Raw genomic sequence first — 115,343 nt, 5'->3', positions numbered from 1 at the left:
GTCGCCCGCAGCGTCGTTCGCTTTAGAGGCCACTTCTTTCACCATCTGCGCGCCCATGTTCTCGAACTTGTCTTCCAGCTCGATTTCACGTGCCACAGAAACACCATCTTTAGTGATGGTCGGTGCACCAAAAGATTTATCCAGAACCACGTTACGGCCTTTCGGGCCCAGGGTAACTTTTACTGCATCTGCCAGTACGTTCACGCCACGCAGCATTTTTACGCGAGCGTCATTACCGAATTTTACGTCTTTAGCTGCCATTTCAATTGTCCCTTAAATTCGTTTCGTTCAGTGAGTTACGCGAAAAAATTACGCTTCAACAATCGCCAGAATGTCGCTTTCAGAGATGATCAGCACTTCTTCGTTGTCGATCTTTTCGGTTTTAGCACCGTAACCTTCATTGAAGATCACGACATCACCAACCTTCACGTCCAGCGGCTTAACGTCGCCACTCTCAAGGATGCGGCCATTGCCGACAGCCAGAACTTCACCACGGGTGGATTTACCTGCTGCGGAACCGGTCAGCACGATGCCGCCAGCTGATTTAGCTTCAACTTCTTTACGCTTGACGATGACGCGATCGTGCAATGGACGAATTTTCATTTGATAGCTCTCCTTTGAGAAGTCCAATCATTCAGTTTTGGGGTTGAACACCGGGCTGCATGGCTTCCGGCCTCGTGACCAGAGAGATAGGGCCATACCCACCTGCTTTCAAGGGGGAGGACAACAAATTTTTTACGCGAACGTGATAAGTGGCGGCTTTTTGAACAGAAGGCGCGACAAATAAAAAACGCAGCCCGGAGGCTGCGCTTTCAAAAGTAACCGCTGTGATTAACGATCCTTGTGATCGTCATGGTGCTCAAGGCGATCGCTGTTTTTACGTTCGAATTCGCCATCCATGGTGTAACCACTGTCCGGTCCGGCACCCGGTCCGCGCCAGACGCGCAGATGGGGCATCAGCTTCAGCGTCAGATGCTTCTGCACCGGTGGCAGCAGCAGCAACAGACCGAGCAGGTCAGTAAAGAAGCCCGGCAACAGCAGCAGGAAACCGGCGATGATCAGCGATACGCTTTTGATCATCTCACTGGCAGGACTTTCGTTACGCGCCAGCTTCTCCTGCATCAGCATGAAGTTCTTCATGCCCTGATTTTTGACCAGCGACACCCCGATGCACGAGGTGAAGACCACCAGCAGCATGGTCAGCAGCACGCCCATGACGTGCGCAACCTGAATGAAGAGCGAAATCTCGATCCAGGCCAGAACAAAAAAGACTAATAACGGTATCCAGCGCACCGTACTCTCCTGTAAGTAGGGCTGAACGGCAGCGTGCCGGTCAGCAGAAAGCGTTCATCCTGAGGATGATAAGAAAAGAGATGGGCACCCACGCCGCCATTTTCAACCGATCCTGTCAAATTTATCCTGCGGGGTTAATTTTGTAACCAACTTCACATATCGTTAACCAGACGGCAGCATTAAGTGATCTGCATGCGTGCTTTTCTTATGCATCAGAATATGATCGCACATGCCACGGTGAAGACGGATAATATGTCGGCACGGGCACACCACAACAAAATAAACACATCCTTTGTGATGGTTAGCGGCAACAACAAGAAGGTTATCATGGCGAACAACATTCGTATCGAAGAAGACCTGTTAGGTATGCGCGAAGTTCCGGCGGATGCCTATTATGGCGTTCATACTCTGCGTGCGATTGAAAATTTTTATATCAGCAACAGTAAAATCAGCGACATACCTGAATTTGTCCGCGGTATGGTGATGGTAAAAAAAGCGGCAGCGATGGCCAATAAAGAGCTGCAGACCATCCCGCGTAACATTGCCGATACCATCATTAAGGCCTGCGACGAAGTGCTGAACAACGGTCGCTGTATGGACCAGTTCCCCGTGGATGTCTATCAGGGCGGGGCCGGAACCTCGGTCAATATGAACACCAATGAGGTACTGGCAAACATCGGCCTGGAGCTGATGGGCCACCAGAAAGGGGAATATCAGTACCTTAACCCCAACGATCATGTGAACAAATGCCAGTCCACTAACGACGCCTACCCGACCGGTTTTCGCATTGCCGTTTACAGCTCGCTGCTGAAACTGCTTGATGGCATCAGCCAGCTGGCCGAAGGCTTCCAGCACAAAGCCGATGAATTCCAGACCATCCTGAAAATGGGCCGCACCCAGTTGCAGGATGCCGTGCCAATGACCCTCGGTCAGGAGTTTCACGCTTTCAGCGTGCTGCTGAATGAAGAGACCAAAAGCATTCTGCGCACTGCTGAACTGCTGCTGGAAGTGAACCTGGGCGCGACCGCCATCGGCACCCGCCTCAATACCCCGGAAGGCTATCAGCATCTGGCGGTTCAGCGTCTGGCGGAAGTCAGCAATCTGCCGGTGGTGCCAGCGGAAGATCTGATTGAAGCGACCTCTGACTGCGGTGCCTATGTGATGGTCCATTCATCACTGAAACGTCTGGCGGTGAAGCTCTCTAAAATCTGTAATGACCTGCGCCTGCTCTCCTCCGGTCCACGCGCCGGGCTGAACGAAATCAACCTGCCAGAGCTGCAGGCGGGTTCCTCTATCATGCCGGCCAAGGTCAATCCGGTCGTGCCAGAGGTCGTTAACCAGGTCTGCTTCAAAGTGATCGGCAACGACATCACCGTAACGATGGCTTCGGAAGCCGGCCAGTTGCAGCTTAACGTGATGGAGCCGGTAATTGGCCAGGCGCTGTTTGAGTCAATCAGCATCCTGACGAATGCCTGCTACAACCTGCTGGAGAAGTGCGTCAACGGCATTACTGCTAACCGCGCGGTGTGCGAAGCCTACGTCTTCAACTCGATTGGTATCGTCACTTACCTCAACCCGTATATCGGCCACCACAACGGCGATATCGTTGGAAAAATCTGTGCGGAAACCGGTAAAAGCGTGCGTGAGGTGGTGCTGGAGCGCGGACTGCTGACGGAAAGTGAGCTGGACGATATCTTCTCAGTGCAGAACCTGATGTACCCGGTTTATAAAGCGAAACGTTATACCGATGAAAACGAACAGTAAGGCTTAACCGACGCTGGTTAACCAAAGGCACACCGCGATCAACACGGTGTGCCTTTTTTTTTGTTACACAGCACACCCAGGTTTTACCGGTTTACTTTACAGGAGTGATTCATGTTTGTGGTTGAGCTGCTTATCGTCTTAATGGCGATCTGGTTGGGCGCGCGTCTTGGCGGCATTGGCATCGGGTTCGCCGGCGGCATGGGCGTGCTGGTGCTGACGCTGGGATTTGGCATGGCACCCGGTGCTATCCCGTTCGATGTGATCGAAATCATCATGGCGGTGATCGCCGCAATCGCCGCCATGCAGGTGGCGGGCGGCATGGATTATCTGGTGAGCCTGGCGGAACGCCTGCTGCGCCGTCATCCGCGCCATGTCACTCTACTGGCTCCGCTGGTGACCTATCTGATGACGCTGCTGGCCGGAACCGGGCACACCGCGTTCTCGACGCTGCCGGTGATTGCCGAAGTCGCGAAGGAGCAAGGCGTTCGCCCTTCCCGACCGCTGTCGATTGCGGTGGTGGCTTCGCAGATCGCGATTACCGCGTCACCGATTTCAGCCGCGGTGGTCTTCTTCGCCACCCTGCTTGAACCGCGCGGCGTCAGCTACATCACGCTGCTGGCGATTGCCATCCCCTCAACTATGGTGGGTCTCTTCCTGGCGGCACTGGTGACCAACTTCCTGGGCCGTGAGCTGAAAGATGATGAGGTCTATCAGGCACGTCTCGCCAAAGGCGAAGTCACGCTGCGCGGTGCCAGCATCTTCCAGGCAAAACCGGGCGCGAAAAAGTCGGTGCTGCTGTTTCTGACAGGGATTGTGGCCGTGGTGCTCTATGCCACCGCGACCAGCGCCAGCGTCGGCCTGATCGCCAATCCGCCGCTGCCACGTAACGAAGCGATTGTGGTATTTATGCTGACCATCGCCACGCTGATCAGCCTGACCTGCAAACTCGACACCAGCGAAATCCTTAGTGCCAGCACCTTTAAATCCGGCATGAGCGCCTGTATCTGCGTGATGGGCGTTGCCTGGCTGGGCGATACCTTTGTCAAAGCGCATCTGGCGGAGATCCAGATGCTGGCGGGCGACGCGCTGAAAACCTATCCATGGATGCTGGCGCTGGTGCTGTTTTTCGCCTCCATGCTGCTCTACTCACAGGCCGCTACCACTAAAGCACTGATGCCCGCCGCGCTGCTGCTGGGCGTGACGCCGCTGACGGCCATCGCGTCATTCGCAGCGGTTTCGGCGCTGTTTGTGCTGCCGACCTACCCGACCCTGCTGGCCGCCGTGGAGATGGATGACACCGGCTCAACCCGGATTGGCAAGTTTGTCTTTAACCATGCCTTTATTATTCCCGGCGTGATCGCCATTGCGCTGTCGGTACTCTCCGGCTTCGTCTTTGGCGGCTTGCTGTTATAGCGCCGTCATCGTGTTACGGATGGAGCGTGCTATCATCGGCGCTCTTTTCAACAGGAGTCACAGGATGAACGCTGTCGTGATCCTCTGCACCGTGCCCGATCAGGCCACGGCAGAAAAACTTGCTGCCCTGGCGCTGGAAGCCCGACTGGCGGCCTGCGTCACAATGCTGCCGGGCGCGACCTCCTGGTATCTCTGGCAGGGCAAAATGGAGCAGAGCAGCGAAGTCCAGATGCTGCTGAAGTGCGACAGCGATCATCAGCAGGCGCTGTGTGACCTGCTCAAACAGGCGCATCCCTACGACGTGCCTGAACTGCTGGCGCTACCGGTTCAATATGGAGACAGTGAATACTTGTCATGGCTGCACGCATCTCTCGCTTAATTACGCTTCTGCTGACGCTGTTTATCTGTCTGCAGTCGCACGCATCACTCTTTTCAAATCCGGCGACCAGCCGCTTTGTGCCGGTCGATCAGGCGTTTACGTTTGACTTTGACCAGCAGGGCGCGCAGCTCAACCTGCACTGGAAAGTGAAACCGGGTTACTACCTTTATCGCCAGCAAATCCACATCACGCCGCAGAACGCGACCATTGCGCCGCTGACGCTGCCCGCCGGTCAGCCGCATGAAGATGAATTCTTCGGCAAAAGTGAGATCTATCCGCAGGACCTGACGCTGCCGGTGACGCTGAAACAGGCAGGCCCTGATGCTACGCTTAGCGTCACGTATCAGGGCTGTGCCGCCGCCGGATTCTGTTATCCGCCTGAGACACGCAGCGTGCCAGTAAGTGAGATAGCAGCCAGCAGCGCGCCAGCACCGGTCAGTGCTCAGCCCGCGCCCGCCAGTCCGCTGCCCTTTTCTCCGCTCTGGGCGTTATTGATCGGCATCGGCGTGGCGTTTACCCCCTGCGTACTGCCGATGTATCCACTGATCTCCGGCATCATCCTTGGCGGCAAGCGCCACTATTCGCTGGGCCGACTATTTGCGCTGGCAATGGTCTATGTCCAGGGAATGGCGCTGACCTATACGTTATTAGGGATGGTGGTCGCGGCCGCGGGGCTGCGCTTCCAGGCTGCGTTGCAGCACCCCTACGTGCTGTTCACGCTCTCCCTGCTGTTCATCGTGCTGGCGCTGTCGATGTTCGGCCTGTTTACGCTGCAACTGCCCGCCAGCCTGCAAACCCGTCTGACCCTGTGGAGCAATCGCCAGCAGGGAGGATCGCTGCCCGGCGTCTTCCTGATGGGTGCGCTGGCAGGTTTGATCTGTTCGCCCTGCACCACGGCCCCGCTCAGTGCCATTCTGCTTTACATCGCGCAGAGCGGAAATCTGTGGGCCGGTGCCGGAACGCTGTGGCTCTATGCGGTCGGCATGGGCTTACCGCTGATTGCCGTGACCCTGTTTGGTAACCGGCTGCTGCCGAAAAGCGGCCCGTGGATGCAAACCGTTAAAGAAGGCTTTGGCTTTGTCATCCTGGCGTTGCCGGTCTTCCTGCTGGAGCGGGTGCTGGGTGACGCGTGGGGAGTGCGGCTCTGGAGCCTGCTCGGCGTGGCCTTCTTCGGCTGGGCGTTCACCGTCAGCCTGCACGCCAGCAGCGGTAAGTGGCGCGTGGTGCAGATTATCATGCTGGCCGCTGCGCTGATCAGCGCGCGTCCGTTGCAGGACTGGGCCTTTGGCGGTCAGGCCGCGCAGCATGCTGTAGCACCGCTGCCGTTCCAGACGCTTCAGACACCGCAGCAGCTCAATAGCGCGCTGCAGCAGGCCCGCGGCCGCATCACCATGGTCGATCTCTACGCTGACTGGTGCGTCGCCTGCAAAGAGTTTGAAAAATATACCTTTAGTGATAGCGCCGTGCGCGATAGCCTGAGTCAGGTACAGCTGCTTCAGGCCAACGTCACCGCCAACAGCGCCAGCGACAACGCGCTGTTGCAGCATCTTCAGGTGCTGGGCTTACCGACGATTTTGTTCTTCGATGCGCAGGGCCATGAAGTCCCCGATTCGCGCATCACCGGGTTTCTCAATGCCGCCGACTTCAGAGCGCATTTGCAGAAACTTACCCCGTAAACAACACTGGAGTCAGGTCATTGCCCGGTGAATGACCGGGCCTGCATACCAGAGGAGAGTCACTTGCAGCGTGAACAGATACTCGAGCATGCATTGAATGTGCTTGAACAAAACGGCCTCGCCGCCACCCTCTCATTGGAAACCCTGGCGGGACAGACTGAATTAACCCTTGAGCAGCTTCAGCTGTTCTGGCCCGATCGTGACGCTCTGCTCTATGATGCGCTGCGCTATCACGGCCAGCAGATCGAAACCTGGCGACGCCAGATCCTGCTGGATGAATCGCTGTCACCGGATCAGAAGCTGATGGCGCGCTATGAAGTACTGGGTGAGCAGGTCAGTAAGGGACGCTTTCCAGGTTGCCTGTTTATCGCCGCCTGCAGCTTCTATCCACAGCCCGATCAGCCCATTCATCAGCTAGCCGAGCAGCAGAAACGCGGCTCCTGGCAGTTCACCCATGAGATTCTGGTAGAGCAGGCGCTGGATAATCCCAGTATGGTCGCCGATCAGATGGAGCTGATCCTTGAAGGCTGCCTGAGCAAGCTGCTGGTGAAGCGTAATGTGCAGGATGTCGCCACCGCTCAGCGGCTGGCAGAGGATGTGTACAGCATCGCACTGTGCCGTAAAAATGGTGCGCTGGCCTGAGGTTTTGCCCGCTTTGACTGAAAATCAGGCAATCAGTCACGTTTCCAGGGGTTTTTTAGTGAAAGCCGTTGACGACCCGCGGCCTTTACGGTTTAATGCGCCCCGTTGCCCGAATAGCTCAGTCGGTAGAGCAGGGGATTGAAAATCCCCGTGTCCCTGGTTCGATTCCGGGTTCGGGCACCAAAATTTAAAGAAACCCGCCTTTGGCGGGTTTTTTGCTTTTGGGACGCCAGTCCCCGTACCTCTGCCGTGTTTCCCACCATCCCTGGTTTATGTGCACTATTCTGCTGTTGTCCGCCAGCCCCGAGAGTCAGGCATGACGACTGAACTGACCCTCAATTATCCTCTGTACGCTTTAATGAACCTATTCGCTATATTAATGGCCATCCCGGTAAAGACCCGGCGATCATGCTCGCTGTCACAAACAGGGATCCAGCTAGTCTCTACTTGCCCGGGCTATCCCCTTTTATCCAACAGTCCAGAATGGCATTTAAAAAAATCATTATAAACGATCTTTCATGATCTTCATCAAGGCATTTTCTGTGGGCAGAAGAGATAACATCTTTCTCATTTATTACGATAGAAATACGAATCAAAATAAATATCAAATGATGATGAAATTATTATTCACTCTCAGGGAAAAGCTAAACTCATAAACCTCACCATTTCATTAAAAATAAATAACCTATTAACATAAGTTTTCAATATAGAATAGTTATTCATCAACACCCTGCCCATACAATAAAAAACCACAGGTGCTTTTTTCTTAAATAAATTATAATGCCCCCATCTTATTATTAAGAGGAGGGAATCGCCCCACATACATCGAAACAGCAAAAACAAACAATAAAGAAAAAAATAAATTATATTAAAATCCAACACCTGTGCTTTCGCATATTTACAGTAAAAATAATTTTTATATTTATTGTCAGCCCTTATTTACAAAACACAACAAAGCAAACTCAACAATAAAGGTGATTACATGAAATTAAATAAAAAAGACCTTCTGGTATTAGGTGCTTCAGCTCTGTTTCCGATGGGCTCAGCGCTGGCGGCAACGGCCAGCGGTGGTTCTGTCAATTTTAACGGAAGCGTCGTGACATCAGCCTGCGCCATCAGTGCCAACAGCGCAAACATTGATGTTGATATGGGTGAAGTCCGTACTGCAACGCTGGCCGCTGCAGGCAGTGAAGCAAGCGTGGCAAAAACGTTCTCTATCGCCCTGGAGGATTGCGCAATTGCTGATACCTCAGCTTCTACAGAAGAGAACCCGGTTGCTGCGACCACTGTCTCGGTGACCTTTTCAGGTACGCCAGATGCTAATGATGCCAACAGCCTGGCGGCGGGTGTAAACGGTGGTACAGCCTCTGCGCAGAATGTGGCCATTCGTCTTTATGACGAACAGGGCAATGTCGTAAAACTGGGTGAAGCAGCGAAAGCAACGCCACTGCGTAAAGGCTCTAACACGCTGAACTTTAGCGCTAAATATTATTCCCCGACCGGTGGTGCCACTGCGGGCGATGCCAGTGCAGTTGCCACCTACACCGTAACCTACTCGTAACCGTTATGCCCGGTTTAACGACCGGGCATAAATAGACATTCAGGAGAAAAAAATGCGTTCTTTAACCTGGGTTTTTCTGGCTGCCGCACTGTGTTCATCCGAGGTATACGCGGGTGGCGTGGGGTTAGGTGCGACACGTATGGTCTACTCAGCTGATTCAAAACAGTCCACTCTTCAGGTCAGAAACACCCATGCAACAGCCTCATTTTTGATTCAGTCCTGGATGGAGAATGCCAGCGGTGAGCGCACGCAGGATTTTGTTATTACGCCCCCGCTTTATGTTTTAAAACCGTCAACCGAAAGCGTAGTGAAGATTATCTTTAATGGTAAATCTCTGCCACAGGATCGTGAATCCCTGTACTGGATGACGGTAAAAGCGATTCCACAGCAAACGAAAAATAGTGCAGGTAACTCTCTGCAGTTCGCCTCTGCAAATCGTATTAAGGTATTTTATCGCCCCGCTTCACTTTCCGATAATGCTAACGAAGGCTGGAAAAAAATTAGCGGTGAATACACTTCGGGCAAAGTCGTGCTGAACAATCCAACGCCCTGGTTCATTACCACAATCAATCTCAAAGTTGATGGTAAGACGGTTAAGCCTGTAATGTTGCCACCAAAATCAACTATCACACTGGCGGAGAAATTCAGCCAGGCCACATCGCTGACCTTTCAGACCATCAATGATTATGGTGCATGGACACCTGTCACCCGCGCCCCGTTGAACCGTAAATAAACTCTTTGAGGGATGATCGCGTGAAAATGAAAATCGTTTGTGCGGTGGTGGCTTTCCATGCCATGCGGTATACCGCAGCCGCGGAAAGCGATTTGCACTTTAACCCCGCCTTCCTTAATGGCGAGAGCGCGTCAATGGCTGATTTATCCTGGGTAAATACAGGCAGTGCCTTACCACCAGGCGAATATAATATTAACGTCTATATCAATAAGAACTATGCCTTCACTGGCAACGTCATTTTTGCTGTGGATAAATCAAATGGGCAGGATATAACCGCAGCGTGCCTGACGGCCAGTCAGTTTAATGCGCTCGGCGTTGACATGGCACAGGCACAGGGTGTCAGCCTGCCGCTGGTAAAGCAGTGCTATTTTCTCAACACGCTGTTTCCCGGCAGCAGCACGGATTATGAGCCGCGAACCCTCACGCTCAACATCACTTTACCGCAGAGCATGATGCGCAATCTGCCACGTGGCTACGTTAGTCCGGAAAGCTGGGAACATGGCATTCACGCCGGGTGGCTGAACTATGTTATTAACGGCTCAAATAACACCTACCGAGGGAATAATAAAACTCGCGAGCAGCAGCTGTTTGCCAGCCTGAACAGCGGCATAAACATTGGCGCATGGCGGCTGCGTGACTATACCACCTGGACTAAAGACACCAATGAGCTGAAGCATGTACAGACCTGGCTACAGCGCGATGTTCCGGCGCTGGGCGCACAGCTTTACGCTGGGGAAACGTACACGTCATCTCAGATATTTGATTCCATAGGTGTACGCGGGCTGGCGCTTAAAACTGATGACAATATGCTGCCTGCCAGCCTGAACGGTTACGCGCCCGAAGTCAGGGGGATTGCGCGCAGCAATGCTGTCGTCACCGTTCGGCAGAACGGCAATGTTATTTATCAAACCAGTGTGTCGCCCGGGCCATTTGTGCTTAGCGATCTCTATCCAACCTCTTCCGGTGGTGATCTGTCTGTCGCTATAAGGGAGAACGATGGCTACGAAACCCAGTTCAGCGTGCCTTTCGCCAGCGTTCCTAATCTGGTTCGAAGCGGCCAGGCTAAATATGCCCTTAATGCAGGAAAATTCCAGCCCGTTAATAATCAGAATGCACCCACTTTTGCCCAGGGTGAACTCTTTTATGGCTGGCGGTATGGACTCACTTTTTATGGTGGCGCTCAGCTTTCCGAGCGTTATCGCGGAGTTGCAGCAGGCATCGGTCAGAACCTGGGCCGTTTTGGTGCCTATTCGCTGGATATTACCCATGCCCAGAGCCAGCTTGCGGATGACAAACATTACACAGGTGATTCCATTCGCCTGCGCTACAGCAAACTGCTCAATGACATCGGAACGCGCGTGAATTTCTACTCGCTACGCTACTCCACACAAGGGTTCTATAACCTCAGTGATACGGCTTATAAAAGGATGAGTGGCGGCAAGCCGGAACAAATAGTAGAAGCAGATGGAACTGTGACTACCCGCTATGAAAATCTCTATGACCTCCGGATGTCACGCAAAGCCAGAAACCAGCTGCAGCTCACGCAGCCGATGGACAAATATGGCTCACTGTCACTGTCCTGGGATCAGCAAACCTACTGGCATACTTCGAAAACGACTCAGGGAATCCAGTTTGCCTGGAATACGACATTGCGATCGGCCTCGCTGGGGGTGAGCTTCCAGCGCAGTACCAGTCTGTATGATGACAGTAAAGATAACATTCTGGCGTTATCGCTCTCGATACCCTTCGGCAATCCTAAAAATTCGACACGGGCACGTTTCTCCACCACTCAGGGGAAATCAGCAGGAACGACCTACAGCGGTGGCGTCAGTGGTTATGTACCTGGACAGGATGAGCTTTATTACAGCGTCAATCAGCGCTACAGCGCCCGGCAAGCGTATGGCGGCGATACTGCACTGCAATACAAAAATCAGCGGGGCCAGTACAACCTGGGTTACAGCTACGGGCGTGATGCTCGCAATCTCAGCTACGGCATAAGCGGTGGTGCTGTTTTACACGAAGATGGTCTGACGCTGAGCCAGCCTCTGGGCAATACCAATATTCTGATCAAAGCACCGGGAGCCAGCGAGGTTGCGGTTCTGAATCATAGAAGTATTAAAACCGACAGCCGGGGTTATGCGGTCATTCCTTACGCTACGCCTTATCGCATTAACCGGGTAGGACTGGACACCACGACCACGGGTAATGATGTTGAACCCGATAACGCCATCATCAGCAAAACGCCTACCGACGGCGCACTGGTGCGAGCCACCATTGCCACTCAGCAGGGTGCAAAAGCGATGATTGTCTTACGTCAGAACGGCACGGTATTGCCTTTTGGTACCGTCGTCGCACTGGAAGACAGCGAGGTTAGCAGCATTGTGGGTGATGGCGGCAGCGTCTATTTATCGGGCCTGCCAATGAAAGGCACACTTAACGCGGTCTGGGGCAAAGATAACATGGCACGCTGTTCTGTTCGCTTCCAGCTCAATAAGCAGGATTTCAATGCCCGCACGGGCCTCTATACACAGGAGGGAGTATGTCAGTAACAAAGCGTCTGGTATGCATCGTCCTTTTTTTCGCCGGTTCGTTACCGGTGCGCGGCTACGATGTGCTGGTTTCGGTAACGGGAAATCTGATCGCTAACACGTGTGTAGTGGCCGCCGACTCGCTGGAGAAAAATGTACCGCTTGGTGATATCGGCACCAGACAGCTAAGTAAAGCAGGTGCGGTAAGCAACATTAAAACTCCGTTCACACTCACACTGGAAGCGTGCGGCCCCACCTTTTCGGGCGTGAAGATCCGCTTCAGTGGCACGCCGGATGAGATCGATCCGCGACTGATTAAAGTGGCTGAGGGCGGAGCAACAGGCGTGGCAGTGCAAATTCTCGATCAGGAGGGCGCGCTTGTCCCACTTGATACCCAGACGACCGCCTATGGCGTAGCCGGTAACGACAGCGTACAGATGAATTTTTATGCCCGGTTAACCGCTACAGGCCCTGAGGTTACCGCTGGCGGCGTTTCAGCCATCGCCACCTGGACTACGGAGTATCAATGATGCGTATTTTACTGTTGCTTGCCTGCTTTCTCACCTCTGCCAGCGCGCTGGCTCTGGAGTGGCGATCAGACATCACGCTCTCGCCCCTGCCAATGGAATATTCCGGGCCAGCGGATTCGGTAATGCCCGGAGATATTATTGGTTCGACCTGGAGCGCGACAGCTGACGTCTCGGAAGTGTTCTGGTGCGGACTGATATGGACTTGCTCAAAGGGCACGCTGGAACCCTCTCCCTCAGCAATATCCAGCGGCATGACGGTTACCGTTGATGGAGTAAATTACACCATTTTTGAAACGGGTATACCCGGCGTGGGTTACATCCTGGGTCTCAAAGATTTTAATGGGTCGGAATATGTTCCATTACAAACTGGCATCACTCAGAGCTATCCAGCCTCCGGTACATCAGGTTATGCCCAGAACCTGGGCTGGTCAGCAAAAGTAACATTTATTAAAACGGGAACAGCACTGAAGTCGGGCACCTATACAACGCCCACAATCACTGCTGCCATTCTGACGGCCTACAATAATGAAACCAAAACAGCGCAGGTCATCATCAACCCCACCACCATCACGGTGGTCGCCAGCGGCTGTACGGTCAATACGAAAAGTGCGAATGTCGATCTGGGCACGCTGGATATCCGCACACTTTCAACCGTGGGTAGCACCTCACCTTCGGGCACGTTCAACGTCACCCTCACCTGTGATCAGAACATCGCGGTGAATGCGGTTATGACCGACCAGACAACCCCATCAAATAGTTCATCGGTTGTGACACTAACGGGCGACTCTACCGCTTCGGGCGTAGGCGTACAGTTCTTCTACAACGGTATCGGTCCTCTGAGCATGGGCCCGGACAGCACGGCTGATGGTACACTCAACCAGTTCTTTATCCAGACAACCTCATCAGCAAACCAGGTATTGTCACTGCCTTTCCAGGCGCAGTATATTCGTACGGGCGAACTGGTGCCCGGAACAGCTAATGCACTGGCGAGTATTACTTTTTCCTATCAGTAACCGAACCGCCTCGTGAGCAGATCGAGCGGCCAGAGCTGACTTCCTGAACCAGAGCCAGCCGGTTTATATCCCGGTCATGATAAATAGCGCTTCTATGGGTAGAGCAAGCGTGCCCCCTGACCCACGAAAAAGGCTCAATTCAGCAGATCACCCACTCTGCACCCGCATCCGCTGATTTTACGCACTGCGCCACCCAGCGCACGCCCGCTAATCCGGCATGCACATCGGGATACCAGAAATCCTCCAGGAAAGCGGTGTCACGGCGATCGGTGGCATCCATCGCCTGCGCAAAGCGGCGATAGAGATTCGACCAGGCTTCGAATAACCCTTCCGGGTGCCCGCCGCCAATACGATCCTCTTCCAGCGCGCGCGGGTTAAGGTAGCCCATGCCGCGCTCCAGAATGCGAACCGGCTCACCCTGCACCTCGTAACGCAACTGGTTTGGCTGCTCATCCCACCACTCCAGACTGGCTTTCGATCCGACCACGCGAATTTTCTGCCCATGCATGGAACCTGCATTCACCGCCGAGGCCCAGAGCGTACCCACCGCGCCGTTGTCATACTCCATCATCACAAAGGCGTTATCCTCCAGCGGCGCACGCGAGGCGACAAAACTCTGGCGCGAACAGAGCAGACGCGTCACCTTCAGCTGGGGCAACATCGTTTCGGCGATAAACAGCGGATGCGTCGCCAGATCGCCTAACACGTAACTCGGGCCGACAAAGCGCGGATCCACCCGCCAGCGAGTGCTTTCACTCTGCAACTCCACCGCCTCATTATGAAAGCCGTGAGCAAACTGCATATTTACAATGCGGATCTCACCCAATATGCCTTCAGCGATCATCTCTCTGGCCTGATGAATCAGCTGATGCCCGGCATAGCCGTAGGTTACGCCCACAATCTTCTGCTTCTCCCGGCTAAGCTGCTCCAGCTCATCGGCCTCTTCGACCGTAAAACAGAGCGGCTTCTCGCACACCACATGCAGCCCGGCATTCAGCGCTGCGCGACAAATGGCGAAATGGGTATTGTTTGGCGTGGCGATCGACACCGCTTCAATGCCATCTTCGCGCGCCGCTTCTCCGGCGAACAGGCTGGCGTAGTCGGGATAGCAGCGTTCAGGTGCCACACCCAGCGCCTGACCAAACTCGCGGCCGCGCGCCGCGTCGATATCAAACGCCCCCGCCAGCAATGCAAAATTGCCGTCACGTTGCGCCGCCGAACGATGGATATAGCCAATCTGGCTGGTGCCGCCGCCGCCGATCATGCCCCAGCGTAGCGAGCGGTTAACTGCTTTTTTACCGTTAATCATGCTGTTGTCCTCAGAATCCTGTTGATCGGAGATAGTCCAGGCTGGCTTTCACATCCTGCAGGCTGGTGTCGGCATGACGCGGATCGCGCTCCTGTTCGATGGTGATCCAGCCCTGATAATGACGTTCAGTCAGCAGGCTGCGCACCGCCGGATAGTCGATTGCGCCCTGCCCCAGCGGACACATCACCCCCTGCGCACAGGCAGTGAAAAAGTCGAGTCCCTGCGAGAGGGCATCACGCCAGACCGGCTGATTAACGTCTTTAAAATGGAGATAGTCGATACGGTCCCAGTACTGCTCCAGCGAAGCGACCGGGTCCATGCCGGCGTAATAGAGATGACCAGTGTCCAGGCACAAACCGGCGACCTGATGCGGAATATCACTGACCAGCTGTGCCAGCTCATCGGCAAACTCAATGCAGCCGCCCGCATGCGGATGGATTACCGGCCGCACGCCATACTCCTGCCAGGCGATCTCACTCAGAATGGTGATGTGCTGCATCATGCGCTGCCAGTCGTCAGCGGAAAGCCGTGGCGCTTTTTCAGACTGACCGGCATATTTCGCCCGCTCCGGATTACCGAAATCAATGATCACCAGATAAGGCGCGCTGGCACCGGGCGTTTTAGTCGCAACAGGTACGCTGGACAGCGTGCGACACAGATTGTGGGTCAGCGTCACCAGCGCCGGAAAATGCGCCTCACTGACCAAATCATCGAAGATCGTGCCTGCCACCAGCGAAAGCTGATGCGCATTAAGCTGCCGGGTCAGTTCAGCGGCATCGGTTGGCAGATAGCCCCAGGGGCCGAGTTCAATACTGGGATAGCCGACCTGCGCGGCTTCGGTCAGGACTTTCTGCCACGGCGGCAGAAAGGGATTAGCGGGATCATCCACGCCCCAGCTACAGGGGGCATTTGCAATATGAAAGGTCATGATATCTGCCTGTGCAGTGAAAACTGCTGGCAGTATCAAATAAAAATTTCACCTCAGACAACTATGAAAGTTTCATTTTTTGATAGAGATCGCGTTTAAAAATCCCATTAAATGATAGATTACTATCAAATACTGACTAACCTGTTCTTTCTACAGGTTTTCACGCGTTACGATCTCAAACGGTACGGTCACCTGTGCAAAATGGTCAGGCTGATCCATCCGGCTGCTGAGACAGGTAGCGATCACCGCCTCCGCCATCGCATCAATACGGTGCCGCACCATCAGCGTGATGGTGCCATCAATCAGCGCCAGTTCATCGCCAGGCAGCGGGCCGTGGCACAGCAAATCAATCTGCGTGCGACCGCTCTCACGCAGCGCCTGTATCACGCCCTCTATGCCGCCACAGGGCGCATAAATCATGACCAGATCATCGTGGGCTTCCAGCAGTTGCCGGGTCGCCTGATAGCCTCCTTCACCCGACTCATGCGTTTTTAACGGTTCCAGTACCCGTTGACTGATGCCCGACTCGCGCAGATAGGAGCGGAAACTGATTTCGCTGCTCTCCTGGCAGGTGAAACGGTGGTCGCCCAGCAGCACACCGACACATCCCGGCTGATGCAGGAGATGCTGTGCCATCCAGGCCGCAGTGCGTCCTGCTTTCTGATTATCGATGCCAATAAATCCGGCATGGTCACAGGGCGAAAAATCGGAGAACAGTGCGTAAACCCGCACACCCAGCCGTGAAACATCCTGGATTGCGTGACGGATCAGCGGGTGATCCAGCGCCACCAGAGCAATCACATCGCTGCGCTGTGCCAGCTGACGCAAGGAATGCGCGACGGCTTCAACCTCGTGGATATCATGCCAGCAGAATTCAGGTTCGCTGCCCTGTGGCTGCTGCGCCCTGAGCTGCTGTTTCAGCGCCTCGCCCAGCTGCTGATAAAACGAGTAGCGGGCAGGCAGCAGGATAAAGCTCACGCGGAGTGCGGCTGCAGCCAGTGGCGCGGTGGTCTGGCTGTGTGCCTGGGTCAGGCGATAGCCCAGTTCACGGGCCGCAGCCAGCACCTTCTGCTCGGTCACACTGCGTACCGGCGCACGGCGGTTCAGCACCCTGTCTACCGTCGCCACACCCACGCCCGCCGCCTGCGCAATGGCCGTCATCGTCACTTTTGACATCACCCTTCTCCTGCTTTTCCTGTTCCCGTTAACTGACGGCTACGTCTTTATGTTCTGTTGTTTAAAACAGCACTACTTTATCGCGACAGGGTATCGCGACAGGGCCATTTCCTCTCATTTATTTGATAGAAAATCAGAGCTAATTTTGATCTTCCTCTCAAAATGAAACATCCATTTCTTTCTGTGTTCTCTTTAAAACGTCTATTTGCTAAAACGGGTAAAAATCCCGCGTCGATCCGGTTGATGGGATCACATCATCAAAAGGTTAGAGCGGTGACGGTGAGCTTTTTATAGTGGAGACCTGAGCACCCCCAGCCTGCACGTAAAAAAGGAAAAGTAATGTTCCCATCAACGCTTCCGGCTCCACGCATAACCGATTCCCGTCAGGTTCCGCAACTGCGCTGGGGCATTATCGGGCCAGGCTGGATCGCCGACCATTTTGCTCATGCGCTGCGCCAGCATACTCACCAGCAGATCACCGCGGTGGCTGCGCGCGACCCGGCAAAAGCACGGACCTTTGCTGACAAATGGTCAATCGGCCATGCCACAGGCGACCTCAATGCGATGCTGGCGCGGGATGATGTGGATGCGGTCTATATCGCGACACCCCACAATCACCATTTTCCCGATGGCCTGCGCGCGATTGCCGCCGGAAAGCATCTGCTGATCGAAAAACCGCTGGCGATGAATGCGCAGCAGGCGGCTCAGCTTAAACAGGCTGCGGCTGCCGCCAATCGGCTCTGTATGGAGGCGATGTGGTGCAACTTTGCGCCGAAGTATGACGTCATTCGTCAGCTGCTGGCGGATGGCGTACTCGGTGACGTCCACACCCTGATTGCCGATCACGGTGAGTTTTTCACTCCGGATCACCGCATCTTCAATGCCGATCTGGCGGGCGGTCCGATGCTCGATCTCGGCAGTTATCTGGTGGCGCTTAGCGTGTTTGCTGGCGGCGGTGCGCCTGACACGATCGTCGCCCGTGGTCAGCTCATCCCGGATGGCCGCGTCAACGGTCAGACGTCGATGCTGTTTACCCATCAGCACGGCATGCAGTCGGTGCTGAATACTACCCTGTTCAGCAACACGCCCGGCTGCGCGGTGATTGCCGGTCGCGACGCTACGCTGGAGCTGGCAGGCCAGTTCTATGCACCCGGTAATTTCACGCTTACTTCCAGCGATCGGCGTCATCGCCTGCAGTGGCAGGAACCCACTAACCGCTATGAACAACTCTGTCATGAAATTAACCACTTCGCCTGGTGCGTCGGCCAGAACCTGATCGATTCACCTGTCCATTCGCTTGACCAGGCGATCATCACCCTGGCCGCAATGGACAACGTCAGGCAGCAGATCGGCGTGACCTTCAACGAAGAACAGCAACCTTAATGTGCCCGGAGCAGAAAGATGAAAATCGCTTTTGATGTGGATGTGATTAAAGACTTAGGCATCACCCGAATGGTTCATCAGGTGGCCGACTGGGGCTACAAATATATCGAACAGTCGCCGCATCCGCAGATCAACCCGTTTTATAAACATCCCAAAGCCAGCCGTGAGATCATCACCGAGTATAAGAATGCATTGAGCGCCACCGGGCTGGAAATCTCTTCTTTTATCGTGGTCTATCGCTGGTCCGGCCCGGATGAGTTGCGTCGTCAGGCGGCGGTAAAGAACTGGAAGCGGATGATTGAGATTGCGGTTGAGATGGGTGTGCAGGTCATTAACACCGAACTCTCCGGCACGCCTAACGAGCCGGAAATCTGTGAAGAGATGTTCTATCGCTCCATGGAAGAGCTGTTGCCGATTATCGAACGTGAAGGTATCCGCGTCGAAATTCAGGCGCATCCGTGGGATTTCTGCGAAGAAAACAATGAAACGGTGGATATCGTGAAGTCGTTCCGTAGCGATAACGTGAAGTATATCTACAGCGCGCCGCACACCTTCTTCTATGACAAAGGCAAAGGCGATGTGAAACCGATGCTGGAGTATGCGGGTGACGATCTGTCGCACATGCTGATCGCCGACACCATGAACCATACGAAGCACTGTCGCTACATCGTCAACCCGCCAGGGGTGGATGCCACCATTCACCAGCATGTCGGCGTTGGCGAAGGTGAAGTCGACTTCGATACCCTGTTTAAAACCCTGCGCGACACCGGCTTTGCTACCCGCACGCATAAAGTGGGCGGTGAACCGATTATCGCAGCGTCACTGTTTGGCTACCCGGAAAAGATGAAGGTGCAGGCGATTGAAACCCGCGAACTGATTGAACGCGAACTGCTGTAAACCTGCCTGCCGTGCAGCCGTTGCTGGCTGCACGGTTATGTCCGCGCAGGACAAACATCGCCCCGTCTGACACACTTGTAAGCACTTTTCCGCTAAGCCGCTCCCCGCCTGACCTCGGCCCGTCGCAGTATGGCCTCGCGCAGCCAGCAGAGTTAAACCGCCTTCGCAGCACCTGCTACACTCCAGACCAATACCACACCATAAGGCGAACTTTCATTATGTCGGAAAATGCATATCAGCCCGCAAAAGTCTGGACCTGGGACCCTGAAGCCAAAGGTAACGGCGCTAAAACTAATCGTCCGTTCGCTGGTCCCACCCATGAGAAAGCGTTGCCGGTCGGCAAACACCCTCTGCAGCTCTATTCGCTCGGCACGCCTAACGGCCAGAAAGTCACCATCCTGCTGGAAGAGCTGCTGGCGCTTAACGTCAAAGATGCCGAGTATGATGCCTGGCTGATCCGTATCGGCGACGGCGACCAGTTCTCGAGTGGTTTTGTCGACGTGAACCCGAACTCAAAAATCCCGGCGCTGAGCGACCACTCGGCAACACCGCCGATTCGGGTATTTGAATCAGGCAATATCCTGCTCTATCTGGCGGAAAAATATGGTTACTTCCTGCCGAAAGATATCGCTGGCCGCACTGAAACGCTGAACTGGCTGTTCTGGCTGCAGGGCTCAGCGCCTTACCTTGGTGGTGGTTTCGGCCATTTCTATCACTACGCGCCAGAAAAAATTGAGTACGCCATTAACCGCTTCACGCTGGAAGCGAAGCGTCAGTTTGACGTGCTGGATCGCCAGCTGGCTGATAACCGCTATCTGGCCGGTGATGACTACACTATCGCCGACATCGCCACCTGGCCGTGGTACGGCAACATGGTGCTCAACGATCAGTATGGCGCAGCCGAATTCCTGGATGTGCAGTCCTATAAAAACGTGGTGCGCTGGGCGAAAGAGATCGCACAGCGTCCTGCCGTCATCCGTGGCCGCAAGGTTAACCGCGTTATGGGTGACCCGGCCGACCAGCTGCATGAGCGTCATGATGCAGCCGATTTTGACATTAACACTGAAGATAAACGCCAGGCGTAAAGGAGCCCACAATGAGCGCATATGTAATCTTTATTCGCGACAAAATTACTAATCCTGAGGAATTCGCTATTTACGGCGAGAAAGCGGGCAAAGCGCGCGGCGACCATCCCATTACGCCGCTGGCGTTTTATGGACAGCTTGAGACGCTGGAAGGACCGGAAGCTGACGGCGTTGTCGTGCTGGAGTTTCCGACGGCTGAAGCAGCGCACGGCTGGTATGACAGCCCGGAATATCAGGAAGCGAAACAGCACCGCCTGAAAGGTGCGGAATACCGCGTGGTGCTGGTTCAGGGTGTGGATAAGTAACTAAACAGGCGGCAGCAATGCCGCCTTTTTTATTGCAGCGTAATACGCGCCACGCCATCCAGCCTCTGACTGCTGTGATCGCTATTAAAGCCCTGCTTCAATGTCACGAACAGCGTCTGCCCATCCGGTGACACCAGCAGGCTGTTCGGGTGACTATCAAATGACCAGCTGTTTTTCACTTCATAGGTCGTGCCATCCAGTTGCAGCACCTTCTTCGAGTCGCGCTGGCTGATATAAATCTCATTGCGCTTGCCATTAAACTTAATCCCCATCGAATCAGCCGGATCCAGACGCTGAATCAGCTTGCCGCTGCGCTCATCAAACACCAGAGTGTTTTTCGCCTTAGAATTATCCGTGACAAACAGGCGGCCCGTCGCCGGATCCTCTGCCATGTTCAGGAACTGAGTGTTCTGCCCGTCACCGGCTGTCAGACGCTGTTCGATCCTGTGATTACGTGGATTGATCACCAGGATTTCGCCGCTGCCGTTCGCCGCGTAAATCCGGTCGCTGACCGGCGAGAAGATAATGCCTGTGACCCACTTCCCGGCATTTTTAATCCGGGTTTTCAGGGTCAGCGTTTTGGCATCGACCACCCAGATCACACCCGGATCGCCTGTGCCGCCGACATAGAGAAGCCCGTCATGCAGAAAGATTTCACGCGTGCCAACAGGTAACCCTTTCTCGTTTTTGTCGTCAAACATCAGGCGCTTCAGCACCTTTCCGTTCCCCGGATCAATCTTCGAGATACCGCCGTCCAGTGAGTTGGTGGCGTAGAGTGCGCTGCCGTCCGGCTCGCTAATCAGCCCAAAGTTTTTCAGGTCGAAATGCCCCGCCGCGGTGCTCTGCAGCGTGGTGCCATCAAGACGGTAGATCATCCCGCCGCTGATATCCTTACCTTCCGGCGCACTGGCGACATAGAGCGCGTTTTTCGCGGGCAGATAAGCCATCTCATACAAACCTTCACCCAGCTCGCGCTCAATCAGGTTATCGGGGCTGGAGGGCTGCATCACTACGGCGCCGCCATCGACTTTTTTCACCGCGGTCTGGCATGCCGTCAGGCTGAAGGTGATGACCACCGCCAGTGCGAGTGCCGTTTTACGCGGGCTGAACAACGCTTTCATGCTTAACTCCCCTATCGACCTGCTCTCCCGGCTGGCCGCAATGCAGAGGGCAGGCAGGGAAGAAAATGAATGAGAATCATACGCAGCAGAAAAAAGGCTGTAAACGCAGCGGCAGCCTGAAGCCACCGAATCAGCTTAATACGGTATGTTAATTGTCCACAGGTGCTTTTTCACGCACGCCAGTCAGTCAGTCAGTCAGTCAGTCAGTCAGTCAGTCAGTCAGTCAGTCAGTCAGTCAGTCAGTATAAAAACATGATTAATCAACCGATTGCAGATTGCTCTGCAGAAACGCCACAAACGCGATGATGCGTGCCGGCAGCTGGCGCTGCGCCTGCCAGACCGCAAAAATATCGCCATCAGGTGCCTGCCAGTCGGGTAAAACATGCAGTAACTCGCCTGTTGCCAGGCTGTGCTGCGCGTCCCACCAGGAACGCAGCAGAATGCCATGCCCATCCATCGCCAGCCGCATCGCCACTTCACCATCGTTGGTGATCAGGCTGCCGCGCACTTTCTGGCTGATGCTCTGTTCGCCGCTGGTCAGCCGCCACAGGGTAAAATCGCTGTCGTGCTGGCGCAGCAGAATACAGTTGTGCTGCGCCAGATCGCGCACCGTAACGGGCAGGCCGTGGCGGGCAGCATAGGTGGGTGAGCAGCAGAGGATGCGTGGATTCGTGCGCAGTTTACGCGCCACCAGCCGTGAGTCCGGCGGTTCGCCGACGCGGATATCAATGTCCATGTGCGCATCCAGAAAATTAAGCGGCTGGCTGCTGAGCTGCAGTGAGAGTGAGAGTTCCTGATGCAGCGCAGCAAAGGCAGAGACACAGGGCGCAATATGGCGACGGCCAAAACCAAATGAGGCGTTGATGTTAAGCGTGCCACGCAACTGAGCCGTTTCACCGCTGACCGCCTCTTCCAGCGCCACCAGCTGATCCAGCAACGGACGCGCGCCCGCCAGATAACGGCGGCCTTCCGGCGTCAGCTCCAGCCGTCGCGTGGTGCGGCGCAGCAGTTGCACACCAAGCCGCTGCTCCAGCTGGCTCAGACGTTTGCTTACCGCCGCCAGCGACAGTCCCAGTTCGCGCGCCGCCGCAGTCAGACTATCCAGTGCGGCCAGGCGAACAAAAAAGGCTAAGTCATCGGTGGAGGTGCGGGATTCTCTACTTTGATTCAACAATGGATTGCCTTTCAGGCTCATTATTTCCCCGGAATCGACAGTTATACTGCGTACACAATTCGAACATCAACCGGAAAGGTGCCCTGTGACTGACAAAATCCACCATATTGCCGTGATCCCTGGCGACGGCATCGGCAAAGAAGTGATGCCGGAAGGCGTCCGCGTAATGAATGCGGCCGCAGAGAAATTTAACATCCCGCTGCGCTGGGAGTGGTTCGATTACGCCAGCGCCGACTACTGGCAGCAGCATGGCAAGATGCTGCCTGACAACTGGTTCCCGCAGCTGAAAGCCTTTGATGCGATCTATTTTGGCGCGGTGGGCTGGCCCGATGTGGTGCCCGACCACGTTTCGCTGTGGGGTTCTCTGCTGCAGTTCCGCCGGGAGTTCGATCAATACGTTAATCTGCGCCCGGTACGACTGATGCCAGGCGTCAAAGCGCCGCTGGCGAATCGTCAGCCCGGCGATATCGACTTTTATGTGGTACGCGAAAACACCGAGGGTGAATACTCCAGCGTTGGCGGCACCATGTTCCCCGGCACCGACCGTGAAGTGGTGATTCAGGAGACGGTGATGACGCGCACCGGCGTCGATCGCATCCTGAAGTTTGCGTATCAGCTGGCGCAGAGCCGGCCGAAGAAACACCTGACCTCCGCCACCAAATCAAACGGCATCGCCATCACCATGCCTTACTGGGATAGCCGCGTCGAAGCGATGTCCGGCCAGTTCCCCGAGGTTCGCGTCGACAAATATCACATCGATATTCTCACCGCCAACTTCGTGCTGCACCCGGACTGGTTTGATGTGGTGGTCGCCAGCAACCTGTTTGGCGATATCCTCTCCGACCTCGGCCCGGCCTGTACCGGCACCATCGGCATTGCGCCGTCCGCCAATATCAACCCGGAAGGCCTGTTCCCCAGCCTGTTCGAGCCGGTTCACGGTTCTGCGCCCGACATCGCTGGCAAAGGCATCGCCAATCCCATCGGGCAGATCTGGTGCGGGGCGATGATGCTGGAACATCTCGGCTACAAAGCGGCGGGTGATGCGGTGTTAGATGCGATTGAACGCACGCTGGCGGCGGGACAGCATCTGACGCGCGATCTCGGCGGCAGCGCCAGCACCGGACAGCTCGGTGCAGCCATCGCCGCCGCGCTGTAAATCAATCCGGCAACTGCACCACACACTCAGGGTGCCAGCCTGGCGGTAGCGGCTCCGGACGTGTTATCACCAGGCTGTGCAGTTGCAGGTTCTCCACCCCGCGCGCAAACAAGCCCGGCAGCCCGCCGGGATAGCGCTCGACGCCAAAGGCTTCGCCGGTTTTCGGGTCAAGTCTGTAGGCGTTATCCAGCCCCATGCCGGTCGGCGAGTCCGGATTACAGGGCGGCCGCACGTCAAAGTGTCCCTGTGTCATCGGCGACACGCTCTGCCGCATCTGCAGCTGGCTGATCACCACATCACGTATCCAGCCGGGTTCAGCCGCATGCAGGTTAATCGCCCCTTCTGCCACCCCCGTCAGATTACTGAACTGCACCTGCTCCACAATGCCAGGCGTGATGGCGGGATCGCGGCGGCGCACCGAAATATGCAGCGGATCGGCTTTACCCCAGTGACAGGGCGGCGCGTGGTGACAGGCGAAGGTCAGGTTGCTGAACAGCAGACGCCGCATCGCGCCGCCGTCACGCGACAGAATGCCGATGCCGCGGTTGGAATCAAAAATGGTGCAGCCGGTTACCGTGACATCTTCGACGTCATCCCAGGTTTCGGTGCCGATCTTAAAGGCGCAGCTGTAGCTGCGCAGCAGGCAGTTGGTGATCATAATCTGCCGCGCCGGACGCCGCAGCGCGGCCGGTTTATGGGTGGTTTTAATGCAGATGGCATCATCAGCGGCGCTGAGGTAGCTGTTGCTGACAAACACGGCTTCGCAGCTGTCGATATCCAGCGCATCGGTATTCGGCATGGTCATCGCATTGTCGATGGTGAGGTGGTCGATATGCACATGGCGACAGCTCACCAGATGCACTGTCCACATCGGTGCCTGCACAATGGTAAAAGCGGTGAGCGTCACCTGCTCGCAATCCTCAAACACAATAATGCGTGGCCGGTCGGCACGCGGCAGACGATAGCCCTGCTCATCCCGCTCAGCGGCAAACCAGGCTTCACCCTCGCCATCGATGCGACCGGTGCCGCTGATGATGATATTGCGCTGGCCCAGCGCATAGAGCAGCACGTTGTGGGACTTTTCCGCGCAGCTCAGCGCCTGCACCGCCTGGTAGTCGGCCAGCCGCGGACTGGCGATCAGCACCGCACCTGCTTCAAGGTGCAGTTCAAAATCAGAGGGCAGATTCAGGCAGCCGCTGCGATAACGTCCGGCAGGCAGCGTCAGACGGCCACCGCCTGCCGCCGCAATCTGATCCATCGCGCGTTGCAACACGGCCGTGTCCGGGGTTTCGCCATCGGCGACAGGGTGAAAATCAGCAAGGGAAAGGTGCATCATGCGTCTCCCGCAGGGTTGAGGAGGAGGAATTGCAGCACGACACGGCGCGGCAAACCTTTGTCTGGCCGCCAGTGCGCCGTTTCGTGCGGGACATCACAAATTACTTAACGGCCCCTTCGGTGACGCCGCTGATAAACTTGCGCTGGAAAATCAGGAACACCACGATCAGCGGCATAATCACAATCATCGCGCCCGCCATCAGCACCGGAATGTCGATGGTGTTTTTGTTCTGGAAAAACATCATGCCAATCGGCAGCGTGCGCAGCTCATCCTTGTTAACCAGAATCAGCGGGATCAGGAACTCATTCCAGGTCCAGATAAACAGCAGCAGCCCCAGCGTTGACAGAGTCGGCCAGATAGCGGGCACCAGAATGCCCCACAGAATTTTGACGCGTGACGCGCCATCCATCACCGCCGCTTCTACCAGCTCTTTCGGCACCTGCTGAAACGCGCTGGCGATCATCAATGTGGTAAAGGGCAGCGACAGGGCGATTTGCGGCAGGATCAGCGCCAGGTAGGTGTTGGTCAGCCCCATCCAGCGCAGCTCGTGATAGAGCGGAATAATAAAGGCTTCACTCGGCAGCACCATCCCCAGCGCCAGCATCGCCCCAATGACTTTTTTACCGGGGATTTTCAGCCAGGCGAAACCGAACCCGGCCAGAATGCCGAGCAGCACGCTGAACAGCACCACCGGGATCACCACCAGCACCGAGTTGAGGAAGTAGACGTTGAAGTGTCCCTGCTGCCATGCGGTCAGATAGTTTTTAAAATTCAGCGAGGCGGGCAGCGTGAAGACGCCCTGAAACAGCTCCATCTGGGTTTTAAACGAGGTCATCAGCGCCATCAGAAACGGCAGAATCGTCATCAGCGCCACGATCCAGATCAGCGCGCGTGAAATCACCGGCGTGCTTCGCATCAGTAACGCTCCTTTAAAGCCAGATGGATCAGATAGTTAATCCCTAAAACAATGATCATACTGAACACCGCCACCGATGAGGCGTAGCCAAAGTAGTGCAGGTCAAAACCCTGCTTATACATAAAGATGTTGGTGACCATGGTGGAGGTGCCCGGCCCGCCCTGGGTCATCACATAGACCAGGTCAAAGGCTTTCAGGCTGGCGATCACCGTCAGCAGCAGGGCAATCCGCAGCTCAGGCCGCAGGCCAGGCAGCGTGATGCGCATAAACTTCTGGCGACGCGATGAGCCATCCAGGTCGGCGGCTTCCAGCAGTGAAGGGTCCATGCGCTGCAGGCCCGCCATAAATAGCACCAGACAGAAGCCAAAGAAGTACCAGGTGGCGACCAGCCCCACGGCGGGCAGCGCCCAGGTAAAATCACCCAGCCAGGAGAGCGCCAGCTGTGGCAGGCCGACCGCGCGTAATATCTGGTCGATTGGGCCAAACGCCGGGTTATAGAGCCAGCGCCACACCACGCCCAGTACCGCCATCGGCATAATGTAGGGCAGGAAAAAGAGAATGCGCAGCACGCTGCGTTCGCTGTTGTTGCGCGTGTCATAGAGAAAGCTGCAGAGCAGCAGGCCGACACCAATCGGCAACAGGGTATAGAACAGCATCAGGATGGCGTTATTGCCCAGCGCAATCCAGAACACCGGATCGCTGAACATCCGCAGATAGTTGCTGATGCCGCTAAACACCGGCAGCGAGGTGCCGTCCCATTCGGTAAAACTGATGCCCAGCGAGGCCAGCAGCGGGAACAGCAGAAACACCGCATAGACCAGCACCGCAGGCAGAACATAGAGAAAATTACGCCAGCTGCTTAAATTCAACATAACCCTACTCGTGGTTCAGAACGATGCTCAGGCCCGGCTGTGCGCCGGGCCTCCGGCTTAATGCTTCAGAGTTTTCAGGTAACGCTGATAGTTGTTATCAAAATTCACCACCATCTGATCGGCAGTCTGACGACCCGCCAGCAGCAGCTGGACATTCTGATTCAGCTCGGCATTCATGGTCGGCGTGGCCCAGTCTACATAGTGACCTAAACCGTCATAGTCGTTGAGCGTCAGCCAGACCTGATACGCCTCTGCCAGCAGCGGATTATCCGCCGGCATTTTGGCCGCCTTGTTGGTGCTGGCCGGCAGGAAGCCCACTTTCAGCCAGCGGTTCGCCATGGCATCCGAGACCATATAGTTGATGAACTTCGCCGCCCCATCCTGCTGATCTTTGCCTTTAGCGGTGCTGGTAATCGAGAACGCCAGATCGGTTCCGCCTACCATCAGCGGCTGCTTCACGCCGTCACCGGCAGGCATCGCAGCAAAGTGAATATCCTTGTTGTCTTTAAACTGGCCGAGATACCAGGTGCCGCTGACCAGGAACGCCGCCTGGCCGTTCTGGAACAGTGTCGCCGCATCGTCGTGACCAATGCCCTGGAAACCCGGGAAGAAGTACCCTTTGTCGGTCCAGCTCTTCATCATCGTGGCAGCATTGACCAGCTTGCTGTCTTTGAAGGTGCCGCCCACATCGTAAATCAGATTATCCAGCGTCTTGCGGTCGTGGCTCTCAATCTGCGCCTGCCACAGGGTGCTGAGCAGCTGCTGGCCCATGTTGCCATCCAGCAGGCCCAGCATCATCGGTGCGGTGCCCTGCTGTTTCAGCTTCGCCATGGCACTTTCCAGTTCGGCCAGGGTTTTTGGCACCGCGATGCCCGCTTTATCCAGCAGCGCTTTGTTGTAATAGAGGCCGACCATTTCGCCCAGGCTGGCGACGCCGTAAAGCTTGCCGCTGCCGAACTCGCCACTGTCTGACCAGCGGTTACGTTTCAGAATCGAGTCCGGGAAGCGGATCGTCCAGCCATAGCTGGCGGCGTAGCTGTCGAGCGGCAGCAGCAGCTTATCTTTGACCAGCGAACCCATATCACCGCCGCCCTGATTGACCTGCGCGATCTGCGGGCCATCACCGGCGGTCAGTGCCAGCTTCAGCGGAATACGGGTATCTTCAAAGGAGTGAACCGAGCGGTTAATCACGATGCCGGGATTCTGCTGTGAGAACTCTTTAATCCCTTCATCCACCGCAGCAGTCTGCTCCGGGTAATTGTAGATATCCCACTCATTCAGAGTAACGGCGGCGTGAGCGGCATGAGAAACGCTGCCCGCCAGCAGGCCCGCTGCCAGCAGCCGACCCACATTGCGAATTCGGAACGAACGAACGGAGGAAACAGACATTATGCTCACCTTCTTCAGACCAGGATCGGCATCCTTTCATCTCACCGCCTGACATCCTGCAGGCTGCAGCCGCACACAAACGCACTCACTCATACTTACTTTAATGGAAAAATAAAGTCAAACAGCCTGCATTGGGAATTGCAACGCTGTGAGCACGCGCAAATAAACAACGATATGACGCGTAATTCAGCACGCCACGCTGGCTTTTACGTCATTAACCGTGGCGGCACGTCGCCAGCCGCTTTTTCTTCAGCAGGAGATACCAGCCTGATAATCGCAAAATAACGTCCTGATAAAACATATGAAAATCCTATCACGCTCACACTTTTCTCTTTTGATCGGCCGTGAATCTGCCGCCAGTCGCCCTGTTCCGGGCGTGTTGGCGATCACAGTTGTGCATCCTGACGCCGTTAAACGTTGCCGAACCGCCCATGTTAGTGCGATAAGGTAATTATTCTATCTTGAAAACTAAGTCCACTTTCATTAACGTAACTTTCACCTGCGGATCTGTTCAATCCCTGACCGGTTCCCTCACTCACGAGAATTCACCATGGCGAATCAAGGTGTCATTCGTCCGGCCACGCCGGCGGACTACCCGGCGCTCTACCGCATCTGCCTGGAAACAGCCGATGCAGGCGGCGATGCCCGCGCGCTCTACTCCGATCCTGACTATCCCGGCCAGCGTTTTGCCGTCCCCTATGCGCGCTTCGCGCCAGACTTTGCTTTTGTGCTGGAGCGGGACAATGAGGTGCAGGGATATGTGGTGGCAACACCGGATACCCGCGCGTTCGAAGCACAGCTTGAGGCCGAATGGTGGCCACAGCTGCAGGAAAAATATCGCGACCGCAGCCCCAGCGCCCCGCTCGACAGCAAGGTGCTCGACGCGATCCGCCATCCCGACCAGGCCGCAGAAACGCTGGTGACACAGTGGCCCGCGCATCTGCATATCAACCTGCTGCCGGCAGCGCAGAAAGGCGGCTGGGGTCGCCGGATGATTGAGCATGAACTGGCGGCGCTGCGGGCGGCGGGCGTCAGTGGTGTCCATCTTGGCGTAAGCCTGCAGAATGAGCAGGTCTGCGCCTTCTATGCGCGCATGGGTTTTACCCCCATCCTGCGCAGCAATGCCATCTACATGGGCCAGTTACTCTGAGTGAGGTAGCCGATGACCAGCCTGCGCTTGCAGAATGTGAAGAAGTCGTATGAACACGTTAATGTCATTCATGGCATCGATCTGACGATCAACAGCGGCGAATTTGTGGTGTTTGTCGGGCCATCTGGCTGCGGTAAATCGACGCTGCTGCGGATGATCGCCGGGCTGGAGGAGATCAGCAGCGGACAGTTGCTGATTGAGGAGCAGGACATGACGCAGCAGCCCGCCACCGAGCGCGGCATCGCGATGGTGTTTCAGTCCTATGCGCTCTACCCCAACATGACGGTGCGCGGCAATCTGGCCTATCCGCTGGAGGTGATGAAAAAGTCCAAAGCGGAGATCAACGAGGCGATCACTCAGACGGCAGCCCGTCTGCATCTCACCGAACTGCTCGATCGCCTGCCGCGCGCGCTCTCGGGCGGACAACGGCAGCGCGTGGCAATTGGCCGGGCGATTATCCGTCATCCGCGTATCTTCCTGTTCGATGAGCCGCTCTCTAACCTTGATGCAGAGCTGCGTCTACAGATGCGGATTGAGATCGCCCGGCTGCACGCCTCACTCGGTAACACGATGATTTATGTGACCCACGATCAGCTGGAGGCGATGACGCTGGCTGACCGCATTGTGGTGCTGCGTCAGGGCCGCATTGAGCAGGTCGGCGCGCCGCTGACGCTCTATCACGACCCGGATAATCTGTTTGTCGCCGGTTTTATCGGCTCACCAAAAATGAATTTTCTGCGGGCGGAGATCAGTGCCACCAGCGAGGGTGAAGTGCAATTGCGGGTGCCGGAACTGAAGATTGAGGGGCTGGTGCTGAAGATTGCCGCCGACTGCCGCGAGGGGCAAACCGTGACGCTGGGCATTCGTCCTGAGCACTTCCAGCCTGCCGCGCAGACACCGGAGGCACAGCGCTTTCATGGCGAGCTGGCCTATGGCGAGATGCTGGGCCACACCAACTATCTCTACCTGGATATCGGGCGCGAGCAGATGCTGGTGGTGGAAGAGCGCGAGGCAACTACGCGCGATCTGGGTACGCAGGTTGAACTGGGCTTTTCTGCCGCACACTGCCTGCTGTTTGATGAGCAGGGAATGCGCCTGCGCTAAGGCAAACGCGGAAATAAAAAACGGGCGCCGAAGCGCCCGTTTTTTATTTGAGAGCTCAATCAGGTGACCGGCTCTTCGTCGGCCTGCGCCGCCAGCAGATCCAGCAGCCGGTTGACGGCAAAACCCGCCGCGCCCAGCGCCCACATCCGGTTCGATTCCGTCAGGAACTGCAGCGGCGTCATGTGCGGTGTCAGTTTAAGCCGGTAAGCCTGGAAGCTCTGGGTGATGTGATCGAGCAGAATACGTGACGCCATATGCGGCTCCATCGCCAGATAAACCACATCCGGGTCGTAGGCCACCGACAGGTTCGCCAGCGAAATTCCCAGCTCGCGCCCGGCTTCCTGCAGTACCGCCAGAACCTCAGGCGTGGGTCGCTGATCCAGCGCCTGCAACGTGAGGCCTTCTACCGGTTCCTGCTCAGCCAACTGCTGCAGAATGGCGCGCGATGAGGCGACATCCTCCAGCAGACGCAGCGAGCCGTCGCCCACCAGCCCGTTGCCGATCTCGCCTGCCTTGCCGTGACGACCGCGGTAGAGCTGACGATTCAGGATGATGCCCGCCCCGATCCCTTTGCCGTAGGTCGCGATCACCGCCGACTGGGCGTTGCCGAGCTGACCAAACACCAGCGCAGCCATTGCCATGGCGTTGGCGTCGTTCTCGATAAACACCGGCAGCGAGAAGCGTTCTTCCAGCAGGCGTGCAATCGGGACGTTATCCCAGTCGAGCACTTTGGAGCGGATGCAGTAGCCATTTTCGGCATCGACCAGGCCCGACAGCGCCAGGCCTATCGCCCCAACCCGTTTCTCCTCCACGCCGCGCAGGAACTTCGCCAGCGCATCGCCAAGCTGACGTGGTGTCAGCGTACCTTTCGGCATCTGCTGTTCGCCCAGCAGATTGCCGCTGAGATCGGTCATGACGATCAGGTTACGTTCCGCATTGAGCTGAATGCCAATCACGCTGGCGCGATCGGGATTGAGGCCCAGCAGGGTTTTTGGTCGCCCCATCGACACGCGACGCAGCCCCAGCTCCTGTACAATCTCCTGCGCCAGCAGCCGATTAGTGGCCTGCGACACGGTCGACATGCTCAGTCCGCTGCGGACTTTCAGGTCTGACTGGCTGATCGGCGCATTTTCAACAATCAACCGCAGAATACGCGCGGTTACGTTGGGAGCGGTCATAAATTCCTCGGGTTATCTGGCTGAGAAGGCTCAGCCAGTTTCAGATCGGTAATCGGACAGAGGTCAGCTGCTGCGCCAGTATCAGCGCCCCGCTCAGGGCATCGCCCTGTGGCGTCACGAGCCGGGCCTGGATATCGTCGTCCAGCCAGCGCTGAATTGGCGTGGCCAGGCCACCCATCAGCGCCACCCGTCCGCTGCTCAGCGCAATCAGACGGCGCACCATCAGGCCGATATCGGCGGCGGTCTGATGCAGCAGATCCTGTGCGTGGCTGTCGCCCGCATCGGCGGATGCGAAAATCTGTGGCACCACGCGCGCCCAGTCGGCAGGCGTCGCTGAGCGCGTCCAGAGCAGCATCGTTTCCGGGCTGTCACCGAACTGTGCCATCAGCTGCCGGGAAAAGGCGGTCGGCGTAATAATGAACTCATGGGCCAGCAGCGCCAGACGCAGCGCACGGCGGCCCAGCTCCGCGCCCGATCCCTGATCGGACAGGGCAAAGCCCCAGCCGCCAAGCAGCGTAAAGCGTTCGCCATCCCAGGCCGCGCCCTGACTGCCGGTGCCGATGATAAAGACGGCGCCAGGAGCGCCAGCATGCGCGCCCGCACAGGCGATTTCCACATCACTGACCACCTGTAACGCCGCGCAGGCAGGCTGCCAGCTGGCGAGCCGCGCCTGCACCGAAGCGACATTGGCACCCGCTAATCCGGCCACCAGCGCGGTCTGCGCCAGCGCCTCCGACGCTAATCCCGCCAGTGACAATACCCGGTCAATCAGCTGTCCGACGCAGGTCAGCGCCGCGTCATAGTCTGACCAGACGTTGGCAGGCCCGCCGGTGGCTTCCGCCAGCACGCGGCCCTGCAGGTCGGTTAACCGCGCGCGACACTGTGTACCGCCGCCATCAATGCCAAGAAGATAGTGTGGTTGCACGCGCTTCCTTCCCGATTTTGGGTTATAGCCATAATGAGCGAACGATAGGATAAAAAAACTTAAATCGCAATAACAAATAAATATGGCAAAAATATATCGACACTTTTTGTTTATTTTACATTGAGATAACAAAAGGTACGCCGCAAAGCGCGCAGCGCGTTATTGACATTAGTTTTTCCATCGTAATAAGTTGGTGGTCAGATTATCAACAGGCGCGCCCGATCGCAGGCGGGCTATGCATTATCCGATTTCAGGAGCAGGGGTTTAACATGAAAGTAGGCATTATTGGTCTCGGCTTTCGTCTGTCCCACGTGATCAAAGAGTTCAGCAAAGCCGATGACGCCTTCTCGGTAGTGGGTTATTACGATCCGGCCCCCGCCGGACTGCCTAATCTGCACAGCTTTGGTATCGCGCCCGGCCAGGCCTTTGCATCCATTGACGCGCTGCTGGAACACGGCGGCATGGATGTGGTGCTGGTTGGCTCCCCCAACTTCCTGCATCTGGAGCATGTAGGTCAGGCGCTGGCGGCGGGCTACACCGTATTTACCGAAAAGCCGGTAGTGATCAATGAAGAGCAGACCATGGAGATGGCGAAGCTGGTGCGCCAGTATGGCGAGGCACGCATTCTGGTTGGCCTGGTGCTGCGCTACTCCCCGCTCTATCACGATCTGCTGGCGGCACGCGATGCCGGGCAATTAGGTGAAATCACCTCGATTGAGGCGACAGAACATATCAAGCCTTATCACGGTGCCTTTTTCCAGCGCGACTGGCGACGTCTGGAGAAGTATGCCGGTCCTTACATTCTGGAAAAGTGCTGCCATGACATCGATCTCTATCAGGGCCTGTTGCAGGAGCGTCCGATCCGCGTCGCCAGCTTTGGTGGCCGCAAATCCTTTACCCCTGCTCATGCGCCGCAGGGGGCGATCACCGCTGAATCAGCGCTCTATCACGAAAAGCCCAGCGGCTGGTCAAGCACCGATGCGGTCTTCGACAGCGACGCCGATATTGTTGATTACCAGACCGCCCTGATTGAGTACGAAGGCGGCGCGACGCTCGCCTTCCACGCCAACCTGAACGTACCGGATGAGTTCCGCCGTTTCTGCGTCATGGGCACGGACGGCATGGCGGAAGGCGACTTCGTGCGAAACTACTTCCGCGTTCACAACGCGCGCAGCGGTGAGAAAGAGGTCGACACCGCTTACAGCGGCAATGCTTATGATGGTCACTACGGTGCAGATGCCCTGATGGCAGAAGAGATCGTTAAACATATTAAACAGGGAACACCGCTGAAAGTTTCAGTTGTGGACGCGCTGGAAGCGGGCCTCACCGCCATAAAAATCGATGAGGCGCGCAAAACCCGCAGCGTAGTGGACATGCGTGAAAGCTGGCTAACATTTGACGCCAACCTGGGAAAAACCGGGGCCTGATGGTCCCAGCCTGCGGGTCAGACTCCCCCTCTGACTCCGGGTTTTGAATGGCAGTATGACTGGTAACTTCCTCTACTGGCCTTCGGGCCAGTGACATTATTGATGTTGAGCGCCACCTTAATAACTCTGCCCAACTCTCAACCAACGTCTTTTCCCTTCTCCCCAGCCTGAGGCAACTTACATTCTTAAAGCGATTGGGACATAGGCCTGCATCCGATCCAGACCTGCTCTCCACAACCAGCCCTAACAAACCACTCCTCAGCCCAAGGCAACTTACGCACTTAAAGCGATGGGAGCATACGCCTGCAGCAAAGCATCGCGGGCCAGGGATGGGCCGCGCTGAGCCTGCCAGGGATGGCGTCTTTTGCGTCTTTGCGAAAGGCGTATACTCCCTGAGCCTGCTCAGTGGCCCATGACCGCTGCATACCTCTAACCAGCTCTAAACCGGATCCACCTCATTCTCCAGCTTCTGACGCCGCCGAAGATGCGGAAACAGCTTCATCCACAACGCCACCACAATCAGTGTACCGATGCCGCCAATCGCTGCCGCGGGTGCCGCCCCCATCCAGGCTGCCAGCAATCCCGACTCAAACTCGCCCAGCTGATTTGACGTATTGATAAAAATTGCGTTAACCGCATTCACCCGTCCGCGCATGGCATCCGGCGTATCCAGCTGCACCAGCGCACCCCGAATCACCATACTTACCATATCAAAGCCGCCCAGCGCACAGAGAGCAATCAGCGACAGCCACAGCTGCGTGGACAGCGCGAATACCAGCGTGGCCACGCCAAATCCCGCCACCGAGCCAAACATAATCATCCCGACATGCTTGTCCAGCTTGTGACGGCTCAGCCAGATGCCCACCAGTAATGCACCGACCGACGGCGCACCGCGCAGCATCCCTAACCCCCACGGCCCGGTATGCAGAATATCTTTGGCAAAAATCGGCAGCAGCGCCGTTGCGCCACCAAGCAGCACCGCAAACAGATCGAGCGAAATCACTCCAAGGACATCTTTGCGCTCACGGATAAAGTGAATCCCGGCAAACAGATTCTTCATATTCATCGGCAGACGGGTCTGCACCGGACGCTCATAACGCAGCAGACTCACCAGCGTCAGCGAAATCAGATAAAACAGCCCGGAAACGCCATACACAACATGCGGCCCGGCAACATACAGCAAGCCGCCTATCGTCGGCCCGACAATCACCGCCGCCTGGCCCCCTACCGAGTTCATCGCCATCGCGCGTGCCAGAATCGAGGGCGGCACCAGCGACGGCAACATTGAGGACATCGCGGGCCACTCCAGCGCCTTCGCCACCGCAATCATAAACACCAGCCCCCACAGCGCGGTCTTATCGGCGGTATGGAATAAGGTAAGCACCACTAATGCCACCAGTGCAGCAAATTCCACCAGTTGCCCCAGCAGCACAATGCGCCGCCGGTCATATTGATCCGCAAGATGACCTGCAGGTAGCGCCAGCAATACCGACGGCAGAAACTGCATCAGGCCAATCATCCCTAACGCCATTGCGCTGTTGGTCAGCGCATAGATCTGCCAGCTGATCGCTACCGAGAACATCTGAAAACCAAATGATGAGCAGGTGCGCGCCAGCCAGAATGCGACAAATGTCCGATGTCGCCACAGCGACTCTTCCGCTGTTGATGCCATAAATCCCATGTCTTATCCCAAATCAGGTGAGGAAGCCCGCATCGTTGCACGGTGTTATTGGTGTGGTGATTGATGATGCTAAATTAACAGACCGGATGAGACCTGAATGGCTGCGGCTCCAGTCCTGTCTCTCTGCCCAATAAAAGGCATACCCGTCTGGCACAGGCACGTCCGACCTCTCCTGACTATTACCAGCCTATTGGTCCCGACTATTGAATATATTCCAGCACATCATCAGACGCCAAAGGAATTATCATCTCTTTGCTAATGGGTTTATTTACTTTCTCAGGCAACAAAAGGATGATTTGGATTAAGCAGATGATCTATATTTATTCACGCGTTTAAAAAAATGCGACTTTTTATATGATTAATTATCAACAAATCCTTTTTTATTGCATTTCATAGAGATAATGAAAAACAGTTTATATAACCCCTATGTTACTGAACCTATCCATCACGTTAAGCGTAATGTCTCTGGCATTTGCTATAGCGTGCCTTATCTTCAGCAAAACCAGGAAAGCAGAAATACACTTAATACAAACAACATTATTTCATTACACAATCAAATTGCCACTGAAGCAGCATTAATGATTATTCCGATCGATGATATGCGATTACGCGGAATGATTGCTGTACCGGACGCTTATTCACATTTACAGAATGGGCGTATCCGGATTGGAATCAATTATTCCAGTTTAGTGGCACATTATGCGCCACTGCTTGAATTAACTAAGAAATTTGATTTCTGGCTTTATGATTTTGCGCCGCCGGGAGCAGACTGGCGACTGCTGGAATCCTTTCCTTTTTCAGGAATTGTTTTAAACGAAGCGTTCTTTAATGACAATTATGAAAAATTTACCTTTCCCTTTTTTATGGCGACATTTCGTGAAAAAGGAGCAGAGGTCATCGTGCGAAGTCATACGCCGACTTTAACGGCTGAGCAGTTTGCTGAGATAAATATCAGCGGCTGGCAACAGCAACGCTCGGACGGCGATCTTATTAGCTGCTGATTCACAAATCCTGCTTTCCGGCGTTAAGGGCACACGGCGGTGCGCTTAACGTCCTTTAATCCCTCATAAAATGTCGCATTACTGCATTTGTTAAGCGCTTTAAGCTAAAAAAATCAAACCTCGATCTGATTTTGCTATAACATTTAACACAAAGGGATCGTCTGTCTTAGCGGAAGAGATACTCAAGAACACCCTTAATCATTTGTACTTGATAACTGGAAGCAACCTATCTGGTTGTTTTCGTGTGTTTTATGGTAACGAAACGAGGTCGATATTATGGGGAAAAACTCCTCATCATTTGGCGTAATTCGTTTTCTGACAGTGCTGTTCGCAGCGCTGACGGGCGCGTTTATGCTGATTGGCGGTGGCTGGTTAGCCGCCATTGGTGGTTCCTGGTATTACGTTTTCGGCGGTGTGGTGATGCTTATCACCGCTTATCTGCTTTCACGTCGTAAAAGCACCGCGCTGGTTCTCTATGCGCTGCTGCTAATCGCCACCCTGATCTGGGGTGTATGGGAAGTGGGTACGGACTTCTGGGCACTGGCACCGCGCACCGATGTGCTGGTGATCTTTGGTGTCTGGCTGATCCTGCCGTTTGTTTATCGCAGTGTTAACGCAGGCAGTAAAGCCGCGCTGGGTACGATGGCTGTGGCGCTGGTTGCCAGTGCTATCGTGCTGGCCTATGCGGTGTTTAACGACCCACAGGTGATAAACGGTTCAGTGCCAGAAACCGCTGACAACGCCCCGCAGGCTGCGCCGCTGAGCAACATCCCGGATGCTGACTGGCCCGCTTATGCGCGCGATCAGCAGGGAACCCGTTTCTCGCCGCTGAAGCAGATCAATCACCAGAACGTGAAAGAGTTGCAGGTTGCCTGGCAGTTCCAGACGGGCGACATGAAAACCCCTAACGATCCGGGTGAAATCACCGACGAAGTTACCCCGATTAAAATCCGCGACACGCTTTACCTCTGTTCGCCACACCAGATCCTGTTTGCTCTGGATGCGGCCACCGGTAAGCAGAAGTGGAAATTTGATCCGGGCATGAAGGTTAACCCAACCTTCCAGCATGTGACCTGTCGTGGTGTTTCTTATCACGAAGTGCCGGCAGCCGCCGATGCGGCAAACACGCAGCCTGCGCTTTGCTCACGTCGTATCTATCTGCCTGTCAACGATGGTCGCCTGTTTGCCCTGGACGCAGAGACCGGCGAACGCTGCCCGTCATTTGGCGTCAACGGCGAGCTGGATCTGCAGCACAAACAGCCTGTCACGACTGCGGGTATGTATGAGCCGACCTCGCCACCGATCATTACTAACACCACCATCGTCATGGCGGGTGCGGTTACCGATAACTTCTCAACCCGCGAGCCGTCAGGCGTGATTCGTGGTTTTGATGTGAATACCGGCAAACTGCTGTGGGTGTTTGATCCAGGCGCGAAAGACCCGAATGCCATTCCGGCTGATGAACACACCTTTACCATGAATTCACCGAACTCATGGGCACCGGCAGTGTACGATCCGAAACTGGATACCGTTTATCTGCCAATGGGTGTGACCACACCGGATATCTGGGGCGGTAACCGCACACCAGAGCAGGAGCGTTATGCGAGCAGCGTGCTGGCTCTGAATGCCACCACCGGTAAGCTGGTCTGGTCTTATCAGACCGTGCATCACGACCTGTGGGATATGGATCTGCCGTCGCAGCCAACGCTGGCTGACATCACCGATAAAGATGGCAACACCGTACCGGTGGTTTATGCGCCAGCGAAAACCGGCAACATCTTTGTCCTGGATCGCCGCACCGGCAAGCCAGTGGTACCTGCGCCAGAAACGCCAGTACCACAGGGTGCTGCCAAAGGCGATCACGTTGCCGCTACTCAGCCCTACTCTGAGCTGACCTTCCGTCCGAAGCAGAACCTGACGGACAAGGATATGTGGGGCGCAACGATGTTTGACCAGCTGGTGTGCCGCGTGATCTTCAAGCGCCTGCGCTATGAAGGTCCGTTCACCCCGCCTTCTGAGCAGGGTACGCTGGTGTTCCCGGGTAACCTCGGTATGTTCGAATGGGGCGGTATTGCCGTCGATCCACATCGTCAGATTGCGATTGCTAACCCAATGGCGCTGCCGTTTGTCTCGAAGCTGGTTCCACGTGGCCCGGGCAACCCGATTGAGCCGCCGAAAGGCGCTGAGGGTGGTTCAGGTACGGAAACCGGTATTCAGCCACAGTATGGCGTGCCGTATGGCGTCGAGCTGAATCCGTTCCTGTCACCGTTTGGTCTGCCATGTAAACAGCCTGCCTGGGGTTACATCTCCGCGGTGGATCTGAAGACCAACGACGTGGTGTGGAAACAGCGTATCGGTACCGTTCGCGATAGCGCACCGGTTCCGTTGCCGTTCAAAATGGGTATGCCGATGCTGGGTGGTCCTATCACCACCGCGGGTAAGGTGTTCTTCATTGGCGCGACCGCCGATAACTACCTGCGTGCGTTCAGCACCGATACCGGTGAGCTGTTATGGCAGGCCCGTCTGCCAGCAGGCGGCCAGGCGACCCCAATGACCTATGAAGTGAATGGCAAGCAGTACGTTGTCATCGCAGCAGGTGGGCACGGTTCGTTTGGTACTAAGCTGGGCGATTATGTGATTGCCTACGCCCTGCCAGACCAGAAGTAATTCACGACGCTGTGAATAAACTAAGGCGGACTCCGGTCCGCCTTTTTTGATCGCGTTATTTACGCATCCCGCGCCAGTTGAGCCAGGCGCAAAACAGCATCACCACGCAGGTCGCCAGAAACACTGGCCGCATCCCGAATGTCCCACCCACCAGCCCACCAAACAGCGGGCCGCTGACCTGACCGATATACTGCGCCGAGGTTGAATATCCCAGCATCCGTCCGACCTGGGAACCGGGCACGTTATGGCGGATAATCGCTGTAATGCACGGCATCAATCCGCCCAGCGCCATCCCCATCAGAAAACGCAGTATCACCAGTTGCCAGGCCGCGGTAATAAACGCCTGCGGAATCAGCAGCACCCCACTGACTAGTAGTCCGCCGGTCAGAACCCGCCAGTGCCCTACCCGATCGGCCAGACGACCCAGCCGGGGTGACGCCAGTACCGTGCCCAGCGCCGCCGCAGACATCACCAGTCCGGCGATCATAGTGATTTGATGGTCGCCCTGCACGAACTCGCCCACGTAGAGCGTGATTATCGGCTCAATCGACATGCTGGCGAAGATCAGCAACATGCCGGAGAGCCACATCAGCCGCACCAGGGTGTGATTCACCGGCTCGTCTGCGGACTGCGCTTGCTGGCTGGCGCGCGACGTCGCGGTAGCGCTCGACTGCTCTTTAAGTAAAAAGGTGGTGGCGAGGAAGGCAAGAAAGATTACCGCGCCGGTCAGCCAGAACGTCTGACGGATGCCGATCAGCGGCGGTAACACTCCACCCAGCAGCGGCCCGACCACATTGCCCGCCATAATGCCGGAGGACAATACGCCCAGCGCCCAGCCGGTCTGCGCTTTTGGCGTCTGCGCTGCCACCAGAATGGTCGATCCCGATGCGTAGCCACCCAGCAGCCCGGCCAGCAGCCGCAGCGCCACCAGCTGCCAGGGCGCGGTCGCCATGCCGATCAGCGACATCGCAATCGCCATCCCCAGGCTGGCCCGAATCAGCATCAGCTTACGACCATAGCGATCAGCCAGCCTGCCCCACAGCGGCGCAGTCAGCGCGGCGCTGAAAAAGGTCGCGCCATAGGCTATCCCGGACCAGCGGGCGATGGCTGCCGGCTGCTCAACGCCCAGTTGCTGCACATAGAGTGGCAGAAACGGCAGCAGCAGCGTCATCGCCACGATGGTGGTAAAAGAGCCGACGACGCAGACCGCTAAGTTACGTCGCCAGTGCTGAAACTCTGCCGTTTCGGGTGACTGTTGCATGATGATATCCGTTGAATGATCAGGGATACAGGCTAACCGGAGTCGCAGAGTAACAACAGTCGTGGCGTAATAGTTACTCTGTGGCGCTGATTGTTGTCAGCAGGCAACAATCAGCCCGGATTCAGCGCCGTAATCAGGGCATCGCACAGCAGTGTCACCGGCGACGCCGGTTCAGGCGTATTGTGCAGCAGCAGATAGCTTTGCAGGCGATCCATCTGCCACTCCGGCAGCAGTTGCTGGATATCACCACGTGCCACCGCCTCCTGCGCCATGTAGGACGGAAGATAAGCGATACCGCTGCCTGCCAGTGCGGCATTGAGCAGCGCCATACTGTTATTGGCGCGAAAGCGGCTGCGCACGTCCAGTGCCAGCCGCTGTTTATCACGGCGGAATGGCAGCGCAGCGGTGTGCGCCGGACCGTGAAATAGCAGCAGGTCATGGCGCGGCAGCATTTCAGGATGGGTGATTACGGGTCGCTGCGCCAGATAAGCCGGCGCGGCATAAAGCCCCCACTCGATATCGCTCAGTACCCGGAAATTGCCCTGCTGCGGCGAGCAGGATCGGATCACAATCGCCAGATCAACCTGATCGTCCAGCCGATCGTGATTGCGATCGGTCAGATCGAGATCGACGTTAATATGCAGATGGCGGTGCAGGAAATGATTGAGAACGGGAACCACGCACTGGCAGCCAAAGGTGACGGGCGCCTGCAGCCTGACATGCCCAGTGGGCTGCTGATGCACCTGCTGCACAAACGCCTCGGCGCGCTGCACTTCAGCCAGCATCCGCACACAGTAGGGATAATAAGCCTGGCCCAGCTCAGTCAGTGCCAGCCGCCGGGTGGTACGCTGTAGCAGCCGGATACCGAGCCGCAGCTCCAGACGGGCAATTTCCCGGCTGACGTGAGATTTGGACAGGCCAAGTGCCCGTGCTGCCTCACTGAAACTCTGCAATTCCACGACCCGTGCAAACACCAACATGGCGGTTAAATTCTCGCCGTTTTCCATGTTCCCGACTCCGACAGTAAAAGGGGCAGGCAACAAACTAACACGTCAGGGCGGGGTCACTGTGGCGGGCGGGCAAAAAAAGACGAGGCAAAGTTCAGGAGGAGAGCGGCGCTGAGCGCGGGCCGACCTTCCCGTCTGTATGCGGTGACGGGAAGGTCTTAACAGGCATCAGCTGGCCATCGCCAGAGGAAACAGCAGCCGATCCGGCTCAACGCGACGCTGACGGCGCAACTGGCCCGGCGTCATCATAAAGTAGTTTTTAAAGGTGCGGGTATAGGCCTGCTGGGTATCGAAGCCGTAGTTCATCGCCACCTGCAGTATCGCTTCGTTGCTGCTTAGCAGACTGAGTGCAGACTCGGTTAAGCGGCGCTGGCGGATATATTCTGCCAGTGAAAAGCCGGTGTGCTGGCGAAACAGGCGTTGCAGATGCCAGCGCGAATAGCCCGAGCGGCGTGCCACCTCATCCAGATGCAGATCGTGTCCTAAGTTGTTCTCAATCCAGTCCAGCAAACTCCGAATAAACTCGCGCTGATTCATGGTTCCTCCTGTTGATGCTGATGTGCAGTGGAGCCACTCTACCCGCTAAAATTTATCCCTTAATTAGCAGAAAATTAGCGCAGAATTAGCAACGGCGGGAATGGGCGCGGAAGGGTGCGGCCAGCGGGGCTTTGGGGGGAAATCTGTGGTGAGATTGCTGTTGAAAAAAGAGGTGAGATGTTTAAAAAACTTAGTCAGCCCGCATCATTTTTATGCGGGTTATGTGCGTGATTGTTGAGTCTTGCCTGACTTCAACCATTCTGAGGTACCGCTGATATTCCTGAGTCAGGAAATCCACTTTTCGGGATAACTCTTCCTGATAAAATTCGGGTGGCACCTCGTGGTCTGGATCCTGTTCCAGCTCAGCGACCAGTTGTTCAACAATACGGAATAAGGGGATCCTGTGTTCTGCCTGAAAACGTCTGAATGACCTATCCCAGATAAACGAAATAAAATAATCAACGTAACGCCTTCCCTGCCGGAAAGGTAATGTTTGTAACTTCTCAAGTAAAAAGTTAAAAACTGGCAGAGCCAGTACCCGAATTCGCTCAGCTTCAGTCAGCCTGTCTTTGCCCATAGGCACAGTGGCGTTCGACAGACGGGAGCGGATACAGGCAACAGGGTTCAGCACCCGCACGAATTCATGACTCATGGCTGCGCCATGTCGATCAGGCATAACCAGAAAGGGTTCCGTATTAAGTGCAAGTTTATCACCGACAAAATCCCCAACTTCAAAGCCTGTGGGGCGATCGATAATATCGACAATATTTGCCTCATTAAGCGGCTCATTGAGGAACTGACCCTGAGCATCTTCCTTGACTCTGCCTGTATCTTTATCAATAAGACTGAGAACCGCAATCGAGGGCGGATTAAAAATTTCCTGAACCTGAGCTGACACGTTAAAAATTTTTGCTATGACATCAACGCCTTCTTTTCGCGTGACATAGTCGACATCAATTGAGGTAATGGATGTTATGTCAGGTTGATCAGGATAAAAGTGCAGGTAAGTCAGATACCAGTACATAACAGCCTGACCACCAACAGTGATAACCGGGGATGGCAGTTGTACGGCGTTATCGATCAGATAACGATTGAGTTTGAGGATTTGTTCTTCTGGAGGAATAGCGTGCGATGTCATAAAAAAAGCCCACCTGGATGATGAGCTTATTTTATCACTTAGCCGATTTCAGCAGGGCATGATGTCAGAAAAATGCGAGGCTGCGTCCATCTTTTGCAGGCACAATACCGTCAGGACGTTTTTCAAGAACGCGGCCCGGAGCCTGACCCTTTCGGACGGCTTCAACACGCTCCTGATACTCGCGCTGATGTCTGATTTTTGCTTCCTGAGCTGACATACTTTTCACCGCTGAAATGTCTGGCATGAATCTATTGTTCAAATATACGTCACCCCATTTACGCTTGCAATCACGGGTATCTCAGTGGGTATGGAGAGGGACGCTAAGCCACCGGTTAATTCTGTAAAATATCGGTGATGGCGGTCCGCCAAAATAATTCGTGCTGTGGCAAGGCGGCAAAGGCGCGAATCCCCAGGAGCTGACATTGGTCAGTGACTGGGGTGAGCAAAAGCAGCCAACGCCGCCACAGTGCGAAGTATGACGGCGGAAGGATAATTCTGGCCTAACAATTGATGGATAAACTCTCTCTCATCTTTATAAAGGAGATCAGCCATGCGCGTGTTACTGGTTGAAGATGATGAAATGATCGGCGCGAACCTGCAACAGGCACTGCAGGGCGCGGGCTGGTCAGTAGATTGGGTGCGCGATGGCGTCTATGCCCAGAATGCCTGGAGCGAAGGCGGCTACAGCTGTGTACTGCTTGATCTCGGCTTACCGCGCGATGACGGTCTGCAGGTTCTGCGCCGGGCGCGCGGGCGCGGCGACGCCACGCCGGTCCTGATTCTTACCGCACGCGACACGGTGGCGCAGCGTATTCAGGGACTCGACAGCGGCGCGGACGACTACCTGCTTAAACCGTTCGATCTCCAGGAAGTGATGGCCCGGATGCGCGCCATTACCCGGCGCAGCCACGGCGCGGCAGACTCGGTGCTTGGCAGCGGCGATGTGCAGCTGGACATGATGACCCGCGAGGTGCTCTACAAAGGCCAGCGCGAGCAGCTGACGGCGCGGGAATATGCCCTGCTCTACGCGCTGCTGGAGCGGCCGGGCGCTATTCTGTCGCGCGAGCAACTGGAAAACCGCATCTACGGCTGGGGCGATGAAGTCAGCAGCAACGCGGTGGATGTCCTGATCCACGGCATGCGTCGCAAACTCGATAACGACGTGATCCGTAATGTACGCGGACTGGGCTGGCGGGTTCCGGCGATATGAAACCTTTCCGCTTTATGCGCTCACTGCGCAATAAACTTCTCTCTACCCTGCTGATTATTCATCTGCTGATGATCGGCGGCGTCACCTGGTATTTCTTCAGCTGTTACGGCGATATGGTCGGTACCATGAAGGACGATCAGCTGGCAAAAATCGCTGATGCCTGGTCCACCAATAAACAGATGCCCGCCCTGATGCCGATGCTTATTGCACCTGACAAAGCAAAGAGCGCCTTTGTAGTTCAGCTCTGGGACGATCAGGGCCAGCTGCGGGCCAGTTCATGGCCGGAGTTGCAGGCCCCGCTGCAAAACCAGCGCGGTTATCACGATGTGCATGTGGGTCAGTGCGACGACTGTGAATGGCGTATTTTTTCCCGGCCCGGCATGCCTGGCAGCGAGATCAAAACGATTCAGGTGATGCACAACCTCAGCTACATGAAGGCCTCAATGGTCAAGCGGGCGCTGTCGGCGATCATTCCGATGATCCTAATGATGCCGCTGTCGCTGCTGGTGATCTGGCTGGTGGTGCGCAAGATCACCCGCGATCTGCAGGTCGCTTCGCGTCAGATTGCGGCGCAGGAAACCCATCATCCACACAATGTCTCACCGGAAGGCTTACCGGATGAGATCCTGCCGCTGGTAGCCGCTTACAACTCGCTGCTGAGTAAGCTGCGTGACGCCTGGTCGTCGCAGCGTCAGTTCCTGGAAGATGCCGCGCATGAGCTGCGTACGCCGGTAACAGCGGTGACGTTACAGCTGGAAAACCTGCGTCAGCATATTCAGCCGGGTGAAGCGAGCCGTCAGTTCAGCCAGTTGGAAGCGGGCGTCACGCGTACCCGTCACCTGGTCACGCAGTTACTCAATGTCTCACGTCAGGATGACCAGAGCGTGGTGTCCAGCGTGGAGCATATCGAACTTGAAGATCTGCTAAAAGAGAGCATTGAGCAGTTGATGGTGGTGGCGGATAAGCGCGGCATCGATATCGGCTTTAATGGCTCCACGCAGTATCGCCTGCAGGCCAGCCGTTCCGAGCTGCGCAGCCTGTTCGACAATCTGATAGGTAACGCCATGTTGCACACGCCGGAAGGTAGCCTGGTCGATGTGCTGCTGCATCGGGTCGCGGGCAAAACGGTGGTCGATATTGTCGATAACGGGCCAGGTATGCCGGAATCTTTTATCGAACGCGCATTTGACCGTTTTACCCGTTCGCCTGACGTGAAAGCGCAGGGCAGCGGGCTGGGACTCTCCATTGTGCGCAACGTCGCACAGAAACATCAGATTCACGTCGCCCTTTCCAATTGCCTGACGCCACAGGGTGCAATTTGTGGTTTGCAGGTTCGCGTCACTCTTCCCTGATCCCGCCTGTTTGATCACGAACCAGACAACGTAAACGGTTGCCTGGTTCCGTTCGATCCACGCCGTTATTGTGAAGTGCATCACATTTTAGCTGAATTGTAATGCAACACTTTTTGACAAACGTGAGCAAAATCTATTTTCTATCGATCTGTTACAGGCACGCTACGCGGGCTGAAGAACGGGTTGTTATTCGCTGTGAAACCCTCATTCCCATCAAGGGACCGATTTCTCTCTGACTGCGTCTGGTGTGCAGCGGTCAAAAGCATGTGGCTGATAATAATGAAATATAAAACGTTGATAGCAGGTGCCGTGCTGGCATGTTCATTGAGTGGTGCTGCGCAGGCCGCTGAAAGCGATCCGCAGTATCTCTCGGATTGGTGGCATCAGAGCGTTAACGTGGTAGGCAGCTACCACACGCGTTTCGGACCGCAGTTTAACAACGACGTTTATCTGGAATATGAAGCGTTTGCGAAGAAAGACTGGTTCGATTTCTACGGCTATCTCGACGTGCCTAACTTCTTCGGCGTCGGCAACAGCAATGCCAACGGCGTATTCGACCACGGTTCACCGATGTTTATGGAGATTGAGCCGCGCTTCTCTATCGACAAACTGACCGGCACCAGCCTGGCCTTTGGTCCGTTCAAAGAGTGGTATTTCGCCAATAACTATATCTACGATATGGGCCGCAACAGCGACAACCGCCAGAACACCTGGTATATGGGTCTGGGCACCGATATCGATACGCACAGCGATGTCGGCCTGTCGCTGAACGTCTACGCCAAATATCAGTGGGAAAACTACGGCGCGGCGAACGAAAACAGCTGGGATGGCTATCGCTTCAAGGTGAAATACTTCGTGCCTATCACCACGCTGTGGGGCGGTAATCTGGGCTATGTGGGCTTCACCAACTTCGACTGGGGTTCCGATCTCAACGAGAAAGGCGGTTCATCACGCACCAGCAACTCCATCGCCTCCAGCCACATTCTGTCACTGGGTTACGATCACTGGCACTTCTCTGCGGTGGCGCGTTACTTCCACAACGGCGGACAGTGGGCGGATGGTCAGGAGCTGAACTTCGGCAAAGGCCCGTTTGAAGTGAAATCGACGGGCTGGGGTTACTACCTGGTGGCGGGTTACAACTTCTGATAAAGATAACGGGCGGCTGAAAAAACCGCCCGTCACGCAGGAGATCTGGCCTGGAGCGTTGTCTCTCCAGGCCAGCTTTTGAGAGGCAGTTTTAGCAACTCAGTCCTGCATCTTACCTTCGGTTATTCCTGTGGCTTCTCAACGTTGATGCGCCATGGAATGTTGAACTTATCGATAAACATCGCGAATCCGTTCGACCAGAACGTCTCCTGCCACTCCGTTGTGACCTTGCCGCCTGCCGATAGTTTCTCAAACCAGGCTTTACCCTTTTCGACATCAGTAGTTGAAAGGCTGACCGCATAACCGGCATGTTCAGACGCGGGCGGCTTCTCGGTATTACCATCGCTCAACATCAGCTCACCGTCACCGATACGCAGTTGCGCATGCATGATCTTTTCTGGCGGCTGCGGCGCAGCAGACTGGTCGCCTACCTGCTCACCCTGATCCGGCATATCACCAAATTTCATTTTAGAGAGCAGCTCTCCCCCGGTCGCCTGCAGGTAAAAGTCGATAGCCTCTTCACAACGGCCATAGAGAAACAGATAAGGACTGACTTGCATCGTAACCTCTATTTGTCGGGTGGATTTTTTACAGTACCCCTATAGTGTAGACGATCGACTTTACTCCCTGAATTTACTGGCAATAACGCCGAAAGAGTTGCGCCATATAACTGCTCATCGGCGTCAGCGCGGTGTCTTTGCGCTGGATCAGATAGAAGATGGCTTTCGGCAGGGGCTCGTCGAGCGTCAGCGCCACCAGCGACCGCCCCAGAATGGGATCGTCAATCACGTCGACCGACAGAATACTGATGAAATCGCTTTGCGCGACCAGGCTGGTGCAGGCCATAAAGGTTTCACAGGTCACCACGATTTTGGGTGCCATACCGCGCTCGCCAAACAAATCGTGCAGCAGGCGGTAGTAACTCCCTTTTGGCGTTGGCATCGTCCAGTCCGCCTGCTGTAACGCCGCCAGAGAACGGGCCTTTTCCAGCGGGTGGCCTTTACGCACCACCACTCTATACTCGCGCTCCATCACCCGCTCATACATCAGCTCCTGATCGAGATGACTCTGATCGTAGGTGTTGATGGTGAAATCGAGAGCCCCCTGACGCAGTTCATGCACCATCGACACCAGCTGGCCCTCGACGATGCGAACCTTAACCAGCGGGTATTCGCGATGAAACTGGTTTATCACCTGCGGCATGATGGTGCGCGCCACGCTGCCCCCCACGCCGATGTTCACCTGACCGCCACCCAGTCCCAGCCGCTGCTGGATATCCTCTTCTGCGACCCGCAGCTCAGCCAGCACCAGGCTGGCATGGCGAAAAAAGTTATCACCGATATCGGTCAGTACCACGCCCTGCTGACGGCGGATAAACAGCTTTGCGCCCAGCTCTCGCTCCAGTTCCTGAATCGCTTTGGTTAACGCCGGTTGCGACAGCCCGGACAGACGGCTTGCCGCCCGGATACTGCCCTGTCGTGCTACGTCAGTGAAGGCGCGCAGCTGATGAAGTTTGAGATTGGCAGACATAGTTTTGCGATAACCGTTGTTTATCAGTCACAAGATATTCGCATCTTATGCCACCCAGTACCATTGTGTAGATTCGACGCAGTGCATAAAAAATCAACAACGAGGAAAGAGCCGATGACCCCCCTTTCAGACCACGTCAATGCCCTGCTGCCACAGCTGCAACAGTGGCGTCGCGACTTCCATCACTACGCCGAATCGGGCTGGCTGGAGTTCCGTACCGCGACGTTAGTCGCTGAAGAACTGCATAAGCTCGGTTATCAACTAAAGCTGGGCCGTGAAGTGATCGATGCCGATGCGCGGATGGGCTTGCCCGACGACGCCGTGCTGAAGCAGCAGGAAGCCCGTGCGCTGCAGCAGGGCGCACTGCCGCAGTGGATCAGCCACTTCTCTGGCGGATTCTGCGGCATCGTAGCAATACTTGAGACCGGCCGTCCCGGCCCGGTGATGGGCTTCCGCGTCGATATGGATGCACTGGATCTCAACGAAAGCCAGGCTGACGATCACCTGCCGCAGCGTGAAGGATTTGCTTCCTGCAACGCGGGCATGATGCATGCCTGCGGGCACGACGGCCATACCACCATTGGTCTGGGCCTCGCCTCAGTGCTGATGGCGATGAAAGATCAGCTCAGCGGTACAATTAAACTGATCTTCCAGCCCGCCGAAGAGGGTGTGCGCGGCGCCAGAGCGATGGTCGCCGCGGGCGTGGTCGATGAGGTTGATCGTTTCATCGCAATTCACATCGGCACCGGCGTGCCGGCAGGTGAAGTGGTGTGCGGCAGCGACAGCTTTCTGGCCACCACCAAGCTGGATGTCCACTTCACCGGCATTGGTGCCCATGCGGGCGGTCGCCCGGAAGAGGGTCGCAATGCTCTGCTGGCCGCGGCACAGGCGACGCTGGCGCTGCATGGTTTAACCCAGCACAGCGGCGGTGTGGCGCGGGTTAACGTGGGCGTGCTGCAGGCGGGAACCGGCCGCAACGTAGTGGCCGACTGCGCCCTGCTGAAAGTCGAAACTCGTGGCGTGACCAATCAGGTTAACGACGATATTTATCAGCAGGCGCTGCGGGTGATTGCCGGTGCGGCAGCGATGTATGGCGTTGAGCAGCAGGTTTCGCTGATGGGTGCTGCGCGCAGCTGTACGCCGACGCAACCCTGGGTCGACTTCATCCACCAGCAGGCGGACGCACTCGGCCTTTTCGACTCGGTGGTCGATCGTAAAGCGCAGGCGGCAGGGTCGGAAGATGCGACCTACATGATGGAGCGGGTAAAGCAGCGCGGCGGTCAGGCCTCTTACGTCATTTTCGGCTGTGCGCTGGCGGCAGGTCACCACAATGCGAAATTCGACTTTGACGAGCGGGTCATGCCAGACGCCATCACGCTGCTGGCAACGCTGGTGCTGAACCAGGCGCAGTTTGGGGGCTCACGATGATGGAAGCGTTTATTGCCGATTATATCGATCGCCATCAGCTCCGCTTCAGCACGCTCAGCGACGCCATCTGGGACACGCCGGAAACGCGCTTCGCCGAAACCCGTTCCTCTGCTCTGCTGGCCGATGCGCTGGAAAGAGAAGGATTTACAGTGGAACACGGTGTGGGGAGTATCGACACGGCCTTTATCGCCAGCAAGGGCAGCGGTAAGCCGGTGATTGCTATCATGGGTGAGTTTGATGCGCTGGCCGGTCTGAGCCAGCAGTCGGGCTGCGCCCGGCCACAACCGCTGGAAGCTAACGGCAACGGACATGGCTGCGGCCACAACCTGCTTGGCACGGCGGGTGTTGCCGCCGCCTGCGCCGTGAAAGCCTGGATGGAGCAGCATCATACCCGCGGCACGGTTCGCTTTTATGGCTGTCCTGGCGAAGAGGGCGGCTCGGGCAAAACCTTTATGGTGCGCGAGGGGCTGTTTGACGACGTTGACGCCGCCGTGACCTGGCATCCGGAAGGTTTCAGCGGGATGTTTAATCTGCGCACGCTTGCCAACATTCAGGCGGCCTTCAGCTTCAAAGGCGTCGCCGCTCACGCCGCCAACTCACCCCATCTGGGCCGCAGCGCACTGGATGCCGTCACGCTGATGAACACCGGCGCCAACTTCCTGCGCGAGCATATCGTACAGGAAGCGCGTCTGCATTACGCCATCACCAACAGCGGCGGCGTCTCGCCGAATGTGGTGCAGGCCGATGCGGAGGTGCTCTACCTGATTCGTGCCCCGGAACTGCCTCAGGCGCAGGCGATCTATGAGCGGGTGATCAATATCGCCAGGGGCGCAGCGCTGATGACCGACACCACGCTGACCGTGCGTTTTGACAAAGCCTGTTCTGACTACGTGCCTAATCGCGCGCTGGAGGCGGTGATGGAGCGTTATTTGCATCAGTTTGGTTTGCCCGACTATAGCGACGAAGAGCGCGCGTTTGCGGCTGAACTGCGTGCCACCCTGACCGATGACGATCTGCGCAATGCCCGGCTCAATGCCGCCCGCACCGGTGGCGAAGCCGGTCATGCCTGGGCTGAACAGCTGGGCGATAAACTGTTTATGGATGAGGTCGCGCCCTATGCGGTCACGCGCGAGCTGCTCTACGGCTCCACCGATGTCGGCGATGTCAGTTGGGTGACGCCGACCGCACAGTGCTTTGCGCCCTGCTTTACCTTCGGTACACCGCTGCACACCTGGCAACTGGTGGCGCAGGGCCGCACCAGCATCGGGCATAAGGGGATGTTTCTGGCGGGCAAAGTGATGGCAGCCACGGTGTTAACGCTGTTAACGGATCCGCAGGCGCTGGCTGGCTGCCGGGCCGAGTTTGATCGAGTACGTGCCGCGCAGCCTTATATCTGTCCGATCCCGGCGGGGATCACACCCACAAAACTGGCCGAATGAGCCAACGGCCGTGTCTCTGACGCGGACCATTATAAAAATATTGCAAACACTTCCCTGATTCAGCGGAGCCGGAACTGAACTCACCGTCTGTCGTCTACCACGACCGGCGCCAGGCCGGACCTCCGCCGATAAGGGGAATACAAGACGAGAACCAATACCATGGAAGCAACCTCGGGAAACCGCAGCCCTGGCCGGCTTTTCAGCTGGATCGAGCGCGTGGGCAATAAAGTGCCCAACCCTTTTTTACTGTTTGTCTATTTGATTGTTGTTCTGATGGTGGCAACCGCCGTTATCAGCGCGCTGGACCTGGCGGTAAAAAACCCCAGCAACGGCGAAATTGTCCGGGTGAACAACCTGCTGAGCGTCGCAGGCATTCAGTGGATACTGCCCAATATCATTAAGAACTTCAGCAGCTTTACCCCACTGGGATCGATTCTGGCGCTGGTGATTGGTGCCGGACTGGCAGAAAAGGTCGGCCTGTTACAGTCGCTGATGGTAAAGATGGCATCGCGCGTCAGCCGCCGCTATGCCAGCTACATGGTGCTGTTTATCGCCTTCTTCAGCCATATCTCCTCGGATGCCGCGCTGGTAGTGATGCCGCCGTTGGGTGCGCTGATCTTCCTGGCGGTAGGGCGTCATCCGGTGGCGGGCCTGCTGGCCGCGATTGCCGGTGTGGCTTCTGGCTTTACCGCCAACCTGCTGATTGTCACCACCGATGTGCTGCTCTCGGGGATCAGCACCGAGGCGGCTAAAGCGGTCAGCGACACAGTGCACGTCAGCGTCATCGATAACTGGTTCTTTATGGCTACCTCGGTGATTGTACTGACGATTGTGGGTGCGCTGCTGACCGACAAATTTGTCGAGCCGCGCCTGCCAGAGTGGCAGGGCAATGATGAGAAGCTGGCGGCACTGACGCCGCTGGAGAACCGCGGCCTGCGGGCAGCCGGGATCGCCGCATTACTGTTTATCGCCGTAATGGCGTTGCTGGTGGTGCCGGAACATGCGCCGCTGCGCAACCCCGCTACCGGCGCCATTATCCCCTCCCCCTTTATTCAGGGCATCGTACCGATCATCATTCTGTTCTTCTTTGTGGTCGCCATTGCTTACGGTGTGGTCACCCGACAGATCCGCCGTCCGGATGATATCCCGCAGTTGCTGGTCGATCCGATGAAGGGCATGGCGGGCTTTATCGTGATGGTGTTTCCGCTGTCGCAGTTCGTGGCGTTTTTTAACTGGAGCAACATGGGCAAGTTCATGGCAATCGGGCTGACCGACGTGCTGGAAAGCGCTGGCGTCAGCGGTGCGCCCGCGTTTCTGGGGTTGATGTTCCTGTCGGCGTTTCTCTGCATGTTTATTGCCAGCGGCTCAGCAATCTGGTCGATTCTCGCCCCGGTCTTCGTGCCGATGTTTATGCTGCTTGGCTTCCATCCCGCCTTTGCCCAGATGATTTTCCGCATCGCGGACTCCGCCGTGCTGCCGCTGGCACCGATGTCGCCGTTTCTGCCGCTGTTCCTGGCCTTTTTGCAGCGTTACCAGAAGGATGCGCAGCTCGGCACTTATTACGTGCTGATCTTCCCCTATCCGCTGGTGTTCTTTATCAGCTGGATAGCGCTGCTGATGGTGTGGTATCTGCTGGGTCTGCCAATCGGGCCAGGCGTCTGGCCGAAACTGCCTTAAGGCGCCGTGCCATGGATGGCAAAACCTGCAACGTACATTGCTAAATCGTCAGCAACGACGCTCTCGGCAACGGCGGATGAATTGATTATCCTGCTATCTCTTCGCTTGCTAACGGTTAACTATTTTAATAAGCCTCTGACCGGCTGCGAGTCGTATCCACACTGCCTGAGGTTCACGCTGATATGACCACCACTTCCACCAGACTGCCGCCGATGCACGCTTCATCGGCGGCCCGTAACAGCTTAGCCGCACGCGTTGATGCGCTGCCCTCCTCTGCCGGATTATGGCGCTTTATCACGCTACTGGCGCTGGGCGGTTTTTTTGAGCTTTATGATCTGTTTGAAACCGGTTATATCAGCACCGGCCTGCTATCGGCGGGCGTATTTCACACCGGCGCGGCGGGTGTACTGGGCTTCTCCGATCAGGCCGCGTTCGCCTCGGCCACCTTTCTCGGTCTGTTTTTCGGTGCCAGCCTGCTGGCACCCTATGCTGACCGCTTTGGCCGCCGCCTGACCTTTATGTGCGCGCTGCTCTGGTATGGACTGTTTTCGCTGCTGATGGCGTTTCAGCAGAGTGCGGAGATGATTATTCTGTTTCGCTTCCTGGTGGGGATCGGGCTGGGTGTCGAACTGGTGACCATTGATACTTATCTGTCGGAATGGGTGCCGAGCCATCTGCGCAGCCGCGCTTTTGCCTTCTCCTTTTTCGTGCAGTTTTTGTCGGTGCCTGCCGTGGCGCTGATGTCGTGGTGGCTGATTCCGCAAACGCTGCTCAGCCTGGAAGGCTGGCGCTGGGTGGTGATCGCGGGCGCGGTCTGTTCGCTGGTGATCTGGCTGGTACGCAGGAACCTGCCGGAATCAGCACGCTGGCTGGCGCAGCAGGGGTGTCATCAGGCGGCGCATCAGGTGTTGTCCGCGATGGAGCAGCGCTGTGGCATCCCGGCCGGACCCGCATTTTCAGCCGATGATGCGGCGGCACAGTTGCCAAAACAGGGGCGTTTCAGTGAGATCTGGTCACCCGCTTACCGTAAGCGCACCCTGATGCTGGTGGTGATGAACTTCTTCCAGGCGATTGGCTTTTTCGGCTTTGGTAACTGGCTGCCTGCACTGCTGTCAGGCCGCGGTGCCACGGTGACGCATAGCCTGCTCTACGCCTTCTTCATCACGCTGGCCTATCCGCTGGGATCGCTAATCTGTAGCCGCTACGCTGACAAAATGGAGAATAAGTGGCAAATCGTCCTGTCGTCGCTGATGACGGTGGTGTTCGGTACGCTCTTTGCCTTCCAGACGCAGCCGGTATTGCTGATTATGTGCGGCTTCCTGATCACCTGGTCAAATGCATGGCTGACCTTCAGCTTCCACGCCTATCAGACCGAGATCTTCCCCACCCACATTCGGGCGCGTGCAGTCGGCTTTTGCTACTCCTTCAGCCGCCTTTCTACAGTCTTCAGCAGCATCCTGATCGGGGTGATATTGCAGTATGCCGGAACGCCAGGCGTGATTACCTTTATCGTGCTGAGCATGGTGATGGTAATGCTGTCGGTGGGAATTTACGGGCCGAAAACGCGCGGAATCGATCTGGAGAATATTTAAAAGAAGAGGCCGTCATCCTGATGATGACGGCCTTTTTTACTGCCGGTTACTTGCCTTCCAGTACCCGGATATCTGCACTGCCCAGCCGATCTTTTTCATCTTTACGTAGCTCAGCCACCTGTTTCGCGCTGACCTGCTCCGACGCCTTGTTGCCCCAGCTGTTGCGCACGAAGTTCACCACGTCCGCCACCTGCTGATCGTTGAGGCGCCAGCCGAATGCCGGCATGGTAATGGTCGACGGCGCACCATTCACGCCAGGCAACTGTCCGCCCACCAGCACAATGTGGATCAGCGAGGTCGGATCATCCGCCATGACGACCGGATTACCGCGCAGCGCCGGGTAGAAGCGTTTATAGCCGCTGCCATCGGTCTTATGGCACGCCGCACAGCTGTCGACGTAGGTCGCCGCACCGGTCTGGCTGTCATCGCCACGCCACAGCGCTTTTGCCGTGGCATCATCCACGCTGAACGCTGCCTGATGCGGGTCTTTTGCGCCCAGCGACTTCAGATAGCGTGCAATAGCCGTGATATCGGCCTCGCTAAGGTGCTGCAGACTGTGTTCTACCACGTCGGTCATACCACCGAAAGCGGCGGTCTGATCGTTGCGGCCATAACGCAGGAACTGACGCAGGTCCTCTTCGCTCCAGCGACCCAGCCCGTCACGGTTGTCGCCGCGCAGGTTGCTGGCGGTCCAGCCATCAATGGGTGCGCTGCTGCCCGCCAGATAGTCGCTGCCCTCCTCGTTGGTCAGCGCCTTCTCCTGCATGGTAATGCTACGCGGCGTGTGACAGGCCCCGCAGTGACCCAGTCCTTCAACCAGATAACGACCACGCGCCAGTACCGGATCTTCCTGCGCTGCAGGCTGGAAGGCTTTTACATCGGGCGCAAAAATGCCGCGCCAGATCGCCAGCGGCCAGCGCATTGACAGCGGCCAGGGAATGTCGCTCTCCCGGTTTGGCTGTCCAACCGGCGCAACGCCATGCATAAAGTAGGCGTAAAGCGCCTTCATGTCCTCATCGCTGACCACCGCGTAGGAGGGGAATGGCATTGCCGGATAGAGCGTATCGCCGTTCTTCGCCACGCCGTGACGCACCGCTTTCTGGAAGTCGTCGTAGCTGTATTCGCCAATGCCGGTGTCGCGATCGGGCGTGATGTTGGTGGAGTAGATGGTGCCAATCGGTGTCGCCATCGGCAGACCACCGGCAAACGCCGCGCCGCCTTTGCTGGTGTGGCAGGCCACACAGTCACCGGCACGCGCCAGATATTCACCCCGTTTAACCAGATCGTCCTGGCTGTTATCCGCCAGGGCGGCGAACGACAGGGAGCCGAGAATCAGAGCCAGAATGCCATTTTTCATCGCCATCTCCTTATGCCTGCACCAGTGGACCGGGGTTTTTCAGGTAGTGTTCGCGAATCGCTTTGGCTGACCAGTAGGTCAGCGCCGCCACCATGCCGGTCGGGTTATAACCCAGTCCCTGCGGGAAGGCGGATGCGCCTGGTACAAACACATTTGGCACGTCCCAGCTTTGCAGATAACGGTTCACCGCACTGGTTTTAGGATCGTCGCCCATGATCGCCCCGCCACTGATGTGGGTGGTCTGATACACCGTCGAGTCAAAATGGGTGCCCGGCTTTTTCGCGCCGCCGATGATCATCTTCGGATTCATCGCTTCCGCGATATTGCGCATCTTGCCAACCATAAACTGTGCCATTTTGATGTCGTTATCCTGCCAGTCAAAGGTCATGCGCAGCAGCGGCTGCCCATAGGCATCTTTGTAGTTGGGATCGAGATCGAGGTAGTTGGCGCGATAGGACTGATGTGCACCGTGCGCATCCATCGACAGATGGTGGGTGTAGGTATCCGCCACCGCCGCTTTCCATTTGCTGCCCCAGTTAGGGGTACCCGCTGGCACCGGCAGGCCAGAGATCGGTTTAGTGCCCGCCTGGTTAACCCAGAATGGCGAACCGCCGACAAAGCCCAGCGGCCCGTGATCGAAGTTATCCGCGTTGAAATCATCAACCGCTACGCCTGCACCACCCGCGCCGATAAACGGATTGGTAGTGGTGTTCTTATCAAACAGCGCCTTGAGCGTAGAGAGGTTCTGATAGGCGAAGTTGCGGCCTACGGTGCCTTCATTGGTGATCGGGTTGTACGGTTTACCAATGCCTGACAGCAGCATCAGGTGAACATTGTGGAACTGGAAAGCGGAAAGGATCACCAGATCAGCAGGCTGAACCTGCTCACGACCCTGACCATCCACATAGGTCACGCCAGTTGCGCGCGTTTTGTCATCGCTGAGGTTGACCCGCAGTACATAAGCGTTGTTGCGCAGCTCAAACTTCGGCTCCTGACGCAGCGCGGGCAGGATGTTGACGTTAGGAGACGCTTTGGAATACATGTAGCAGGCGTAGCCGCTGCAGTAACCGCAGAAATTGCACGGCCCCATCTGCGCGCCATAGGTATTGGTATAAGGACCCGAAGTATTGGCGGACGGCAGATCATAAGGGTGATAACCAACCGACTCGGCCGCCTGAGCAAACAGCTGTGACGAATAGGTGCGCTTCTGCGCGGGCAGCGGGAAGTTATCGGAGCGATCCGGCGCAAACGGGTTGCCGCCTTTATCTTTGCCGACCACTTTCCCCTTGATGCTCCAGGCGCTGCCGGAGGTACCAAAGACTTTTTCTGCTTTGTCGAAAAACGGCTCCAGCTCATCGTAGCTGACGCCAAAATCCTGAATCGTCATGCCTTCCGGGATGAAGTTCTTGCCGTAGCGCTCTTCGTAATGGCTGCGCATCCGCAGTTCAACCGGATCGACACGGAAATGGACGCCGGACCAGTGCAGGCCCGCGCCGCCAGTACCGGTGCCAGGCAGAAACGCCGCCAGCTGACGATAGGGAACGGCCGTCTGCGAAGCGTCATGACGAATGGTCACGGTGCTTTTCGACAGATCCTGGAACAGCTTTTTGCGGATGTTATAGGTCAGCTCATCAATGGACTGCGGATAAGAGCCATCAGGATAGGTGTCGCGATGCGGTCCGCGCTCCAGCGCCAGCACGTTAAGGCCCGCTTCGGTCAGCTCTTTCGCCATAATTGCGCCTGCCCAGCCGAAGCCGACAATCACTGCATCCACTTTTTTCATTTCGTTAGCCATGCTTAGCTTCTCTCCCCGCGAATCGACACTGATGGGAACGGATATCGTTCGCCGCGCTCTACCCAGTCCATAAAGTCGGCGCGTGCGCCAGGGAAGTTGATCAGCTTCCAGCCGACCATGCCCTGATTTCCGCCGTGGATGGGATCGCTGAAGAAGCCTTCGCGGGTGTTCTGCAGCAGGAAGCTGAAGAAGACTTTTGATGGCAGCTGACTGAATTCCGCGCTGCCACTCTCCATCGCCTGCAACAGGGCATCCTGCTGCTCGCCACTGAGCTGGGCGAAAACCTTGCCGTGCTGCTGCTTGCTGTAACTGTCGGCATCGGCCAGACCGAGCCGGTAGATCTGCTGGGGTACCAGCGGCAGCTGATAGCCCAGCTCTTTCGGCAGATCGGGATTAAACGGCCCCTGCATATACCAGTTTGAACCCGTGGCATACGGTGTATTCATCTGACGATCGATAAACTCCGGCACGCCCGCTTCCAGCGCACCCGGCCCGCATTCATCGCTGGGGATCAGGCGAGCTACGGCGGCAGCAATAAAGGCAAACTCTTCGGCGGTAAACCAGGCTGGCTGGTAGTCACGCGCCTGCTGTGGACCCGCCGGGGTTTCAGCCGCCTGCACAGCGAGCGGCAGGGAGAGCGCGCCCATCGCTGTGGAACCTACCGCCATTGCAGGCGCCAGGGTAATAGTCTTCAGCAAAAAATCCCTGCGTGAATGACCCTTTTTTTGTTCTGACATGACATTGCCTCATTCCCGCTATCGTGAGCGGTATGAAAAAGTAGAGGGTTGCGTTGTAATGGTTTTTATAAGCAAATTCAGGGTGACAGATTTTTGTTACCGGTAACAAAGCACCATATTGTAACACTGCCATTCACAAAGATTTAGTTCCACGAAACAAAACCGCACAATTTCATTAACATCTATCACCGTCCTGTCATGAGCAGAAACAACAGACTACAGACAGCGACCCGCCAAAAACGTTATAACAGGCAACACACAACAGCGGAGTGCCTATGTTTAAGTCTTTTTTTCCGCGGCCAGCGCTGTTTTTCAGCTCTGCGGCTGTCTGGAGCTTAGTAGCGATTATTGCCTGGTTCGGCTTTGCCAGCGATTTGCCTGCCCATTTTTCGCCTGCTTTTCAGGCCGCGATAAAGCAGCCCTTGCCCACCACAGTGATGCGCTTTATTGCACCGGGTGAGTTATGGTTTTATGCCTACTACTGGCTGCTGGTTAGCCTGTTTGCCCTTGCCTGGCGAATGATTGATAACCATCCCTGGCAGCGCTGGTCGGTGTGGGGTTCTGCGCTGATTATTTTTGTTACCTGGTTTGGCGTTCAGGTCGGTGTCGCCATCAACGCCTGGTATCAACCCTTTTACGACCTGATCCAGAAGGCAATAACCAAAGCCGGTTCAGTAACGATAACCCAGCTTTACACTGAAATGGCAGGCATAGCGGGCATTGTTATGGTTGCGGTGGCTATTGGCGTCACTAATGCCTTTTTCATCAGCCACTGGGTATTCCGTTGGCGTACCGCGATGAATAACTACTACATGCATAACTGGCAGCGACTGCGTCATGTAGAGGGTGCTGCACAGCGAGTGCAGGAAGATACGATGCGCTTTGCTCAGACACTGGAGGGCTGGGGAGTCAGTTTCATCCAGGCGATCATGACGCTCATCGCTTTTTTACCGATCCTGGTTCAGCTGTCACATCATGTAAAAAGCGTACCCATTCTTGGCGCTATACCTTATGCACTGGTCGTTGCCGCCGTTATCTGGTCTGTGCTGGGAACAGGACTGTTAGCCGTCGTAGGATTAAAATTGCCGGGACTGGAATTTCGCAATCAGCGAGTCGAAGCCGCTTATCGTAAAGAGCTGGTTTACGGCGAAGACAATGCAGATCGCGCTTCACCGCCAACGGTAAAAGCGCTTTTTAGCAACGTCAGACTGAATTACTTTCGCCTCTATTTTCATTATCTGTACTTTAATATCGCCAGAATGTTTTATCTGCAGATAGATAATGTCTTTGGCCTGGTCATGTTGTTCCCTTCAATCGCCGCAGGAACAATAACGCTGGGTCTGCTCAATCAGATTAGCAACGTGTTCGATCAGGTTCGCGGCTCGTTCCAGTATCTGATCACCTCGTGGTCAACGCTGGTTGAACTGATGTCGATCTACAAACGTCTGCGCAGCTTTGAACAGATCCTGGATGATGTGCCGCATGATGAGATGATGCGCGAGGCATCGGAAGAGGTTTAGTGGTTTAGTGGTTTAGGGGAAGACTCTTCCTCTCTGGCTGGAGAGGAAGAGGAATCACTTACAGTACAATACGCATCACGCTATCAGGATTTTTGGGCGGTTCCTTGCGCGAGCCGGGCTGTTTTACGCTGACGTACAGCACCTTACCATCCGCCGAGAGCGCCATGCTGTTAGGCAATGCCGGGGTTTTTACCGTGCGCTTCACCTTATAGCTGCTGGCGTCGATGATGCTGACTTCACCAGCTTTGCGGTGGGTAACATAAAGCTCATCACGCTGCGCATTGAACAACACCGCCAGCGATTCAGGCACATCAATCCGCTGAATTACCTGCTGATTACGCAGATCCACAACCAGCAACTGCGCCTGCTTTGAATCTGTCAGGAAAGCGCGCTGACCACCGGTATCCAGCGCAAGGTTCAGGAAGAAGTGTTCTTTATCGCCGTCAATCTTCTGCTTCTTCTCAACCGCATTTGTACGCGCATTAATCGTGACCAGTTCGCCATCGGCATTGGTGACGTAGACCTTTTGCGCATCGGCATCCACAGCCAGACCGGTGCCCATTTTGCCGGTATTCGGAATGGTGCTGACAAGCTTCATCGTGCCGCCATCCACCACCCAGACCACGCTCTGCGGTCCCAGTCCGGTGATATAAACCCGGTTAGTTTTCACATCAACCGCCACCTGGCGCGGCTGTAGCGGACGCACGGTCTCACTGCGCGGACGGCTATCCAGCACCAGCGTATTCAGTACCTTACCGCTACTGGCATCGATAGCGGTGACCGAACCGTTTACGGTATTACCAATATAAAGCATGTTGGTTTGGGGATTGATTGCCGCACCAAAGGATTTCAGTTCAGTGTTGATTGCCTGCTGTACCGCCAGCGTAGACGGGTCGAGACGGAAAACCGTACCGCCGTTACCGCTGCTGTTCTGCGCTGTCGCCACGAACAGCGCGTTGTCTTTCGGGCTGACCGCCAGTTCATAAACACCTTTACCCACGGACTGATTAAGATCCGCCGCCTGCGCTGCCAGCCATCCTGAGGCAGAGAACAGGGCCGTAGCCAGTAACAGCGGACGCAGAGTCCGGCGCGTAATGGTAATCGCTTTCATAACTTCTCCAGAGTTAATCCACTGCAGACGCAGTGATAAGAAAGCCCGACATTGCAACCAGAAAGGCCTGACGCACAGGCTGATTTACGTTTTTTTGAGAATGATAATTATTTATGAAGGAAAGGGACAGGATTATTCGCGGAGAAACGAAGCCAGGACGCCCGGAGGCGTCCTGTCAGCACAAGAGGGTAAAGCGTTTTATTTCAGCAGCTCAGCGGTCATGTGAACGCCGTTGTTGGTGTAAGCTTCAGTGATTTTATATGAAGCACCAGCTTCCTGCGCCTGTGCAGCAATTTTCGCTTCTGCACCATCCAGCGTAGAGTCGATAGCGGTCACAGATTGCGCGAAGCTGGCGAATGGCAGAACAGAAAGCGCGATAACAGCTGCAAAAGTTTTGATAGATTTCATGGTCAATTCCTCGGTTAATTTTTATCAGGTAAGGCGTGCTGCCTTGTTGATAGATATACTAGTCCGGAAGTTGATCAGTAAAAAGCGGAGGGTTTTGCTTATCTCTTTCAGTAAAACTGAACATAAAAAGCACGTATCGCACAGTTATCGCTCAAAAGGTTAATAACCCACTTCCATAAAAAAAGGCAGCATAATGCGCTGCCCTCAGAAGTTTAACCGTGATGCCGCACCCGCGTGAAGATGGTCAGTGCAGCCAGCAGCATCAGCACGCCACTGGCAACGAACACGCCGCCTGCTCCGCGCAGGTCAAACATCCAGCCGCCCGCAGCCGCGCCGACGGTAATCGCCAGCTGAATGGTGGCGACCAGTAACCCGCCGCCTGATTCCGCGTCATCCGGCACCGCGCGCGAAATCCAGGTTGACCAGCCGGTTGGCATCGAACCAAATGCCATGCCCCAGATTGCCACGCCTGCGCCTACCATCCAGCTGACATCGCCAAAGCTCACCAGCATCAGCGCAGTGACGCTCATTAACAGCGCCATCCCGCTCAGCGTCAGCGATACGCTGCGGGTGACCAGAAAACCCGCCAGCGAGGTACCAAAGAAGTTCGCCACGCCAAAGGCGAGCAGCGCCAGCGACAGCTGATTAAGGTTGAGCTGTGCAACGCCTTCCAGGAATGGACGCAGATAGGTGAAGAAAGCGAAGTGGCCGGTAAACATCATGATCACCGCTAGCATGCCCCAGCGCATCACGCCGATACGCAGGAGCGCCAGCACGCCGCCATTGCGGGCTTTGTTCTCTGCTGGCATGGCGGGCAGGGTAAAGAACTGCCACAGCAGCGCCACCGCACCCAGTCCGGCGGTCAGCATAAAGATGTTGCGCCAGCCCACCAGTCCACCGAGATAGCTGCCAAGTGGCGTGGCGATAATCGTCGCCAGCGAGATCCCGCTGAAGACAATAGAGAGCGCACGCGGTACCTGATCGGTGGGTACCAGACGCATGGTGATGGCCGTTGAGAGCGTCCAGAAGCCGCCAATGGCCATCCCCAGCAGCACCCGCGCCAGCAGGATCACCGTCAGGTCAGCCGCAAACGCCACCATCAGCGCCGAGGCAATCAGCAATAGCGAAAACACCAGCATAACGATGCGGCGATCGATGCGCCGCGTGACGCTGCCGGTAACCAGACTGGTAAACAGCGCCACCAGCGCGGTGATAGTGACGGTCTGTCCCGCCTGCCCTTCTGAAACGCCCAGGCTGTGGGCCATTGGCGTCAGCAGACTCACGGGTAAAAATTCGGCGGTAATCAGGCTGAACACCCCAAACGCCATAGCAAACACCGCGCCCCAGGCGGGACGGGTCGGCGAGGAAACCTCATCAGCCACTTCGGTTGTCAGACTCATGCTGCTTCTCCGGAAGATAAAAAAGTGAGTGAGAGCATAGAGTGGAGCGTCAGGACGATCTATGATGCTTACACCTTCATTTTTGATAATTCGTCTGGAATCGTATGAGCCACTATGGAGATCTGACCAGTGAACTGCTGATGGGAATGCGTCTGTATGGCGTGAACTATCAGCGTATCGCGGTAAGCGCGCCGTTCGGGCTGCATTATGAGCACGCGCCGGGGCGGGCGCAGTTTCACTTTGTCGGGCGCGGTTCACTGCTGGTACGCGGCGCCTCCGGTGAGGTGTTTCAGCTCAACAGCGGCGATGCGCTACTGGTGCCGCACGGTAAGCCGCACAGCCTGATCTCCAGTGAGGAGGCGGACTGCCAGTGTATTAAGAACATGGCGAGTAAGCCGATTTGCGACAGCGTCTGTGCGATTGCTGCACCGGAAGATGCCTGTGATGACGAGCACAGCGTGCTGCTGTTCAGCGCCTGCATGGCGTTTGAGCTTGGCGGCATGCAACCGCTGATCAACACCATGCCGGATGTGATGCTGGTGAGTACGCTGCTGTCGCAGTACCCGGAGATTCAGCCTATTCTGGCGGCGATGGAGCGGGAATCGCGGACCCGCCAGGCGGGATTTGCCGGGATTCTGTCGCGTCTGGCTGATGTGGTTGCCGCGCTGATAGTTCGCGGCTGGGTAGAGAACGGCTGCGGCCAGAGTAGCGGGCTGGTGCAGGCGATGCGCGATCCGCGTCTGAGCCAGGCGATTGCCGCGATGCATCGGGAGCCGGGCGAAAACTGGACGGTGGCGCGACTCGCCAGCGTAGCAGGCTGTTCGCGTTCGGTGTTCGCCGGACGTTTTCTCACGGCTACCGGCATGACGCCGCTGCGATATCTGACCGAATTGCGGATGCGGCTGGCGGTGCAACGGATTGTAAACAATGGCGAAGCGGTGGAAGCCGTCGCTTATCATCTCGGCTACGGCTCGATTGCGGCGTTCAGTCGCGCCTTCAAGCGGATTGTCGGGCAGTCGCCAGGCGCGCTGCGTGCCGGACGCGACGGCACGCAGGCGCTAGCCTCGTAATCGGATCTCTTAACGAAACACGCTGATCGCTTCCACCAGCCGGTTAGCCTGATGGGTCATGCGACCTGAAGCCTCGGCGCTTTCTGTTACGCGGGCGGCGTTCTGATGGGTGATGTCATCAAGATCTTCCACCGCTGAACTGACTTCGCTGAGCGCGGTCGCCTGTTCGGCCGTGGCGGCGCTGATCTGAGCGATCAGGGCAGTCACATTCTGTACCTGTGACACGATATCCTGCATCGTCCGGCCCGCCGCGCTGGCGTGCTCATTGCCCGACTGAACGCGGCTGGCACTGGTTTCGACCAGCATTTTGATTTCGCTGGCGGCTTTGGCGCTGCGTTGTGCAAGGCTACGGACTTCGCCTGCCACTACTGCAAAGCCTTTGCCCTGCTCACCGGCCCGTGCCGCTTCTACTGCGGCGTTCAGCGCCAGAATATTGGTCTGAAAAGCAATGCCGTCAATAACGCTGGTAATATTGGCAATCCGCTTTGAACTGTCAGCAATTTCGCCCATCATACCCATCATCTCGGTCATTACCTCACCGCCTTTACTGGCTGCCTGACTGGTGTCAGCTGACAGGGTATTCACCTCGTTCGCCGTTTCAGTATTGCTCTTCACCGTGGCGGTCATTTCGTTCATGGTGGCTGCGGTCTGCTGTACGTTGGCCGCGGCCTGCTCGGTGCGACGACTCAGTTCGTTATTGCTGCGGGCAATGGCGTCGCTGGCGCTTAACACATTGATCGCCTGACCGCTGACATCATCCACCAGCCAGCGGAACATCAATCCGAGCTGACCGATAGCGCGCAGCGTGACGCCGACCTCATCAACGCGATCCATCTGCTCGACCTTGTGACTCGCACCGGTCGCCACGCTCAGCGCCTGTTTGCACATCCGCTCGATAGGCCGTGAAATCTGCTGTTCCAGCCACAGACTGCTCAGTGTGAGTAGCGCCGCCATGCCTGCGGTAAAGCCGGCCAGTGCTGCGTGCGTCATACCCAGCGCCCAGACACCTGCCACTGAGAGGGGCAGTAACGCCAGCAGCGTACTGCGGATCCGCCAGCGCAGGGGCAGCGTTTTCAGAATGGAGGCGGGACGACGCCAGCCGCTGCGAACCAGCAGGCCTTTGTGAAAACGTCGCCCTCTGGCGCGGCCTTCACGAAAATCCTGATAGAGCGCTTCGGTCTGACGGACTTCCTCTGCCGTGGGTTTGGTGCGTACTGACATATAGCCCTGCACTTTACCGTTGCGCACCACCGGAATAGCGTTGGCCCGCACCCAGTAGTGATCGCCATTTTTACGGCGGTTCTTAACCAGTGCAGTCCAGGGCTCGCCCTGTTTCAGCGTCGCCCACATGTCGGCAAACGCTTCTGGTGGCATATCGGGGTGACGCACCATGTTATGCGGCTGGCCGTTAATCTCGTCAGCAGTGAATCCACTTGCTTCGATAAACGCGTCGTTGGCGTAGGTGATGTGGCTGTTGAGATCGGTGGTCGACATGAGTGTCGCATGATCGTCAAACTGATATTCACGCTGAGAGACAGGCTGGTTGTTACGCATCAAAAATCCTTGAAGACCCGACCGCCTTCACGTGACAGTCTGCGTGTCAGCGTGAAAACGGTGGGCTGAGAAATAACGATTACCTTTTTTTATGTTTTCGGCATGCTTCCTTACTCTCTTTAACGTTTCAGTTAAATTTCCGCCGCGAAAAAAGCCGCTTTGCGGCAGATTTCACATTTTCAGGTGATTATTCATCCGTTAGCCGGATTTCAGAATTCCGGCAGGCGCTCAGCTGAGGTCGACATTCCGGGTGCCAAACCACCAGGTGAGCAGGAATCCGCCGGTCCAGGCCACCATCAGCCCGGCCAGGTAAACCGCCATACCGGCGAAAATCCCCTGGCTGGAGGTCATCAGCGGCAGCGTGACCAGCCCGGAGGGTCCGAATACCGTATTCATCCCGACCGGCAAACCCAGCCACGCTACCAGCCCGATAAAGAAACCACCCAGCGCCCCGCCACCGCAGGCGGTAATAAAAGGTTTGAGGCGCGGCAGCGTGACGCCGTAGATCAGCGGTTCTCCGACGCCCAGCAGGCCGGGCACAATGGCACCTTTGATCTGCGCCCGCAGCAGCGCCCCTTTTTCTGCTTTGCACCAGAGCGCCAGTGATGCGCCGACCTGCCCTGCGCCCGCCATTGCCAGAATCGGGAACAGCGAGTTAAACCCCTGCGTTTCCATCAACGCAAAGTAGACCGGAATAAAGCCCTGATGGATGCCGAACATCACCGCGATCAGGAACAACCCGGCCAGCAGCGCACAGCCAAAGGGATTGTTATTGAGATGGATAAACAGCCACGACATACCCTTAAACAGTTCACCACCCAGCGGCATGATGAGCAGATAGGTGATGGCCCCGGTAATCACCAGTGTAAACAGAGAAGTCAGGATCATATCGAGGTTGTCGGGAATGATTTTGCGCAGCTGTTTCTCAATCCACGCCCCGATAATCGCCGCCATCAGCACACCAATAATGTTGCCGCGCGGGTCGATCGTCAGGCCAAAGAAGCTCTCCATGCCGCTGTAGTAGCCGGTGGTGGCGGTGGGCACATAGCCGAGCACAAACAGTGAGGCGATGATGGCACCATTGACGCCGCTGCCGCCAAAGGCTTTTTGCGCGTTGTAGCCAATCAGGATACTGAGAAAGGTGAACAGTCCTTTGCCGAACACTTTCATGTACGCCACGGTGTGCAGCAGCCAGGGCGCGTGTTCGCCGGGCGCATTAAGGTGGAGGCTTTGCTCAATCAGCGTGGCAAAGCCCAGCAGCAGCCCCGCGCCGATGAAGCCCGGGATCAGCGGGGTGAAGATGGTGGCGAAGCGCGACAGGAACTGATGCACGCCGCTGGTCTGTTTCGCCTTTAGCTGCTGCTTCTGCTGCGCCGCCCGCTGGCTAAGATCGGCTGTTTCGTCCTGTGATGCCGGTGTGCTTTCATCCTGCACCAGCAGGCTCTGCATCCCCTCGGCGGCGGTTTGCGCTTTGCCTGGCCCCAGGACAATCTGTAACTGCGCCTCGCTGTCGATAACGCCCAGCACGCCCGGCAGGCTTTTTAATCCTGCCAGATCAGCCTGTTCCGGCTGATTTAGCGTCAGGCGGAGCCGCGTCATGCAGTGACCACAGGCCGCGATATTTTGCGCGCCACCGACCGCCTGCAGGATGTCACGCAACAGTGCTTCGGTGATTTTCGCCATTAGCGTGCTCCCGCTGCCTGCAGAGCCTGACGGATAAAGCCCTGATGCTGACTGAGCAGCGCTTTCGCCTCATCGGCGGCCAGGTCAGCCAGCACCATCAGGATCGCGGTTTTGCAGTGTCCGCCGCAGGCGGTAAGCGCAGCGCTGGCGGTCGCGTCATCACAGTCCGTGGCCTGCATGACGATGTTGACCTGGCGCTGCACCAGTTTCTGGTTGGTCGCTTCCACATCAACCATCAGGTTGCCGTAGACTTTTCCGCTGCGGATCATCGAGCCTGTGGTGAGCATGTTGAGCACCAGTTTTTGTGCCGTGCCCGCTTTCATGCGGGAGGAGCCGGTGACCACTTCCGGGCCGACCACCGGCGTGAGCGCAATCGCAGCGACCTGCGACATGGCGCTGCCGGGATTACAGGTGAGCGACACGGTAGTCGCACCAAGCTCGTTGGCGTAAGCCAGCGCACCGAGCACGTAAGGTGTGCGACCGCTGGCGGCGATACCGACCAGCACATCGTGGCGGCTGAAGTGGATATCTTTCAGATCCTGCGCGCCCTGTTCCCGGTTATCTTCGGCATTTTCGACCGCCTGGAGTATGGCGGTATGACCGCCGGCAATCAGGCCGATGACCTGTTCGCGTGGCGTACCAAAGGTAGGCGGGCATTCGCTGGCATCCAGGATGCCCAGCCGCCCGGAGGTGCCCGCACCGCAATAGATTAATCGCCCACCCGCCTGGAACGCAGCGCAGATGGCGTCAACGGCGTCGGCGATCTGCGGCACGATGGCCTCTACCGCCAGCGCCACCTTTTTATCTTCATCATTAATGACGCGCAGCATCGCTTCGGTAGAGAGTTCATCGATGTTCTGGCTGGCCGGGTTGCGGCCTTCGGTGATCATCTGGCTGAGGTCGAGTTTCATGACGGGCTCCGTTAAGGAATAAATTATTCAAATTACCAAACATCATAACGAATGATTAATTCATTGAGTGAGATCTTTTTTCAATGGATGTGGGGTGAATCATGTTGCGGGGAGTGGGCGGGACAGCGTTGAGTTTAAGCAGGGTGACTAGTATACGGGGTTTAAATGCTGTGCATTCCGGCCTGGGCGCAGGGTGTGTGAGTAGTGTTGCTGGGAAATCGGAGCCGGTCAGAAAAGGTTCACCTGATCGTAAAGACGCATTCATCATCCATGACGCTCGTCCCACGCCGTCCCTGGCGTGGGACGCTTTACTCTTCAGGTGAACCTTTTCTTCCCTCAGGCTGTTTTACTGCTGTTCGAACAAGTGTGGCGAATAAACATGAGTAGCGGAGTAAAGCATCCGTCGCATGGACAAAAACGCCTGGAGCGTTTTTGAACAACGTAAAGCGCTGGCCCGCTTGCGGGCGAGCCTCATGGATGAGGCGAGTAACCGGCGGCCGAGGCCCAGGGACGGGTTTATGCCGACTTTACGCAGCCTGCCTTTGTGCCCGACTGAACGGCACAAAGGCTGATCTTTCATTTCTGCTCTATTGACCAGGTAAGAACTAAGCCGCACAAACAAAAAGGGCCCAACTTTCGTTGAGCCCTTTTTTACGTTAGCGCTGTTCTCAGCTTGCCGTCTGCGTCCGCAGCTGCAGCTCATACGCTTTCGCCTGTTCGGCGTCGAACTGGTTTTCCCAGCGGGCAATCACCAGCACTGCCAGCGCGTTACCGACCACATTCAGCGCGGTACGCGCCATGTCCATGATGCGGTCAACACCGGCGATAAACGCCAGACCTTCCAGCGGAATGCCGACGCTGCCCAGCGTAGCCAGCAGCACCACGAAGGATACGCCTGGCACGCCAGCGATCCCTTTCGAGGTCACCATCAGCGTCAGAACCAGCACAATCTCATCAGTCAGCGACAGGTCAATGCCGTACAGCTGCGCAATAAAGATCGCCGCGATGCTCTGATACAGCGTTGAACCATCCAGGTTAAATGAATAACCGGTCGGCACCACGAAGCTGGTGATCGCTTTCGGCGCGCCGTAAGCTTCCATCTTCTCCATGATGCGAGGCAACACGGTTTCCGAGCTGGACGTGGAGTAAGAGAGAATCAGCTCATCTTTCAGGATGCGCATCAGCGTGGTAATGCGCAGCTTACAGAAGCGCGCTACCCCGCCCAGCACCACAAAGGCGAAGAACAGAATCGCCGCATAAACCAGCAGCACCAGCTTAGCCAGCGGCCACAGCGAGGCAAAACCGAAGTTAGCAATCGTCACCGCGATCAGCGCAAACACACCGACCGGCGCATAACGCATGATCATGTGCGTCACTTTAAACATCGCTTCAGAGATACCACGGAACAGGTTCACCAGCGGATCGCGCTGTTCTGACGGCAGTGACGACAGGCCTAAGCCAAACAGCACCGAGAAGAAGATAATCGGCAGCATGTCGCCCTTCGCCATAGAGGCGAAAATATTCTGCGGGATCAGCGACAGAATTGTGGTCACCAGGCTGTGCGGACCGCCCTGTACCTCTGCCGTTGTGGCTTCATATTTAGAGATGTCCACCGTTGCCAGCGTTGACATATCAATGCCGGTGCCGGGTTGAAATACGTTGGCCAGCGTAATACCGACCACAATGGCAATGGTGGTGATCACTTCAAAGTAGAGAATCGTTTTGACGCCGATGCGTCCCAGCTTCTTTGCATCACCCACGCCAGCGATGCCGACAATCAGGGATGAAATCACAATCGGTACCACAATCATCTTGATAAGATGAATAAAGATATCGCCTGCAGGACTGAGAATGTTGGTGACTAACCATTCACGATTGTCTGGCTGATTATGCAACACAGCACCCACAACGATGCCGAGCACCAGGGCTGTCAGAATCTGCCAGGCCAGGCTGATTTTAAAACCTTTCATAACGCGTAATTTCCTCAGTCAAAACCCGTTTCTCTCTACTGCGAAGGTGCAGAAGACAATACACACAGGGAGTGAGCAAAAAGCCCGGTAAATTAGAGGGTGTTTAGAAACAGCGCCTCGTATGAAAATCTGATGATTCCCATACCCATTTTCAGACGCGGTCTGAGTTGATACCTGCAGAACAGGGGCGAGATAAGTACCATTTTCACTGTGGTAAATGCAACCCCTGGCGAATCCGATTAAAAGTTAGCCACCTGAGTAGCATAAAGTGCTGCCGGAAGTAAAAATCCCTAACCTGCTGTTATGAAAAGTAATACTTAGATGAATTTCCGCATAGCTATGCAGAGTGGGTTAAAAACGCGTCCGGCGCGTTTGCTTGCTTTTTATCCAGTCTAATCCCGGATGACACCGCTTCTTAATTCCCCCTCGCCGCCAGAGAGTTAACCGGAAATATCAGAATGGCTTCACGCTTCTCCCGAAGAGGTTTATCTCGTGATCTGTGGCGCAAAAAAGAAACAAAGCTATGGCGCAGGCTTCAATTAACCATTGATTGACATATCATTAACATCTTCAAGGAGATCCGCCATGAGCCAAATACATAAACATCCCGTTCCAGAGAACATTGCAGCAAACACCCTGATTACGGCTGAACAGTACCAGGCGATGTATCAGCAATCTGTCGACGATCCAGACAGTTTCTGGGGCGAACAGGGCAAAATCCTTGACTGGATTAAACCTTACAGCAAGGTGAAAAATTGCTCGTTTGCGCCAGGTAACATTAACATTCGCTGGTACGAAGATGGCACGCTCAACCTGGCGGCAAACTGCCTTGACCGTCATCTCGCCACGCGCGGCGATCACCCGGCGATTATCTGGGAAGGCGACGACGCCAGCGAAAGCAAAACCCTGACCTTCCGCCAGCTGCATGCTGAAGTCTGTCGCTTCGCCAATGTGCTTGAGTTGCTGGAAGTGAAAAAAGGCGACGTGGTGGCGATCTACATGCCGATGGTGCCGGAAGCGGCGGTGGCGATGCTGGCCTGTGCGCGTATCGGTGCCGTTCACTCCGTGATCTTTGGCGGCTTTTCACCGGAAGCGGTCGCTGGCCGCATCGTCGACTCCAGCGCCTCGCTGGTGATTACCGCCGATGAAGGGATCCGCGCCGGTCGCAGTATTCCGCTGAAGAAAAATGTCGATGACGCGTTAAAAAATCCGAATGTCACCAGCGTGAAAAACGTGGTGGTGTTCCAGCGCACCGGCAAAGATGTAGGCTGGGTTGAAGGCCGAGATCGGTGGTGGCATGACCTGATGCGGGACGCCAGCACCAACCACTCTGCAGCCGAAGTTGGCGCGGAAGATCCGCTGTTTATCCTTTATACCTCTGGCTCTACCGGCAAACCCAAAGGCGTGCTGCATACCACCGGCGGTTATCTGGTTTATGCCGCCACCACCTTTAAGTTCGTCTTTGATTATCATCAGGATGACATTTACTGGTGTACCGCCGATGTCGGCTGGGTAACAGGACACAGCTATCTGATTTATGGCCCGCTGGCGTGCGGTGCCACCACGCTGATGTTTGAAGGGGTGCCGAACTGGCCAACGCCGAGCCGTATGGCGGAAGTGGTCGATAAACATAAAGTCACCCTGCTCTACACCGCACCCACCGCCATCCGTGCACTGATGGCCGAAGGAGACAAGGCCATTGAAGGTACCGATCGCAGCAGCCTGCGCATTATGGGATCGGTCGGTGAGCCCATTAACCCGGAAGCCTGGGAGTGGTACTACAAAAAAATCGGCAACAGCCGCTGTCCGATAGTGGATACCTGGTGGCAGACCGAAACCGGGGGCTTCATGATCACGCCATTGCCGGGTGCGACCGAACTGAAAGCAGGTTCCGCCACCCGACCCTTCTTTGGCGTGCAACCGGCGCTGGTGGATAACGAAGGTCAGCCCCAGGAAGGTGCCTGTGAAGGCAATCTGGTGATCACCGAGTCCTGGCCAGGACAGGCGCGCACCCTCTTTGGCGATCATGACCGTTTCGAGCAGACCTACTTCTCCACTTTTAAAAACGTCTACTTCAGTGGTGACGGTGCCCGTCGCGATGAAGATGGCTACTACTGGATCACCGGACGTGTCGACGACGTGCTCAACGTCTCCGGTCACCGTCTTGGCACTGCCGAGATTGAATCGGCGCTGGTGTCGCATCCTAAAATTGCCGAAGCGGCCGTGGTCGGGATTCCGCACAGCATTAAAGGTCAGGCGATTTACGCCTATATCACGCTGAATCACGGCGAAGAGCCGTCGCCCGAGCTGTACACCGAAGTGCGTCAGTGGGTCCGCAAAGAGATTGGCCCGCTCGCCACGCCGGATGTACTGCACTGGACCGACTCACTGCCGAAAACCCGCTCCGGCAAAATCATGCGCCGTATTCTGCGCAAAATTGCCACCGGCGATACCAGTAACCTGGGTGACACTTCTACCCTCGCCGATCCTGGCGTTGTCGAAAAACTGCTTGAGGAGAAACAGTCGATCAAAATGCCTTAAGCGCACGCTGTCCGGCGGGAAGATCGCTTCCCGTCACACCCGCCCTACGCAGTCTGTTTCGCTAGTCACAAAAATTATAACCAGCTGAATCCGCGCCCTGTCGTGAGGTTCTCGCCTGCAAGCCCTCTGGAGAAAATGTGATGAATGACGCCCTTTCGAATCAGGATGCAATCAATCAGCAGATTGAACGTAATCCCCGTTTTCATGAGTTAGTCCGTAAGCGCCAGGCGTTCGCGACGCTGCTGTCGCTGATCATGCTGGTGCTCTATGTCGGCTTTATCCTGCTGATTGCATTTGCCCCCGGCTGGCTCGGCACGCCGCTGCATGCCGGTACCAACGTCACGCGCGGTATCCCGATTGGTGTCGGGCTGATTGTGATGTCGTTTGTGCTGACCGGCGTCTATGTCTGGCGCGCCAACGGTGAGTTTGACCGTTTAACCAAAGCGATCCTCAGCGAGGTGAAATCATGACCCGTCTCACCTTATGGCTGCTGGCCTTAATGTTGCCGTTTTCAGCGCTGGCCGCCGATGCGATCACCGGTGCGGTGCAGCGCCAGGCGACTAACTATCAGGCGATTATCATGTTTACGATTTTCGTCGGTGCCACCCTGGGGATTACTTACTGGGCGTCAAAGCGAACCCGTTCGCGTAACGACTACTACACCGCAGGCGGCAATATCACCGGCTTCCAGAATGGCCTGGCGATGGCGGGTGACTTCATGTCAGCGGCCTCGTTCCTGGGCATTTCGGCGCTGGTTTACACCTCCGGCTATGACGGGCTGATCTACTCGCTCGGCTTCCTGGTCGGCTGGCCGATGATTCTGTTTTTAATCGCCGAGCGGCTGCGCAACCTGGGTCGCTATACCTTTGCCGATGTCGCCTCCTATCGTCTGAAGCAGATGCCGATCCGTACGCTGTCAGCCTGCGGTTCGCTGGTGGTGGTGGCGCTCTACCTGATCGCCCAGATGGTGGGAGCCGGTAAACTGATCCAGCTGCTGTTTGGTCTTAACTATCATGTGGCGGTGGTTCTGGTCGGCATTCTGATGGTGATGTATGTGCTGTTTGGCGGCATGCTGGCGACCACCTGGGTGCAGATCATCAAAGCGGTGCTGCTGCTGTTTGGTGCCTCCTTTATGGCCATAATGGTGATGAAAGCGGCCAACTTCAGCTTTAACACACTGTTCACCGAGGCGATGGCGGTCCATCCCAAAGGCATCGCGATCATGCAGCCTGGCGGGCTGGTCAAAGATCCTATCTCGGCGCTGTCGCTGGGGCTGGGGTTGATGTTTGGTACGGCCGGATTGCCGCATATTCTGATGCGCTTCTTCACCGTCGCGGATGCCAAAGAGGCGCGCAAAAGCGTCTTCTGGGCCACCGGCTTTATGGGCTACTTCTACTTCCTGACCTTTATTATCGGCTTCGGAGCGATTCTGCTGGTGGGTGCGAACCCGGCCTTCAAAGATGCCAGCGGCGCGCTGATTGGTGGCACCAATATGGCGGCAGTGCATCTGGCTAACGCGGTCGGCGGCAGCACCTTCCTGGGCTTTATCTCTGCGGTGGCCTTCGCCACGATTCTGGCGGTAGTCGCAGGCTTAACCCTGGCGGGTGCGTCAGCGGTGTCGCATGACCTCTACGCCAGCGTCTATCGTAAAGGCAAGGCGAGCGAGAAAGATGAGCTGCGGGTTTCCAAAATTACCGTGCTGGCGCTGGGCGTGGTGGCGATTGCGCTGGGAATACTGTTTGAGAAGCAGAATATCGCTTTTATGGTCGGGCTGGCCTTCTCGATTGCGGCCAGCTGTAACTTCCCGATCATCCTGCTCTCGATGTACTGGTCAAAACTCACTACGCGTGGCGCGATGGTGGGCGGCTGGCTCGGTCTGCTGACCGCGGTTATCCTGATGATCCTCGGCCCGACCGTGTGGGTACAGGTGCTGGGCAACGCCACGCCGATTTTCCCGTATGAGTATCCGGCGCTGTTCTCGATGGTGGTGGCCTTTGTCAGTATCTGGCTCTTCTCGATTACCGACCATTCGCAGCAGGGCGCAGAGGAACGTTCACGCTTCCGCGCACAGTTTATTCGCTCGCAGACCGGCACCGGTATTGAACAGGGCAAAGCGCACTGATCGCCATTTTCATTCCTGACGATCGGACAATAAAAAAGGGCGACTACCGGGGTAGTCGCCCTTTTCTTTCACGCAGCAGAATCAGAAGCGCAGTGATGCACCCACGTACGGGCCATCGACCAGCACGTTATCTTTGCGTCCATCTTTGTTGTTCAGTTCGATGTACTGATAACCCACACGCAGGTTAAGCAGTGAAACTGGCGTGAAGCTCAGGCCGCCAGCGGCTTCCTGATAGCTGTCGAGCTGATCGGTGAACGACTCTGGCGCATAATAATATTCGCCATACAGGCCCCACATGCTGTTCAGGCTGTAGTGCGCTGCACCACCCACCGCCACCGCAAACCCATCTTTTCCATCTTCAGGATGGGTGAAGATCGCTTTTGCGGTCGGCGCCAGACGCAGCGGCCCGAAGTCAACGTTGTAGCCCAGACCGGCACCGTAGGTGCTGCCGTCATGGTCGCTACGCAGCCAGTTACCTTTCAGAAACAGACCGGGTGTAGTGGTGCCCAGACCCAGATTCAGGTTGGTGTTGTGTTCGCTGACATCAACACTCCCTTCAATCGCCTGAGCGGCACCACTCAGTAAAACCAGCCCGAGGGCGCTCCCGGTAACAAGTTGCTTAAACATGATTCCACTCCGTGAAGGACAATTAATTCGGCCGCAAGGTTAACAGCCTGAAACGGGGAGACAACAAAATCCGGGAAACTTTACGTAAAAATACGTGTCGCGTTCAGAATTACAGCTGTCCCTGCGCAACGCAGTGTAGACTATATTGTCCACATCAGGTGTCCAATCACCGGAGCCAGTATCACGGTCACGACGCCCGAGAGCATCATGACCAGGCTGGCGACGACGCCCTCCTGCTGCCCAAGCTGATAAGCGCGAGCTGTGCCGGCACCGTGTGACGCAGCCCCAAACCCGGCCCCTTTCGCCACCCCCTGCTTAATCGCGATGCGCAGAAACAGCACGTCACCCACCGCCATGCCAAACACGCCGGTAATGACCACAAACAGCGCCACCAGATCGGGCTGACCGCCAATCGGTCCGGCTGCGGCCAGCGCAAACGGCGTAGTAATGGATCGCACCGCCAGACTACGCTGGATCGACTCCGGCAGCGTCAGCAGCCGCGCCAGCCAGACCGAACTGCAGACGGCGACCAGCGTGGCGGTCAGAACACCCGCGCTCAGTGACAGCCAGTGGCGTTTTATAATCTCCACGTTCTCATAGACCGGCACCGCAAACGCCAGCGTCGCCGGGCCCAGCAGCCAGAGCAGCCAGTGGTTTTCTGCAATGTAATCCTGCCAGCTGATGTGGGTCAGCAGCAGCAGTGCCACCAGCACCAGCGGCGTCATCACCAGCGGCATTAACAGCAGCGTCCGCCAGCGGCGGTAAAGCCGTTTATTCAGCGCATACACCAGCAGCGTAACCGCCACACACAGCAGGCTGAGCAGAAAATCACGCATGAGGATCCTGCTTACGCGCGGCGCGCGCGACTTCATAGTGATAAAGCCGATCCACCACCCAGGCGGTGGAGGCCAGCACCAGCAGCGTGCTGACGCCGATCACCACGCAGATGCGCCAGCCATCGACCCGCAGCAGATCGCCATAATTTACCACCGCCACCACCGCCGGAATAAAGAACAGCAGCATCTCGGCCAGTAGCCAGCGCGATCCGGCTTTTACCCAGTTCAGCGGCACAACCCGCGTCACGATTAACGCCAGCAGCAATAGCATCCCGACAATGTTGGCGGGCAGCGGCAGATGTAGCCAGCTCACCAGCCGGTCACAGGCGACAAACAGGCCGATATAGAAACCCAGCTGCAGCGGCAGGCTGATCCACTGCATGGCGCGGTTGCTGCGTAAAGTGAGTGCTGACGCCATCACCTTGTCTCCCCGATTAAATTGATGTCACCAGTATAAAACGCCAGCACAAGGTGAAAAAAATGAATTAAAATTATCGCAATCATGCCTTAAAGGAATAGTTATGGATGTCCGCGCCCTGCGTTACTTTACTGAAGTGGTCCGCCAGCAGAGCTTTACCCGTGCGGCGCAAAAGCTGTTTGTCACCCAGCCGACCATCAGCAAAATGCTGCGTCAGCTGGAGGAGGAGCTGGGCTGCACGCTGATCCTGCGAGATGGCCGTCGTCTGCACCTTACCGACAGCGGCCAGGCAGTTTATCAGCGCGGCCTGGCGATCCTGCAGGAGTTTCATCAGTTGGAGGCGGAGATTGGTGACATCAACCAGCTCAAAACCGGCGAACTGCGGCTCGGTATTCCGCCGATGGTCGGTATGCAGATAGCGGGATCGATTTCCGCCTTTCGCCGTCGCTATCCCGGTGTGAAGCTGAAAATTTCAGAGTTCGGCGGCCTGACCGTACAGCAGGCGGTGCTGGCGGGCAGTCTGGATATTGCCCTGACTGCGTTGCCGGTTGACCCTGAGCTGCCGCTGAACACGCTGCCCCTGATGCATCATCCGCTCTGCGTGCTGTTGCCGCGCCGCCCGGAGTGGCTCAGCCGCCAGCAGATAGGCCTGGCAGAGCTGGCAGAGCATCCCTTACTTATTTTCAATGAGGAGTTCTCGCTGAATCGTCAGCTGATGCAGGCGTTTCAGCGGCTTAACCTGACGCCAACGGTGGCGGTGCGCAGCGGTCAGTGGGATTTTCTGGCGGCAATGGTGCAGGCGGAGATGGGGCTGGCGATTCTGCCGGAGCCGATCTGTCAGCGGCTGGATAAGCAGTCGCTATTGTGGCTGCCGCTGGAATCGGAGCTGAAGTGGAGTCTGGGATTGATCTGGCGGGAAGGGAGTTATCTGTCGCGCAGTGCGCAGGCGTGGATCAACTGTTGTCGCGAGCACTGGCCGGATGAACCGCCGCGCCTGTCGGTATGAAAAGCTGGCACGCCCGCATGAATCCACAGGCGTGCCAGTCTGAGGCTTACTCTTCTTTTTCGATCAGCAGTGCTTCCAGCAGATCCAGGTCGTGCAGTAACGTCTGCATCGTCTCATTGGAGATCTGCTGGGTGGCGCGCAGATGATAGACCTCTGCGCGTTCGGCACGCAGCCCGGTCAGGCGGAAGCGACGCTCAAGGTTCTCAGCGTAAAGCGCATGCTCAAGATCATTCTTCCCTTCAGCGCGACGGCGTAAGTTGCCAATCACGCGCAGACTGACCTCTTTCAGCAGTTCCGGATCGATGTTCTCTTCCGACTCATTCTCCAGCCGATCTTCCATCTTATGCAGGCTTTCAATGGCGGCACCCGCCATCACCGCACGGGCATTCTGCAGCTCACGGCGATGGGCACCTTTATCGATGCTATCAATGCCGCGCAGCAGAATCGGCAGGATCACGACCCCTACCAGCAATGAGACCAGAATCACGCCGGTGGCGATAAACACCAGCTCATAGCGCGCCGGGAAGGGATCACCCGTGGTGAGGTACAGTGGAATTGACAGCACACCCGCCAGGGTAATCGCCCCGCGCACCCCGGCAAACGTGGCGATCAACAGCTCACGCAGCGAGTAGTTAGCGAACTCCAGCGGCTTCTTCTTCAACAGACGTTTGCTCAGACGCTGCATGATCCACAGCCAGCCAAAACGCACCAGCATCAGCGCGGCATAGACCAGCCCGATATCGGCGAACAACATCCACAGCTCGACGTTGGTGTCGGCCTGCGCCTGGTCGATAGAGGTCTGCAGAATGTCCGGCAGCTGCAGGCCCAGCATCAGGAAGACCATGCCGTTGAAGATGAATTCCAGCATCTGCCAGACGCTGTTAGCACGCAGGCGCATAGCCAGCGGTGCCTGACGAATAATACCGGAACGGGTAATAGTCATACCGGCAGCCACGGCCGCCAGGATGCCTGAGACACCCAGATGTTCGGCAATCAGGTAAGAAGCGAACGGCAGCAGCAGCAGCAGCACGGTCTGGGTCGCCGGGTCATCCCCGCTCCAGCGGCTGAACAGGCGCAGTGATTTCCCGTACAGCCAGCAGATGGCCACACCGGCAATCAGGCCGCCAATGGCGACTTTCATGAACTCAACGCTGGCACCGCCCCAGGTAAATACCATGGTGCCCATGGCCACGGCCACGGCAAACTTCAGTGATACCAGGCCCGATGCATCGTTCATCAGGGCTTCACCCTGCACGATCGACATAATCTTCTTGGGAATGCGGCCTTCACCGACAATGCCGGAGAGCGCCACGGCATCGGTCGGCGACAGCACCGCCGCCAGCGCAAACGCGGGGATCAGCGGGATACCTGGCACCATCCAGTAGATCAGATAGCCGATACCGATCACGGTAATCAGCACCAGCGCCAGTGCTAAGCCGATGATCTCGCGACCATGATGCAGGAACTCACTGATCGGCGTTTTCCAGCCATCTGCGAACAGCAGCGGCGGGATGAACAGCACCAGAAACAGCTCCGGATCAAAGTCGACATGCAGACCAAACGTGGGCCAGGCCAGCATCGCACCTACGGCGATCTGCACCAGCGGCAACGGGATCTGAAAAGGGAGAATGCGGGCCGCGACGCCAGAGAGCGACACGACCAGCGTCATGATGAGAATAGTAAAAAAGATTTCCATGCTTTCCTTAGGCGTCGTTTCTTTCAATCATTGGTTAAGCGCTAAAGTGTAAAACAAACGGCGGTGAAGGTTGTCAGCTACGCGTGCGCCGGGCGGGAAAAAAGTGAAAAATTCCGGGCGCGCAGTCGCACGCCCGGTTATACAGTCAGATCGCCCAGCCACCGGCGTAAAACGCCACCAGCGCGACGGCAATGATCACGGTGCCGACGTTGAGCTTACGCCATTCACCGGCGAACAGACGCCCCACTACGAGGCTGGCGAAACCGATCATGATGCCGGTCACGATGTTGCAGGTAAGCACGATGATCACCGCCGTGAGCAGGCCCGACATCGCATCGACAAAATCACCGAAGTCGACTTTCGCCACGTTACTGAGCATCAACAGACCGACATACATGAGTGCAGGCGCAGTCGCGTAAGCGGGAACCAGATAAGCCAGCGGCGACATAAACAGGATGGCGAGGAACAGCAGGCCCACCACAATCGCGGTGAGGCCGGTCTTACCGCCCGCCGCCGTTCCTGCCGCCGATTCGATGTAAACCGCAGCCGGTGACGCGCCTACCAGACCTGCGAACAGGCTGCTGACGGAGTCGCTGGTCAGCGCACGACCGCCATTGATAATCTGGCCCTGTTTATCCAGCAGGTTAGCCTGCCCTGCGACCGCGCGGATGGTGCCGGTGGCGTCAAAGACCGCCGTCATTACCAGTGCCAGCACGCTGGGCAGCACCACAGGCTGCATCGCACCCATGATGTCGAGGCTGAACAGCAGCGACTGACCGCTGGCGTCACGCAGGCTCGGCAGGGCAAACAGTCCCTGATATGTCACCGACGGGTCAAAGATCAGGCCCAGCAGCGAAATAGCGATAATGGTCAGCAGGATGCCGCCCGGTACCCGGCGCTTCTCCAGTCCGATAATCGCGGCCAGTCCCAGCAGCGTCATCATCACCGGGAAAGTGGTGAAGTGACCCAGCGCTACCGGCAGGCCCGGAGCCGGGTTTTTTACCACCAGACCCACGCCATCAGCGGCGATGAGCAGCAAAAACAGGCCAATCCCGACGCCGGTGCCGTGCGCCACGCCCATCGGCAGGTTACGCAAAATCCAGGCACGAATGCCGGTCACGGAGATCAGCGTAAACAGCAGGCCCATCAGGAACACTGCGCCCAGCGCCACCGGCACGCTGATATGCTGACCCAGCACCAGACTGAAAGCGGTAAAGGCGGTTAAGGAGATGGCACAGCCAATCGCCATCGGCAGGTTGGCCCACAGTCCCATAAGGATGGAACCAAAGCTGGCGACCAGACAGGTGGCGACAAACACGGCGGAGGGGGAGAAACCGGCTTTGCCCAGCATTCCTGGTACCACGATGACGGAGTAAACCATCGCCAGGAAGGTGGTGAGTCCGGCCAGAATTTCCTGACGCACGCTGCTGCCGCGCGCCGAGATCGAGAACCAGGCGTCCAGTTTTCCACTGGCCGGGCGTGATTCAGTTGACATAGTTGAGCCTCAAAAATTTTTGTTGTGTGGATCGCTCTGCGACCATCGCTGTCCCTGGAATAAGCGGGTAAACGGCGTCACTGTCGGGATTAACCCGCCAGGCAAACGTTTACCTTGCCGCAGATAATTAGCCGTCAAAAGCGGCCAGATAAAAAGGCATACGATTATCCGGCGTTTAGCGCCACGTTTTCAACTCTAAGAGGGAGATTCTTTGGCATAAAGATTGGGCGTAACAGGCTGGCCGACACCCGGCTGAAGCCAGTCTGAAACGCTGAGGCCATAAACTTAATGTCATATAAAGAGAGGATTTACACCGGCGCAGCGGTGATCGTACAGCACGCGCCGGTGGAGAGAGACGATTAACCTGGCAGCGAAAGCTCGCCGCCCTGCGCAATCGCGCGTTGCCAGGCGGCGCGCTGCTGCACCGTCTGCAACCATTTCCCGGTGGCGGGCATCTGATTGAGTCCGGCACGGCGCGCCAGTGCCAGCAGCGGAAAGCTCATCTGGATATCCGCAATGGTAAAACGCTCACCGGCAAACCAGGGATGCGCCGCCAGATGCTGTTCGATCATCTGCCTGTGCGGCTTAAGCTGTTTATCCAGGAACGCCTTCTGCACCCCTTTGCCAAATGCCGCGCCGACCGGACGCAGCAGCCACGGCACCGGCGCTTTGCCCATCTGCCCGAAGATCAGCTTCATTACCAGCAGCGGCATCAGTGAGCCTTCAGCATAATGCAGCCAGTAGCGGCACTGTAACCGTGACGCCTCATCACTCACTTTCAGCCGGAATTCGCGATCATATTTCCCTTCAAGGTATTCGAGAATAGCACCCGATTCAGCTACCACCTGGTTTCCGTCAGTAATGACCGGCGATTTTCCCAGTGGATGCACTTTTTTCAGCGCCTCCGGGGCCAGCATGGTGGGTTCGCGTTGATAGTGTTTAATCTGGTACGGCACTTCCAGCTCTTCCAGCAGCCACAGCACCCGATGCGAGCGCGATTTTTCAAGATGGTGAACGGTGATCATCATGATTCCCTGTGTGTTGACCTTCACCAAGTATAGACATCACTCCACAGGCGGATGTTTATCATCCTGTTCCGGGTCAAGCAGCACTGCACCCGAGCCCTGCTGACCCAGCCGGTCGCCAGGATTGCGCAGCGGACAGTCGCGCATCGACAGGCAGCCGCAGCCGATACAGCCATCCAGGTCATTGCGCAGGCGAGTCAGGGTTTCAATGCGCTTATCCAGCTCTTCGCGCCAGTGCCGGGTCAGCGCATCCCATTCCGTCGTCGACATGCGCTTATCGGGCGGAATGTGGTCAAGACTGTCGCTGACCGTCGCCAGCGGGATGCCAATGCGCTGCGCAATCTTGATGATCGCCACGCGTCGCAGCACGTCGCGGCTGTAACGGCGCTGATTACCGCTGTTACGGGTGCTGAAAATGAGGCCTTTGGTTTCATAAAAGTGCAGCGCCGAGACCGCCACACCGCTGCGGCGCGCCACTTCACCGGGTGTTAAAACCGGTTTTGGATAGTTGCGTTCTTTTTTCATCAGACCCTTTACCTCAAGTTAACTTGAGGAATTATACTCCTTCTCCATTGAAACCCCTAAACTCCCATTACCCCTTATTAAGCACCAGAAGGATGAGGCCATGATGCAAGAAGAGATCATTCATTCCCTGACGGACTGGATTGACCAGAACCTCGATAAGAGCCTGTCGATTGATGAGGTTGCGGCAAAATCAGGCTATTCGAAATGGCACCTGCAGCGTATGTTCCGTTCCGTGACGAAACAGACGCTGGGTGGCTATATTCGTGAGCGCCGCCTGACGCTGGCCGCAGAAGCGCTATCGCAGACACAGCGTCCGGTGTTTGATATCGCGATGCAATATGGCTATGACTCGCAGCAGACCTTCTCCAGGGTGTTTCGTCGTCAGTTTTCACAGACCCCGACAGCTTACCGCCACACCATGCGCCGCCAGGCGATTCAGCGCCCTCGCCTGCTGAGTTTTGGCTGTAACGACGGCATTACCAGCTTTACCCAGCGCACCACCGGCGAGTGCTGCCCGGTCCGTTAATTCTTTGCTGCGCCCGCTCCGGGCGCATCTGCCTGATTTCCCCCGCCGTTCTTCTTCTGCTGCTCACTTTTTCCGCACGTCACTACCATACAAGAGTCAAATTTTGTTCAAAATTTAAAATCGGGTGATATAATGTGACCCAAGTCACACTTTGAACCTGGGTTGACGGCAAAAAAGTCCTACCTGACACACTTTTTTGTCGCCGGTGATGTCCGCAGATTGTCAGGAATACTTACTGATATTGAGGTCCGGCCGATGGCTACGTTAACCGCCAGTTTTCTTGTTATGCGTTGGGAACTGCTGAGCGCAATCATGATGTTTTTTGCCAGCACCCTGAAAACCAAACTTCGTCAGGACAGCCGTCACGTGATGGCCTTTATGTGTGGCGGGATTGGTTTAGGCATGACCTGCTGGTTTGTTACCGGTCTGATGGGCATTACCCTGAGCATGGAAAACGTGCACAACTTCGTGGAAATCTCAAAGCACGCCTTTATTGATGCGATGAGCCAGGCGCCTGCTGACTGGCCGATGCCCTGATTTTTACGCATAAAAAACCCCGCTTAGCGGGGTTTTTTATATTGCTGTGTGAACTTAAATTTTCTTCAACATGGCAGGGATATTAACATCCTGCACTGTAACGCCCGGGCTCTGCGTTCCGCGGCGGTCCTGAATCCACATATCTCCCATCATCTGGTTTAAACCACGATCCAATCCGGTAACCAGCCCTGCACCTGGGGTGAAGGTCAGTTCGCCAAAGTAGATGTGCTCGTCATGGATATACCAGTCCACACGCACGTAGTCGAAATCACTGGCCAGCTTTTTGCTCAGTTCGAGCGCATGTTCCAGTGACGGCATAATCGGTGAAACATCCAGACCGGTATCGCGAATCTTGTGATAGGCCTCATTGAGGTTATTCACGTAGAAATTCATCGACAGCAGCGGCTGACAGCGGTTGTAGATCACCTGCAGCACATATTCGAACCGGCCATCACGCTTGTTGAACATATGAAACTTGTAATCGATCGGCGCGCTTTTGCCATCACCAATGTACTTCTCAACCAGGATGCGTGGCTTGATGTAGCGATAGTGAATCTCACGCGCTTCGTTGGCGAAGTCGGTCTTCAGCCAGCGATAGCAGTCATGAATGATCTGCTGCTTGCGCAACGCGTCCGGCTCTTCCAGCAGAATTTCTACCATGTTGGAAGCGTGGTTCGGCTTGATCACCGTTCCCTTCCAGCAAGGCAGGCTGTTCAGCGTGGTCGGGTCAGTGGTTTCGTGTACCAGCGGGATCAGGTATTCATTACCGATTTTTTCAGCAATGAATTCGCGCACCGAGTACTTATCTGACAGACGACCGTAGTTCTGGTAATCGCCGAAGATAAACTTACGGTACAACACCTTCTCGTTGAACACTTTTGGCTGACGCAGATTGGGCAGCTTTCTGAACTTATGGAAGTAGTAGATGCGGTCCTGATAAGCCCAGGGCATCTTCTTGATAAAGTACTGCACACTTTTTCTGAGTTCTTCTTTCAACTTGAGCATATCTGACCTCATTTGTATGTTTTGTAGTTGAGTGAGGAAACCTGAATCTTTTGAATGACGCCGTTTTTAAAGAAGTAATTCATTACGGTCAGGGACAAAAGTTCTGAAAGGAAAACGCTCCACGCGGCCCCCATGATGCCGTGACCCTGGATCAACCACCAGGAGAGCGGCAGACTGATGACCATCAGGCAGATGATTTTCCTCAGCAAGTAGTTAAATCCTCCCTCTTTGACCATGTAGCGATACGCTACGGTCCCCATTGCCGAAAAGCTGGTCGCTATCGACAGCAACGTAATGAGACTTCCTGACTGTGTGTATTCCGGTCCGTACAACGCGATGATGATCTGCTCGCCGTAAAGCGAAATCACCAGCAGCATCAGCAATGAAACTGCCATAACGTAGCCATTGAGCCGGGCAGCCAGCTTAATAGCCACCTCGCCGCGCTCCCTGAAGATTTCAGTGAAGCAGGAGGTGATCAGCGCAACCGGGATAAAAATCCAGGAGGCGGAAATGGTATTTGCCGCCGCAAACAGACCGAGGTCGCGCGCAGGCGCCGTGCCTGCCAGAAACATCTGCGCCGCTTTAACCTGCACCGAGATAAAGATGCTGGAGATCGCCAGCGGCAGACCGGCATACATCAGATAGCGCAGATAGGCGGTGCGCTTTTCGCGCGGCGGCATCTGATCCTGATGGTCCTGATAGAAGTTGTGACGCTTGATCAGGTAAGGCACCAGCGTCACGGCAACAATCGACAGCGTCAGCCAGAGCGGATTAAGACGCAGCCAGGCGACGGTAAAGCTGATGCCGAAACTCAGCAGCATGCCCACAGCGTTAGCGATGGTGTTAAGACGCGAAGCAAGACGTGCGTTGTTATAAACGCTGAAGGTGTCCTGGGTGACAAAAACCGAGGCAACAAATGAGGCCAGTGCAAACGCCAGGAAGTTTTCCTGCATGTTGTACCAGACCCAAATTAAGACTGGCACCGACGTGACCAGCAATAGCACCATGCGCAGCGTACGGGCGATGGTCATCAGGCGCAGGCCTTTCGACGCATTTTTGCTGACGCGCTTAAACAGAATGGTTTCGGTGCCAAAGATTGCGACGGTTTGCACCATGGCAAATAGTGAAGTAGAAAACGCCATCTGGCCAAACACCGTTGGACCAAAGGATTTAGCCACGTAAGACGTCACAAAAATGACGCCAAAAACGGAGATGATCTTCTCAGACATCATCCAGGCGGCATTAGACATTACGCTCAATTTCATCGACTCTTCCTTAGTATTACTCAACTACAACCGCTTCGGTACAACATCCCTGTAACGAATTAATAAGCGCTCAGTGGGCCTGGCGAAAATGTATGACTTCAGACCAAACTGGTCCGAAAATTGAGATGTAAATCATGATCCGGAGAGTGAATTCAGGATAATTCTTATTATAAATGGCGCGAATCACTTCTGATGGAAACGATTTCAGGCTGAAAATAAAACAACCTTAAAGAGCTATACCGGCATATTAATCAAGTCGGCGAAGCTAAATATCCACTGTACGTAGAATTTTTTCGTATTTTGGATGCGATGAATTTATAACAAAAACCCGCCTCCAGGAAGGCACGCTCCCCGGATAAGAATAAAATAAGATTTATCCCATGATGATATTTCTTCTAAATATCTTAATTTAGGCTTCGCAATTCAATTCGCGCACTTTAATACTGCCTTAATAAAATCTTACAGTGCCAGAAATTATTAAAGTCATTCTCATCCATTAATCGATAAGAAAGGTAAGAGCATTTATGAGAAAGTCACGATACAGCGAAGATCAAATCACAAATGCCATTAAAGCTTCTGAATCGGGCGTGAAAGTCAGAGAGATTTGTGAAGAGTTAGGCATCTCTGAAGCCACGTTCTATAGCTGGAAAAAGAAGTTTTCTGGGTTGTCTTCGGAAGAAGGCAGAAAAATCAAGGAGCTGGAAGAAAAACTGCAGAATGTCACACGTGAACTGCAGACGCTCAACTCGGACAAAGAGATGCTGCAGAGCGTTCTGAAGCACTTCTTTACTACTAATGAAAAACGACAGGCTGTGGATTTCCTGCAGACCACCTTCGACATTGGCACCCGCCGCAGCTGCCGCTTATTAGATATCAGCCGCAGCGTATACCACTATCCGTCAGGCACGGAGAATCGCTAAACCTAATGCTACCGCGCTTTTTAGACTTAACGCTGAGATTTGTTCTTACCAGAAGAGATGAAGATCATTTAACAGGACAATTGCGGCACCCTTTTCCGCTCCATTTATAACTAATGAATGGCTTCACGGCTAAGCTTCTTTTTTTGCGGTAAAATTGATTCACAACAGCAAAAGTCTCGCATTCCACGCCTTATCTTCCCCTCCCAATCTCGTTTACGCGGGATTGGGCCTTCCCTTTTTTTAGTTTAGTCCTGCTAATCGTCGGAACTAAATCGTCTCAATATCATTAAGCCGCTTTAAACATCGCACAAACATTAATCACCGTAAATTTGAGTTAATGGTGGACCTGCCTGAAATTTTGCGGTTGCGCTTTAATTCCCGATGATGGGTTTATTGCATTAACTTACTCCAGGATTAATCCGGGTTAAATAGTTTATTACTCCTTATCACTAACGTTATGGGTCTATCTTTTGACTCTCTTCATTGCGCATCATTGATGCCAGAGATTAATCTTTAATTATTAACGCAGCGGCGGAATTCTCTTACTCATTTATCACTGAGTGAAGTTAATGGTGGTTTTTAGTCCCCTTTTCTCAGGTCCATAACGCAATAAACAGCAGTGGATAAAAGCGTAACGTCCATAATGCTGCGCTATTTTTCCTGATTAATGACCGATATCTGACCGGTGAACGGTTGCCAGCGCTGGAACAGGCCACTTTCAGCCGCCAGAAAGGGCCGTTTTTTTACTGACAAAGGGAGGATGAAGGGGGTTATCGGGGGATACCGGACAACAGTGCGGAACCATGAAATCGATTTCGCGGTATAAATCTGCCGGAGAGCGAGCAAATCAGGATAGGGTTTAATCTTAAAAAGCCGCGCGGCGTCTTGTCCGCGCGGTAAAGGCATTCAGGTGAGCTTTACGGTTTACTCTTTAATCGCGACGACCTGGGGTTGCGGTTTGATGCGCATTGCCCAGATCACACCCGCCATCAGACAAACAATGCCCATCAGAGTGAGCTGCGGCGGCCAGCGTTGATACCAGAGAAAAGTCCATAACAGGCCAAAGAGTATCTCGAAAACGATCAGCGGTCCCATCAGTACGGTAGGCAGACGCTGGCTGGCAGCATTCCAGCATAAGGTACCCAGCCAGGAACAGAGCAGGCCAATCGTCAGCATCAATGCGATGAATACCATGGGTCGCGGCCCGAACGGCAGCGAAAAATCGGGCTGCTGCCAGGCGAGCTGAACGCTGACCAGCGCGTACAGGATCAGTGCCATCGGCAGCGTCACCAGCCCCTGCGCGGTAGCCCAGGTTGAGGGGCGCAGTTCGGGATGCGTACGCAGCCAGCGGGCATTACGCAGCGGATACCAGGTCCAGCAGACTACCGCCAATAGTGCCAGCACGATACCGGTCAGATAACGACTGAGATCCAGCGTAGCACCCTGACTCTGCAGCTCCGCCGCGTTCACGCAAAGCAAGCCAGCCGCCATCATGACCAGTGCCGGGAACAACCGCCGCCACGGCAATCGTCCTTCAAGATGGCCATAACAGAGATTAGCCGTGACGGCGATCACCACCGGCAGCGTGCCGATAATCATGGTGGAGACCGGCCCGCCGGTTCGCTGAATGGCGTTAGCCAGAAACGCATAGTAAAAGAGGTTTCCCACCAGCGAGAGCTTTACGGCCTCAAGCCAGTCAGCGCGTGACAGCTGACGCAGACGACGACGGCTGTGCCAGGCCAGCGGTAGCGCAATCAGCCCAAACGCCACATAACGTCCCGCCGATTGCAGCGCGCCAGGATAGTCCGGCACCAGCAGCGGCCCGACAAAGATTAGCCCCCACATCAGTCCGGCAGTGACGGCAAACATAATTCCCGCAAACATGATTTCTTCCTTATACAGACTTTTGGCAGAGTGTGGCGGGTTCGGGCGGGAAATGCTTGTAGCAGATTGCGGTGGTATCAGGGCTGGCGGACCTGCTTTTGATAGCGGCCCGGCGTAATGCCATAACGGTGAGCAAAGGCGCGGGTGAGATGAGCCTGATCGGTCAATCCCACCGCCGCCGCGACGCTGGCGGCCGCTTCACCCTGTGCCAGCCTTTGCTTGGCGTCATAGAGCCGGAAAGCCATCAGCATCTGATGCGGCGTAACGTGATAGTGCTGGCGAAAGGCACGTAAGAAGTGCCACGGCGACAGTGAAGCCAGCGCCGCCAGCTCCTCCAGCCGCACCGGTTCTGCGAGGTTTGCGCGCAGAAAATCTCTGACCTGGTCGAAACGATGCCGGGCATCGGGTCTGCTCTGTGAAGACATATGCGCCAGCGGACGGATTTGCAGCAGCAGCTCAGCAATCAGGCTCTGGCGCGCCAGTTCAGATTCTGCCTGCCAGAGTGCGGCAAGCAGGCGGGAGAGCGGCTGCGCCACGCGCGGATCGGTCAGCAGCGCCTCGTTAAACCACCAACCGCGGTCGCCGGTCAGTTCATCCATCAGCTGCGGCTGAATGTAGATCATCTGATAGCGCCAGCCCTCTTCGCACGCTGACTCACCCGTGTGCAGCTCATCCGGGTTCATCATGACCAGTGAGTTCTCCGGCGCAGTATATTCGGTGCCGCGATAGCGAAAGCGCTGCGCGCCCGCTTCAATGGTGCCGATCCCAAAGGCTTCGTGGGTATGGGGTTCAAAGGCGTAGCGGGAGATGTGGGCCTGATAGAGTTCCACACCGGGCAGCTCTGCGAGTTGCCGGAACCGGGCACGATCTTTCTCACAGGGGAAACTTGCCGGAACACCGTCCACTTCTATCTCCTTATTTAACCAGTCTGCTAAGCATGCCTGTGACCGGGTCTGAAATGCAAAAGATTGCTATCTGCAATGCCACAGGTAACACTGTTTTTTTCAGACGGATGGGGTCAAGCATGGCACAGCGTGTGGCAGTGGTTATCGATATGCAGAATGGGGTCTTCAGCTCGCCACGCTTCGACCAGGCGGGTCGGGTGGCGCAGATTAACCGGCTGACTGAACGCGCCGACATCACCATTTTTATCCAGCACCGCGAAGGCGCGATGTGCGAGGGGAATGAGGCTTTTAATCTGCTGCCGGAACTGGTTCAGCCTGCTGGCGCGCATTACGTCACAAAAACCGCCTGCGACAGCTTCTGGCAGACAGAGCTGGCCGCACTGTTAAAGAAGCTGGCGGTGGAAGAGTTTGTGGCGTGCGGTTGTGCCACTGACTACTGTCTGGATACCACCATAAAAGTGGGTGCCAGTGCGGGCTATGCCATTACCGTCGCTGCTGATGCGCATACCACCGCCGATCGTCGGTGGGTCAGCGCTGAAGCGTTGATAAACCAGCACAATGAGGTCTGGTCCTCATTGTCGATTCCCGGCCACGTGCCGCGCGTGCTGAGTACCGATGAGATTGTGGCGGAATGGTCGTAACCGCCCGCAAAAGCCGCGCATAAAAAAGCCCGCATAAGCGGGCTTTTTTGCACTGTCTGTCCAGCGGAATCAGAATGGAATGTCGTCGTCGAAATCCATTGGAGGTTCGTTGTTGTTGCTGGCCGGTGCGCTCTGTGGCTGCTGCGGACGGGACTGCGCGCCGCCACTGAACTGGTTGTTGTTGCCCTGCGGCTGCTGCGGCTGACCCCAGCCATTGTTGTTGCCACCGCCCTGCGCGCCACCACCTGCTGGTGCACCCGCGTTGCCGCCCTGCTGACGGCCACCCAGCATCTGCATGGTGCCGCCAACGTTGACCACGACTTCGGTGGTGTAACGTTCCTGGCCGCCCTGATCCTGCCATTTACGGGTACGCAGCTGACCTTCGATGTAAACCTGCGATCCTTTTTTCAGGTATTCGCCTGCGACTTCAGCCAGTTTGCCAAACAGCACCACACGGTGCCATTCAGTGATCTCTTTGTTTTCACCGGTCTGCTTGTCGCGCCAGCTTTCCGACGTAGCCAGCGTAATGTTGGCAACCGCGCCACCATTTGGCATGTAACGTACTTCCGGATCCTGACCCAGATTCCCGACAAGAATCACTTTGTTAACGCCACGACTGGCCATGTTGCTGTCTCCCGATGAGTTAATGCATACAGTCTAATCTATCAATTCTAACACGTCCTGCGGACTGTTTCCCACTTTCGAGCGGGGTTCCAGTTTTAATCCCTCTCAGCTTCCCGGCCGAGAGTACTGGATATATATTCAGTCTATTTTTTGTGCCATAATGACACGTTTATTCTGGCCGTGTCGGCAAGGCACGGTGAGTGCAGCTAATCCGGGAAAGGTGAATGGATAAGATCGAAGTTCGTGGTGCCCGCACCCATAATTTGAAAAACATCAACCTGACCATCCCACGCGACAAACTCATTGTGGTAACCGGCCTGTCAGGGTCCGGTAAATCCTCACTGGCGTTTGATACGCTGTATGCGGAAGGTCAGCGCCGCTATGTGGAGTCGCTCTCTGCATATGCGCGCCAGTTTCTTTCGTTAATGGAGAAGCCGGACGTCGATCATATCGAAGGTTTGTCGCCCGCCATTTCCATTGAGCAGAAATCCACCTCGCACAACCCACGCTCGACGGTGGGAACCATCACAGAGATCCATGACTACCTGCGTCTGCTGTTTGCCCGCGTAGGCGAACCGCGCTGCCCGGATCATGATGTGCCGCTGGCGGCGCAGACCGTGAGCCAGATGGTGGATCAGGTGCTTTCCCAGCCGGAAGGTCGTCGCCTGATGCTGCTGGCCCCGGTGGTGAAAGATCGTAAGGGTGAGCACACCAAGACGCTGGAGAATCTGGCGACGCAGGGCTACATCCGTGCGCGTATCGATGGCGAAGTGTGTGACCTCTCCGATCCGCCGAAGCTTGAGCTGCAGAAGAAGCACACCATTGAGGTGGTCATTGACCGCTTCAAAGTGCGTGAAGACCTGGCAACCCGTCTGGCGGAGTCGTTTGAAACCACGCTGGAGCTTTCCGGCGGCACGGCTATCGTGGCGGACATGGATGACAGCGACGCAGAAGAGCTGCTCTTCTCGGCTAACTTCGCCTGTCCGATTTGTGGTTACAGCATGAGCGAGCTGGAACCGCGCCTGTTCTCGTTTAACAACCCGGCGGGCGCCTGCCCAACCTGTGACGGCCTGGGCGTACAGCAATATTTTGATCCTGACCGCGTGGTGCAGAATCCCGAGCTTTCGCTGGCGGGCGGCGCCATTCGCGGCTGGGATCGTCGTAACTTTTACTATTTCCAGATGCTGCGTTCGCTGGCGGAACACCTCGATTTTGATATCGAAGCGTCATTCGGCAGCCTGCCAGACAATGTGCAGAAAGTGATTCTGTATGGCTCAGGCAAAGAGAGCATCGAATTTAAGTACATCAACGATCGCGGCGATACCTCGGTTCGTCGTCATCCGTTTGAAGGCGTGCTCAATAATATGGAGCGCCGCTATAAAGAGACGGAATCCTCTGCGGTTCGCGAAGAGCTGGCGAAGTTTATCAGCAACCGCGCCTGTGCCAGCTGTGAAGGCACCCGTCTGCGTCGTGAAGCGCGCCACGTCTTCGTGGAGAACACCACGCTGCCGACCATCTCTGAGATGAGCATCGGCCATGCGATGTCCTTCTTTGAAAACATGAAACTCAGCGGCCAGCGTGCGCAGATCGCCGAGAAAATTCTGAAAGAGATTGGCGATCGCCTGAGCTTCCTCGTCAACGTCGGCCTGAACTATCTGTCGATGTCACGCTCTGCGGAAACCCTGTCCGGGGGTGAAGCACAGCGTATCCGCCTGGCCAGCCAGATCGGTGCCGGTCTGGTCGGCGTGATGTATGTGCTGGATGAGCCTTCTATTGGCCTGCACCAGCGTGACAACGAACGACTGCTTGGCACCCTGATTCATCTGCGCGACCTCGGCAACACCGTGATTGTGGTTGAGCATGATGAAGATGCGATTCGTGCCGCAGACCACGTGATCGACATCGGTCCGGGTGCAGGCGTACACGGCGGTCAGGTGGTCGCAGAAGGCACCGTTGATCAGATTATGGCGCAGGAAGAATCGCTGACCGGTCAGTACCTGAGTGGCAAGCGTGGCATTGTGGTGCCAGAGGAGCGCGTTAAAGGCGATCCGGCCAAAGTGCTGAAGATTACCGGCGCACGCGGCAACAACCTTAAGGATGTTACGCTGACGCTGCCGGTCGGGCTGTTCACCTGTATTACCGGTGTTTCTGGTTCGGGTAAATCGACCCTGATCAACGATACGCTGTTCCCGATTGCTCAGCGTGCGCTGAACGGCGCGACCATCGCCGAACCGGCACCTTACCGTGACGTGGCAGGCCTGGAGCACTTCGACAAAGTGATCGACATCGACCAGAGCCCGATTGGTCGTACACCGCGCTCCAACCCGGCCACCTACACCGGTATCTTCACCCCGGTGCGTGAACTCTTTGCGGGCGTGCCGGAAGCGCGTTCGCGCGGCTACAATCCGGGTCGCTTCAGTTTCAACGTGCGGGGCGGACGCTGTGAAGCCTGTCAGGGCGATGGCGTGCTGAAAGTCGAGATGCACTTCCTGCCGGACATTTATGTGCCGTGCGACCAGTGCAAAGGCAAACGCTATAACCGTGAAACGCTGGAAGTGAAATACAAAGGCAAGAGCATTCACGAAGTGCTGGAGATGACGATCGAAGAGGCGCGTGAGTTCTTCGATGCCGTGCCAGCGCTGGCGCGTAAGCTGCAGACGCTGATCGATGTGGGTCTCACCTATATCCGCCTCGGTCAGTCCGCCACCACCCTTTCCGGCGGTGAAGCCCAGCGTGTGAAGCTGGCGCGTGAGCTGTCGAAGCGTGGCACCGGTCAGACGCTCTACATTCTGGATGAGCCGACCACCGGCCTGCACTTTGCCGATATCCAGCAACTGCTGGAAGTGCTGCATAAGCTGCGCGATCAGGGCAATACCATCGTGGTGATTGAGCACAACCTCGATGTGGTCAAAACCGCAGACTGGATTGTCGATCTTGGTCCGGAAGGCGGCAGCGGCGGCGGTGAAATCCTGGTGGCGGGTACGCCAGAAACCGTGGCGGAGTGTGAGAAATCCCACACCGCGCGCTTCCTGAAGCCCCTGTTACAGAAGTAATTCTCTCAGGCCCGCCGCGTGCGGGCCTTTTTTATCCCCTGCCGATTCAGCCAGAAAAATGCAGAATCAGGCAAGATTCAGACATGTATAGGCATATACGCTTTTCCTCACGCTGACTATCCTTAAGCGGTTCCTCTTTGGCACGCCCCTGGCGTCGCCCTGTTTTCGCAGCACATCCACGCTGCTGCACATCATCAAAAAACACTCACGACACATCGAAACTGGAGACACCATGAATATTACGCATGCGTATGCTGCTCAGGATGCAAAATCCAAACTGGCACCGTTCGATTTTAAGCCGCGTGAGCTGCGCGCCCATGACGTTCAGCTTGAGGTGCTGTTCTGTGGCGTTTGCCACTCAGACCTGCATCAGGCCCGTAATGAGTGGAAAAACACCATTTTTCCCGTCGTTCCGGGGCATGAAATTGTGGGTCGCGTAACTGCTGTTGGTCCACAGACGCAGAAATACAAAGTCGGCGATCTGGTTGGCGTCGGCTGTATGGTCGATTCCTGCCGCAGCTGTCCGAGCTGTCAGCAGGGTCTGGAGCAGTACTGCGAAAACGGCTTTGTCGGCACCTATAACGGCGAAGATCGCGAAACCGGCGCCATTACCTACGGCGGCTACTCAACGTCGATGGTGGTTGATGAAAGCTTTGTGCTGCGGATCCCGGAAAACCTGGAGCTGGCGGGCGTGGCACCGCTGCTGTGTGCCGGTATCACCACCTATTCGCCGCTGCGTCACTGGAATGTCGGTCCTGGCAAGAAAGTGGGTATCGTAGGCTTAGGCGGCCTGGGCCATATGGGCGTGAAGATTGCGCATGCCATGGGCGCACATGTGGTGCTGTTCACCACCTCACCATCCAAAATTGAAGATGGCAAACGTCTGGGTGCCGATGAAGTGGTGATCTCCAAAGATGCGGATCAGATGGCGCAGCACGCGAACAGCTTTGACTTCATCCTGAACACCGTGGCGGCTCAGCACGATCTAAATCCGTTCATCACTCTGCTGAAGCTGGATGGCAACATGACGCTGGTGGGCGCACCGGAGCACGATCATCCGGCACCGCAGGTCTTTAACCTGATCTTTAAACGCCGCAGCATCGCCGGTTCACTAATTGGCGGCATCGCGGAAACCCAGGAGATGCTCGATTTCTGTGGCGAGCACGGAATTACGTCAGACATTGAGCTGATCGCGATGGACCAGATCAACGAAGCGTATGAGCGCATGCTGAAAAGCGATGTGAAGTATCGCTTTGTTATTGATATTAACACCCTGCGCGATCAGTCTGCCGCGTAAGCGGTCTGATCTGAAACCCTCCTGCTCAGGTAAGAGGGTTTTTTATTGCCGTTTAACGGGCAGCCGCCGCCTGCTGGTATGAGGCATCGACCAGATAGTATATCTGCGAATCTTTCAGCGAACCGTCGAGGAACAGCGTGCTCCAGTGAGACTTATTCAGATGCTCGCTGGGAATAATATCGCTGTGCTCATCGCGCAGCAATTCGGCCAGCGCTGGCGTCGATTTCAGCGAGACGGCGGGCCGCCCTTTTACCTCGTGCACCATTGCAAACAGCACACCGTTACTTTTAATCTGTGTAGCCTTCCAGTCATTGTGGACGCTCTGCTCCGCGCCCGGCTTGCTCATGCAATAGGTCAGTAAGTCTGAGTTATTCATTACGACTCCCCTTGTAAAGTGGCGACAATCCGCCTGGCACCGCCATCAATGCGATGCTCGCCCAGCCAGATACCCTGCCAGGTGCCCAGCACCAGACGTCCCCGCTGAACCGGTAATAACAACGAAACCCCTAAGGTCGATGATTTGATGTGCGCTGGCATATCATCACGTCCTTCGTAGTCGTGCTGATAAGGCGCATTCTCCGGCACGTGCCGCATGAAATGCTGCTCCATGTCGCTGCGCACCGTCGGGTCGCAATTCTCGTTTAAGGTTAACGACGCCGAAGTGTGCTGCAACAGCAGATGCAGCAGTCCGGTTTTGATATCACGCAGTCCGGAAAGCGAATTAACGACCTCATCGGTGACCAGATGAAACCCGCGCGACTTCGCACTCAGCGTTATAGTTTGTTGATGCCACATAGCTAATTCCTGAAACGGTTATCCCGTTTAAGTGTGCAGCATGTCGCCGAAAGGTAAACCCTGACCCATAAAAAAACCGCCAGAGAAAACCCTGGCGGTCTTGTTTACAGCCTGGCTGCTGTTACATCACGGCGGCAAACGCTTCCGCTACCTGATGCACATTTTTGCTGTTCAGACCGGCCACACACATGCGGCCGCTGCCCACCAGATAGATGCCAAATTCGTTACGCAGGCGATCAACCTGCTGCGCACTCAGGCCGGTATAGCTGAACATGCCACGCTGCTTCAGCAGGTAGTCGAAGTTTTTACCTGGCAGCGCGGTGCTCAGTACGTCCACCAGCGACTGGCGCATCGCAAGAATGCGCAGACGCATCGCCTCTACTTCAGCCAGCCAACTGGCCTTCAGCGCCTCATCGTTGAGGACGCGTGCCACAACCTGCGCACCAAAATTTGGCGGGCTGGAGTAGTTACGGCGAACGGTAGCTTTTAACTGGCCCAGCACACGTGCTGACTCTTCGGCACTGTCGCAGACGATAGAGAGACCGCCTACGCGCTCGCCATAAAGCGAGAAGATTTTGGAGAAGGAGTTACTGACCAGCGCAGGCAGACCCGCCGCCGCGACCGCGCGCAGGGCATAGGCATCCTGTTCCATACCCGCACCAAAGCCCTGATAGGCGATATCCAGGAAAGGAATCAGCTGCTGTGCTTTCAGCACCTCAACGGTCTGATCCCACTGCGCATCCGTCAGGTCAGCGCCGGTCGGGTTATGACAGCAGGGATGCAGCAACACGATGCTCTGCGCGGGCAGGGTTTTCAGGGTGCTGATAAAGGCATCAAACCGCACACCGTGGGTTTCGGCGTCATACCAGGGATAGGTATTTACCTCTAAACCTGCACCGTTAAAAATCGCGATGTGGTTTTCCCAGGTCGGATCGCTGACCCAGACGGCAGACTGCGGGAAGTAGCGCTTGAGGAAATCCGCGCCGACTTTCAGCGCGCCAGAACCACCCAGGGTCTGAATCGACGCAATACGGCCCGCTTTTAATACCGGATGATCGGCACCAAACAGCAGCGGTGCAATCGCACTACGGTAGCTGTTCAGCCCTTCCATTGGCAGATAGAGCGATGCCTGATGCGGCTCAGCATAAATCTGCTCTTCGGCAGCCGCTACAGCCTTCAGCTGCGGGATAATGTTCTGTTCGTCGTAATAGAGTCCGATACTCAGGTTAACTTTGTGTTCGCGTGGGTCTTGTTTGAAAGCTTCCATCAACGACAGAATCGGATCGCCAGCATAGGCATCAACGTTTTGAAACACGGTGTAGGTCTCCATGATTGGTCCGTAAGCGGCGGATTAAACCCGATAGCGTCCCGGACGGTGGTTCATTGCAATAATCAGGTTCAGGATCACCGCACCCGCAATCGACGCGAGCAGGATGGGGCCACTCACCACAAACAGTGACGCCAGCACGACGCAGGTATCGACTGCCATCTGCAGTTTACCCGCGCGGATCCCAAAGCGATCCTGTAGCCACAGCGCCAGAATATTGATGCCGCCCAGGCTCGCCTTATGACGAAATAACACTATAAACCCGATTCCCATGATGACGTTACCGAACAGTGTCGCATAGAAGGGGTTAAGGTCAGAAAAGTGGACGAACAGCGGGTGCAGCTGGGTGAAGAGCGACACCAGCCCGACGGCGCAAAAGGTTTTCAGGGTAAATTCCCAGCCCATGCGTTTAACCGCCAGCCAGTAAAACGGGATGTTGATCAGGAAGAACGCGCTGCCGAACGAGAGCGGCGAGAGATAGCTGATCAGAAAGGCGATACCTGCGGTGCTGCCGGTCAGCGCACCGGCCTGTTTCAGCATAATGACGCCGAACGAGACCATCAGGGTGCCGAGCACCATCGCCAGCGCATCTTCAATGCGCGAATGCGGAACGCGGGTGGGTTCTGCGATGTTATCCATGGGGTTTTCTCAGTGCAAATGATGCGGTTCCGATGCAAAAAACGCACCATCGCCACAGCACTGAATGGCTGTAAAGCGGATGCCAGCGATATCCCGTTGATATCTAAGGCGCTTTATAACGGAACTTTGTGCATGAATTTCGAATGACGCCGTCAACCTATGCGCCAAATCCATCTTAAATGCGCGTTATTTGCATTAACTGCCGCCAGTGTGCACCAAAATCGCACAGCAAGCACTTTTTTAGCGCGTCTTCTCTCCGGGAATCATCATCAGCCCGTTCTCTTTCATTCGTCCCAGTACCACGGAGGTTTTCACATGGGAAACGCTCTGGTGTCCGGCAACTAACTGGCTGATTAACGCACTGAGGGAGTTGAGATCGGCCACCGCCACTTTGAGGAGGTAGTCTGCATCACCCGTGGTTTTGTAGGCATCCACGATCGCCTGCTCCTGCTCCACCATGCGGTGAAAGCTCTCAACATATTCTGCGGTGTGATTAATCAGGCGCACCTCTATTAATCCCACCATGCCAAGCCCGATGGCATCAGGTGACAGCCGGGCGTGATAACCCAGGATGAGGTTAGCCTGTTCCAGATTGATACGGCGGCGGGAACATTGAGAGGCAGAAAGGCCGACCAGATCGCTGAGTTCCTGATTGGTCAGACGGCCGTTAGATTGTAATAAAGTCAGGATTTTAAGGTCGTAATCGTCTACGTGAGTCATTCCGTTTCCACAGCGTAATGGGCGTCGCTTTGTTACAGATAACCCGATAACCCGAGAGGTTGTCCAACACTATTTTCTGATGATGAGGGCTGTCATGCACAGATCGTGCATGACAGCACAAAGCGGAGATTATTCGTCGTCGTATTGCGGACCCGCGTAGTTGTCGAAGCGTGACCACTGGCCATTAAAGGTCAGGCGCACCGTACCGATCGGGCCATTTCGCTGTTTACCCAGGATGATCTCGGCGATCCCTTTCAGATCGCTGTTTTCGTGGTAAACCTCATCGCGATAGATAAACATGATCAAATCCGCATCCTGCTCGATCGAACCCGATTCACGCAGATCCGAGTTGACCGGCCGTTTGTCAGCACGCTGCTCCAGTGAGCGGTTAAGCTGCGACAGCGCCACCACCGGCACATTCAGTTCTTTGGCCAGCGCTTTCAGCGAGCGGGAGATTTCTGCAATCTCCAGCGTACGGTTGTCCGACAGTGACGGCACGCGCATCAGCTGCAGGTAGTCGATCATGATCATACTTAAGCCACCGTTTTCACGGTAGATGCGTCGGGCGCGCGAACGCACCTCGGTGGGCGTCAGGCCAGAAGAGTCATCGATGTACATGTTCTTCTTCTCCAGCAGGATGCCCATGGTGCCGGAGATGCGCGCCCAGTCCTCATCATCCAGCTGTCCGGTTCGGATGCGGGTCTGATCGACGCGGGAAAGTGACGCCAGCATACGCATCATGATCTGCTCGCTGGGCATCTCCAGACTGAAGATCAGCACCGGCTTCTCCTGCAGCATGGCGGCGTTTTCGCACAGGTTCATCGCAAAGGTGGTTTTACCCATCGATGGACGGGCGGCAACAATAATCAGGTCAGAGCCCTGCAGGCCGGCAGTCTTTTTATTGAGGTCCTGATAGCCAGTATCCACGCCGGTGACGCCGTCATGCGGTGTCTGATAGAGCGATTCGATACGGGAGACGGTTGATTCCAGAATCTGCTCGATGTTTTTCGGGCCAGCATCTTTATCCGCACGCGCTTCCGCAATTTTAAAGACGTTCGACTCTGCGAAGTCGAGCAGCTCTTCGCTGTTACGTCCCTGCGGATCGTAGCCGGCATCAGCAATCTGGTTGGCGACGGAGATCATCTCACGTACCACTGCGCGTTCGCGCACAATGTCAGCATAAGCGCCGATGTTCGCCGCACTCGGGGTATTTTTCGCCAGCTCAGCCAGATAGGCGAAGCCACCGGCCATCTCCAGTTCGCCGCGGGTTTCCAGCGATTCAGAGAGCGTAATCAGGTCGATGGGTTTGCTGTTTTCCAGCAGCCGCTGCATCTCGGAAAAAATCAGCCGATGCGAGCGGTTGAAAAAATCATTCGCGACGACGCGCTCAGAGACGTTATCCCAGCGCTCGTTATCCAGCATTAACCCACCGAGCACCGACTGCTCCGCTTCCAGAGAATGCGGGGGCATTTTCACGCCTGCGAGCTGGCGATCCTGCGTTTCGTTCGATTTGTTGGTGGGTTTATTTCCTGCCATAGTGAATGCATTACCGATCTTCTGTGGGGACGCGCAAGTATACCTTAGTTGGGGTGCGCGCCTCACCCTCATGATGAAACAATCACAGGAGTCAGAATGGCAAAGCGTATTCAGTTCAGCGCGCATGGCGGCCCGGACGTCTTAGAGTGGACAGATTTTGAACCTGCTGACCCGGCTGAACATGAAGTGCAGGTTGAGCATCGCGCTATCGGGATTAATTACATCGATACCTATGTTCGCAGCGGGCTCTATCCGGTTGCCGCTTTTCCCTCTGGCCTGGGAACGGAAGCCGCAGGTGTGGTGTCGCGGGTTGGCCGTGGCGTGACTCTGTTTAAACCTGGCGATCGCGTAGTCTACTGTCTGGCATCGATGGGGGCCTATAGTGAAGTGCACAACGTAGCGGAAGATCGCCTGATGCATCTTCCGGAGGCGATCAGCTTTGAGCAGGGTGCGGCAAGCTATCTGAAAGGGCTGACCACGCAATATCTGCTGCGCCAGACCTATAAAATCAGCGCCGGTGAGACCTTTCTGTTTCATGCCGCGGCGGGCGGCGTCGGGTTAATCGCCTGTCAGTGGGCAAAAGCGCTGGGTGCGCATTTGATCGGCACCGTGGGTTCAGCGGAAAAAGCCACGATGGCGAAAAATGCTGGCGCATGGGAGACCATTAATTATCGCGAAGAGAATATTGCACAGCGCATCAGCGAACTGACAGAAGGGAAAAAAGTGGGTGTCGTGTATGACTCCGTGGGTAAAGATACCTGGGAAGCATCGCTGGATTCGCTGCGCCGTCACGGTCTGATGGTCAGTTTTGGTAATGCATCGGGTCCGGTAACCGGCATCGATCTGGGCATTCTGAATAAGAAAGGCTCGTTGTTTGTGACCCGACCTTCCCTGTTTGGCTATATCACCAATCGCCAGGAGCTGGAAACCGCCAGTGCCGAGCTGTTCTCCCTGCTGGCGAGCGGCGCGATCAAGGTTGATGTGCCGGAGCAGCAGAAGTTTGCGCTGAAAGAGGCCAGCCAGGCGCACCAGATGCTGGAGAGCCGTGCCACGCAGGGATCCTGCCTGTTAATCCCGTAACAGCCAGCACCCCGTAAGCAGCAAAAAGGGCTTCCCGTGGGAAGCCCTCTTCTTTTTTTTATTTTTTGTTCGCGCTGGTGTAGGGACAGCGGCGATAAATTCATGTCGAGTCGATGGCACATCGATTTGACGACAGGCATCCTGCCAGAAAACATAAGTAAAAAATATGTTTAATTGCAGATCAGCGCCGAACAATCTCTCACACTGTGATCGCTACCGCATTTAGCGCCAGCCTTTGCGGTCTAACCTGTTGATCTTACGTCTCAGCTTACGGCGCGCTCGCGCATCGCTATCGCCAAAAAAGGCACGATGCAGCCATACAGCGATGACCGCCAGCACCAGCCACGGCAACACTTTGATAACAAGTGCAAACAGTCCACCGACAAACATCACGAGGGTAGCGACCACCAGTGCCGCCAGCACGCCCAGCAGTGAAACGCCGGTCAGCAACAGCATCAGGAAAAACCCCAATACGAATAAAATTTCCACGTCAGCGCTCCTTTTAAAATCAGTTGTTATAGCTATTACAAAAAGCGTGCCAACTGATAACTTATTGATTTAAAGCTGATAAGGATTAAAAAAGGTGTAGCAACCTGGTGAGAAAAACCACATTCTGGCGTAAAAAAAACCAGCTTATCAGAGCTGGTTTATCAGGGTTACGATCACGGATCAGACTTCCTGTGGGATCTTATCCGCCACCAGCGCCAGCGCGGCTTCCAGTACGCGAACATCCGCCCCCGGCTTGTGAGCGTTTTCACTCAGGTGACGTCGCCACTGGCGGGCGCCCGGAATACCCTGGAACAGTCCCAGCATATGGCGTGTGACGTGTCCCAGATATGTGCCCTTCGCCAGTTCCGCTTCGATATAGGGATACATGGCGCGCACCACTTCCACCGGGTTTGCCGCCGGGTGCTGACGACCAAACAGCGTCTGATCGACCTGCGCCAGAATGCCGGGGTTTTGATAGGCTTCGCGTCCCATCATCACACCGTCCAGGTGCTGCAGGTGGGTCTGTGCCTCTTCCAGCGTTTTTACGCCGCCATTAAGCGCGATCGTCAGATGCGGGAAATCGCGTTTCAGCTGATATACGCGTGGATAGTCCAGCGGTGGAATTTCGCGGTTCTCTTTGGGGCTGAGGCCAGAGAGCCAGGCTTTGCGCGCATGGATGATAAACGTCTCACACTCACCGCGACCCGCCACCGTGCCGATAAAGTCCGTCAGGAATTCATAGCTGTCCAGCTCATCAATCCCGATGCGGGTTTTCACCGTCACCGGAATCGATACCACATCGCGCATCGCTTTAATCGCATCCGCGACCAGATTCGCCTCGGCCATCAGGCAGGCACCAAAACGACCATTCTGAACCCGATCCGAAGGACAGCCGACATTCAGGTTTACTTCATCGTAGCCGCGCTGCTCTGCCAGCTTCGCACACTGCGCCAGCGCCGCCGGATCGCTACCGCCAAGCTGCAACGCGACCGGATGTTCCGCCTCGCTGTATGCCAGGTAATCCCCTTTGCCATGAATGATCGCGCCTGTGGTCACCATTTCGGTGTAGAGCAGCGTGTCACCGGTCAGCTGACGATGAAAATAGCGACAGTGACGATCGGTCCAGTCGAGCATGGGGGCGATAGAGAAACGTTGCGAAGAGAAATTAGGCATGAAGCGCAGACAATCCGGTAATTAAGGGTGATGGAATTCTGTGCAAGGATAACACAAGGGCGGGCGATAGTGCATCGCCCGCCCCCGAACAGCCGGAATAACGTGCTTAGAAGTTAAAGCCCAGCTGCATCATCGCGCCCCAGGTGTTGTTAGCCCCCACCGAGCCAGCCAGATCCAGATGGACAGCTTTGTTAAACGGTGACAGACCAAAACCTGCGGTGGCAACATTTTCGTCGTTAGACCGCATGTCCGCACGATAACCGGCACGCAGTTGCAGCCAGTCAAGCACGCGGTACTCCGCGCCCACTGCCGCATACTGGCTGTTATCCTGGGTTTTGAAGCGTTTGGTTTCAGTCAGATCCACATCGCCTGTCACGGTAAACGGCCCTTTATCCCAGGATAGTCCGGTGGTGACCAGCGGGCGAATCTGGTAGGTATCGCGGAACCCGTTGACCTCTTTGGTCTGCAGATCGCGCGAAACCAGGTTCTGTCCGGTCACACCCAGCGTCCAGTTTTCAGCAAAGGTGGTCGCCAGACCGGCATCAACGTTAAAGCCGGTGTCGGTGCTGCGATACTGGCTATTGTTGATGTCGTTCTTGTCGTAGTTATAGATGCTGGCAGTGTAGTTATAGAGCGAGGTTTTCTGCACTTTCGGCGTTACGCCCACCGAGACCGGCTGACCGGCGATGGTGAACTCATGTGCCACTGCCACACCATAATCAATGGTCAGTGCCGCTAAGCCATTCGCACTGGAACGCAGGTTATTTTGATCGCCAGGACGTGGCAGCACCGTTCCGTTAGCAACACCGCGCAGATAGTCGATATCACCCTGGACCACGTTGGCACGGACGTGCGCCGTACCGTAGGCTTTGGTAATAAACGCAAAAGGCAGGGTCTCATTAGGGATCGTGACGGCCACGGCCACGCCTGCACTGCCGTCCGCTTTGTTACCGCGCAAATCGCTGAGCTTGTCAGCGACATCGCCGGAGGCAGCACGCAGTTCAGGGTAGCCACGCAAATAATCCGCAAAAGTCAGGTTACCAATCACGTCGCGATAGCGATCCACGGTGTCGGTAATATCATCGACTTTATCAATCAGCTTATCTTTGTCAGTAACCTGAATACCTGCCGAGGGAATAATAATGCTGACGTTATCGTCAGATTTAGCACGCGTCATTAATGCCGGGTTCGCCAGCACTGCTGAGCCATAAACAGAAGATGCTACGCCGGTGCCGCCCATGGCGTCATTACGTGCATCATACCAGGTCCCTGCCGCCATGGCGGAAGAAGAAAGGAAAAGCGCGGTCGCTGCAGCGGAATACTTCAGCGCTGAACGTTGAGCGGATTTTTTCACCATTTGCCTGCCATCACCTGAGAAATTGTCATTGAAACATTCAACGACTGAATAGTTTGTTAGCCCTATTGTGAACCCTGGCTAACGCGTTATTGCTGTGAATTCAAAGGAAACAGTGTCTTAATTCAAAGGATTGGACGTTTTCCAATCAAAAAACCGTTGTAATTGTTCAGACTGTGTCGGGTTATTTCAAATACTGCCAGACTTTCCTTAAGTCTTTCTGAACATTACTTCTTAACTCAGTGAGATGCAAAGCAAAATGCCAACAAATTCCGCTTCATGTCGATTGAGAATGGATCTGATTTCTCGTCAGATTTGAGATAGATAGCGGCTTAAATTCTTAAAATGCTGCTTTATCAGGCAAATAATGCTGTTTTAACAGGCGAAAACGAACATCAGCGCCGCAAAACTATGTGTGATAAAATAACATCACTTATCCAGCGGAGAATTTTTCATGACAAACATGACATCGCAGCAAATTTTGATTCAGGCTGAAAAAATGTGCCTGCAGCGCGGTGTACGTCTGACTTCGCAGCGTGCTGAGGTATTGCGCCTGATGGCCGAACAGCCTGGCTCGATCAGCGCTTACGATCTGCTGGATCAACTCCGCATCAGCGAACCGCAGGCCAAACCCCCTACCGTCTATCGTGCGTTGGACTTCCTGCTGGAGCAGGGTTTCATTCATCGGGTGGAGTCCAACAATAGCTACGTCATGTGTCACCACTTCGAGGCACCGGCACATACCTCAGTGATGCTGGTCTGCGACCGCTGTGCAGCAGTAACGGAGAAACAGGCGCAGGGCGTGGAGAAGATTATCGCGACGCTGGCGGGTGAAGCGCAGTTCGCTTTACGCCACAGTGTGATTGAAGCGCATGGTTTATGTGAAAATTGTGCTGCAGTAGAAGCCTGTACGCACCATGAAAGCTGCGAACACGATCATCAGGATGAGGGGAAAAAGCGGGGAAAACGCGGGTAACTGGCGCATCCTTGTGTGGTTCCGGTGCGGGTGCACCGGAATGTGTTAACTGATCAGCGCTGCATTACCAGCGGTGGTCTTTATTCTGGCCTTCCCAGTCCGTCACTTCACGCTCTGCTTCATCTTTCGCATAGCCATAACGTTCCTGGATTTTGCCGACCAGCTGATCGCGTTTGCCTTCGATAACCTGCATGTCATCGTCGGTCAGCTTGCCCCATTTCTCTTTCATTGTGCCTTTGAACTGCTTCCAGTTGCCGCTCGCTTCGTCTTTATTCATGGCAGACCTCCAACCCTCGGGTTTAATGATTATCTTGTTACTTAACAAAATAACGATATAAAGCGCTGGTTAACTGCGCCGGATAAAGTTAATTGTAGCAACCAGATTCACAAACCCGGAATAATACGGAATAATCTGTATCAATCTGTGCAGCGTCAGGCATCAAACCAGCTATTCTGACGCCAGTGCCTGCGCCAGATGAGCCACAGTGACAGACCGCGCAGCGCCAGGAAAACCGTTACCGCCAGCCACAGTCCATGATTGCCCAGCGCCGGTACGCTCAGCAGCGTCAGAAAGTAGCCTGCTGCTGCTACCACCATGCTGTTACGCATCTCACGTCCGCGCGTCGCGCCGATGAACATCCCATCCAGCAGATAACACCAGACGCCGATCAGCGGCATAACGATCTGCCAGACCAGATAGCGGTCAGCACTTTGTTGCAGCGAAGGAAGGGAGGTCAACAGGGTAACAATCTGCGAGCCAGCAATGGCATAGATCAGCGAGAAGAAAAGCGCCACCACCACCGCCTGCCGACAGGCAGAGTGCCAGACATGCCACAGTTTGCTGCCATCTTTTGCACCATGCGCCTCGCCGGCAAACGCTTCAACCGCGTAGGCGAAGCCATCCAGCGCATAGGCCGTGAACGTAATGAACATCAGCAATACCGCGTTAACTGCCACCACATCCGGGCCAAGCCGCGCGCCCAGCACGGTCAGCGAGGCGAAACAGAGTTGCAGCATTAGTGAGCGCAGCATGATATCCCGGTTCAGCCGCAGCAGTCGGCCGCTGTCACCGCGCCAGCTCTGCTTCAACAGGCTTAGCGAAATGCCGCGCAGCTTCAGGACCCGCCAGACCATGATGCTGCCGACACCCAGCGTAATGTACTCCGCCAGCGCCGTGGCGGTTGCTGCACCCGCGACACCCCAGTGCAGACCCATCACCAGCCAGAGATCGAGCACGATATTAACCACATTGCCCACCACCAGCAGGATCACCGGCGCGCGCGCATACTGCACGCCCAGCAGCCAGCCCAGAATGACCAGATTTGCCAGCGTAGCAGGCGCGCTGAGCCAGCGAATCTGAATAAACAGCGCCGCCTGTTCCAGTACCGCGGGATTGCCGCCAACCAGATGGGTCGCCAGCTGAATAATCGGATAACGTAAAGCGATGAACAGTACACCTGCCAGCAGCGCAATAATCAGCGGCTGCGTTAGCGCGCGTGCCAGCGCAGTTTTATCGCCCGCACCAAACGCCTGCGCCGTAAGGCCAGTCGTACTCATTCGAAGGAAAAGCAGCAGCATAAAGAGGAAGCTGGTCACCGTGGTCCCGACCGCAACCCCGCCAAGATAGACAGGGCTGTCGAGATGACCAATTACTGCCGTATCGACCACCCCCAGTAAGGGAACGGTGATATTTGAAAGGATCATTGGCAGCGCAAGCCGCCAGAGATTTTTATCGGTTGCCGTGATAAAGCGCATTCGCCGTTCCGTGCTCGGTGTCGCTGCGCAAAACAGGCAGCGACAAAATTAGGGCAGACAGAATAGCATCAGAAAAGGCGAATGCACGCAGGCCTCAAATCAGAGCCACTCGCCGTTGCGAACCACACCAACCGCCAGACCTTCAATGGTCAGGGACTGTGCACGGGTATCGACAACAATCGGGTCAAAATCACTGTTTTCAGGCAGCAGATGCACGATAGCACCCTGCTTTTTCCAGCGCTTAACGGTGACTTCATCATCAATGCGGGCAACGACAACCTGGCCGTTGCGTACATCCTGGGTTTTATGTACCGCGAGCAGGTCGCCATCCATAATCCCGATATCTTTCATCGACATTCCGCTGACGCGCAGCAGGAAGTCGGCAGACGGCTTAAACAGGCCCGGATCGACCTTGTAGTGGGTTTCGATATGTTCCTGCGCCATGATCGGCTCACCGGCAGCAACCCGGCCAATCAACGGTATGCCTTCTGAGGCTTCTTCTTCCATTAGCAGACGAATGCCGCGCGATGCACCGGAAACGATCTCGATAACGCCTTTACGCGCCAGCGCTTTCAGGTGCTCTTCTGCCGCATTCGGTGAGCGGAAGCCCAGTTGTGCAGCAATCTCTGCGCGCGTAGGCGGCATGCCTGTTGAAGAAATATGGTCGCGAATCAGGTCATAGACCTGCTGCTGCCTGCTGGTTAATGCTTTCATCCCGCCCCCTGGTTGTTTATACAGTCGCTGTGAGTATATACAGGTATTGGCGAAATGGAAACCGATTGTCAGGCAAAACGCGGCTTCCGGCGCGATATGGAACGCTTATCGCAAATGTGTCCAGAGCAGCGCTATCCAGACAAACAGTGCCAGTAAGATGCTGATCAGTACCGCCGCAGAGCCCATATCTTTGGCCCGGCCCGCCAGCGGATGATGCTCCTGACCGATGCGGTCAACGACCGCTTCAATGGCGCTATTGAGGATTTCAACAATGACCACCAGCACCACCGACCCAATCATCAGGATGCGTGAGACCACATCGACATCCAGCCAGCAGGCGATAATAATGGCGACCAGCGCAGCCAGGGCCTCCTGACGAAACGCCGCTTCATGTTGCCAGGCGGCACGCAGTCCCTGCCAGGAGTAACCTGCGGCTTTAACTATTCTGATAAGTCCGGTGGCATTATTTGCCATGATGTGGGAACCCTTTTATCGGATTGACGTCAATGTCTGGGCTGCGTGCAATTGGCACCACCACAGATCTTCGCTGCACTTTCTGGTATGCTTGCGGCGCTTTGCTAACAAGAGGCTTCATGTTGTCTATGTCAGGTTGGCGTAAACTCTATTACAAATTGCTTAATTTACCACTGTCGTTTTTGGTAAAAAGTAAGGCCATTCCGGCCGATCCCGTGTCTGAACATGGTCTGGATCCGACCCGACCTATTATGTATGTTTTGCCTTACGATTCGAAGGCCGACTTACTGACTTTACGCGCGCAGTGTCTGCGGCATCATCTGCCTGACCCACTCTCTCCGCTGGAGATTGATGGTTCACTGCTGCCGCGCCACGTATTTATCCACGATGGCCCGCGCGTCTTCCCCTATTTTGTGCCCAGCGTGGAATCGGTGAAAATCTTTCACGATTACCTCGATCTGCATCGCAATAATCCTACGCTGGATATCCAGATGCTGCCGGTGACGGTGATGTTTGGCCGCGCACCCGGACGTGAAGTCCAGGGCGAAGCCACGCCACACCTGCGGGTGCTGAACGGCGTACAGAAATTCTTTGCGGTGATCTGGCACGGACGCGACAGTTTTGTTCGCTTCTCGCCGACCGTTTCGCTGCGCCGCATGGCCACGGAACACGGTACGGATAAGTCGATTGCCCAGAAGCTGGCTCGCGTAGCGCGCATCCATTTTGCCCGTCAGCGGCTGGCGGCGATTGGCCCGCGGTTACCGGCGCGTCAGGATCTCTTTAACCGTCTGCTGCAATCCAAAGCGATTGAAAAAGCCGTCGAAGATGAAGCACGCAGCAAAAAAATCTCCCATGAGAAAGCGCAGCAGAATGCTGTCGAGATGATGGAAGAAATTGCCGCCAACTTCTCTTATGAAGCGATTCGCGTTACTGACCGCGTGATGGGCTGGCTATGGAGTCGTCTCTATCAGGGCATCAACGTTAATGGCGGCGAAAAAGTGCGCCAGCTGGCGCAGGATGGCCACGAGATTGTCTATGTGCCGTGCCATCGCAGCCACATGGATTATCTGCTGCTCTCCTACGTGCTCTATCATCAGGGCCTGGTCCCGCCGCACATTGCTGCCGGTATCAACCTCAACTTCTGGCCAGCCGGCCCGATTTTCCGTCGTCTGGGCGCATTCTTTATTCGTCGTACTTTTAAAGGCAACAAGCTCTACGCCACGGTGTTCCGTGAATATCTCGGCGAGCTGTTTACCCGCGGCTATTCGGTTGAGTACTTTGTCGAGGGTGGACGTTCTCGTACCGGCCGCCTGCTGGACCCGAAAACCGGCACCTTAGCCATGACATTGCAGGCGATGCTGCGCGGCGGTAACCGCCCGATCACGCTGGTGCCGATCTACATCGGCTATGAGCACGTGATGGAAGTGGGTACTTACGCCAAAGAACTGCGCGGCGCGGCGAAAGAGAAAGAGGGCTTCATGCAGATGGTGCGTGGCTTGCGCAAGCTGCGCAATCTCGGTCAGGGTTACGTTAACTTTGGCGAACCGCTGCCGCTGGTCAACTATCTCAACAAGCAGGTACCGGAATGGCGCGATGCCATCGATCCGATTGAGCCGCAGCGTCCGAGCTGGTTAACACCGACGGTCAATGATATCGCGGCCAGCCTGATGGTACGTATCAATGAAGCGGGCGCGGCCAATGCCATGAACCTCTGTGTTACCGCTTTGCTGGCGTCACGTCAGCGCTCACTCACCCGTGAACAGCTGATTGAACAGCTGGAATGCTATACCCAGCTGCTGCGCAATGTGCCTTATTCACCTAACGCGACCGTACCCGATCTTTCAGCGGAAGCGCTGCTGGATCACGCCATGGGTATGAATAAGTTTGAGAATGAAAAGGACAGTATCGGCGACATCATCATTCTGCCGCGTGAGCAGGCGGTGCTGATGACCTACTATCGCAACAATATTCATCACATGCTGGTGATGCCGTCGCTGATTGCCGCCATAGTTCAGCAGCATCAGACGCTGACTGAAGCCGAACTGCTGCGTCAGGTAAGCCTGATCTACCCGATGCTGAAGAGCGAACTGTTCCTGCGCTGGCAGACCGATGAGTTGCCGCAACTGCTGACCGATATCAGTCAGGAGCTGGCGCGTCAGGGCCTGATTACCTTCGAAGCCGGTGAGTTGCGCTTTACTGCGGCGCGCTACCGCACGCTGCAACTGCTGGCTGCCGGTGTGCGCGAAACGCTGCAGCGTTATGCCATTACCTTCTCGATTCTCAGCGCCAAGCCGACGATTAACCGTGGCACGCTGGAGAAAGAGAGCCGGACGCTGGCACAGCGTCTGTCGGTGCTGCACGGTATCAATGCGCCGGAGTTCTTCGACAAAGCGGTCTTTACCTCACTGGTGCTGACGCTGCGTGACGAAGGGTATATCAGCGACAGCGGTGATGCCGATGTCGCGCAGACTCTGGCGACCTGGCATATCCTGGCTGACCTGGTCACCAGTGATGTGCGCATGACGATTGAAACCGCGGTGGCGCACGACTGACACGCGCGCCCAGTAAAAAGGCGACCTCATGAGGTCGCCTTTTTTATGCCCAAAACGCTCTATCAGAACAGCTGACTGAACGGCGGCGTATTCATCAGTACGCCCAGGAACAGCACCATCCCGACATAGTTGTTATTCAGGAAAGCCTGGAAACAGGGCTGGCGTTCGCGCCCGGCGATCAGCTTCTGCTGATAAACAAACAGCGCAGCCGCCAGCAGCAGCGTCCAGTAGAAGGCACCGTTCAGGTGGAGCATCATGCCCACCAGCGCCATCAGCAGCAGGGTTGCCAGTTGCAGCAGACCAATAATCAGCTTGTCGAAACGGCCAAATAATATCGCCGTCGACTTCACGCCAATCTTCAGGTCATCGTCCCGATCGACCATCGCATACTGCGTATCGTAAGCGACCGTCCAGCAAATGTTGGCAATAAACACCAGCCAGCAGACCAGAGGTAAGGACTCACTAACTGCGGACCAGGCCATCGGAATCGCCCAGCCAAACGCGGCCCCCAGCACCACCTGCGGCAGGTGGGTGTAGCGCTTCATAAAGGGATAAACGCAGGCCAGCGCCAGCCCCACGACGGAGAGCATTATCGTCATCAGGTTCATGGTCAGCACCAGCGCAAAAGCTATCAGCGCCAGGATCACGAACAGCAGCTTCGCCTCTTTTGCACTCACCGCGCCGCTGGCCAGTGGCCGGTGCTTCGTACGCTCCACATGACCATCAACTTTACGGTCGGCGTAGTCATTGATCACACAACCCGCCGCGCGCATCACAAATACCCCGGCAACGAATACCACCAGCACCGGCAGCGGCGGGATCGCCATGTCAGCCAGCCATAATGCCCAGAGCGTGGGCCACATCAGCAGCAGCGTCCCGATCGGTTTGTCGATACGCATCAGGCGAGCGTAGGCCCGCCATTTATTCATACTTAAGCTCGTTTGCACCACAAAATCCTCAGACCAGATCGCGATAGAGCGGCGATGCCGGTAAAAACAGTTCAGTCAGCAGCAGCGGTTTGCCGGAGAGACGCAGACGGGAACGCCGTCCCCACAATCCCTCCACCTGCCCCGGCTCAATAAAATCGCGGGTCAGCGTCGACGACGAAAAAAGATAGCGCCCCAGAGGACGGGTGCCGAGCTGTTGCAGCATCGCCTCTGGCCCGTTAAGGGTGCTTTCCGGTACCAGCGTGCGGCCAGCCAGCCAGGGCTGATCGTCGCCGGACAGCAGCACTTCGCGTAGCCAGAAACGTTCATCGTCTGGCAACAACGCCCTTTCCTCACCCAACTCGCTGGCGTCGATAAAGCCTTCACGCAGCGGCTGAACCGTGACCCGCTGACAGTGCTGTTCAAAACGGCGCGTCATCGAATCCTCCTCCATCAGCCAGTCGAGCAAGGGCGGCGCAAGGGTGGCCTGCGACGGAGAAAGCCAGTTGAGCGAACGTAATAAGCTGAGTGCGTCTTGCGACATGGCACCACTCCCGATAATTTTCAGGACGCTAGTTTAGCGCAGAGCGGCGATGCGAACACCTGCCGTCGTGTCAGACGGCAGGGGGATTACTCGCGTTTCAGCCGGTTACTGTTGGCCAGCCACAGCGTGACCACCAGAATCAGAATCGCCGCTGAGTAGCAGAGGGTATCGAAGGGATTTTTATGGTCGACGATAATCAGGCGGATAATAGCCGTGATACCGATATAGACAAAGTAGCGCAGGGGAAAGTGATAGCCCGACTGAAAGTACTTAACAATCAGGGCAATAAATTCGAAGTAGAGGAAATAGATAACAATTCCCTCAATCAGCAGGTAAGAAGAGGCCTGCTCGCCGGTGTTAAACAGGACATTTGCCAGATGAATAGTCTCTTTGCCTAAAAAGACGATCAGGATGATCGCCAGACTCAGCAGACCCAGATTCAGCACCCATTGCAGAACCGTTGCAAGGTGGCGGGCCAAAGGATTTTTGTCACTCATGTTGCGCCTTTAAAAAGGAGTTATTAGCGCGCAACATCATGCGTGAGTGTGATGCAAATCACAATAACCCTAAGCTTCCACATCCACACAGAGCGCGTCGTACCGCCAGTATTCACAGTCGCAATCAATCACCTCTTTTTGCTGATTGCGGTTGATACGGGTGATCAGCAAACCGGGGCTGCCCGGCGCGACATTCAGCGTAGGTGCAGCAATCTCCGGCAACGGGCCGGGCAGAATCGTGAAGCGCGCGCCGCCGTAGCGAATACCGTAGCGCTGGTCATAGAGATCGGTCAGGGAGCGGGTCAGATCTTCATCGAGCAGGCCAGGGAAAAAACGCGGATTGAGGTAGTGTTCTACATAGAGCACCGCGCGCCCATCAATGCGGCGCAGGCGGCGAATACAGTAAACCGACGAACCTGGAGCCAGACGCAGCGCGATCGCTACGCTGTCGTGCGCTGCGACCTGCTCAGCAGCGATCACTTCCGTGGTCGCCTGCCTTCCCTGCTCCCTCGCCATGGCATGAAAGTGGCTGTGATGCAGCGGGTTGTAAATCAGACGTGGTGGCGCGATAAACCAGCCGCGACGCAGTTCCCGGTAGATCATCCCCTGGGCCTCCAGCTTACCCAGCGCTTCCCGCAGGGTAATCCGCGTGGTGCTGAACGCCTCGCTTAAGGCACGCTCCGCTGGCAGGCGCCCGCCGCTGAACTCACCGGCCTGGATGCGCGTCAGCAGTGCGCTGGCTATCGCATCTGCCGTTTTGAGTGCTATCGACTCCACAACAGTAGCCTCATTTTGGTGCGACTTCGCACTCTTACTGTTCAGGTAAACGCGCCTGAGGTGGGCGAACGGGCCGCGTCTTTTGTCGCCCCTTCCCCGCACCCCGCCGCCTTGTCATAAATCGTTCATATAGAGGGGCTACATTGGCTCGGTTCTTGCTGGACTAGACCAGCCAGGCCCATCAACTTACACCCGGAGCAACTGAGATGAAAGCGTTTATCGCCTCTGTAGTAGCCAGTGCTGTAGTCCTCACCCTGCCCGTTGCGCAGGCCGCCGATAACGACCTCGCCGCACTCGAAAAAGCCGCACGCAGTGAAGGTCAGGTCAACAGCGTCGGGATGCCGGATAGCTGGGCCAACTGGAAAGATACCTGGAACGACATCAGCAGCAAATATGGCCTTAAGCACAGCGATACCGATATGTCATCGGCGCAGGAGCTGGCGAAATTCGATGCAGAGAAAGAGAACGCCAGCGCTGATATCGGTGACGTGGGCGCCGCCTTTGGCCCGATCGCCGTCGCCAAAGGGGTAACCCAGCCTTACAAACCGACGCACTGGGATCAGATTCCTGCCTGGGCCAAAGATAAAGACGGTCACTGGGCGCTGGCCTACACCGGCACCATTGCCTTTCTGATCGACAAGCAGCAGGTGAAAGATATTCCCCACAGCTGGGCCGATCTGAAGAAAGGTAAGTATGTGGTTACTATCGGCGACGTCGGTGTGGCAGCTCAGGCGGCTAATGGCGTACTGGCTGCAAACTACGCCTTAGGCGGCGATGAAAAGAACCTGAAACCTGCGCTGGCGTTCTTTGCCGATCTGGCCAAACAGGGTCGTCTTGGCGTGACCGATCCGGTCATTGCTAACATCGAAAAAGGCGAAGTGCAGATGGCAGTGGTATGGGACTTTAACGCCCTGAACTACCGTGACCAGATCGACAAAAATCGCTACGAAGTAGTGATCCCGTCTGACGGCTCCGTCACCTCCGGCTACACCACTATCATCAACAAATATGCGAAACACCCTGCCGCCGCAAAACTGACGCGCGAATATATCTTCTCAGACCAGGGACAAATCAATCTGGCGAAGGGCTATGCCCGCCCGATTCGTGCCGAGCATCTGACACTGCCAGCGGACGTTCAGGCTCGCCTGCTGCCGCAGTCCGAATATAAAAATGCCCGTCCGGTTAAGGATCAGGCTGCCTGGGATAAATCGTCGAAAATGCTGCCGCGCCTGTGGCAGGAAAACGTCATCATCAACATGCAGCAGTAATTCGCGGCAGGGAGAACGGAATGAAGACCATCCTGGTGGTACTGGACGGGCTGAGCAATCAGGTCGCACAACATGCAATGGGTTACCTGCATGCCGAGTGTTCACAGGGCAACGGGTTCTATTACCGTATGACCTGTGAATTACCGTCGCTGTCGCGCCCGCTTTATGAGTGCATTCTGACCGGCGTTCCGCCGGTCAGAAGCGGCATTATTCATAATGGCGTCAGCCGGTTAAGTCGCGAACGCAGCGTGTTT

Annotated in this window: 104 protein-coding genes and 1 tRNA gene (2 of these 105 running past the window's edge); 45 read left to right on the top strand and 60 right to left on the bottom strand. The window is 55.9% G+C overall.

The features are described 5' to 3' along the window. From groL to AC6I8E_RS01755, 3 genes are all read right to left on the bottom strand, one after another. Window positions 1-261: the start of a chaperonin GroEL gene (gene groL / locus AC6I8E_RS01765; RefSeq protein WP_003848314.1), read on the bottom strand. The gene continues 1,389 nt to the left of window position 1, outside the view; only the first 261 of its 1,650 coding nucleotides appear in the window; the start codon lies at window positions 259-261; its stop codon lies beyond the left edge, outside the window. A 48-nt stretch (window positions 262-309) separates the two neighbouring features. Beyond that, window positions 310-603: a co-chaperone GroES gene (locus AC6I8E_RS01760; protein WP_009092502.1), complete on the bottom strand. Its 294-nt coding sequence runs from the start codon at window positions 601-603 to the stop codon at window positions 310-312. A gap of 228 nt (window positions 604-831) precedes the next feature. After that, entirely contained in the window at window positions 832-1,293 is a 462-nt protein-coding gene (locus tag AC6I8E_RS01755) for an FxsA family protein (RefSeq protein ID WP_013359865.1), read from the bottom strand. Window positions 1,294-1,620: 327 nt separating this feature from the next. On the opposite strand from AC6I8E_RS01755, the gene aspA reads away from it, so the two are divergent. From aspA to AC6I8E_RS01700, 11 genes are all read left to right on the top strand, one after another. After that, on the top strand, window positions 1,621-3,057 hold the full coding sequence (gene aspA, locus AC6I8E_RS01750) for an aspartate ammonia-lyase (RefSeq protein WP_033731988.1): 1,437 nt from the start codon (window positions 1,621-1,623) through the stop codon (window positions 3,055-3,057). A 111-nt stretch (window positions 3,058-3,168) separates the two neighbouring features. After that, on the top strand, window positions 3,169-4,470 hold the full coding sequence (locus tag AC6I8E_RS01745; protein WP_095706330.1) for an anaerobic C4-dicarboxylate transporter: 1,302 nt from the start codon (window positions 3,169-3,171) through the stop codon (window positions 4,468-4,470). Between the two features lie 64 nt (window positions 4,471-4,534). After that, the gene (gene cutA / locus AC6I8E_RS01740; RefSeq protein ID WP_013359862.1) at window positions 4,535-4,849 is read left to right on the top strand and encodes a divalent cation tolerance protein CutA; all 315 of its coding nucleotides are present in this window, start codon (window positions 4,535-4,537) and stop codon (window positions 4,847-4,849) included. Next, window positions 4,825-6,525 carry a protein-disulfide reductase DsbD gene (locus AC6I8E_RS01735; protein WP_147789300.1) on the top strand — a complete coding sequence of 567 codons (1,701 nt, stop codon included), beginning with the start codon at window positions 4,825-4,827 and terminating at the stop codon, window positions 6,523-6,525. The genes cutA and AC6I8E_RS01735 overlap by 25 nt, the downstream gene beginning before the upstream one ends. A gap of 63 nt (window positions 6,526-6,588) precedes the next feature. Next, window positions 6,589-7,167 carry a division control transcriptional repressor DicD gene (gene dicD / locus AC6I8E_RS01730; RefSeq protein WP_095706332.1) on the top strand — a complete coding sequence of 193 codons (579 nt, stop codon included), beginning with the start codon at window positions 6,589-6,591 and terminating at the stop codon, window positions 7,165-7,167. Between the two features lie 107 nt (window positions 7,168-7,274). Then, window positions 7,275-7,350 (top strand) — tRNA-Phe (locus AC6I8E_RS01725). A 799-nt stretch (window positions 7,351-8,149) separates the two neighbouring features. Further along, entirely contained in the window at window positions 8,150-8,728 is a 579-nt protein-coding gene (locus AC6I8E_RS01720; protein ID WP_497824356.1) for a fimbrial protein, read from the top strand. Between the two features lie 52 nt (window positions 8,729-8,780). After that, window positions 8,781-9,461, top strand: a complete 681-nt coding sequence (locus AC6I8E_RS01715) for a fimbrial biogenesis chaperone (protein WP_497824355.1) — start codon at window positions 8,781-8,783, stop codon at window positions 9,459-9,461. Window positions 9,462-9,481: 20 nt separating this feature from the next. Then, a complete protein-coding gene (locus AC6I8E_RS01710) occupies window positions 9,482-12,010 on the top strand; it encodes a fimbria/pilus outer membrane usher protein (RefSeq protein WP_497824354.1) in 2,529 nt (842 codons plus the stop codon). Continuing rightward, entirely contained in the window at window positions 12,001-12,519 is a 519-nt protein-coding gene (locus AC6I8E_RS01705; RefSeq protein WP_013359856.1) for a fimbrial protein, read from the top strand. Before AC6I8E_RS01710 ends, AC6I8E_RS01705 begins: the two co-directional genes overlap by 10 nt. Beyond that, on the top strand, window positions 12,516-13,532 hold the full coding sequence (locus AC6I8E_RS01700) for a fimbrial protein (protein ID WP_497824353.1): 1,017 nt from the start codon (window positions 12,516-12,518) through the stop codon (window positions 13,530-13,532). Before AC6I8E_RS01705 ends, AC6I8E_RS01700 begins: the two co-directional genes overlap by 4 nt. Before the next feature lie 139 nt (window positions 13,533-13,671). Here the strand turns inward: AC6I8E_RS01700 and AC6I8E_RS01695 are convergent, their stop codons facing one another. The 3 genes from AC6I8E_RS01695 to AC6I8E_RS01685 all read right to left on the bottom strand — a co-directional run bounded on the left by AC6I8E_RS01695 (window position 13,672) and on the right by AC6I8E_RS01685 (window position 16,945). Then, window positions 13,672-14,841 carry a Gfo/Idh/MocA family protein gene (locus tag AC6I8E_RS01695; RefSeq protein WP_497824352.1) on the bottom strand — a complete coding sequence of 390 codons (1,170 nt, stop codon included), beginning with the start codon at window positions 14,839-14,841 and terminating at the stop codon, window positions 13,672-13,674. Between the two features lie 10 nt (window positions 14,842-14,851). After that, complete coding sequence (locus AC6I8E_RS01690) at window positions 14,852-15,769, bottom strand: TIM barrel protein (RefSeq protein WP_497824351.1); 918 nt, start codon at window positions 15,767-15,769, stop codon at window positions 14,852-14,854. 150 nt (window positions 15,770-15,919) lie between these two features. Further along, window positions 15,920-16,945 (bottom strand): LacI family DNA-binding transcriptional regulator, encoded by a 1,026-nt coding sequence (locus tag AC6I8E_RS01685; RefSeq protein WP_201252001.1) that lies wholly within the window; start codon window positions 16,943-16,945, stop codon window positions 15,920-15,922. A 339-nt stretch (window positions 16,946-17,284) separates the two neighbouring features. Between AC6I8E_RS01685 and AC6I8E_RS01680 the strand changes: the two genes are divergently transcribed. From AC6I8E_RS01680 to AC6I8E_RS01665, 4 genes are all read left to right on the top strand, one after another. Continuing rightward, a complete protein-coding gene (locus tag AC6I8E_RS01680) occupies window positions 17,285-18,328 on the top strand; it encodes a Gfo/Idh/MocA family protein (protein ID WP_497824350.1) in 1,044 nt (347 codons plus the stop codon). An 18-nt stretch (window positions 18,329-18,346) separates the two neighbouring features. Beyond that, on the top strand, window positions 18,347-19,225 hold the full coding sequence (locus AC6I8E_RS01675; RefSeq protein ID WP_003855643.1) for a sugar phosphate isomerase/epimerase family protein: 879 nt from the start codon (window positions 18,347-18,349) through the stop codon (window positions 19,223-19,225). A gap of 218 nt (window positions 19,226-19,443) precedes the next feature. Next, the gene (yghU, locus tag AC6I8E_RS01670; protein WP_013359849.1) at window positions 19,444-20,310 is read left to right on the top strand and encodes a glutathione-dependent disulfide-bond oxidoreductase; all 867 of its coding nucleotides are present in this window, start codon (window positions 19,444-19,446) and stop codon (window positions 20,308-20,310) included. Window positions 20,311-20,321: 11 nt separating this feature from the next. Further along, on the top strand, window positions 20,322-20,615 hold the full coding sequence (locus AC6I8E_RS01665; RefSeq protein WP_095706338.1) for a DUF1330 domain-containing protein: 294 nt from the start codon (window positions 20,322-20,324) through the stop codon (window positions 20,613-20,615). 29 nt (window positions 20,616-20,644) lie between these two features. On the opposite strand, the gene AC6I8E_RS01660 is transcribed toward AC6I8E_RS01665, so the two are convergent. Both AC6I8E_RS01660 and AC6I8E_RS01655 read right to left on the bottom strand, forming a co-directional pair. Next, a complete protein-coding gene (locus tag AC6I8E_RS01660; protein ID WP_497824349.1) occupies window positions 20,645-21,736 on the bottom strand; it encodes a YncE family protein in 1,092 nt (363 codons plus the stop codon). A gap of 256 nt (window positions 21,737-21,992) precedes the next feature. After that, window positions 21,993-22,931 carry a LysR family transcriptional regulator gene (locus tag AC6I8E_RS01655; protein WP_095706340.1) on the bottom strand — a complete coding sequence of 313 codons (939 nt, stop codon included), beginning with the start codon at window positions 22,929-22,931 and terminating at the stop codon, window positions 21,993-21,995. Window positions 22,932-22,995: 64 nt separating this feature from the next. Here AC6I8E_RS01655 and AC6I8E_RS01650 point away from each other — a divergent pair, with 64 nt between their 5' ends. Further along, window positions 22,996-24,066, top strand: coding sequence for a tartrate dehydrogenase (locus AC6I8E_RS01650; RefSeq protein WP_201252004.1), 1,071 nt, complete (start codon window positions 22,996-22,998; stop codon window positions 24,064-24,066). 1 nt (window position 24,067) lies between these two features. Here the strand turns inward: AC6I8E_RS01650 and AC6I8E_RS01645 are convergent, their stop codons facing one another. The 4 genes from AC6I8E_RS01645 to AC6I8E_RS01630 all read right to left on the bottom strand — a co-directional run bounded on the left by AC6I8E_RS01645 (window position 24,068) and on the right by AC6I8E_RS01630 (window position 28,579). Continuing rightward, window positions 24,068-25,399 carry a glycoside hydrolase family 28 protein gene (locus AC6I8E_RS01645; protein ID WP_497824680.1) on the bottom strand — a complete coding sequence of 444 codons (1,332 nt, stop codon included), beginning with the start codon at window positions 25,397-25,399 and terminating at the stop codon, window positions 24,068-24,070. A gap of 103 nt (window positions 25,400-25,502) precedes the next feature. Continuing rightward, the gene (locus AC6I8E_RS01640) at window positions 25,503-26,318 is read right to left on the bottom strand and encodes a carbohydrate ABC transporter permease (RefSeq protein ID WP_010252038.1); all 816 of its coding nucleotides are present in this window, start codon (window positions 26,316-26,318) and stop codon (window positions 25,503-25,505) included. After that, complete coding sequence (locus AC6I8E_RS01635; RefSeq protein WP_266307321.1) at window positions 26,318-27,190, bottom strand: carbohydrate ABC transporter permease; 873 nt, start codon at window positions 27,188-27,190, stop codon at window positions 26,318-26,320. The genes AC6I8E_RS01640 and AC6I8E_RS01635 overlap by 1 nt, the downstream gene beginning before the upstream one ends. A gap of 57 nt (window positions 27,191-27,247) precedes the next feature. After that, the gene (locus AC6I8E_RS01630) at window positions 27,248-28,579 is read right to left on the bottom strand and encodes an extracellular solute-binding protein (RefSeq protein ID WP_497824348.1); all 1,332 of its coding nucleotides are present in this window, start codon (window positions 28,577-28,579) and stop codon (window positions 27,248-27,250) included. Between the two features lie 550 nt (window positions 28,580-29,129). Here AC6I8E_RS01630 and AC6I8E_RS01625 point away from each other — a divergent pair. Both AC6I8E_RS01625 and AC6I8E_RS01620 read left to right on the top strand, forming a co-directional pair. Next, window positions 29,130-29,729 carry a GNAT family N-acetyltransferase gene (locus AC6I8E_RS01625; protein ID WP_013359839.1) on the top strand — a complete coding sequence of 200 codons (600 nt, stop codon included), beginning with the start codon at window positions 29,130-29,132 and terminating at the stop codon, window positions 29,727-29,729. A 12-nt stretch (window positions 29,730-29,741) separates the two neighbouring features. After that, a complete protein-coding gene (locus tag AC6I8E_RS01620; protein ID WP_095706342.1) occupies window positions 29,742-30,833 on the top strand; it encodes an ABC transporter ATP-binding protein in 1,092 nt (363 codons plus the stop codon). Window positions 30,834-30,892: 59 nt separating this feature from the next. Here the strand turns inward: AC6I8E_RS01620 and AC6I8E_RS01615 are convergent, their stop codons facing one another. Further along, window positions 30,893-32,011, bottom strand: coding sequence for an ROK family transcriptional regulator (locus AC6I8E_RS01615; RefSeq protein WP_013359837.1), 1,119 nt, complete (start codon window positions 32,009-32,011; stop codon window positions 30,893-30,895). Between the two features lie 40 nt (window positions 32,012-32,051). Continuing rightward, complete coding sequence (locus AC6I8E_RS01610; protein ID WP_201252006.1) at window positions 32,052-32,936, bottom strand: glucosamine kinase nucleotide-binding domain-containing protein; 885 nt, start codon at window positions 32,934-32,936, stop codon at window positions 32,052-32,054. A 269-nt stretch (window positions 32,937-33,205) separates the two neighbouring features. Here AC6I8E_RS01610 and AC6I8E_RS01605 point away from each other — a divergent pair, with 269 nt between their 5' ends. Next, window positions 33,206-34,363, top strand: coding sequence for a Gfo/Idh/MocA family protein (locus AC6I8E_RS01605; protein WP_013359835.1), 1,158 nt, complete (start codon window positions 33,206-33,208; stop codon window positions 34,361-34,363). Window positions 34,364-34,802: 439 nt separating this feature from the next. Here the strand turns inward: AC6I8E_RS01605 and AC6I8E_RS01600 are convergent, their stop codons facing one another. Then, complete coding sequence (locus AC6I8E_RS01600; RefSeq protein WP_013359834.1) at window positions 34,803-36,044, bottom strand: MFS transporter; 1,242 nt, start codon at window positions 36,042-36,044, stop codon at window positions 34,803-34,805. A 401-nt stretch (window positions 36,045-36,445) separates the two neighbouring features. On the opposite strand from AC6I8E_RS01600, the gene AC6I8E_RS01595 reads away from it, so the two are divergent. Next, window positions 36,446-37,045 (top strand): hypothetical protein, encoded by a 600-nt coding sequence (locus AC6I8E_RS01595; RefSeq protein ID WP_110331214.1) that lies wholly within the window; start codon window positions 36,446-36,448, stop codon window positions 37,043-37,045. Between the two features lie 276 nt (window positions 37,046-37,321). After that, window positions 37,322-39,712, top strand: a complete 2,391-nt coding sequence (locus tag AC6I8E_RS01590; RefSeq protein WP_110331213.1) for a glucose/quinate/shikimate family membrane-bound PQQ-dependent dehydrogenase — start codon at window positions 37,322-37,324, stop codon at window positions 39,710-39,712. A gap of 55 nt (window positions 39,713-39,767) precedes the next feature. On the opposite strand, the gene AC6I8E_RS01585 is transcribed toward AC6I8E_RS01590, so the two are convergent. From AC6I8E_RS01585 to AC6I8E_RS01570, 4 genes are all read right to left on the bottom strand, one after another. Continuing rightward, window positions 39,768-40,973, bottom strand: a complete 1,206-nt coding sequence (locus AC6I8E_RS01585; protein ID WP_346436072.1) for an MFS transporter — start codon at window positions 40,971-40,973, stop codon at window positions 39,768-39,770. 110 nt (window positions 40,974-41,083) lie between these two features. Continuing rightward, complete coding sequence (locus tag AC6I8E_RS01580) at window positions 41,084-41,980, bottom strand: LysR family transcriptional regulator (protein WP_497824347.1); 897 nt, start codon at window positions 41,978-41,980, stop codon at window positions 41,084-41,086. 168 nt (window positions 41,981-42,148) lie between these two features. After that, entirely contained in the window at window positions 42,149-42,517 is a 369-nt protein-coding gene (locus AC6I8E_RS01575) for a helix-turn-helix domain-containing protein (RefSeq protein WP_013359828.1), read from the bottom strand. A gap of 190 nt (window positions 42,518-42,707) precedes the next feature. Beyond that, complete coding sequence (locus AC6I8E_RS01570; RefSeq protein WP_201252012.1) at window positions 42,708-43,655, bottom strand: hypothetical protein; 948 nt, start codon at window positions 43,653-43,655, stop codon at window positions 42,708-42,710. Between the two features lie 550 nt (window positions 43,656-44,205). Between AC6I8E_RS01570 and AC6I8E_RS01565 the strand changes: the two genes are divergently transcribed. From AC6I8E_RS01565 to AC6I8E_RS01555, 3 genes are all read left to right on the top strand, one after another. Beyond that, window positions 44,206-44,865 (top strand): response regulator, encoded by a 660-nt coding sequence (locus AC6I8E_RS01565; RefSeq protein WP_003855687.1) that lies wholly within the window; start codon window positions 44,206-44,208, stop codon window positions 44,863-44,865. Further along, complete coding sequence (locus AC6I8E_RS01560) at window positions 44,862-46,217, top strand: sensor histidine kinase (protein WP_013359827.1); 1,356 nt, start codon at window positions 44,862-44,864, stop codon at window positions 46,215-46,217. The genes AC6I8E_RS01565 and AC6I8E_RS01560 overlap by 4 nt, the downstream gene beginning before the upstream one ends. 279 nt (window positions 46,218-46,496) lie before the next feature. After that, a complete protein-coding gene (locus tag AC6I8E_RS01555) occupies window positions 46,497-47,363 on the top strand; it encodes a nucleoside-specific channel-forming protein Tsx (protein WP_033781580.1) in 867 nt (288 codons plus the stop codon). Window positions 47,364-47,485: 122 nt separating this feature from the next. On the opposite strand, the gene yjdN is transcribed toward AC6I8E_RS01555, so the two are convergent. Then, window positions 47,486-47,923, bottom strand: coding sequence for a VOC family metalloprotein YjdN (yjdN, locus tag AC6I8E_RS01550; RefSeq protein ID WP_013359825.1), 438 nt, complete (start codon window positions 47,921-47,923; stop codon window positions 47,486-47,488). A gap of 73 nt (window positions 47,924-47,996) precedes the next feature. Beyond that, window positions 47,997-48,893 (bottom strand): LysR family transcriptional regulator, encoded by an 897-nt coding sequence (locus AC6I8E_RS01545; RefSeq protein ID WP_061061389.1) that lies wholly within the window; start codon window positions 48,891-48,893, stop codon window positions 47,997-47,999. Window positions 48,894-49,007: 114 nt separating this feature from the next. Between AC6I8E_RS01545 and AC6I8E_RS01540 the strand changes: the two genes are divergently transcribed. The 4 genes from AC6I8E_RS01540 (at window position 49,008) to AC6I8E_RS01525 (ending at window position 55,029) form a co-directional block, all read left to right on the top strand. Beyond that, entirely contained in the window at window positions 49,008-50,321 is a 1,314-nt protein-coding gene (locus AC6I8E_RS01540; protein ID WP_497824346.1) for an amidohydrolase, read from the top strand. Beyond that, entirely contained in the window at window positions 50,318-51,760 is a 1,443-nt protein-coding gene (locus tag AC6I8E_RS01535; protein ID WP_312216489.1) for a M20 family metallopeptidase, read from the top strand. The genes AC6I8E_RS01540 and AC6I8E_RS01535 overlap by 4 nt, the downstream gene beginning before the upstream one ends. 159 nt (window positions 51,761-51,919) lie before the next feature. After that, window positions 51,920-53,437, top strand: a complete 1,518-nt coding sequence (gene abgT, locus AC6I8E_RS01530; protein WP_497824345.1) for a p-aminobenzoyl-glutamate transporter — start codon at window positions 51,920-51,922, stop codon at window positions 53,435-53,437. 182 nt (window positions 53,438-53,619) lie between these two features. Next, window positions 53,620-55,029: an MFS transporter gene (locus tag AC6I8E_RS01525; protein WP_195857454.1), complete on the top strand. Its 1,410-nt coding sequence runs from the start codon at window positions 53,620-53,622 to the stop codon at window positions 55,027-55,029. 46 nt (window positions 55,030-55,075) lie between these two features. Here the strand turns inward: AC6I8E_RS01525 and AC6I8E_RS01520 are convergent, their stop codons facing one another. From AC6I8E_RS01520 to AC6I8E_RS01510, 3 genes are read right to left on the bottom strand one after another with little or no spacing between them, the layout of a single operon-like run. Beyond that, window positions 55,076-56,386, bottom strand: coding sequence for a c-type cytochrome (locus AC6I8E_RS01520; RefSeq protein WP_095706352.1), 1,311 nt, complete (start codon window positions 56,384-56,386; stop codon window positions 55,076-55,078). A gap of 10 nt (window positions 56,387-56,396) precedes the next feature. Continuing rightward, a complete protein-coding gene (locus AC6I8E_RS01515) occupies window positions 56,397-58,181 on the bottom strand; it encodes a GMC family oxidoreductase (protein ID WP_013359818.1) in 1,785 nt (594 codons plus the stop codon). Window positions 58,182-58,183: 2 nt separating this feature from the next. Then, window positions 58,184-58,918, bottom strand: a complete 735-nt coding sequence (locus AC6I8E_RS01510; protein ID WP_497824344.1) for a gluconate 2-dehydrogenase subunit 3 family protein — start codon at window positions 58,916-58,918, stop codon at window positions 58,184-58,186. Between the two features lie 275 nt (window positions 58,919-59,193). Here AC6I8E_RS01510 and sbmA point away from each other — a divergent pair, with 275 nt between their 5' ends. Further along, window positions 59,194-60,438 carry a peptide antibiotic transporter SbmA gene (sbmA, locus tag AC6I8E_RS01505; RefSeq protein WP_497824343.1) on the top strand — a complete coding sequence of 415 codons (1,245 nt, stop codon included), beginning with the start codon at window positions 59,194-59,196 and terminating at the stop codon, window positions 60,436-60,438. A gap of 58 nt (window positions 60,439-60,496) precedes the next feature. Here the strand turns inward: sbmA and yncE are convergent, their stop codons facing one another. From yncE to AC6I8E_RS01490, 3 genes are all read right to left on the bottom strand, one after another. Next, the gene (gene yncE, locus AC6I8E_RS01500; protein ID WP_497824342.1) at window positions 60,497-61,549 is read right to left on the bottom strand and encodes a 7-bladed beta-propeller protein YncE; all 1,053 of its coding nucleotides are present in this window, start codon (window positions 61,547-61,549) and stop codon (window positions 60,497-60,499) included. 198 nt (window positions 61,550-61,747) lie between these two features. Then, entirely contained in the window at window positions 61,748-61,957 is a 210-nt protein-coding gene (locus AC6I8E_RS01495) for a YdgH/BhsA/McbA family protein (RefSeq protein WP_009092571.1), read from the bottom strand. A 212-nt stretch (window positions 61,958-62,169) separates the two neighbouring features. Continuing rightward, window positions 62,170-63,357 carry an MFS transporter gene (locus AC6I8E_RS01490; protein WP_033734929.1) on the bottom strand — a complete coding sequence of 396 codons (1,188 nt, stop codon included), beginning with the start codon at window positions 63,355-63,357 and terminating at the stop codon, window positions 62,170-62,172. A gap of 104 nt (window positions 63,358-63,461) precedes the next feature. Here AC6I8E_RS01490 and AC6I8E_RS01485 point away from each other — a divergent pair, with 104 nt between their 5' ends. Continuing rightward, a complete protein-coding gene (locus AC6I8E_RS01485) occupies window positions 63,462-64,427 on the top strand; it encodes an AraC family transcriptional regulator (protein WP_013359813.1) in 966 nt (321 codons plus the stop codon). A gap of 9 nt (window positions 64,428-64,436) precedes the next feature. On the opposite strand, the gene AC6I8E_RS01480 is transcribed toward AC6I8E_RS01485, so the two are convergent. From AC6I8E_RS01480 to gltP, 4 genes are all read right to left on the bottom strand, one after another. Further along, the gene (locus AC6I8E_RS01480) at window positions 64,437-65,981 is read right to left on the bottom strand and encodes a methyl-accepting chemotaxis protein (RefSeq protein WP_497824341.1); all 1,545 of its coding nucleotides are present in this window, start codon (window positions 65,979-65,981) and stop codon (window positions 64,437-64,439) included. A gap of 228 nt (window positions 65,982-66,209) precedes the next feature. After that, entirely contained in the window at window positions 66,210-67,664 is a 1,455-nt protein-coding gene (gene murP, locus AC6I8E_RS01475) for a PTS N-acetylmuramic acid transporter subunit IIBC (protein WP_497824340.1), read from the bottom strand. Next, complete coding sequence (gene murQ / locus AC6I8E_RS01470; RefSeq protein ID WP_033781566.1) at window positions 67,664-68,575, bottom strand: N-acetylmuramic acid 6-phosphate etherase; 912 nt, start codon at window positions 68,573-68,575, stop codon at window positions 67,664-67,666. The genes murP and murQ overlap by 1 nt, the downstream gene beginning before the upstream one ends. Before the next feature lie 668 nt (window positions 68,576-69,243). Then, window positions 69,244-70,545: a glutamate/aspartate:proton symporter GltP gene (gene gltP, locus AC6I8E_RS01465; protein WP_013359809.1), complete on the bottom strand. Its 1,302-nt coding sequence runs from the start codon at window positions 70,543-70,545 to the stop codon at window positions 69,244-69,246. 585 nt (window positions 70,546-71,130) lie between these two features. Here gltP and acs point away from each other — a divergent pair. The 3 genes from acs to AC6I8E_RS01450 all read left to right on the top strand — a co-directional run bounded on the left by acs (window position 71,131) and on the right by AC6I8E_RS01450 (window position 75,208). Then, the gene (gene acs / locus AC6I8E_RS01460) at window positions 71,131-73,086 is read left to right on the top strand and encodes an acetate--CoA ligase (protein WP_095706360.1); all 1,956 of its coding nucleotides are present in this window, start codon (window positions 71,131-71,133) and stop codon (window positions 73,084-73,086) included. Window positions 73,087-73,226: 140 nt separating this feature from the next. Then, window positions 73,227-73,556, top strand: a complete 330-nt coding sequence (locus AC6I8E_RS01455; RefSeq protein ID WP_013359807.1) for a DUF485 domain-containing protein — start codon at window positions 73,227-73,229, stop codon at window positions 73,554-73,556. Beyond that, a complete protein-coding gene (locus tag AC6I8E_RS01450) occupies window positions 73,553-75,208 on the top strand; it encodes a cation acetate symporter (protein ID WP_013359806.1) in 1,656 nt (551 codons plus the stop codon). The genes AC6I8E_RS01455 and AC6I8E_RS01450 overlap by 4 nt, the downstream gene beginning before the upstream one ends. 81 nt (window positions 75,209-75,289) lie before the next feature. On the opposite strand, the gene AC6I8E_RS01445 is transcribed toward AC6I8E_RS01450, so the two are convergent. The 3 genes from AC6I8E_RS01445 to AC6I8E_RS01435 form a co-directional block, all read right to left on the bottom strand. Further along, on the bottom strand, window positions 75,290-75,835 hold the full coding sequence (locus AC6I8E_RS01445; RefSeq protein WP_013359805.1) for a YfaZ family outer membrane protein: 546 nt from the start codon (window positions 75,833-75,835) through the stop codon (window positions 75,290-75,292). A 140-nt stretch (window positions 75,836-75,975) separates the two neighbouring features. Next, window positions 75,976-76,671, bottom strand: a complete 696-nt coding sequence (locus tag AC6I8E_RS01440) for an LrgB family protein (RefSeq protein WP_013359804.1) — start codon at window positions 76,669-76,671, stop codon at window positions 75,976-75,978. Beyond that, complete coding sequence (locus AC6I8E_RS01435; protein WP_013359803.1) at window positions 76,664-77,089, bottom strand: CidA/LrgA family protein; 426 nt, start codon at window positions 77,087-77,089, stop codon at window positions 76,664-76,666. Before AC6I8E_RS01435 ends, AC6I8E_RS01440 begins: the two co-directional genes overlap by 8 nt. A 103-nt stretch (window positions 77,090-77,192) precedes the next feature. Between AC6I8E_RS01435 and AC6I8E_RS01430 the strand changes: the two genes are divergently transcribed. Further along, window positions 77,193-78,095, top strand: a complete 903-nt coding sequence (locus tag AC6I8E_RS01430) for a LysR family transcriptional regulator (protein ID WP_033784476.1) — start codon at window positions 77,193-77,195, stop codon at window positions 78,093-78,095. A 46-nt stretch (window positions 78,096-78,141) separates the two neighbouring features. On the opposite strand, the gene AC6I8E_RS01425 is transcribed toward AC6I8E_RS01430, so the two are convergent. The 4 genes from AC6I8E_RS01425 to soxR form a co-directional block, all read right to left on the bottom strand. After that, complete coding sequence (locus tag AC6I8E_RS01425; RefSeq protein ID WP_013359801.1) at window positions 78,142-79,791, bottom strand: Na+/H+ antiporter; 1,650 nt, start codon at window positions 79,789-79,791, stop codon at window positions 78,142-78,144. A gap of 145 nt (window positions 79,792-79,936) precedes the next feature. Next, window positions 79,937-81,286, bottom strand: a complete 1,350-nt coding sequence (locus AC6I8E_RS01420) for an NCS2 family permease (RefSeq protein ID WP_013359800.1) — start codon at window positions 81,284-81,286, stop codon at window positions 79,937-79,939. Between the two features lie 359 nt (window positions 81,287-81,645). Further along, entirely contained in the window at window positions 81,646-82,311 is a 666-nt protein-coding gene (locus AC6I8E_RS01415) for a glutathione S-transferase family protein (RefSeq protein WP_497824679.1), read from the bottom strand. Window positions 82,312-82,350: 39 nt separating this feature from the next. After that, the gene (gene soxR / locus AC6I8E_RS01410) at window positions 82,351-82,836 is read right to left on the bottom strand and encodes a redox-sensitive transcriptional activator SoxR (RefSeq protein ID WP_013359798.1); all 486 of its coding nucleotides are present in this window, start codon (window positions 82,834-82,836) and stop codon (window positions 82,351-82,353) included. A 100-nt stretch (window positions 82,837-82,936) separates the two neighbouring features. Between soxR and soxS the strand changes: the two genes are divergently transcribed. Then, complete coding sequence (gene soxS, locus AC6I8E_RS01405) at window positions 82,937-83,362, top strand: superoxide response transcriptional regulator SoxS (protein WP_013359797.1); 426 nt, start codon at window positions 82,937-82,939, stop codon at window positions 83,360-83,362. A 255-nt stretch (window positions 83,363-83,617) separates the two neighbouring features. Beyond that, entirely contained in the window at window positions 83,618-83,899 is a 282-nt protein-coding gene (locus tag AC6I8E_RS01400) for a YjcB family protein (RefSeq protein WP_013359796.1), read from the top strand. A gap of 54 nt (window positions 83,900-83,953) precedes the next feature. On the opposite strand, the gene AC6I8E_RS01395 is transcribed toward AC6I8E_RS01400, so the two are convergent. Further along, a complete protein-coding gene (locus AC6I8E_RS01395; RefSeq protein WP_013359795.1) occupies window positions 83,954-84,904 on the bottom strand; it encodes an ATP-grasp fold amidoligase family protein in 951 nt (316 codons plus the stop codon). Between the two features lie 8 nt (window positions 84,905-84,912). Beyond that, window positions 84,913-86,169 (bottom strand): oligosaccharide flippase family protein, encoded by a 1,257-nt coding sequence (locus tag AC6I8E_RS01390; RefSeq protein ID WP_013359794.1) that lies wholly within the window; start codon window positions 86,167-86,169, stop codon window positions 84,913-84,915. A gap of 524 nt (window positions 86,170-86,693) precedes the next feature. On the opposite strand from AC6I8E_RS01390, the gene AC6I8E_RS01385 reads away from it, so the two are divergent. Beyond that, complete coding sequence (locus AC6I8E_RS01385) at window positions 86,694-87,089, top strand: transposase (RefSeq protein ID WP_013359793.1); 396 nt, start codon at window positions 86,694-86,696, stop codon at window positions 87,087-87,089. Window positions 87,090-88,013: 924 nt separating this feature from the next. Here AC6I8E_RS01385 and AC6I8E_RS01380 read toward each other — a convergent pair. Beyond that, entirely contained in the window at window positions 88,014-88,973 is a 960-nt protein-coding gene (locus AC6I8E_RS01380; RefSeq protein ID WP_013359792.1) for a DMT family transporter, read from the bottom strand. A 77-nt stretch (window positions 88,974-89,050) separates the two neighbouring features. Further along, window positions 89,051-89,878: an AraC family transcriptional regulator gene (locus AC6I8E_RS01375; RefSeq protein WP_013359791.1), complete on the bottom strand. Its 828-nt coding sequence runs from the start codon at window positions 89,876-89,878 to the stop codon at window positions 89,051-89,053. Between the two features lie 119 nt (window positions 89,879-89,997). Between AC6I8E_RS01375 and AC6I8E_RS01370 the strand changes: the two genes are divergently transcribed. Next, window positions 89,998-90,519, top strand: coding sequence for an isochorismatase family protein (locus AC6I8E_RS01370; protein ID WP_013359790.1), 522 nt, complete (start codon window positions 89,998-90,000; stop codon window positions 90,517-90,519). Between the two features lie 69 nt (window positions 90,520-90,588). On the opposite strand, the gene ssb1 is transcribed toward AC6I8E_RS01370, so the two are convergent. Next, window positions 90,589-91,143: a single-stranded DNA-binding protein SSB1 gene (gene ssb1 / locus AC6I8E_RS01365; RefSeq protein ID WP_497824339.1), complete on the bottom strand. Its 555-nt coding sequence runs from the start codon at window positions 91,141-91,143 to the stop codon at window positions 90,589-90,591. A gap of 224 nt (window positions 91,144-91,367) precedes the next feature. On the opposite strand from ssb1, the gene uvrA reads away from it, so the two are divergent. Beyond that, the gene (gene uvrA / locus AC6I8E_RS01360) at window positions 91,368-94,196 is read left to right on the top strand and encodes an excinuclease ABC subunit UvrA (RefSeq protein WP_033784472.1); all 2,829 of its coding nucleotides are present in this window, start codon (window positions 91,368-91,370) and stop codon (window positions 94,194-94,196) included. Between the two features lie 232 nt (window positions 94,197-94,428). Continuing rightward, complete coding sequence (locus AC6I8E_RS01355) at window positions 94,429-95,493, top strand: NAD(P)-dependent alcohol dehydrogenase (protein ID WP_013359787.1); 1,065 nt, start codon at window positions 94,429-94,431, stop codon at window positions 95,491-95,493. Between the two features lie 52 nt (window positions 95,494-95,545). Here AC6I8E_RS01355 and AC6I8E_RS01350 read toward each other — a convergent pair whose 3' ends face one another. The 6 genes from AC6I8E_RS01350 to dnaB form a co-directional block, all read right to left on the bottom strand. Continuing rightward, window positions 95,546-95,869, bottom strand: coding sequence for an MmcQ/YjbR family DNA-binding protein (locus tag AC6I8E_RS01350; protein WP_013359786.1), 324 nt, complete (start codon window positions 95,867-95,869; stop codon window positions 95,546-95,548). Beyond that, on the bottom strand, window positions 95,869-96,288 hold the full coding sequence (locus tag AC6I8E_RS01345; RefSeq protein ID WP_013359785.1) for a secondary thiamine-phosphate synthase enzyme YjbQ: 420 nt from the start codon (window positions 96,286-96,288) through the stop codon (window positions 95,869-95,871). Before AC6I8E_RS01345 ends, AC6I8E_RS01350 begins: the two co-directional genes overlap by 1 nt. Before the next feature lie 121 nt (window positions 96,289-96,409). Next, window positions 96,410-97,603 carry an amino acid aminotransferase gene (locus tag AC6I8E_RS01340; protein WP_095707672.1) on the bottom strand — a complete coding sequence of 398 codons (1,194 nt, stop codon included), beginning with the start codon at window positions 97,601-97,603 and terminating at the stop codon, window positions 96,410-96,412. A gap of 36 nt (window positions 97,604-97,639) precedes the next feature. Then, window positions 97,640-98,254: a YitT family protein gene (locus AC6I8E_RS01335; protein ID WP_033734896.1), complete on the bottom strand. Its 615-nt coding sequence runs from the start codon at window positions 98,252-98,254 to the stop codon at window positions 97,640-97,642. Window positions 98,255-98,494: 240 nt separating this feature from the next. Then, window positions 98,495-98,974 (bottom strand): Lrp/AsnC family transcriptional regulator, encoded by a 480-nt coding sequence (locus AC6I8E_RS01330; RefSeq protein ID WP_003855753.1) that lies wholly within the window; start codon window positions 98,972-98,974, stop codon window positions 98,495-98,497. 129 nt (window positions 98,975-99,103) lie between these two features. Next, a complete protein-coding gene (gene dnaB / locus AC6I8E_RS01325; RefSeq protein WP_033734894.1) occupies window positions 99,104-100,510 on the bottom strand; it encodes a replicative DNA helicase in 1,407 nt (468 codons plus the stop codon). Between the two features lie 96 nt (window positions 100,511-100,606). Here dnaB and AC6I8E_RS01320 point away from each other — a divergent pair, with 96 nt between their 5' ends. Further along, complete coding sequence (locus AC6I8E_RS01320; protein WP_033784470.1) at window positions 100,607-101,590, top strand: quinone oxidoreductase; 984 nt, start codon at window positions 100,607-100,609, stop codon at window positions 101,588-101,590. A gap of 222 nt (window positions 101,591-101,812) precedes the next feature. Here AC6I8E_RS01320 and pspG read toward each other — a convergent pair whose 3' ends face one another. The 3 genes from pspG to AC6I8E_RS01305 form a co-directional block, all read right to left on the bottom strand. Beyond that, window positions 101,813-102,079 carry an envelope stress response protein PspG gene (gene pspG / locus AC6I8E_RS01315; protein ID WP_095706365.1) on the bottom strand — a complete coding sequence of 89 codons (267 nt, stop codon included), beginning with the start codon at window positions 102,077-102,079 and terminating at the stop codon, window positions 101,813-101,815. A gap of 180 nt (window positions 102,080-102,259) precedes the next feature. After that, window positions 102,260-103,252, bottom strand: coding sequence for a tRNA dihydrouridine(20/20a) synthase DusA (gene dusA, locus AC6I8E_RS01310; RefSeq protein ID WP_013359779.1), 993 nt, complete (start codon window positions 103,250-103,252; stop codon window positions 102,260-102,262). A gap of 106 nt (window positions 103,253-103,358) precedes the next feature. Beyond that, on the bottom strand, window positions 103,359-104,609 hold the full coding sequence (locus AC6I8E_RS01305) for a conjugal transfer protein TraF (protein ID WP_013359778.1): 1,251 nt from the start codon (window positions 104,607-104,609) through the stop codon (window positions 103,359-103,361). A 451-nt stretch (window positions 104,610-105,060) separates the two neighbouring features. Between AC6I8E_RS01305 and zur the strand changes: the two genes are divergently transcribed. Beyond that, a complete protein-coding gene (zur, locus tag AC6I8E_RS01300; protein ID WP_033734886.1) occupies window positions 105,061-105,582 on the top strand; it encodes a zinc uptake transcriptional repressor Zur in 522 nt (173 codons plus the stop codon). A 64-nt stretch (window positions 105,583-105,646) separates the two neighbouring features. On the opposite strand, the gene AC6I8E_RS01295 is transcribed toward zur, so the two are convergent. The 4 genes from AC6I8E_RS01295 to AC6I8E_RS01280 all read right to left on the bottom strand — a co-directional run bounded on the left by AC6I8E_RS01295 (window position 105,647) and on the right by AC6I8E_RS01280 (window position 108,525). Next, window positions 105,647-105,859 carry a CsbD family protein gene (locus tag AC6I8E_RS01295; RefSeq protein ID WP_033734884.1) on the bottom strand — a complete coding sequence of 71 codons (213 nt, stop codon included), beginning with the start codon at window positions 105,857-105,859 and terminating at the stop codon, window positions 105,647-105,649. A gap of 155 nt (window positions 105,860-106,014) precedes the next feature. Next, window positions 106,015-107,337: an MATE family efflux transporter DinF gene (dinF, locus tag AC6I8E_RS01290; protein ID WP_497824338.1), complete on the bottom strand. Its 1,323-nt coding sequence runs from the start codon at window positions 107,335-107,337 to the stop codon at window positions 106,015-106,017. A 99-nt stretch (window positions 107,338-107,436) separates the two neighbouring features. After that, the gene (gene lexA, locus AC6I8E_RS01285; protein ID WP_013359774.1) at window positions 107,437-108,051 is read right to left on the bottom strand and encodes a transcriptional repressor LexA; all 615 of its coding nucleotides are present in this window, start codon (window positions 108,049-108,051) and stop codon (window positions 107,437-107,439) included. 105 nt (window positions 108,052-108,156) lie between these two features. Then, complete coding sequence (locus AC6I8E_RS01280) at window positions 108,157-108,525, bottom strand: diacylglycerol kinase (RefSeq protein WP_013359773.1); 369 nt, start codon at window positions 108,523-108,525, stop codon at window positions 108,157-108,159. Window positions 108,526-108,653: 128 nt separating this feature from the next. Between AC6I8E_RS01280 and plsB the strand changes: the two genes are divergently transcribed. Further along, window positions 108,654-111,077, top strand: a complete 2,424-nt coding sequence (gene plsB, locus AC6I8E_RS01275) for a glycerol-3-phosphate 1-O-acyltransferase PlsB (RefSeq protein ID WP_041457162.1) — start codon at window positions 108,654-108,656, stop codon at window positions 111,075-111,077. A 62-nt stretch (window positions 111,078-111,139) separates the two neighbouring features. On the opposite strand, the gene ubiA is transcribed toward plsB, so the two are convergent. The 4 genes from ubiA to AC6I8E_RS01255 form a co-directional block, all read right to left on the bottom strand. Next, entirely contained in the window at window positions 111,140-112,006 is an 867-nt protein-coding gene (gene ubiA, locus AC6I8E_RS01270) for a 4-hydroxybenzoate octaprenyltransferase (protein WP_497824337.1), read from the bottom strand. A gap of 28 nt (window positions 112,007-112,034) precedes the next feature. After that, entirely contained in the window at window positions 112,035-112,547 is a 513-nt protein-coding gene (gene ubiC / locus AC6I8E_RS01265; RefSeq protein WP_013359770.1) for a chorismate lyase, read from the bottom strand. An 86-nt stretch (window positions 112,548-112,633) separates the two neighbouring features. Continuing rightward, entirely contained in the window at window positions 112,634-113,044 is a 411-nt protein-coding gene (psiE, locus tag AC6I8E_RS01260) for a phosphate-starvation-inducible protein PsiE (RefSeq protein ID WP_013359769.1), read from the bottom strand. A gap of 69 nt (window positions 113,045-113,113) precedes the next feature. Beyond that, a complete protein-coding gene (locus AC6I8E_RS01255) occupies window positions 113,114-113,821 on the bottom strand; it encodes a UTRA domain-containing protein (RefSeq protein ID WP_051926545.1) in 708 nt (235 codons plus the stop codon). Between the two features lie 206 nt (window positions 113,822-114,027). Between AC6I8E_RS01255 and AC6I8E_RS01250 the strand changes: the two genes are divergently transcribed. Both AC6I8E_RS01250 and AC6I8E_RS01245 read left to right on the top strand, forming a co-directional pair. After that, window positions 114,028-115,089 (top strand): ABC transporter substrate-binding protein, encoded by a 1,062-nt coding sequence (locus AC6I8E_RS01250; protein ID WP_095706367.1) that lies wholly within the window; start codon window positions 114,028-114,030, stop codon window positions 115,087-115,089. A gap of 20 nt (window positions 115,090-115,109) precedes the next feature. After that, window positions 115,110-115,343: the 5' end (the start) of an alkaline phosphatase family protein gene (locus AC6I8E_RS01245; protein ID WP_033784463.1), read on the top strand. It continues 579 nt past the right edge of the window; 234 of the gene's 813 nt are visible here — the first part of the coding sequence; it begins with the start codon at window positions 115,110-115,112; its stop codon lies beyond the right edge, outside the window.

It is taken from the genome of Pantoea sp. X-Soil-YNGN-785 (assembly GCF_059730585.1).
Note: the sequence above shows the minus strand (reverse complement) of the source record. Positions and strands in the feature narration are given on the sequence as shown.

Coding starts and splice junctions, on each gene's coding strand:
- AC6I8E_RS01440 (WP_013359804.1), bottom strand. CDS start 76,671: ATGCGTGATTTTCTGCTCAGCCTGCTGTGTGTGGCGGTTACGCTGCTG.
- AC6I8E_RS01250 (WP_095706367.1), top strand. CDS start 114,028: ATGAAAGCGTTTATCGCCTCTGTAGTAGCCAGTGCTGTAGTCCTCACC.
- AC6I8E_RS01570 (WP_201252012.1), bottom strand. CDS start 43,655: ATGACATCGCACGCTATTCCTCCAGAAGAACAAATCCTCAAACTCAAT.
- AC6I8E_RS01510 (WP_497824344.1), bottom strand. CDS start 58,918: ATGTCAGAACAAAAAAAGGGTCATTCACGCAGGGATTTTTTGCTGAAG.
- AC6I8E_RS01415 (WP_497824679.1), bottom strand. CDS start 82,311: ATGATCACCGTTCACCATCTTGAAAAATCGCGCTCGCATCGGGTGCTG.
- AC6I8E_RS01280 (WP_013359773.1), bottom strand. CDS start 108,525: ATGGCAAATAATGCCACCGGACTTATCAGAATAGTTAAAGCCGCAGGT.
- soxS (WP_013359797.1), top strand. CDS start 82,937: ATGATGCAAGAAGAGATCATTCATTCCCTGACGGACTGGATTGACCAG.
- AC6I8E_RS01695 (WP_497824352.1), bottom strand. CDS start 14,841: ATGATTAACGGTAAAAAAGCAGTTAACCGCTCGCTACGCTGGGGCATG.
- psiE (WP_013359769.1), bottom strand. CDS start 113,044: ATGAGTGACAAAAATCCTTTGGCCCGCCACCTTGCAACGGTTCTGCAA.
- AC6I8E_RS01305 (WP_013359778.1), bottom strand. CDS start 104,609: ATGGTGAAAAAATCCGCTCAACGTTCAGCGCTGAAGTATTCCGCTGCA.
- AC6I8E_RS01595 (WP_110331214.1), top strand. CDS start 36,446: ATGAAAAACAGTTTATATAACCCCTATGTTACTGAACCTATCCATCAC.
- yncE (WP_497824342.1), bottom strand. CDS start 61,549: ATGAAAGCGATTACCATTACGCGCCGGACTCTGCGTCCGCTGTTACTG.
- AC6I8E_RS01655 (WP_095706340.1), bottom strand. CDS start 22,931: ATGAGCCTGAAAGGCAATCCATTGTTGAATCAAAGTAGAGAATCCCGC.
- AC6I8E_RS01330 (WP_003855753.1), bottom strand. CDS start 98,974: ATGACTCACGTAGACGATTACGACCTTAAAATCCTGACTTTATTACAA.
- AC6I8E_RS01515 (WP_013359818.1), bottom strand. CDS start 58,181: ATGGCTAACGAAATGAAAAAAGTGGATGCAGTGATTGTCGGCTTCGGC.
- AC6I8E_RS01660 (WP_497824349.1), bottom strand. CDS start 21,736: ATGAAAGCGTTGTTCAGCCCGCGTAAAACGGCACTCGCACTGGCGGTG.
- AC6I8E_RS01580 (WP_497824347.1), bottom strand. CDS start 41,980: ATGGAAAACGGCGAGAATTTAACCGCCATGTTGGTGTTTGCACGGGTC.
- AC6I8E_RS01600 (WP_013359834.1), bottom strand. CDS start 36,044: ATGGGATTTATGGCATCAACAGCGGAAGAGTCGCTGTGGCGACATCGG.
- AC6I8E_RS01425 (WP_013359801.1), bottom strand. CDS start 79,791: ATGGAAATCTTTTTTACTATTCTCATCATGACGCTGGTCGTGTCGCTC.
- yjdN (WP_013359825.1), bottom strand. CDS start 47,923: ATGCAAGTCAGTCCTTATCTGTTTCTCTATGGCCGTTGTGAAGAGGCT.
- AC6I8E_RS01635 (WP_266307321.1), bottom strand. CDS start 27,190: ATGTTGAATTTAAGCAGCTGGCGTAATTTTCTCTATGTTCTGCCTGCG.
- AC6I8E_RS01540 (WP_497824346.1), top strand. CDS start 49,008: ATGACCCCCCTTTCAGACCACGTCAATGCCCTGCTGCCACAGCTGCAA.
- AC6I8E_RS01700 (WP_497824353.1), top strand. CDS start 12,516: ATGATGCGTATTTTACTGTTGCTTGCCTGCTTTCTCACCTCTGCCAGC.
- zur (WP_033734886.1), top strand. CDS start 105,061: ATGACAAACATGACATCGCAGCAAATTTTGATTCAGGCTGAAAAAATG.
- AC6I8E_RS01605 (WP_013359835.1), top strand. CDS start 33,206: ATGAAAGTAGGCATTATTGGTCTCGGCTTTCGTCTGTCCCACGTGATC.
- ubiC (WP_013359770.1), bottom strand. CDS start 112,547: ATGTCGCAAGACGCACTCAGCTTATTACGTTCGCTCAACTGGCTTTCT.
- cutA (WP_013359862.1), top strand. CDS start 4,535: ATGAACGCTGTCGTGATCCTCTGCACCGTGCCCGATCAGGCCACGGCA.
- dusA (WP_013359779.1), bottom strand. CDS start 103,252: ATGCCTAATTTCTCTTCGCAACGTTTCTCTATCGCCCCCATGCTCGAC.
- AC6I8E_RS01355 (WP_013359787.1), top strand. CDS start 94,429: ATGAATATTACGCATGCGTATGCTGCTCAGGATGCAAAATCCAAACTG.
- AC6I8E_RS01370 (WP_013359790.1), top strand. CDS start 89,998: ATGGCACAGCGTGTGGCAGTGGTTATCGATATGCAGAATGGGGTCTTC.
- dinF (WP_497824338.1), bottom strand. CDS start 107,337: ATGCGCTTTATCACGGCAACCGATAAAAATCTCTGGCGGCTTGCGCTG.
- AC6I8E_RS01685 (WP_201252001.1), bottom strand. CDS start 16,945: ATGTCAAAAGTGACGATGACGGCCATTGCGCAGGCGGCGGGCGTGGGT.
- murP (WP_497824340.1), bottom strand. CDS start 67,664: ATGGCGAAAATCACCGAAGCACTGTTGCGTGACATCCTGCAGGCGGTC.
- AC6I8E_RS01295 (WP_033734884.1), bottom strand. CDS start 105,859: ATGAATAAAGACGAAGCGAGCGGCAACTGGAAGCAGTTCAAAGGCACA.
- AC6I8E_RS01640 (WP_010252038.1), bottom strand. CDS start 26,318: ATGCGAAGCACGCCGGTGATTTCACGCGCGCTGATCTGGATCGTGGCG.
- AC6I8E_RS01400 (WP_013359796.1), top strand. CDS start 83,618: ATGGCTACGTTAACCGCCAGTTTTCTTGTTATGCGTTGGGAACTGCTG.
- AC6I8E_RS01715 (WP_497824355.1), top strand. CDS start 8,781: ATGCGTTCTTTAACCTGGGTTTTTCTGGCTGCCGCACTGTGTTCATCC.
- AC6I8E_RS01745 (WP_095706330.1), top strand. CDS start 3,169: ATGTTTGTGGTTGAGCTGCTTATCGTCTTAATGGCGATCTGGTTGGGC.
- yghU (WP_013359849.1), top strand. CDS start 19,444: ATGTCGGAAAATGCATATCAGCCCGCAAAAGTCTGGACCTGGGACCCT.
- AC6I8E_RS01560 (WP_013359827.1), top strand. CDS start 44,862: ATGAAACCTTTCCGCTTTATGCGCTCACTGCGCAATAAACTTCTCTCT.
- AC6I8E_RS01645 (WP_497824680.1), bottom strand. CDS start 25,399: ATGCACCTTTCCCTTGCTGATTTTCACCCTGTCGCCGATGGCGAAACC.
- AC6I8E_RS01455 (WP_013359807.1), top strand. CDS start 73,227: ATGAATGACGCCCTTTCGAATCAGGATGCAATCAATCAGCAGATTGAA.
- AC6I8E_RS01450 (WP_013359806.1), top strand. CDS start 73,553: ATGACCCGTCTCACCTTATGGCTGCTGGCCTTAATGTTGCCGTTTTCA.
- AC6I8E_RS01390 (WP_013359794.1), bottom strand. CDS start 86,169: ATGAAATTGAGCGTAATGTCTAATGCCGCCTGGATGATGTCTGAGAAG.
- plsB (WP_041457162.1), top strand. CDS start 108,654: ATGTCAGGTTGGCGTAAACTCTATTACAAATTGCTTAATTTACCACTG.
- AC6I8E_RS01350 (WP_013359786.1), bottom strand. CDS start 95,869: ATGAATAACTCAGACTTACTGACCTATTGCATGAGCAAGCCGGGCGCG.
- abgT (WP_497824345.1), top strand. CDS start 51,920: ATGGAAGCAACCTCGGGAAACCGCAGCCCTGGCCGGCTTTTCAGCTGG.
- AC6I8E_RS01480 (WP_497824341.1), bottom strand. CDS start 65,981: ATGCGTAACAACCAGCCTGTCTCTCAGCGTGAATATCAGTTTGACGAT.
- ubiA (WP_497824337.1), bottom strand. CDS start 112,006: ATGAATAAATGGCGGGCCTACGCTCGCCTGATGCGTATCGACAAACCG.
- AC6I8E_RS01735 (WP_147789300.1), top strand. CDS start 4,825: ATGGCTGCACGCATCTCTCGCTTAATTACGCTTCTGCTGACGCTGTTT.
- AC6I8E_RS01615 (WP_013359837.1), bottom strand. CDS start 32,011: ATGACCGCTCCCAACGTAACCGCGCGTATTCTGCGGTTGATTGTTGAA.
- AC6I8E_RS01380 (WP_013359792.1), bottom strand. CDS start 88,973: ATGTTTGCGGGAATTATGTTTGCCGTCACTGCCGGACTGATGTGGGGG.
- AC6I8E_RS01665 (WP_095706338.1), top strand. CDS start 20,322: ATGAGCGCATATGTAATCTTTATTCGCGACAAAATTACTAATCCTGAG.
- AC6I8E_RS01675 (WP_003855643.1), top strand. CDS start 18,347: ATGAAAATCGCTTTTGATGTGGATGTGATTAAAGACTTAGGCATCACC.
- AC6I8E_RS01535 (WP_312216489.1), top strand. CDS start 50,318: ATGATGGAAGCGTTTATTGCCGATTATATCGATCGCCATCAGCTCCGC.
- soxR (WP_013359798.1), bottom strand. CDS start 82,836: ATGAAAAAAGAACGCAACTATCCAAAACCGGTTTTAACACCCGGTGAA.
- AC6I8E_RS01565 (WP_003855687.1), top strand. CDS start 44,206: ATGCGCGTGTTACTGGTTGAAGATGATGAAATGATCGGCGCGAACCTG.
- AC6I8E_RS01525 (WP_195857454.1), top strand. CDS start 53,620: ATGACCACCACTTCCACCAGACTGCCGCCGATGCACGCTTCATCGGCG.
- lexA (WP_013359774.1), bottom strand. CDS start 108,051: ATGAAAGCATTAACCAGCAGGCAGCAGCAGGTCTATGACCTGATTCGC.
- AC6I8E_RS01620 (WP_095706342.1), top strand. CDS start 29,742: ATGACCAGCCTGCGCTTGCAGAATGTGAAGAAGTCGTATGAACACGTT.
- AC6I8E_RS01585 (WP_346436072.1), bottom strand. CDS start 40,973: ATGCAACAGTCACCCGAAACGGCAGAGTTTCAGCACTGGCGACGTAAC.
- uvrA (WP_033784472.1), top strand. CDS start 91,368: ATGGATAAGATCGAAGTTCGTGGTGCCCGCACCCATAATTTGAAAAAC.
- AC6I8E_RS01335 (WP_033734896.1), bottom strand. CDS start 98,254: ATGGATAACATCGCAGAACCCACCCGCGTTCCGCATTCGCGCATTGAA.
- sbmA (WP_497824343.1), top strand. CDS start 59,194: ATGTTTAAGTCTTTTTTTCCGCGGCCAGCGCTGTTTTTCAGCTCTGCG.
- aspA (WP_033731988.1), top strand. CDS start 1,621: ATGGCGAACAACATTCGTATCGAAGAAGACCTGTTAGGTATGCGCGAA.
- AC6I8E_RS01760 (WP_009092502.1), bottom strand. CDS start 603: ATGAAAATTCGTCCATTGCACGATCGCGTCATCGTCAAGCGTAAAGAA.
- acs (WP_095706360.1), top strand. CDS start 71,131: ATGAGCCAAATACATAAACATCCCGTTCCAGAGAACATTGCAGCAAAC.
- AC6I8E_RS01320 (WP_033784470.1), top strand. CDS start 100,607: ATGGCAAAGCGTATTCAGTTCAGCGCGCATGGCGGCCCGGACGTCTTA.
- AC6I8E_RS01520 (WP_095706352.1), bottom strand. CDS start 56,386: ATGAAAAATGGCATTCTGGCTCTGATTCTCGGCTCCCTGTCGTTCGCC.
- AC6I8E_RS01680 (WP_497824350.1), top strand. CDS start 17,285: ATGTTCCCATCAACGCTTCCGGCTCCACGCATAACCGATTCCCGTCAG.
- AC6I8E_RS01485 (WP_013359813.1), top strand. CDS start 63,462: ATGAGCCACTATGGAGATCTGACCAGTGAACTGCTGATGGGAATGCGT.
- AC6I8E_RS01495 (WP_009092571.1), bottom strand. CDS start 61,957: ATGAAATCTATCAAAACTTTTGCAGCTGTTATCGCGCTTTCTGTTCTG.
- AC6I8E_RS01490 (WP_033734929.1), bottom strand. CDS start 63,357: ATGAGTCTGACAACCGAAGTGGCTGATGAGGTTTCCTCGCCGACCCGT.
- AC6I8E_RS01705 (WP_013359856.1), top strand. CDS start 12,001: ATGTCAGTAACAAAGCGTCTGGTATGCATCGTCCTTTTTTTCGCCGGT.
- AC6I8E_RS01590 (WP_110331213.1), top strand. CDS start 37,322: ATGGGGAAAAACTCCTCATCATTTGGCGTAATTCGTTTTCTGACAGTG.
- AC6I8E_RS01430 (WP_033784476.1), top strand. CDS start 77,193: ATGGATGTCCGCGCCCTGCGTTACTTTACTGAAGTGGTCCGCCAGCAG.
- ssb1 (WP_497824339.1), bottom strand. CDS start 91,143: ATGGCCAGTCGTGGCGTTAACAAAGTGATTCTTGTCGGGAATCTGGGT.
- AC6I8E_RS01420 (WP_013359800.1), bottom strand. CDS start 81,286: ATGTCAACTGAATCACGCCCGGCCAGTGGAAAACTGGACGCCTGGTTC.
- AC6I8E_RS01630 (WP_497824348.1), bottom strand. CDS start 28,579: ATGTCTGTTTCCTCCGTTCGTTCGTTCCGAATTCGCAATGTGGGTCGG.
- AC6I8E_RS01395 (WP_013359795.1), bottom strand. CDS start 84,904: ATGCTCAAGTTGAAAGAAGAACTCAGAAAAAGTGTGCAGTACTTTATC.
- AC6I8E_RS01385 (WP_013359793.1), top strand. CDS start 86,694: ATGAGAAAGTCACGATACAGCGAAGATCAAATCACAAATGCCATTAAA.
- AC6I8E_RS01690 (WP_497824351.1), bottom strand. CDS start 15,769: ATGACCTTTCATATTGCAAATGCCCCCTGTAGCTGGGGCGTGGATGAT.
- AC6I8E_RS01345 (WP_013359785.1), bottom strand. CDS start 96,288: ATGTGGCATCAACAAACTATAACGCTGAGTGCGAAGTCGCGCGGGTTT.
- AC6I8E_RS01625 (WP_013359839.1), top strand. CDS start 29,130: ATGGCGAATCAAGGTGTCATTCGTCCGGCCACGCCGGCGGACTACCCG.
- gltP (WP_013359809.1), bottom strand. CDS start 70,545: ATGAAAGGTTTTAAAATCAGCCTGGCCTGGCAGATTCTGACAGCCCTG.
- AC6I8E_RS01575 (WP_013359828.1), bottom strand. CDS start 42,517: ATGAATCAGCGCGAGTTTATTCGGAGTTTGCTGGACTGGATTGAGAAC.
- AC6I8E_RS01555 (WP_033781580.1), top strand. CDS start 46,497: ATGAAATATAAAACGTTGATAGCAGGTGCCGTGCTGGCATGTTCATTG.
- AC6I8E_RS01720 (WP_497824356.1), top strand. CDS start 8,150: ATGAAATTAAATAAAAAAGACCTTCTGGTATTAGGTGCTTCAGCTCTG.
- AC6I8E_RS01545 (WP_061061389.1), bottom strand. CDS start 48,893: ATGTCTGCCAATCTCAAACTTCATCAGCTGCGCGCCTTCACTGACGTA.
- dnaB (WP_033734894.1), bottom strand. CDS start 100,510: ATGGCAGGAAATAAACCCACCAACAAATCGAACGAAACGCAGGATCGC.
- AC6I8E_RS01435 (WP_013359803.1), bottom strand. CDS start 77,089: ATGGCGTCAGCACTCACTTTACGCAGCAACCGCGCCATGCAGTGGATC.
- AC6I8E_RS01445 (WP_013359805.1), bottom strand. CDS start 75,835: ATGTTTAAGCAACTTGTTACCGGGAGCGCCCTCGGGCTGGTTTTACTG.
- murQ (WP_033781566.1), bottom strand. CDS start 68,575: ATGAAACTCGACCTCAGCCAGATGATCACCGAAGGCCGCAACCCGGCC.